General features: G+C 45.5%; 93 protein-coding genes. 19 read left to right on the top strand and 74 right to left on the bottom strand.

Going from position 1 to position 105,916, the window contains the following annotated elements:
• Positions 1 to 103 precede the first annotated feature (103 nt).
• Positions 104 to 910, top strand: a complete 807-nt coding sequence (locus tag BMW94_RS25010) for a FlxA-like family protein (RefSeq protein WP_091001507.1) — start codon at positions 104 to 106, stop codon at positions 908 to 910.
• 36 nt (positions 911 to 946) lie between these two features.
• On the opposite strand, the gene BMW94_RS25015 is transcribed toward BMW94_RS25010, so the two are convergent.
• The 26 genes from BMW94_RS25015 to spoIIIAA form a co-directional block, all read right to left on the bottom strand.
• Positions 947 to 1,447: a hypothetical protein gene (locus BMW94_RS25015; protein WP_091001508.1), complete on the bottom strand. Its 501-nt coding sequence runs from the start codon at positions 1,445 to 1,447 to the stop codon at positions 947 to 949.
• A 205-nt stretch (positions 1,448 to 1,652) separates the two neighbouring features.
• Positions 1,653 to 2,468, bottom strand: coding sequence for a sporulation transcription factor Spo0A (spo0A, locus tag BMW94_RS25020; protein WP_076291888.1), 816 nt, complete (start codon positions 2,466 to 2,468; stop codon positions 1,653 to 1,655).
• Positions 2,469 to 2,660: 192 nt separating this feature from the next.
• The gene (gene spoIVB, locus BMW94_RS25025) at positions 2,661 to 3,992 is read right to left on the bottom strand and encodes a SpoIVB peptidase (protein WP_091001509.1); all 1,332 of its coding nucleotides are present in this window, start codon (positions 3,990 to 3,992) and stop codon (positions 2,661 to 2,663) included.
• 120 nt (positions 3,993 to 4,112) lie between these two features.
• Positions 4,113 to 5,831, bottom strand: coding sequence for a DNA repair protein RecN (gene recN / locus BMW94_RS25030; protein WP_091001510.1), 1,719 nt, complete (start codon positions 5,829 to 5,831; stop codon positions 4,113 to 4,115).
• 57 nt (positions 5,832 to 5,888) lie between these two features.
• A complete protein-coding gene (gene argR / locus BMW94_RS25035; RefSeq protein ID WP_063565708.1) occupies positions 5,889 to 6,338 on the bottom strand; it encodes a transcriptional regulator AhrC/ArgR in 450 nt (149 codons plus the stop codon).
• Positions 6,339 to 6,460: 122 nt separating this feature from the next.
• Positions 6,461 to 6,949, bottom strand: coding sequence for a hypothetical protein (locus tag BMW94_RS25040; protein ID WP_254790360.1), 489 nt, complete (start codon positions 6,947 to 6,949; stop codon positions 6,461 to 6,463).
• An 81-nt stretch (positions 6,950 to 7,030) separates the two neighbouring features.
• Positions 7,031 to 7,876 carry a TlyA family RNA methyltransferase gene (locus BMW94_RS25045; RefSeq protein WP_091001512.1) on the bottom strand — a complete coding sequence of 282 codons (846 nt, stop codon included), beginning with the start codon at positions 7,874 to 7,876 and terminating at the stop codon, positions 7,031 to 7,033.
• 68 nt (positions 7,877 to 7,944) lie between these two features.
• Complete coding sequence (dxs, locus tag BMW94_RS25050) at positions 7,945 to 9,852, bottom strand: 1-deoxy-D-xylulose-5-phosphate synthase (protein ID WP_091001513.1); 1,908 nt, start codon at positions 9,850 to 9,852, stop codon at positions 7,945 to 7,947.
• 281 nt (positions 9,853 to 10,133) lie between these two features.
• A complete protein-coding gene (locus tag BMW94_RS25055) occupies positions 10,134 to 11,039 on the bottom strand; it encodes a polyprenyl synthetase family protein (protein ID WP_091001514.1) in 906 nt (301 codons plus the stop codon).
• On the bottom strand, positions 11,032 to 11,289 hold the full coding sequence (xseB, locus tag BMW94_RS25060; RefSeq protein WP_063565703.1) for an exodeoxyribonuclease VII small subunit: 258 nt from the start codon (positions 11,287 to 11,289) through the stop codon (positions 11,032 to 11,034). The genes BMW94_RS25055 and xseB overlap by 8 nt, the downstream gene beginning before the upstream one ends.
• On the bottom strand, positions 11,279 to 12,643 hold the full coding sequence (xseA, locus tag BMW94_RS25065; protein ID WP_091001515.1) for an exodeoxyribonuclease VII large subunit: 1,365 nt from the start codon (positions 12,641 to 12,643) through the stop codon (positions 11,279 to 11,281). The genes xseB and xseA overlap by 11 nt, the downstream gene beginning before the upstream one ends.
• A 10-nt stretch (positions 12,644 to 12,653) precedes the next feature.
• Complete coding sequence (gene folD, locus BMW94_RS25070; protein ID WP_091001516.1) at positions 12,654 to 13,511, bottom strand: bifunctional methylenetetrahydrofolate dehydrogenase/methenyltetrahydrofolate cyclohydrolase FolD; 858 nt, start codon at positions 13,509 to 13,511, stop codon at positions 12,654 to 12,656.
• A gap of 110 nt (positions 13,512 to 13,621) precedes the next feature.
• The gene (gene nusB / locus BMW94_RS25075; protein WP_063565701.1) at positions 13,622 to 14,074 is read right to left on the bottom strand and encodes a transcription antitermination factor NusB; all 453 of its coding nucleotides are present in this window, start codon (positions 14,072 to 14,074) and stop codon (positions 13,622 to 13,624) included.
• Between the two features lie 195 nt (positions 14,075 to 14,269).
• The gene (locus BMW94_RS25080; RefSeq protein WP_091001517.1) at positions 14,270 to 14,503 is read right to left on the bottom strand and encodes a DUF2273 domain-containing protein; all 234 of its coding nucleotides are present in this window, start codon (positions 14,501 to 14,503) and stop codon (positions 14,270 to 14,272) included.
• A gap of 14 nt (positions 14,504 to 14,517) precedes the next feature.
• Positions 14,518 to 15,057 (bottom strand): alkaline shock response membrane anchor protein AmaP, encoded by a 540-nt coding sequence (gene amaP, locus BMW94_RS25085; protein WP_076291879.1) that lies wholly within the window; start codon positions 15,055 to 15,057, stop codon positions 14,518 to 14,520.
• Between the two features lie 147 nt (positions 15,058 to 15,204).
• A complete protein-coding gene (locus BMW94_RS25090) occupies positions 15,205 to 15,615 on the bottom strand; it encodes an Asp23/Gls24 family envelope stress response protein (RefSeq protein WP_024630996.1) in 411 nt (136 codons plus the stop codon).
• 226 nt (positions 15,616 to 15,841) lie between these two features.
• On the bottom strand, positions 15,842 to 17,185 hold the full coding sequence (gene accC / locus BMW94_RS25095; RefSeq protein ID WP_091001518.1) for an acetyl-CoA carboxylase biotin carboxylase subunit: 1,344 nt from the start codon (positions 17,183 to 17,185) through the stop codon (positions 15,842 to 15,844).
• 56 nt (positions 17,186 to 17,241) lie between these two features.
• The gene (gene accB, locus BMW94_RS25100) at positions 17,242 to 17,706 is read right to left on the bottom strand and encodes an acetyl-CoA carboxylase biotin carboxyl carrier protein (protein WP_063565765.1); all 465 of its coding nucleotides are present in this window, start codon (positions 17,704 to 17,706) and stop codon (positions 17,242 to 17,244) included.
• 139 nt (positions 17,707 to 17,845) lie between these two features.
• A complete protein-coding gene (locus BMW94_RS25105; RefSeq protein WP_091001519.1) occupies positions 17,846 to 18,685 on the bottom strand; it encodes a SpoIIIAH-like family protein in 840 nt (279 codons plus the stop codon).
• Between the two features lie 66 nt (positions 18,686 to 18,751).
• A complete protein-coding gene (gene spoIIIAG / locus BMW94_RS25110; RefSeq protein WP_091001520.1) occupies positions 18,752 to 19,390 on the bottom strand; it encodes a stage III sporulation protein AG in 639 nt (212 codons plus the stop codon).
• 15 nt (positions 19,391 to 19,405) lie between these two features.
• Positions 19,406 to 20,284 carry a stage III sporulation protein AF gene (spoIIIAF, locus tag BMW94_RS25115; RefSeq protein WP_091001521.1) on the bottom strand — a complete coding sequence of 293 codons (879 nt, stop codon included), beginning with the start codon at positions 20,282 to 20,284 and terminating at the stop codon, positions 19,406 to 19,408.
• A 31-nt stretch (positions 20,285 to 20,315) separates the two neighbouring features.
• On the bottom strand, positions 20,316 to 21,506 hold the full coding sequence (gene spoIIIAE, locus BMW94_RS25120) for a stage III sporulation protein AE (protein ID WP_063565695.1): 1,191 nt from the start codon (positions 21,504 to 21,506) through the stop codon (positions 20,316 to 20,318).
• 21 nt (positions 21,507 to 21,527) lie between these two features.
• Positions 21,528 to 21,917 (bottom strand): stage III sporulation protein AD, encoded by a 390-nt coding sequence (spoIIIAD, locus tag BMW94_RS25125; protein ID WP_017687586.1) that lies wholly within the window; start codon positions 21,915 to 21,917, stop codon positions 21,528 to 21,530.
• Between the two features lie 32 nt (positions 21,918 to 21,949).
• Entirely contained in the window at positions 21,950 to 22,153 is a 204-nt protein-coding gene (spoIIIAC, locus tag BMW94_RS25130) for a stage III sporulation protein AC (RefSeq protein WP_017687585.1), read from the bottom strand.
• Between the two features lie 29 nt (positions 22,154 to 22,182).
• Positions 22,183 to 22,701 carry a stage III sporulation protein SpoIIIAB gene (gene spoIIIAB, locus BMW94_RS25135; protein ID WP_090900804.1) on the bottom strand — a complete coding sequence of 173 codons (519 nt, stop codon included), beginning with the start codon at positions 22,699 to 22,701 and terminating at the stop codon, positions 22,183 to 22,185.
• Positions 22,694 to 23,698: a stage III sporulation protein AA gene (gene spoIIIAA / locus BMW94_RS25140; RefSeq protein ID WP_091001522.1), complete on the bottom strand. Its 1,005-nt coding sequence runs from the start codon at positions 23,696 to 23,698 to the stop codon at positions 22,694 to 22,696. The genes spoIIIAB and spoIIIAA overlap by 8 nt, the downstream gene beginning before the upstream one ends.
• Positions 23,699 to 23,975: 277 nt before the next feature.
• On the opposite strand from spoIIIAA, the gene BMW94_RS25145 reads away from it, so the two are divergent.
• Positions 23,976 to 24,725 (top strand): 2-phosphosulfolactate phosphatase, encoded by a 750-nt coding sequence (locus BMW94_RS25145; protein WP_091001523.1) that lies wholly within the window; start codon positions 23,976 to 23,978, stop codon positions 24,723 to 24,725.
• Positions 24,726 to 24,805: 80 nt separating this feature from the next.
• Here BMW94_RS25145 and BMW94_RS25150 read toward each other — a convergent pair whose 3' ends face one another.
• The 5 genes from BMW94_RS25150 to BMW94_RS25170 all read right to left on the bottom strand — a co-directional run bounded on the left by BMW94_RS25150 (position 24,806) and on the right by BMW94_RS25170 (position 29,317).
• A complete protein-coding gene (locus BMW94_RS25150; protein ID WP_091001524.1) occupies positions 24,806 to 26,059 on the bottom strand; it encodes an aspartate kinase in 1,254 nt (417 codons plus the stop codon).
• Positions 26,060 to 26,250: 191 nt separating this feature from the next.
• Positions 26,251 to 26,808 carry an elongation factor P gene (efp, locus tag BMW94_RS25155; protein ID WP_024631007.1) on the bottom strand — a complete coding sequence of 186 codons (558 nt, stop codon included), beginning with the start codon at positions 26,806 to 26,808 and terminating at the stop codon, positions 26,251 to 26,253.
• A gap of 296 nt (positions 26,809 to 27,104) precedes the next feature.
• On the bottom strand, positions 27,105 to 28,178 hold the full coding sequence (locus BMW94_RS25160) for a M24 family metallopeptidase (RefSeq protein ID WP_091001525.1): 1,074 nt from the start codon (positions 28,176 to 28,178) through the stop codon (positions 27,105 to 27,107).
• A gap of 39 nt (positions 28,179 to 28,217) precedes the next feature.
• Positions 28,218 to 28,661, bottom strand: a complete 444-nt coding sequence (aroQ, locus tag BMW94_RS25165; protein ID WP_091001526.1) for a type II 3-dehydroquinate dehydratase — start codon at positions 28,659 to 28,661, stop codon at positions 28,218 to 28,220.
• A 77-nt stretch (positions 28,662 to 28,738) separates the two neighbouring features.
• Positions 28,739 to 29,317: a YqhR family membrane protein gene (locus BMW94_RS25170; RefSeq protein ID WP_091001527.1), complete on the bottom strand. Its 579-nt coding sequence runs from the start codon at positions 29,315 to 29,317 to the stop codon at positions 28,739 to 28,741.
• Between the two features lie 215 nt (positions 29,318 to 29,532).
• Here BMW94_RS25170 and BMW94_RS25175 point away from each other — a divergent pair, with 215 nt between their 5' ends.
• Positions 29,533 to 30,525, top strand: a complete 993-nt coding sequence (locus BMW94_RS25175; RefSeq protein ID WP_091001528.1) for a DUF1385 domain-containing protein — start codon at positions 29,533 to 29,535, stop codon at positions 30,523 to 30,525.
• A gap of 5 nt (positions 30,526 to 30,530) precedes the next feature.
• Complete coding sequence (locus BMW94_RS25180) at positions 30,531 to 30,863, top strand: hypothetical protein (RefSeq protein ID WP_091001529.1); 333 nt, start codon at positions 30,531 to 30,533, stop codon at positions 30,861 to 30,863.
• 68 nt (positions 30,864 to 30,931) lie between these two features.
• On the opposite strand, the gene BMW94_RS25185 is transcribed toward BMW94_RS25180, so the two are convergent.
• The 3 genes from BMW94_RS25185 to mntR form a co-directional block, all read right to left on the bottom strand.
• Positions 30,932 to 31,933, bottom strand: a complete 1,002-nt coding sequence (locus BMW94_RS25185) for a patatin-like phospholipase family protein (protein WP_091001530.1) — start codon at positions 31,931 to 31,933, stop codon at positions 30,932 to 30,934.
• An 84-nt stretch (positions 31,934 to 32,017) separates the two neighbouring features.
• Positions 32,018 to 33,616, bottom strand: coding sequence for a family 10 glycosylhydrolase (locus BMW94_RS25190; RefSeq protein ID WP_091001531.1), 1,599 nt, complete (start codon positions 33,614 to 33,616; stop codon positions 32,018 to 32,020).
• Positions 33,617 to 33,821: 205 nt separating this feature from the next.
• A complete protein-coding gene (gene mntR, locus BMW94_RS25195; protein ID WP_076291863.1) occupies positions 33,822 to 34,250 on the bottom strand; it encodes a transcriptional regulator MntR in 429 nt (142 codons plus the stop codon).
• Between the two features lie 232 nt (positions 34,251 to 34,482).
• On the opposite strand from mntR, the gene splB reads away from it, so the two are divergent.
• On the top strand, positions 34,483 to 35,553 hold the full coding sequence (gene splB, locus BMW94_RS25200; RefSeq protein WP_091001532.1) for a spore photoproduct lyase: 1,071 nt from the start codon (positions 34,483 to 34,485) through the stop codon (positions 35,551 to 35,553).
• Positions 35,554 to 35,702: 149 nt separating this feature from the next.
• Here the strand turns inward: splB and BMW94_RS25205 are convergent, their stop codons facing one another.
• The 17 genes from BMW94_RS25205 to adhE form a co-directional block, all read right to left on the bottom strand.
• Positions 35,703 to 36,416, bottom strand: a complete 714-nt coding sequence (locus BMW94_RS25205) for a cytochrome c biogenesis CcdA family protein (protein ID WP_024631017.1) — start codon at positions 36,414 to 36,416, stop codon at positions 35,703 to 35,705.
• 48 nt (positions 36,417 to 36,464) lie between these two features.
• Positions 36,465 to 37,268 (bottom strand): metal ABC transporter permease, encoded by an 804-nt coding sequence (locus BMW94_RS25210; RefSeq protein ID WP_024631018.1) that lies wholly within the window; start codon positions 37,266 to 37,268, stop codon positions 36,465 to 36,467.
• A 50-nt stretch (positions 37,269 to 37,318) separates the two neighbouring features.
• Positions 37,319 to 38,077, bottom strand: a complete 759-nt coding sequence (locus tag BMW94_RS25215) for a metal ABC transporter ATP-binding protein (RefSeq protein ID WP_063565680.1) — start codon at positions 38,075 to 38,077, stop codon at positions 37,319 to 37,321.
• Positions 38,078 to 38,132: 55 nt separating this feature from the next.
• Positions 38,133 to 39,122 (bottom strand): metal ABC transporter solute-binding protein, Zn/Mn family, encoded by a 990-nt coding sequence (locus BMW94_RS25220; protein ID WP_091001533.1) that lies wholly within the window; start codon positions 39,120 to 39,122, stop codon positions 38,133 to 38,135.
• A gap of 312 nt (positions 39,123 to 39,434) precedes the next feature.
• Positions 39,435 to 41,504, bottom strand: coding sequence for a methionine--tRNA ligase (gene metG / locus BMW94_RS25225; protein WP_302848014.1), 2,070 nt, complete (start codon positions 41,502 to 41,504; stop codon positions 39,435 to 39,437).
• A gap of 391 nt (positions 41,505 to 41,895) precedes the next feature.
• A complete protein-coding gene (gene yidD / locus BMW94_RS25230) occupies positions 41,896 to 42,147 on the bottom strand; it encodes a membrane protein insertion efficiency factor YidD (RefSeq protein ID WP_024631022.1) in 252 nt (83 codons plus the stop codon).
• 2 nt (positions 42,148 to 42,149) lie between these two features.
• Complete coding sequence (locus BMW94_RS25235; protein ID WP_063565677.1) at positions 42,150 to 42,614, bottom strand: Fur family transcriptional regulator; 465 nt, start codon at positions 42,612 to 42,614, stop codon at positions 42,150 to 42,152.
• 391 nt (positions 42,615 to 43,005) lie between these two features.
• On the bottom strand, positions 43,006 to 45,264 hold the full coding sequence (locus BMW94_RS25240; protein ID WP_091001534.1) for a stalk domain-containing protein: 2,259 nt from the start codon (positions 45,262 to 45,264) through the stop codon (positions 43,006 to 43,008).
• Between the two features lie 277 nt (positions 45,265 to 45,541).
• Positions 45,542 to 47,203 (bottom strand): beta-N-acetylhexosaminidase, encoded by a 1,662-nt coding sequence (gene nagZ / locus BMW94_RS25245; RefSeq protein ID WP_091001535.1) that lies wholly within the window; start codon positions 47,201 to 47,203, stop codon positions 45,542 to 45,544.
• A 13-nt stretch (positions 47,204 to 47,216) separates the two neighbouring features.
• A complete protein-coding gene (locus BMW94_RS25250) occupies positions 47,217 to 48,851 on the bottom strand; it encodes a response regulator (protein ID WP_091001536.1) in 1,635 nt (544 codons plus the stop codon).
• A complete protein-coding gene (locus tag BMW94_RS25255; protein WP_091001537.1) occupies positions 48,848 to 50,689 on the bottom strand; it encodes a cache domain-containing sensor histidine kinase in 1,842 nt (613 codons plus the stop codon). Before BMW94_RS25255 ends, BMW94_RS25250 begins: the two co-directional genes overlap by 4 nt.
• Before the next feature lie 31 nt (positions 50,690 to 50,720).
• Positions 50,721 to 51,551, bottom strand: a complete 831-nt coding sequence (locus BMW94_RS25260; RefSeq protein ID WP_091001538.1) for a carbohydrate ABC transporter permease — start codon at positions 51,549 to 51,551, stop codon at positions 50,721 to 50,723.
• Positions 51,551 to 52,435: a carbohydrate ABC transporter permease gene (locus tag BMW94_RS25265; protein WP_063565671.1), complete on the bottom strand. Its 885-nt coding sequence runs from the start codon at positions 52,433 to 52,435 to the stop codon at positions 51,551 to 51,553. The genes BMW94_RS25260 and BMW94_RS25265 overlap by 1 nt, the downstream gene beginning before the upstream one ends.
• 171 nt (positions 52,436 to 52,606) lie before the next feature.
• Positions 52,607 to 53,968, bottom strand: coding sequence for an extracellular solute-binding protein (locus BMW94_RS25270; protein ID WP_091001539.1), 1,362 nt, complete (start codon positions 53,966 to 53,968; stop codon positions 52,607 to 52,609).
• A gap of 221 nt (positions 53,969 to 54,189) precedes the next feature.
• A complete protein-coding gene (gene pflA / locus BMW94_RS25275; RefSeq protein WP_091001540.1) occupies positions 54,190 to 54,939 on the bottom strand; it encodes a pyruvate formate-lyase-activating protein in 750 nt (249 codons plus the stop codon).
• Positions 54,940 to 55,022: 83 nt separating this feature from the next.
• Entirely contained in the window at positions 55,023 to 57,281 is a 2,259-nt protein-coding gene (gene pflB / locus BMW94_RS25280; protein WP_091001541.1) for a formate C-acetyltransferase, read from the bottom strand.
• Positions 57,282 to 58,010: 729 nt separating this feature from the next.
• Positions 58,011 to 60,623, bottom strand: coding sequence for a bifunctional acetaldehyde-CoA/alcohol dehydrogenase (gene adhE, locus BMW94_RS25285; protein ID WP_091001542.1), 2,613 nt, complete (start codon positions 60,621 to 60,623; stop codon positions 58,011 to 58,013).
• A gap of 430 nt (positions 60,624 to 61,053) precedes the next feature.
• Between adhE and BMW94_RS25290 the strand changes: the two genes are divergently transcribed.
• The gene (locus BMW94_RS25290) at positions 61,054 to 61,770 is read left to right on the top strand and encodes a Crp/Fnr family transcriptional regulator (RefSeq protein ID WP_091001543.1); all 717 of its coding nucleotides are present in this window, start codon (positions 61,054 to 61,056) and stop codon (positions 61,768 to 61,770) included.
• Positions 61,771 to 61,852: 82 nt separating this feature from the next.
• Here the strand turns inward: BMW94_RS25290 and BMW94_RS25295 are convergent, their stop codons facing one another.
• The 8 genes from BMW94_RS25295 to BMW94_RS25330 form a co-directional block, all read right to left on the bottom strand.
• Entirely contained in the window at positions 61,853 to 62,566 is a 714-nt protein-coding gene (locus BMW94_RS25295; RefSeq protein ID WP_091001544.1) for a hypothetical protein, read from the bottom strand.
• 199 nt (positions 62,567 to 62,765) lie between these two features.
• On the bottom strand, positions 62,766 to 63,497 hold the full coding sequence (locus BMW94_RS25300; RefSeq protein ID WP_091001545.1) for a hypothetical protein: 732 nt from the start codon (positions 63,495 to 63,497) through the stop codon (positions 62,766 to 62,768).
• A 168-nt stretch (positions 63,498 to 63,665) separates the two neighbouring features.
• Positions 63,666 to 63,983 carry a winged helix-turn-helix transcriptional regulator gene (locus BMW94_RS25305; RefSeq protein ID WP_302848015.1) on the bottom strand — a complete coding sequence of 106 codons (318 nt, stop codon included), beginning with the start codon at positions 63,981 to 63,983 and terminating at the stop codon, positions 63,666 to 63,668.
• Between the two features lie 321 nt (positions 63,984 to 64,304).
• The gene (locus tag BMW94_RS25310; RefSeq protein WP_091001546.1) at positions 64,305 to 65,033 is read right to left on the bottom strand and encodes a ThuA domain-containing protein; all 729 of its coding nucleotides are present in this window, start codon (positions 65,031 to 65,033) and stop codon (positions 64,305 to 64,307) included.
• 24 nt (positions 65,034 to 65,057) lie between these two features.
• Positions 65,058 to 66,026 carry a sugar phosphate isomerase/epimerase family protein gene (locus tag BMW94_RS25315; protein ID WP_091001547.1) on the bottom strand — a complete coding sequence of 323 codons (969 nt, stop codon included), beginning with the start codon at positions 66,024 to 66,026 and terminating at the stop codon, positions 65,058 to 65,060.
• 180 nt (positions 66,027 to 66,206) lie between these two features.
• Entirely contained in the window at positions 66,207 to 67,289 is a 1,083-nt protein-coding gene (locus BMW94_RS25320; RefSeq protein ID WP_091001548.1) for a Gfo/Idh/MocA family protein, read from the bottom strand.
• Positions 67,282 to 67,764, bottom strand: a complete 483-nt coding sequence (locus BMW94_RS25325; RefSeq protein WP_091001549.1) for a sugar phosphate isomerase/epimerase family protein — start codon at positions 67,762 to 67,764, stop codon at positions 67,282 to 67,284. The genes BMW94_RS25320 and BMW94_RS25325 overlap by 8 nt, the downstream gene beginning before the upstream one ends.
• Positions 67,764 to 68,876 carry a Gfo/Idh/MocA family protein gene (locus BMW94_RS25330; RefSeq protein WP_091001550.1) on the bottom strand — a complete coding sequence of 371 codons (1,113 nt, stop codon included), beginning with the start codon at positions 68,874 to 68,876 and terminating at the stop codon, positions 67,764 to 67,766. The genes BMW94_RS25325 and BMW94_RS25330 overlap by 1 nt, the downstream gene beginning before the upstream one ends.
• 188 nt (positions 68,877 to 69,064) lie before the next feature.
• Between BMW94_RS25330 and BMW94_RS25335 the strand changes: the two genes are divergently transcribed.
• Entirely contained in the window at positions 69,065 to 69,883 is an 819-nt protein-coding gene (locus tag BMW94_RS25335) for an AraC family transcriptional regulator (protein ID WP_063565659.1), read from the top strand.
• Between the two features lie 40 nt (positions 69,884 to 69,923).
• Here the strand turns inward: BMW94_RS25335 and BMW94_RS25340 are convergent, their stop codons facing one another.
• Positions 69,924 to 70,238, bottom strand: coding sequence for a hypothetical protein (locus BMW94_RS25340; RefSeq protein WP_091001551.1), 315 nt, complete (start codon positions 70,236 to 70,238; stop codon positions 69,924 to 69,926).
• Positions 70,239 to 70,323: 85 nt separating this feature from the next.
• Complete coding sequence (locus BMW94_RS25345) at positions 70,324 to 71,262, bottom strand: Gfo/Idh/MocA family protein (RefSeq protein ID WP_091001552.1); 939 nt, start codon at positions 71,260 to 71,262, stop codon at positions 70,324 to 70,326.
• A gap of 200 nt (positions 71,263 to 71,462) precedes the next feature.
• Between BMW94_RS25345 and BMW94_RS25350 the strand changes: the two genes are divergently transcribed.
• The 4 genes from BMW94_RS25350 to BMW94_RS25365 all read left to right on the top strand — a co-directional run bounded on the left by BMW94_RS25350 (position 71,463) and on the right by BMW94_RS25365 (position 73,965).
• Positions 71,463 to 72,074: a TVP38/TMEM64 family protein gene (locus tag BMW94_RS25350; protein WP_091001553.1), complete on the top strand. Its 612-nt coding sequence runs from the start codon at positions 71,463 to 71,465 to the stop codon at positions 72,072 to 72,074.
• 128 nt (positions 72,075 to 72,202) lie between these two features.
• Positions 72,203 to 73,165, top strand: coding sequence for a peptide-methionine (S)-S-oxide reductase MsrA (msrA, locus tag BMW94_RS25355; RefSeq protein WP_091001554.1), 963 nt, complete (start codon positions 72,203 to 72,205; stop codon positions 73,163 to 73,165).
• Positions 73,166 to 73,363: 198 nt separating this feature from the next.
• Positions 73,364 to 73,567 (top strand): helix-turn-helix transcriptional regulator, encoded by a 204-nt coding sequence (locus tag BMW94_RS25360; protein WP_090900912.1) that lies wholly within the window; start codon positions 73,364 to 73,366, stop codon positions 73,565 to 73,567.
• Positions 73,567 to 73,965 carry a hypothetical protein gene (locus BMW94_RS25365; RefSeq protein WP_091001555.1) on the top strand — a complete coding sequence of 133 codons (399 nt, stop codon included), beginning with the start codon at positions 73,567 to 73,569 and terminating at the stop codon, positions 73,963 to 73,965. The genes BMW94_RS25360 and BMW94_RS25365 overlap by 1 nt, the downstream gene beginning before the upstream one ends.
• 37 nt (positions 73,966 to 74,002) lie before the next feature.
• On the opposite strand, the gene BMW94_RS25370 is transcribed toward BMW94_RS25365, so the two are convergent.
• Complete coding sequence (locus BMW94_RS25370; protein ID WP_091001556.1) at positions 74,003 to 74,803, bottom strand: lipid II flippase Amj family protein; 801 nt, start codon at positions 74,801 to 74,803, stop codon at positions 74,003 to 74,005.
• 226 nt (positions 74,804 to 75,029) lie between these two features.
• Here BMW94_RS25370 and BMW94_RS25375 point away from each other — a divergent pair, with 226 nt between their 5' ends.
• The gene (locus BMW94_RS25375; protein ID WP_091001557.1) at positions 75,030 to 75,503 is read left to right on the top strand and encodes a DUF2188 domain-containing protein; all 474 of its coding nucleotides are present in this window, start codon (positions 75,030 to 75,032) and stop codon (positions 75,501 to 75,503) included.
• A gap of 191 nt (positions 75,504 to 75,694) precedes the next feature.
• Here the strand turns inward: BMW94_RS25375 and BMW94_RS25380 are convergent, their stop codons facing one another.
• Entirely contained in the window at positions 75,695 to 76,417 is a 723-nt protein-coding gene (locus BMW94_RS25380) for a YitT family protein (protein WP_063565653.1), read from the bottom strand.
• 915 nt (positions 76,418 to 77,332) lie between these two features.
• On the opposite strand from BMW94_RS25380, the gene BMW94_RS25390 reads away from it, so the two are divergent.
• Both BMW94_RS25390 and BMW94_RS25395 read left to right on the top strand, forming a co-directional pair.
• Positions 77,333 to 78,370 (top strand): nucleotide-binding protein, encoded by a 1,038-nt coding sequence (locus tag BMW94_RS25390; protein WP_091001559.1) that lies wholly within the window; start codon positions 77,333 to 77,335, stop codon positions 78,368 to 78,370.
• Positions 78,367 to 78,600 (top strand): hypothetical protein, encoded by a 234-nt coding sequence (locus BMW94_RS25395; RefSeq protein ID WP_063565650.1) that lies wholly within the window; start codon positions 78,367 to 78,369, stop codon positions 78,598 to 78,600. The genes BMW94_RS25390 and BMW94_RS25395 overlap by 4 nt, the downstream gene beginning before the upstream one ends.
• A 460-nt stretch (positions 78,601 to 79,060) precedes the next feature.
• Here BMW94_RS25395 and BMW94_RS25400 read toward each other — a convergent pair whose 3' ends face one another.
• Positions 79,061 to 82,618 carry an S-layer homology domain-containing protein gene (locus tag BMW94_RS25400; RefSeq protein WP_175480849.1) on the bottom strand — a complete coding sequence of 1,186 codons (3,558 nt, stop codon included), beginning with the start codon at positions 82,616 to 82,618 and terminating at the stop codon, positions 79,061 to 79,063.
• Between the two features lie 456 nt (positions 82,619 to 83,074).
• Between BMW94_RS25400 and BMW94_RS25405 the strand changes: the two genes are divergently transcribed.
• Both BMW94_RS25405 and cysK read left to right on the top strand, forming a co-directional pair.
• Positions 83,075 to 83,461 carry a YhjD family protein gene (locus tag BMW94_RS25405; RefSeq protein ID WP_064636668.1) on the top strand — a complete coding sequence of 129 codons (387 nt, stop codon included), beginning with the start codon at positions 83,075 to 83,077 and terminating at the stop codon, positions 83,459 to 83,461.
• Between the two features lie 282 nt (positions 83,462 to 83,743).
• Positions 83,744 to 84,703: a cysteine synthase A gene (gene cysK / locus BMW94_RS25410; protein WP_217648202.1), complete on the top strand. Its 960-nt coding sequence runs from the start codon at positions 83,744 to 83,746 to the stop codon at positions 84,701 to 84,703.
• A gap of 560 nt (positions 84,704 to 85,263) precedes the next feature.
• Here the strand turns inward: cysK and BMW94_RS25415 are convergent.
• On the bottom strand, positions 85,264 to 87,228 hold the full coding sequence (locus tag BMW94_RS25415) for an ATP-dependent DNA helicase (RefSeq protein WP_254790362.1): 1,965 nt from the start codon (positions 87,226 to 87,228) through the stop codon (positions 85,264 to 85,266).
• 189 nt (positions 87,229 to 87,417) lie between these two features.
• Here BMW94_RS25415 and BMW94_RS25420 point away from each other — a divergent pair, with 189 nt between their 5' ends.
• Complete coding sequence (locus BMW94_RS25420; protein WP_091001562.1) at positions 87,418 to 89,010, top strand: catalase; 1,593 nt, start codon at positions 87,418 to 87,420, stop codon at positions 89,008 to 89,010.
• A gap of 468 nt (positions 89,011 to 89,478) precedes the next feature.
• A complete protein-coding gene (locus BMW94_RS25425; protein ID WP_091001563.1) occupies positions 89,479 to 90,834 on the top strand; it encodes a right-handed parallel beta-helix repeat-containing protein in 1,356 nt (451 codons plus the stop codon).
• A 136-nt stretch (positions 90,835 to 90,970) separates the two neighbouring features.
• Here the strand turns inward: BMW94_RS25425 and BMW94_RS25430 are convergent, their stop codons facing one another.
• Entirely contained in the window at positions 90,971 to 91,240 is a 270-nt protein-coding gene (locus BMW94_RS25430; protein WP_091001564.1) for a DUF6809 family protein, read from the bottom strand.
• A 113-nt stretch (positions 91,241 to 91,353) separates the two neighbouring features.
• On the opposite strand from BMW94_RS25430, the gene BMW94_RS25435 reads away from it, so the two are divergent.
• Positions 91,354 to 91,572, top strand: a complete 219-nt coding sequence (locus BMW94_RS25435) for a helix-turn-helix domain-containing protein (RefSeq protein WP_091001565.1) — start codon at positions 91,354 to 91,356, stop codon at positions 91,570 to 91,572.
• A 387-nt stretch (positions 91,573 to 91,959) separates the two neighbouring features.
• Here BMW94_RS25435 and BMW94_RS25440 read toward each other — a convergent pair whose 3' ends face one another.
• From BMW94_RS25440 to BMW94_RS25470, 8 genes are all read right to left on the bottom strand, one after another.
• Positions 91,960 to 93,819: a coiled-coil domain-containing protein gene (locus BMW94_RS25440; RefSeq protein WP_091001566.1), complete on the bottom strand. Its 1,860-nt coding sequence runs from the start codon at positions 93,817 to 93,819 to the stop codon at positions 91,960 to 91,962.
• The gene (locus BMW94_RS25445) at positions 93,819 to 94,148 is read right to left on the bottom strand and encodes a hypothetical protein (protein WP_091001567.1); all 330 of its coding nucleotides are present in this window, start codon (positions 94,146 to 94,148) and stop codon (positions 93,819 to 93,821) included. Before BMW94_RS25445 ends, BMW94_RS25440 begins: the two co-directional genes overlap by 1 nt.
• Before the next feature lies 1 nt (position 94,149).
• Complete coding sequence (locus BMW94_RS25450; protein WP_091001568.1) at positions 94,150 to 94,665, bottom strand: hypothetical protein; 516 nt, start codon at positions 94,663 to 94,665, stop codon at positions 94,150 to 94,152.
• The gene (locus BMW94_RS30290; protein WP_175480850.1) at positions 94,637 to 94,813 is read right to left on the bottom strand and encodes a hypothetical protein; all 177 of its coding nucleotides are present in this window, start codon (positions 94,811 to 94,813) and stop codon (positions 94,637 to 94,639) included. The genes BMW94_RS25450 and BMW94_RS30290 overlap by 29 nt, the downstream gene beginning before the upstream one ends.
• A gap of 210 nt (positions 94,814 to 95,023) precedes the next feature.
• A complete protein-coding gene (locus BMW94_RS25455; protein ID WP_091001569.1) occupies positions 95,024 to 95,968 on the bottom strand; it encodes a hypothetical protein in 945 nt (314 codons plus the stop codon).
• A 1,064-nt stretch (positions 95,969 to 97,032) separates the two neighbouring features.
• A complete protein-coding gene (locus BMW94_RS25460; RefSeq protein WP_091001570.1) occupies positions 97,033 to 97,374 on the bottom strand; it encodes a hypothetical protein in 342 nt (113 codons plus the stop codon).
• Between the two features lie 17 nt (positions 97,375 to 97,391).
• Positions 97,392 to 102,203 carry an RHS repeat-associated core domain-containing protein gene (locus tag BMW94_RS25465; protein WP_091001571.1) on the bottom strand — a complete coding sequence of 1,604 codons (4,812 nt, stop codon included), beginning with the start codon at positions 102,201 to 102,203 and terminating at the stop codon, positions 97,392 to 97,394.
• 31 nt (positions 102,204 to 102,234) lie between these two features.
• Complete coding sequence (locus BMW94_RS25470; RefSeq protein ID WP_091001572.1) at positions 102,235 to 105,534, bottom strand: RHS repeat domain-containing protein; 3,300 nt, start codon at positions 105,532 to 105,534, stop codon at positions 102,235 to 102,237.
• Positions 105,535 to 105,916 lie beyond the last annotated feature (382 nt).

Consider the following 105,916-nt stretch of genomic DNA (forward strand, 5'->3'; position numbering starts at 1 on the left):
CAAAGAGCAAACTGGAAATTCACAAGGCGTTCGCCAGTTCCCTCGGGAACTGGTAATTCAGTCAAAACTGCCTTCAAAAAATACTATACGAGGAGAAACGACGATGAATTCAATTTCACCTGCCTCCAAAAGCAGCTTCACCCCCGGGAGCCAAGTCTCCAGCAGAGATAAGGAAATTCAGGGACTTATGCAGCAGAAGGTCAGGCTTAATGAAGAAGTACAAGCTGTAAAATCCAATGATGAACTGGACACCAAGACCAAGGCAGCACGAATTAAATCATTAACGAGTTCCATTACGCAAATTGATACCCAAATCGCTCAGATCAAAGCAGAAGAAATGGAGGAAAAGAACAAATCAAAACAGCCTGAGAAGACCAAAGAACAACAGCCTCAGCGCAATGACGAAGCTCAACCCCCATCCATGGACCATCTAATTAAGCACAGTCAGACTTACGATCAGTTAGGTAAACTGGTCGGTTTGCGAGATCGCATGAACAGCTCCATACAGACCATTGAAGGTGAAACCAAGTTTGACCGACTGGTTCTGGAGATTAATGCTGGAAATGATGCTGGCAAATCGATGATGCTTGAAAATGCTGAACGTACCGTATTCCAGAAAAAAAGAGAAGTTGTTCAGGACATCAGCTCCCAAATGAGCAAAGTAGGTCAGAAAATTGGAGAACTGATAAAAGAGATACATCAGCCTGAACCAAAAGAATCGGTTTCGTCTCCTACACCTTCATCCTCTGCGGAAAAGGAAAATCAGGAAGTTGTTAAAGGAAATAAGGCTGAAAATAAATCGAAAATTACCAATGATACGCAGAATGATAAAGACCCAGGAAAAATTCAAGAGACGCAATCAAATGCATCCCCTGCCCATTCCTTTACATCGCTCGACATTCGGGTTTGAACAGGTGACAGAGGTGATATGTAGTTTCAGACCATATTAAAAAATGAATGTTGATTCACCATATATTTTTTTATAGTAGGCATATGTCTGAGCATAATCTAAAAAAGCTCCCGACAGCTTTCGAAGCACATAACGATCATTCTGCAACAAATAATGAGCACTGGCTGCGTTCTTGAACAAAAATACGAGCTCATTGTCGGAAACAAATTGGTCCACATTTATTCCACTGCTAAGAATGAAGCGCTGCAGATCTTCATAAAGTCCAATAGTATACTTATGAGCATCATTTGTAGAAAAGAAGAAATCTAAGCTGTCACTATGATAAGAACCGTTCTTAGTAAAAGTGACATTCGCTGACCAGCCATCAAAATCAAAAGTTAGTACTTCTTCACTCTTACTTAACCATTGCTCATCTGAATGTTTTCTTAAATTATCAATATGAACTATTTCTTGACCAAAATAACTCATCAAATTACCTGCTTCAAGATACTTAGAAAAGATTAGTTGTGAAATTTCAGATTTATTCAGTAAATCCATCTCCTTTGCACTTCTTTTAAAGCATTAAAATTTATTTCATTATAACAGGAGTAGAGGTTGTAAATGCCTCCTACATGTATAAAAAAACCGTTACAAAAAGGCTATTTTAAGCCGGATTGTAACGGTTCTTTAGGTTGAATTATTTATGTTAAATCATAAAGTTCAATCTGCTCATAATCAAGAATTGTTTTCATTCCTGATCCTTTCAGGACACCTTATGCTCAATTCTAAGCTTGTCAGCAACCATCGCGATGAACTCGGAATTCGTCGGTTTCGACTTACTGATGTTGATCGTATAGCCAAACAGGTGGCTGATGCTGTCGATGTTGCCACGTGTCCAAGCCACTTCAATGGCATGACGGATGGCACGTTCGACGCGAGACGGCGTTGTTTTGAACTTTTCGGCAATCGCTGGGTACAGGGTTTTGGTGATAGCACCCAAAATTTCGATATTGTTATACACCATCGTGATGGCTTCGCGCAAATACTGATATCCTTTAATATGCGCAGGAACGCCGATTTCATGTATGATGGACGTAATGCTTGCATCCAAATTTTTGTGTTTACCCATCGGTACCACGTTGGACTTGTTCATAAACATCGAGGAACCGCCACCACCACCTGTGGAGATTGTGGTTTGTGTGCCAACCAGTTGACGTACACGATTCGCGAGCACTTCCATGTCAAACGGTTTCAGGATGTAATAAGAAGCCCCGAGTTGCACGGCACGCTGCGTGATATTCTCTTGTCCGAAAGCCGTAAGCATAATGACTTTGGGCTGTGGAGACAGATTCAGGTTGCGCAGACGCTCCAGTACACCAAGTCCATCCAGGTGAGGCATAATAATATCCAGAATCAGTACATCTGGTACATCGCGAGTCTGCTCCAGCAACTGAAGCACTTCTTCTCCATTGTAAGCAATTCCAGTTACTTCCATATCTTCCTGTTCGGATATATATTCGGCAAGCAAATTCGTAAATTCACGATTATCATCGGCCAGCAATACCTCAATTTTCTGCAAAACGGTATCCTCCTTTAATTTAAACATCGTTTCGTACATTTCCTTACAGGTTAAATTTTCGACACAGGGGAGGAAATTCCTTCTGTCGAAAATTATTTTTCTTTATTTTTTTTTCGCGTTGCTATATAATAAATAATTTATTTCATTATCCGATATTATATGTTTCTATTCGACAAAAAAACCTTAAGGAGGTTAACCCGCCTTAAGGTTTTTTGCATGTTCCTTCTTCATCATGACTCCTGCATCTTGTAACATCCACTCAATGAAGCAGCCATAACCTGATTTCGGATCATTCACGAAGACATGGGTCACGGCACCAATCAGTTTTCCATTTTGCACAATAGGGCTGCCACTCATGCCTTGTACAATGCCTCCGGTCTTATCCAGCAGCTTCGGATCTGTGATTCGAAGCACCAGACCTTTGGTTGCTGGTTCGGATTGGTCTGCGACGTGAACAATATCAATCGAGAAACGTTCCACCTGCTGGCCCTCAACGACTGTGAGGATTTCTGCAGGACCTTCTTTGACTTCATGGGAGAATGCAACGGGAATGCCTTTGGAATACAAGCTATGTTCAGGATTACCGGACATTTTACCAAAGATACCAAAAGCCGTATTGCGTTCAATATTGCCCAAAATTTTGCTTTCTTTCAGGAAATGAGCTCTTTTTTCACCTGGGTCACCGGATTCACTCTTAGAGATCGACGTTACATTAGACTGAACAATCTGACCACTGCCAACGACGATGGAGGTCTGCGTGTTCATATCCGTAATGACATGGCCCAGTGCGCCATATACGCCTTGGTCCGGAGCATAGAAGGTTAAAGTCCCTACACCTGCTGCGGAGTCACGAATGTACAATCCAAGCCTCCAGGCTTTATCTTCCGCATCATAAGCCGGTGTCAGACGCGTCTTAACCGTTTCTTTGCCGCGTTTTAATAAAACATCAATTCCTTTTTTGCTCTTACCTGCAAGCTCAACAGCTTCCGCTACACCCGATACACCATCAAGACGTTTACCGTCCATGTGGGTAATCAGATCTCCAAGCTTGATGCCTGCTGATTCTCCAGGGGATACACGTTCATCCTGTCCAGAACGGACAAGATGGTGCCCTACAACCAGAATACCTGCAGATTTTACTTTGACGCCAATGGTTTGTCCCCCGGGTACTACACGCAAATCCGGAATCACGTTTACGTTAACCGTTTTTACCGGAATTTTGCCCCACAACTTCAACGTTAATTTGGCATGTCCCGTTTGTTGGGGATGAAGATGCAAAGGTTGTTGCTTCGTGACGTGGACCGCAGTTTCCTTTCCATCAAAACCGACGATGTCAGGACGATCCACAACAGCGCTTGAAGCAGCCGGTACAGCGAGATGAACGTCAGCCTGCCTGCCTTCAAAAACCTGAAGTTCATCAGGCAATGAAGCATAACTTTGCACAGGCTGAATGGCCTGGCTGATCACACATAGAAAGAAGGCAAATAAAAGACCTAGCAATTTCTTCCTGAGGGGGGAATTCAATGGCTGTCACACTCCCTTTGCTTCTTTCGCTTGACGAAAGGTGGTCGCCAATTGCGTACCTATAAGATAACCTCGCCCCCAGGCTTTTATTACTGTCAATCATTACGCCAGCCGCTCGTTTCACCCTTTTTTGGCTTCCGCCAAATTCAGCATTTCCTGTGCATGATGCAGCGTTTTTTCTGTAATTTCCACACCGCCCAGCATACGTGCCAATTCCTTCACTCTGCCTTCGTCTGACAGCGACTCCACTTGTGTCATCGTGCGCCCGTCATAAACATGTTTTTCGATGAGATACTGATGATCTGCCATACAAGCCACTTGTGGCAAGTGAGTAATTGAGAAAACTTGGCAAGTGGAAGACAGACGGTATAATTTCTCCGCAATGGATTGTGCTGCTCTTCCGCTCACACCTGTATCCACCTCGTCAAAGATCAACACCGGAATCCGGTCATGACGTGCGAATATACTCTTCATCGCCAGCATCATTCGGGACAACTCACCACCGGAAGCAATCTTGCCGAGCGGACGTAAAGGCTCACCTGGATTCGGAGAAATCAGGAACTCCGCATTATCTGCACCCTGACGCGTAAGACGAATGCGACGCCCATTCCATTCAATCCCTTTTGCATCTTCATAAGGAGTAATCTGAACTCGTAACGTAGTTCTCTCCATCTGCAGATCCTTCAGCTCACTTTCCACCTGCGCTGCAAGTTCCTCTGCACATTGTTTACGAACACGGCTAAGTTCCTCGGCGGACTCCATGACTAATTTGAGCAATTTGTCACGTTCATTACGCAGCTTCTCCAGACGTTCATCTTTGTTCTCCAGCTGGTCGGTTTCATGGCTAATTTGTTCATAATAATTCAAAATAAGTTCCACACTGTCACCGTATTTCCGTCTGAGGCCAGAAATCAGATTCAGTCGCTGTTCCACTTCTTCCAATCTACCCGGGTTAAATTCGATCTTTTCCCGATAATCACGCAACTGAAACGTGGCATCTTCCAGCTGATAAAATGCAGACTGAAGCTGTTCAACAATAGGCTGCAATCCTTTGCTGTCATATCCCGATATATCTTCAATTCTTGATAGCGCGATACTTACAGCTTCTAACCCACGTTGACCACTAAGCAGTTCATATGCACCAGCAACACTGTCCATCATTTTCTCGCTATGGGATAGTTTGACCCGTTCTTCTCCGAGTAATTCATCCTCACCCAGCGTTAGAGAAGCAGCTGCAATCTCTTCAAGTTGAAAACGATACATGTCCAGCAATTGATATGCACGTTGACTGGATTCCTGAAGTGCTCGCAGTTCTTTTTCCGCCGTAATAAATTTACTGTAGCGTTCCTGATATACCGTTTTGACTGGACCGATGATTGCTGCCCCGTATGTATCCAGAAGCCCCAGATGACTTTCTGCGCGCAACAAACTTTGATGTTCATGCTGTCCATGAATATTAATTAATTTTTCTCCGACTTCACGGAGCATCGTTAAATTGACCAATTGGCCGTTAATACGAGATGTACTTTTGCCTTGAGTATTCAGTTCCCGGCGAATCACGAGATGCTCCTCAGGCTCACAATGGATACCAAGCTTCTCTAGCGTTTCCCATACCGGATGGCTTGGCTCCATTTCAAACAGAGCCTCCATCTCGGCCTTCTCGCATCCATAACGGATCAGATCGGCAGAGCTTCGTCCACCTGCAATCAGACCCAAAGCATCAATAATGATCGATTTACCCGCTCCTGTCTCACCAGACAAGACATGGAATCCCGGGTGGAAAACCACATCAACTTCTTCTACAACAGCCAGATTACGAATCGATAATGTAACTAACATCTGCAAAAACACCTCCGGATGACTCACTCAGAAATTATGTTTTTGAACCATTATGTTCTAGGAAATATAACCCATAATCCGCTCAATTACGGTCACGCTGTTACTTTCCGTCCGGCAGATGATGAGTATGGTATCATCTCCACAGATGGTGCCCATCACTTCCGTCCACTCAATATTATCGAGCAAGGCAGCAATGGAGTTAGCTGTGCCAGGCAAACACTTCATCACAACCAGATTGTTTGTATGATCAATGTGTAAGAAGTTGTCCACGAGGGCACGTTTCAGTTTCTGAATCGGATTATATCGTTGGTCTGTAGGCAGTGAATACTTATATCGTCCATCATCCATGGGGATTTTGATTAAAAGAAGCTCCTTAATATCCCGGGATACCGTGGCTTGAGTCACCTGAAATCCGGATTTACGTAAAGCTTCAACCAGATCATCCTGGGTTTCAATTTCGTTTTGACTAATGATTTCACGTATCTTAATGTGTCGTTGACCTTTCATACATGCCTCCAGTTAAAAGTTCAATGTATTGCAATGAAACAGCTAATTCAAATCCATAACGTTTGCCATCCTGCAATTCGTTCATTCTGTATATAAACAACTTTCAGGTTTCATAATTACCCTTAGTCCAGATCATCTCCATCGTAAACATCTTCCTGATAGTCCATGAGCCTGATTACCTTGATATCCGATTCCTCCATGTCTACATACAGCAACCCTTCACAGCCGGGATATAACAATAAATAATACAGGAAGCGGTCTCGCAGGGATGGCCCAGTAAGTTCAAGAGGTTGTCTGCGACGGGACGTCTTCACCAAATATCTCTCATCATCACGCTCTGCTACATAATCAATGAACAGCCTACTGTAATAAACGGATTCATTCGCTTCAAAGGCTAAAGGAATTTTCATTTTACCTCCGATGACTTCATATCCTTCCGCTTCAAGCAGATCCACTGCGGGTGTATCCTGAATTTCTGCATTCAGTTGCATACCCGACAAGCTTACCGGAATCGGACGATTAACCCAATTCCGAAAGCCAAAGAACAGCCATATAATCAAGCAGACAGCAAGTACACCAATAACCATTGTGTCATATTGCCCATCCATCATCGCTCACCTCGAAGACATATTCGAGATTCGACAACTGATTTCCTGTTAGGATGTCACCTTTCCAGCGAAAAGAAACCCATCCTATGATGAGTTTCCTGTAAAAGTATGAGCAGCTTCCATTGCAACTTGATCTGCAAGTGCATCAAGTGAAGCCTGAACGTTCTCTTGTTGTGTTGCCTCTGGTTCTTCCAGACGCCAGTGAGCGAGAAATTCGATATTGCCTTCTCCGCCTGTAATCGGCGAAAATGTTAAACCTTTTAGCTTTAATCCAAGTTCATTAGCGAAACGAAGCATCGTCTGCAAAACGTCCTTGTGAACCTTCGTATCACGAACGACGCCAGACTTGCCAACTTTCTCACGACCTGCTTCGAACTGGGGTTTTATTAACGCTACAATATCTGCCGGTTGCTTCAGAAGTGCCAGCAACGGCGGCAAAATAATTCTCAGCGAAATAAAAGATACATCGATACTGGCAAAATTCGGCACAGGTCCATGTAGATCTTCTGGAGTCACATAACGAAAATTGGTTCTTTCCATTACAGTAACCCTTTCATCATTACGAAGGGACCAATCCAGCTGGTTGTAACCTACATCGATGGCATATACATGAGATGCACCATGCTGTAGGGCGCAATCGGTAAAACCGCCAGTGGATGAACCGATATCGAGCATTACAAGTCCATTCATATCGAGATCGAAGTGACGGATCGCTTTTTCAAGCTTTAATCCACCTCTGCCGACATAGGGATGTACGGAACCCTTTACTTTAAGTTCGGCTTCCCGTGGAATCTTCATGCCTGCTTTTTCAATCCGCTCATTGTTGGCATATACCAGTCCAGCCATGATTGCAGCTTTTGCCTTCTCGCGACTTTCGTAATATCCCTGCTCAACCAGCAGAACATCAATTCGTTCTTTCGGGAGTGACATGTCTTTCTCCTATCATGAAGTAATCCTAATTAATCAATCATGTGTTCCAGTTTCTCTAATCGTTCCAGTTATGAAGGGAACCGAGTTCTGGACATACCATATGAAGATTGGGCTGCCATGCTGCGCAGCTCCATGCTCACATTCTCAACCGTGAGTCCCACTTCAGCTCTTTGATCCTCAATACTGCCATGTTCAATGAATCGATCTGGAATGCCTATTAGTTGCACATGAACATCATGCAGCCCTTGTTCTGCGTAAAACTCCAGAACTGCACTGCCCATACTGCCTGCTTGTGATGCTTCTTCAAGCACAATTAATTTCGTGCCTCGAACTGCGAGATCACGAAGCATCTGTTCATCAAGCGGCTTAAGGAAGCGGGCGTTAATTACGCCAACCGTCATGCCTTCTCTTTTAACCGTCTCGGCAGCTTCTTCAGCAAGCTGTACCATCGATCCCGAAGCGATAATTGCATAGCCTTCCGATGGAGGAAGCTGTTCCCACGTACCGATTGGAATCGGAATGAGTTCATCGTCAAGAGGCACGCCTACAACATTGTTTCGTGGATAACGATAAGCAATCGGGCCTTCATTATATTCAAGCGCCGTCTTCATCATATGGCGCAGTTCATTCTCATCCTTAGGCATCATCAGAACGATATTCGGAATATGACGCATAAACGCCACATCATACACACCTTGATGTGTTTCACCATCCGGACCGACAAATCCGGCACGGTCAATGGCGAACATGACATTGGCATTATGACGACAAATATCATGTACAATCTGATCATACGCACGTTGCATAAACGTCGAATAGACGGCAAATACCGGCTTTAACCCTTCCATAGCCAATGCTGCACACATGGTTGCTGCATGCTGTTCGGCAATACCCACGTCAATCATGCGATCAGGGAATTCTTTACTGAAAGGAATGAGACCTGAACCTGTTGGCATGGCTGGTGTTACCGCAACAATTCGTTTATCCTGCTTGGCAAGATCAATCAACGTTTTACCGAACACTTCCGTATACATCGGTTTGCCTACAGCCTTAAGCACTTGACCTGATTCAATTTTGTACGGAGAAATTCCGTGCCATTTGTGTGAATCGGCCTCAGCTGGCTGATAGCCTTTACCTTTGGTTGTCAGTACATGAACCATTACAGGACCATCGACGTTATCCGCCTGTTTGAACGTTTCAATCAATTTCGGAATGTCGTGTCCATCAATGGGTCCCAAATAGGTGAAGCCCAGCTCTTCGAACAGAACTCCTGGAACCATCATGTATTTGACGCTATCTTTAATCCAGCTCGCCGATTTGGCCAGACGATCCCCTATGGCAGGAATTTTTTTGAGCATTCCTTCCACGTCATCCTTGGCTTTCAAATAATGGCGATCGGAACGAATTTTGCTCAAATATTTGTGCATAGCCCCGACGTTCGGAGCAATGGACATTTCATTATCGTTGAGGATAACCATCAGCTTTTTCTGTTCATGACCAATGTGATTGAGAGCTTCAAAGGCCATACCACCTGTAAGCGCTCCATCCCCGATCATCGCGATTACCTGATTGTCTTCACCCTTAAGATCACGGGCAAGCGCCATGCCCATCGCAGCAGATAACGATGTACTGCTGTGGCCCGCTTCCCATACATCATGTTCACTCTCGTTACGTTTAACAAATCCGCACAAGCCATTATGCTGACGCAGTGTATCGAAGCGATCCATTCGCCCCGTTAGAACCTTGTGCACATAAGCCTGATGCCCTACATCGAAAATCATTTTGTCCACTGGACTGTTATAGCAATAATGCAGGGCTACCGTGAGCTCAACCACTCCTAAGTTGGGTGCGAGATGGCCCCCTGTAACGGACAGCTTCTCAATCAGAAACTGCCGGATCTCTGCCGACAAAAGAACGAGATCATCCTGAGACATCGACTTTAGATCACTGGGTTGTTTAATTTGTGGAAGCAGCACGAGAATCTCCCCGCTTTCCTAGATTGTTTGATTTGGTGTAATCCATATATACACAGTTTATTAAATGACATTAAAACATTATAACATAAAAGAACAAGAATCATAATTTACGGCACTATACTCCTGATAACGAGCATTTTCGCCAGCAAGGTTCGTATGATCTTCCTCAATATGTATTCCCAAACCCACTTGGAACAGACTCTCTTCATGAAGCCCAGAAAAAGCACATTAAATTGATTACACGATTCTGGGTGATTTGAAACAGTGACACTCAAACGAAATTAATGATCTCGACTCATCAGATAATCAGCAATTTCCATCAGTCTGGAAGGGTCAGGTAACTCGGCTCTGCCGAGTGCATCTTTAGCAGATTGCGTAAGGGACTTCACCTCTTGAAGAGAGGCATCCATACCAATAAAATAAGGGTATGTGACCTTTTGCTGATTCACATCACTTTGCGTCTTCTTGCCCATTTTCTGCTCGTCACCCGTCAGGTCCAGAATATCGTCCTGAATCTGGAATGCCAACCCCAAGTCTCTGCCAAATACGCGCAGCGCCTCCAACTGTCCTTCTGTCGCACCACCAATACGAGCACCAGCAATGAGGGAAAACACAATTAAATCTCCGGTCTTGTGCAGATGAATATATTGCAATTGGGCAAGATCTGTCATGCCCTGCTCGCCTTCCATATCAGCCACTTGTCCTCCAACCATGCCTCTTGCTCCAGCCAGTTCGGACAAATCCTCCACAATGGACAACAACGCTTCTGCTGACACACCACTGCGACGACCTGATTGAACAATACTATAAAAAGCATGCGTTAGCAGTGCATCACCAGCCAATATAGCTGTCGCTTCACCAAACACTTTGTGATTCGTTAATTTTCCCCTGCGATATTCGTCATTATCCATAGCAGGCAGGTCATCGTGGATCAACGAATACGTATGAACCATCTCCACGGCGCAGGCTACCGGCAATGCAGCTGTACGCTGTGCACCGAAGGCTTCCGCCGCAGCAACGACCAGAAGTGGACGAAGGCGTTTGCCCCCGGCCATAAGTGAATACTGCATCGCGTCAACCAGTGACTGAGGAACATCCCAGTGAACAGGAAGAGTCTGCTTCAACTCTCCCGTCACTTCAGCTGTGACTTCCTCAAGATACGTTTCAAACGAAGGACGATTACTCATTGACTTCACCGCTTTCGTCGACGGCAGCGCCGAACGGTTTTTTGCGAAGTTCCCCATCCTCTTCTACGATCATCTCGATCTTACGTTCCACTTGTTCCAGCTTCAAACCACAAAGTTGGGAAAGCTTCATTCCGCGCTGAAACAAATCGATGGCCTGTTCCAGTGGGACATCACCATGCTCAAGCTGACCTACGATGTCTTCCAATGCCGCCATTGCCTCTTCAAAATTCAATTCCGGTTCATTCGCCATGGGTATTGTCGTCCTCCTTCATTCCCCAAACCTGACAGTCCAGCTGTCCGTCTGTTAATTTAATCTTTATTGAATCTCCAGGCTGTACATCCTTCATCGATTTGATCAATCGTTGCTCCTGCTCGTCGTATACAAGGCTGTATCCGCGTGACATGACTTTGAGCGGGCTTAGCGCATCCAAATGACGTACAGATGATTTCCACTGCTGCTGCTTCGCTCTCGTAATGGATCGGATTGCAACCTCCAGCTGACGCCGGGCTGATGCATTCTCCCGTCTTGCAGCATTCACCTGTTCACGTGGATTGAACCGCTGCAGCGCTGCACGCAAACGCTCCTGTTTCTCGGTCGTCCATTTCATACGTGTATCTACAGTTCGCAGAAGACGCTGTTGCAGCATATCCAGCCGCTCCGTATGCTGCATTAAGGTACGTCTAGGATGCACAAGCACAGGTGATCGTTGCAATCTGGCCAGTCGCTCCCGATTATGAACAGCACGCTGACGTAAACTGTGCTGCAGCTGACGCTGGCGCTGAGCGATCTGATCAAGCAGCTCAGCTCGATTGGGTACTGCCAGTTCGGCAGCAGCCGTAGGCGTTGCCGCACGCAGGTCAGCAGCAAAATCGGCAATCGTAAAATCCGTTTCATGCCCAACCGCTGAAATCACAGGAATGGCAGAACCCACAATTGCTCTTGCCACGATCTCCTCATTAAAAGCCCATAACTCCTCCAGTGATCCGCCGCCTCGTCCAACAATCAGCACATCGGCTTCGCCCATTCGATTCAAGTTGTTGATGGCCTTCACAATGGAAGGAGCGGCACCTTTACCTTGAACGAGTACAGGATATAGAATCACTTGGGCAGAAGGATATCTGCGTTGCAATGTAATCATAATATCCCTTACGGCTGCACCTGTAGGTGAAGTGACCACACCGATCGTCTGTGGAAAACGGGGAATCTGCCTTTTTCGTGATGCAGAGAACAGCCCCTCGTCTTCCAGCTTTTTTTTCAGCTGCTCATAGGCCAAATACAGACTTCCAATACCGTCCGGTTGCATGTGTGTGGCATAGAACTGATATTGTCCATCCCGCTCATATACCGAAACATTACCACGAGCAATAACCCTTGCACCCTCCTTCGGTACAAAGGGCAAGCGTTGATTATGGGAAGCAAACATAATGGACTTAATTCGGCTGTCCTTGTCCTTCAATGTAAAATACATATGACCGCTGGAGTGATGTGTAAAATTGGAGATCTCTCCGCGCAGCCATACATCCGACAGTACCTGATCCGATTCCAGTTTCATCCGGATGTATCGGTTCAGGTCTTTGATGGAGTAAATTTTTTGATCTGCCACAGACAGTTACCTAGGCCAATCCGTGAGCGCGTTTGGCGGCGATCAATGTATTTTGCATCAACATGGTAATCGTCATTGGACCAACGCCACCAGGAACCGGAGTAATTGGTCCAGATACCGTCTTCACACTCTCGAAATCTACATCTCCTGCCAGTTTGCCGTTATCCAGACGGTTCATCCCCACATCGATTACAACGGCACCCGGTTTGACGAAATCGGCATCCACAAAGTTTGCACGACCGATAGCAACCACAAGAATGTCTGCCTGACGAGTGATATCTTTCATGTTCGCTGTACGGGAATGACACATGGTTACCGTTGCGTTCTCACGTTGAAGCAGCAAGGATACCGGTTTGCCGACAATATTGCTGCGACCGATAACTACGGCATGTTTGCCTGACATTTCGAGACCCGTGCGCTTGATTAGCTCAATTACGCCCGCAGGGGTACATGGCAACAAACTATCGTCTCCAATGACGAGGTTCCCCACATTAACCGGATGGAATCCGTCCACATCCTTGTCCACGGCGATTGCATCAATAACCGCTTTCTCTTCGATATGCTTCGGCAAAGGGAGCTGAACCAAAATGCCGTTAATGGATTCCTGTTTGTTCAGCTTGTCCACCAGCGCGAGCAGATCCGCTTGGGAGGTGCTTGCATCCAGACGATGAACTTCGGAATAGAAACCGAGGTCGTGACATGCTTTTTCTTTGTTACGCACATATACCTGGGATGCCGGATCTTCCCCGACGAGCACAACAGCCAGACCAGGTACTACCCCCTGTTCGCTAAGCTGTTTTACTTCTGTCGTCATGCTTGCGCGGATCTCTTGGGATACTTCTTTACCGTTAATAATAGATGCTGTCACTGTACTCTCTCTCCCTTATGTGAACATATATTTAGAGGTTGTTCCAAAAGTCCCATCTTCTCGGTACTGAAAACCGGTCTTTTTGAACACGCACTATAGTTAATTGTAACTTAAGAAAGTTTTGCTTTAATCGTGCTGACTTCCTGAATCATGCGCCCAAGTACGCCGTTAACGAACTTACCGGATTCATCTGTACCAAAATACTTGGACAGTTCAATCGCTTCATTGACGGACACTTTTGCCGGAATATCATCACGGAAAACCATTTCATACGTGGAAAGCCGTAAAATCTGGCGGTCTACACGCGACAGACGGCTAATCTGCCAGCCTTTCAGATAATCGACGAGTAATCCGTCAATGGCTTCTTTATTGTTCCATGCGCCCTGTACCATTTCGGTCACGTAGGTACGCATTACATCTGCATCATGAATAACCACTTCAGTTTCATTATCTTCTGCGGCTTCATTAATCAGCATATTCACGGCTTCAGCTGCGCCCACTTCATTCATTTCCATCTGATACAGACTTTGTACTGCAATTTCCCTTGCCAAACGTCTTTTCATGTCCTGCCTCCTGCAGCGCTCCCTGTGGAGCGTCATCATGCTTATTTTAAATTATAAAATCTTTGATGGAATCAGAGATCTTATTATATTGTTATCCCTTTTCACAAAAAAACCTGCAATCGTTTCCTCCAAAAAACGGGCAACCTAAACTACAGCTCTATTTTCGGAAGAAACATATTGCAGGGTTCAGGTGGCTCACTTAAAGGGACGCCAGCGATCGCCGAGCCATTGCCCCCATTCCCTCCAGGGAATGAACGAGCCCAGCTTCGAGTCGCTTCGTCTGCCTAACGTATAACCGATGAACACCAAGAGTGCAAAGAACAACATATCCCAAAAACCGATCCATACATAAAGAAATCCAAAAAAGATGCCGCCGACAATTCCGGTAATTCGGCCTCTGTAACTATCCCAAATCTCTCTCCACAGCATCAGTGAAACTCACCTCATTCCACTCGACTCTTGTAGTTAGGCGACTGGGTAACGTTGGCAATATACACGGTGACAAAAGAAACCGGGATACCCGTAATCTCCTGTACATGATCATGTATTGCCTTCTGCAGATCGGCTGTCAGCGTCGGGATTGGCGTCTCGCCATCCACTACTGCACGGATCATAATCTCCAGTCCGGATTCAACCACACGAATACGAGCTTTGACATCACGTACTCCCCGGAAACGGGAAGTTGCTTTGAGACAGAGATTTTCAATCGTTTCCATCGAAATCTGCACATCACCGTACTCGGTACGTTGATCTACAGACGGCAATGAAGCACGATCACGCCGAACCGAGATGTAGAAAAATCGCAAACTCAGGATAAACAAAATCGCTGCGGCAACAACCGCCGCAATAATGACGTTCTGTTCCTGCTGGTAATTCAATTCGTAAGGCAACACACCACTGATAAGAAGTATGACTGCTGCCGATATTGCTCCAACGCTTATGCTGTATATAAACAACAGAAGCCGATCCAGTATTTTAGCCACGAACTGCACAGCCTCCCTTGCTCACTAACATTGCTTAACCTGCCCTTTGGCAAAAGGATAATCCTCAGGTGCAAGCCTCTGCTTCGATGAAGACCTGTCCAAGACGGGATAACCCCCGGCAGTGATGCCGGGGGAATCTGTCTTCTTTTATTTTACGCGCTGACTGTTCAGGTCGATTTCTTCCACTTTCTCGGTGCTCTTGAACTGAACATCATGAATGTGCACATTAACTTCATTCACATTCAATCCTGTCATGTTCTCGATGGAGCGCTTCACGTTCTGTTGAATTTCGGTAGCCACCTGTGGCAGACGGTAACCATATTCAATAATAACGGAAACATCCACAGCAGCTTCACGCTGACCTACTTCAACCTTAACACCTTTGGAAAGGTTTTTGCGACCAAGCAATTCAGCAAATCCACCAGCGAATCCGCCGCTCATGCCTGCAACACCTTTGACTTCAACTGTAGCCAGTCCAGCGATCACTTCAATAACTTCAGGTGCGATCTGGATTTCACCGATATCCGTTCGTTCAAATTCTGTCGGCAGTGTACTCATAACTGTTCAACACACCTTTCGCGAAATAAGTTTGCGGCCATCCGTCAGGGCGCTGGTGCTCAGGCCAATATGACCTTCAGAACCCTTCCGGTCCGGCTTTACCGGAACTCCTGCAACCTTCATCCGCGTATGTGCGGCGGCTTATCCTCTGCAGGAGACATGCGCTCTTATTATTACATACTATATCATTTGGGCTACATTATGACAAACAAGCCCAATATACCTTTTAAATCTCATTTTCCTCAAGAAATTTGATATCAAAGTCACCCCGAACGAACGTTGGATGCTCCAGCAATTTCTGATGAAAAGGAATCGTTGTGGAGATGCCTTCAATCGCAAATTCAGCCAATGCACGCTTCATCTTGGCGATGGCCTCTTCCCGGTTTGCTCCCCACACGATCAATTTAGCGATCATGGAGTCGTAAAAAGGAGAGATCGTGTAGCCCGGATATGCTGCACTGTCTACACGTACACCCGGTCCTCCTGGTGCAAGGTAGAAACCAATTTTGCCTGGTGACGGCATAAAGTTACGGTCCGGATCTTCTGCGTTGATACGGCATTCAATGGACCAGCCATTGATCACAACATCTTCCTGACGGAAAGAAAGCGGATTGCCTTCAGCTACCGAAATCATTTCGCGGATCAGATCCACCCCTGTTACCATTTCCGTTACAGGGTGTTCCACCTGAATACGTGTATTCATTTCCATGAAATAGAATTCACCGTTAGGGCTGAGCAAGAACTCAAGTGTACCTGCTCCCGAGTAATTCACGGCAAGCGCTGCCCGTACTGCGGCTTCTCCCATCAATGTACGCACATCTTCAGAGATGATTGGACAAGGTGCTTCTTCCACCAGCTTTTGACGTCGACGCTGAACGGAACAATCACGCTCGCCCAGATGCACTGCATTTCCATGTTTGTCTGCAATGATCTGAATTTCCACGTGCTTCATGCCTGTCAGGAATTTTTCCAGATATACTCCGGCATTGCCAAAAGCTTTCTGTGCTTCCTGCTGGGCAGCTGTAATTTGCTTGATCAGCGTTTCCTCATCTTCAGCAATACGAATTCCCTTACCTCCACCACCAGCGGTAGCTTTGATAATGACAGGATATCCAATATCTCTAGCAATCATAATAGCTTCATTCATATTTTCAACCAAACCGTCGGATCCCGGAATGACAGGTACACCTGCATCCTGCATCGTTTGTTTGGCAACAGCCTTGTCACCCATTTTGGTAATGGCTTCCGGAGATGGGCCGATGAACGTAATATTGCAGGATTCACAGATTTCTGCAAAATCAGCGTTCTCTGCCAGGAATCCGTAGCCTGGGTGGATCGCATCACATTCCGTCAGTGTGGCTACACTCATCAGGTTTGTGAAGTTGAGATAACTGTCTTTCGAAAGTGTAGGCCCGATACAATACGCTTCATCTGCAAGACGAACATGCAGGGAGTCTTTATCCGCTTCCGAATAAACCGCTACCGTCGAAATGCCGATTTCACGACAGGCACGAATAATACGTACCGCAATTTCGCCACGGTTCGCAATCAGTATTTTTTGAAATTTCATTTCGTTATTGTCCTCCTTCGAAGCTCATGCAGTTGCCGTTAATGCGCCTGTAACCGTTATTCCGGTTTCACCAGGAACAGGGGTTGTCCATACTCAACCAGCTGTCCGTTCTCAACCAGCACTTCAACGATCTCTCCCTTGATGTCAGCATCAAGCTCGTTCATCAGCTTCATCGCCTCAATGATACATACCGTTGTTTTCTCAACAACTTTATCACCAGCGCTTACAAAAGGACCCGCTTCCGGCGAGGAAGCTCTGTAAAAAGTACCCACCATCGGAGATACGATTTTATGTAAATGACTTGTAGTATCGACTTGCGGAGCAGCTTCAGCTACCACTGCAGCCGGTTGCACCTGTGGTGCAGCAATCATTTGCGGTTGAATAGCAGCTGCCTGAACATACTCGGTTTTACCCGGTTTGCGAATCGACAACCGTGATCCTTCGTTTTCAATTTCCAACTCTTGAACGGAACTTTCATCTACCAGTTTGATCAGCTCTTTGATCTCACTCAATTTAAACATTTCCATTATTCACTCCTTCGGCATCATGCCAGTCTCACTAGGACGGTCATATGGCTTTATGTATTATATCATAATCATTAAAAATGGAAAGAGCCCGAGAACTAATCCAGCTCTCGGGGCTACTTTTCCATGTTTTAGATTACTGTTCTGTCACGTATTGCACGCTGATTTTATTTTGGGATACAGCCAGTTCTTTCATAACCATATCCACAATGGAAACCGCCTGTTTTACATCCAGTTTGTCACTGAGAACAACGACTTTATACTTGTCGGCATCCTCTTGAACGATGGCATTGGCAAACTGCTGCGACAGGGTTTCTTCAATCCCATTGATTTTGGCTTCTTTTTCTTCCAGCGTACGAAGCTGTTCTGTTGCTTTGGCATTTTCTTCTGGCGTTTTGCTCAGATCGCCTGCAACGGTCATGAGTTCTTCATACTTACGATTGTTGCTCTCCTCACGCTGCCACTGGTAGTTCTGGAACTGGCTGCTCGCCGACGCCGCCGTATTCTGCTCCTCCATCTCCTTGAGGACGTCCTCATCCGTTTTCGTCGTACTGCCTTCTGTTCGGGCATTTGTCTCAGGAGTGGTTGATGCGCCTTTATCTGTCCCTTTCTCGCTGCCTTTACCTGTTTCACCTTGTTTCTCTCCCGATTCCGCAGCCGGTGATTTCTCGGTGTCTCCGGCTTCTTTACCGTCTACAACCGCAGGATTATCCACAGATTCAGTTGCCGCTTGCTCTCCTTCAGTTCCTGTAACTTCGCCGCCATTGACCACTTCATTCACAACCAGACCTTCTGTTGGATCAAGGATTCCAGCCGCTTCCTTCGCTTCTCCCTGCTTCATACCATCCACCTGCGTGCTGTCAGCTACAGGCGTATTAACCGGACCGGAATCTTCAGTGAACAGATAATAGGCGGACAAAATGACCATCAGACTCAGCATGGATACGAGCCATACCGTTTGACGTTTGTTATTCATTAGAACTTCCTCCTCGAATTGGCTTCATTCTTATGACAATCAAAACTTGTGATTCATGGTTCCGGACTAATCCTGCTTGCGCGGAACAACCGAAATTCGGTAGGCCGCAACATTCAGTCCTTTTTCCACAGCATCTGTAATCAGGTCCTTCACAACCTTGTTCTCTGCACCTCTGGCAACGACAAGCACGCCCCGAATCTGTGGTTTGAGCTTTTTCGTGACAATCGGTGTCTGATTCCCTGATATTTCATACGTAATAATCTCACCATCCCGGGTATATTGCGTCATATGTCGCTTGCCCCCGTTTGCATCCGTTTCTTCGGTGAGCTGCTGCGAATCCTTCACATTACGCTGTACAACAAGCTCCTCTGTAGAATCCACGGTAACCATCACATCAACGGTTCCCACACCTACGATATTTTCCAGCACACCCTTGATCTTGTCCTCAAATGCGATCTCTATCGCCTGAAATGGATTCTGATCCGTCGGATCCGTCTGTATGGATGCCATCGATGTAGCTGGATCAGGAGGCTCGCGACCGATATTTTCGGAATCAATCTTTTTGACATTGACGAAGGAGTTAAACAACATGATTCCCACTCCGATCAAACCCAGGATAATAAGCCAGCGAAAGGTTTGACTTCGACGTTGCCCACCTTCTCCGCCGCCGAGCCAGCTTTCCATCTTTTTGAGCCATTGCCTCATCGGATACCCTCCTTCTTACAGCGCCGAAGCGCTTTTCTTTTCTTTCACCTGTACTTTGTTTGCATCAATATCCCACTTCTCTGTCAATAGCGTAATTATTTGTACTGCTCGTTCAGATCGGGAGGACGTCTGTCCTTGCTGAGTGTTTGTCTCTGCCTGCTCACCCGACACAGGTGTGGAGTCAGCTTCCTGTCCATTTTGCGGCTCGCCAGAGTTAACGTTACCCACGCGACTTTCACGATTGCTGCCGCTGTTCACCTCGATCTGTACGTCTGGGACCTCAATCTGACCAATCTGGATTGGCTCCTGAACTGGAGGTGATTCAGTGGTTTGGGATTCCGGGTCAGAGTCAAATGTTGGTTTTGTAGTTGCCCCTGCTTCCTGTTGACCTGTGTTGGTACTAACTTTGCCCGCCACTGTCTCACTTGCCATCTCCACCAAAACATACTGGATCATCGGAAGTTCCACCGAAGAGGTCAAATCCGTCTCCGGCTTGGCTGTATCCATGGCGAGCTTTACCTCAACAGACTGCACTCGCTCCCCGGTTGTTTCTTCAATTTGCCCTTTCATTACGTTAGCCAGTTCTTTGGCTGTCCATTGCAGCGACTGTTCCTGTTCATTGGATTGCAGCCGCCTGCCCTGAGCCAAAATCTGTTCAAGTGTTGCATTTCCTTCAGAGGGCGAATCCATGGCGGTCATCGCTCGTTTGAGCTCGCCAACCGGATCACTTTTCAAGAGCTTCGTTATGGGCGATAACAGGGTCAGCAGGATAAGAAGGCTCAGCACAAGCTTGACATAACGTTCCATGGATCGATTGGGCAACAGCATATCCACGAAAGTCGCCAGCAGAACGATCATGATCAATTCCCGGAGCCAGCTGCTCAGCCACCCCATCCTTCCAGCCCCTTTCCTCTTGAGCTTCCTCTCATCTCATCATAACGGTCAGATTGCCTGCGGTTAGCAGGATCGTGATGGCCAGAAAAAACATGAGTCCGACGGCTGCCAGTGCCGCAAATACGTAAATCATGCTTTTGCCTATGGCCTGCAGACATCCCACAATTGGCGTATCCCCTAGCGGTTGCATGATCGCGCCAGTTATGTTGTAAATCAGGGCTAGCGTCAGAATTTTAAGTGCAGGAAACGCGCATAAAAACAAGATGATGATGACACCCGTTAGTCCGATTGCATTTTTCACCAGCAGTGACGCTGTGATCACCGTGTCGGTTGCATCCGCAAACGTTCTGCCGACAATGGGAACAAAGTTGCCTGCGATGTACTTCGCCGCTTTTAGACTGACACCATCTGCCACGGAGCCCGATGCCCCCTGCACCGAAATTACGCCCAGAAACATCGTAAGCAGTATACCGAGCAGAGCTACACTAATATTCCGTAAGAGATCTGCCAGCTGTGTAAGCTTGTACTTGTCGGACAAGGAACTGACGAGATGTAATACGGCTGAGAAAAAGAGTAGCGGGAACACCAGCATGTGGATCAATGTACCGACCAGATGAATCATGAAAATGATCAGCGGATGAGTCACAGAAACGGTAATGACATTTCCCATTGAAGCCAGCAGTGTAAACAACAGGGGCACCATGGCCATCATAAAGTTGATCATGCTGGCAATGGCATCCTTGGCGTATCCAATCGCCACACTGAAGCTGTTTATGGCGATGATAATAATGACCATGTAACAGATGGAGTAAGCGATTTTGCTAATATTGTTTTTCTCAAAAGCGGTCTGCAACGTCTCCAAAATCATGCTCAGCACACTCAGCATCACAATCGTGACTAGAAGCTTGCCGTTATATAAAATTTCATGCAGCATGAAGGTTCCAATCGCTATAAACACCGATTTCAGGCTGAACCCTTCATTGCCGGGCATTAACATATCCATAAAGGAAGGCGTTTTTCCTTCCGGGAAAAAACCACCGTATTGTTGCATGAGTTGGTCCCAATATTTTTCCACCTGATCCTTGGGAAGCTGGTCAGCCTGCTGCTGCATCCACTCTCCCGAGGGAGAACCGGCGAATACCTGTCCCATGATTCCAAACAGAAAACACAGCGTCAGCACGAAGGTAAGGCGCCACTGCGGCTTGTGATGCATCATTTTCATATGAAGTCCGCACGCCTCCCTCTACACCGGCATCAGCTTCATGACGGTTTCGATAATAATGCTGATGATCGGTATCGCGAGTACAAGGATCAGCACCTTGCCAGCAAGTTCAATTTTGGAAGCAATGCTCTCCTGGCCTGCATCCCTGACAATCTGTGCTCCGAATTCAGCAATGTACGCTATGCCTATAATTTTCAGAACCGTTTTCAGATAAATGCTCTCCATGCCTGAATTCTCGGCAAGCCGTTTCAACACTTCGATCACCGCACCAATCTTGCCAATCAGCAGCATGAAGATTACGATGCCGGTAGCAGCAGCAATCAGAAAAGCGAACATGGGCTTCTGTTCTTTGATAACTAGAATGAGCACCGTTGCGATGAGCGCCAGACCTACAACTTGGATAATTTCCACAGGTCACCACCATCCCGGCTTCATGACCGTTTTCATTGAAAAAGAAATATCGATTTGATCTCTTGCAGCAGGCTGTCCAGCATACGGACCACCATGAACAATACAACGACAAATCCGATCACGGTCACCCAGTGAGCCATATCTTCCTTTCCCATTTGTTTCAGCACCGTATGAATCATTGCAATGATGATTCCGATGCCCGCAATTTGAAAGATTGCGTTCACTTCTAAATTCATGACCTTGGCACCTCACTATCCCGGCTATTTCAGAAGATCAGAATGACGATTAACGCTCCGACAAGCATCCCGAGACTGCGGCACATTCGTTCATATTTCATTTGATCGGCTTGGGCACGGGATTCCTCATGCATTAGTTGCTGAATGGCTAACGAGATGTGCTTGGTCTGATCCTGACGATCGCTGGTGCCAAGGCTGAAGCTCAATTGCAGCATGACTTCCCGCTCGTCCGCCTTCATGGCTGATCTCCCCCACGCCTCTTCTATACCAGACTGAAGACTCTCACGAGCAGTGTGTCCATGAGGTGGTTCCATCTGCTTGGCTGCGTGGAGGAACAGCGTCCGAACAGGCTCTTTTGTCTGGGCTCCCATTTTTCCCATCGCATCAGGCAACGGAGTCAGCCCGTAGTTAATCTCTGTCATCAATCGCTGGAGAGCGGCGATTAATTCTCGCAATTGTCGTGGCCTCAAGGCATACTGCCTTGCCTTGTAGAATCCGGCGAGGGTACTGGCCAGCAGAATGATGACGGCACCGAGCATGTTAACCAAATGCCTCACCTCCCACTTCCGTCTGCTGGAGACCACGCATTTTGCCATCGGCTAATCGAAAGGTCATGCCCCGGCTCGTCCGTTGCAGCTGTACATAACGCTGGAACATCTGCTCGACGATCAGGGTTCTCAGTGCAGGTCTGGAAGAAAGCTCGGCCAGATCACGACCATGCGCAGTAGCGATGACAGATACGCCTGCATGGAGTGCTTCCATGACTGCCTCCGCATCTTCCGGTCGGCCTATCTCGTCCACGATCAAGACATCGGGAGACATGGAGCGAAGCATCATCATCATGCCCTCAGCCTTTGGACAACCGTCCATGACATCGGTGCGAGGTCCCACATCAAATCCAGGTACGCCCTTGTAACTTCCAGCGATTTCGGACCGCTCATCAACGATGCCAACCTTTAGTCGTGGACGTATACCCTGAACAAGCTCATTGACACCCGTAAGTTTGGTTCCACTACTAATCTGTCTTGCCAGATCCCGCAGTAACGTAGTCTTGCCTTGCTGCGGAGGTGAAAGAATTAAGGTGTGCATGACCTGTCCATTTTTCATGTCCAGCAGATAAGGCAGAACCCGATCAGCGACCCCGTGAATCTCTCGGGCCACCCTGACATTGAATCCATTGATATCGCGCAAGTATTCGACGCGGCCTCCACTTAACACTGTCCGGCCAGCCAATCCGATTCTGTGCCCGCCAGGAATGGTGATGAACCCTTTACGCAGCTCCTCTTCCAATGTATAAAGCGAATGATTGCTGATCAGATCCAGCAGCCTGTGTGTTACCTCTTTTAAGGGAATATAGGCTTCATCAGGCTTCGAAGTCGGACTGCCCTGGGGTGTGAGGAAGTGATAGGTGTCTCCTGCATTGATTTCCAGTGGTCTTCCTTCACGGATACGTACTTCCTCCACTTTATCGAATAAAGCGGGCGGCATTCTTCCCAGAATGGTTCGAATCGGTTCCGGAAAGAGATCCTTCCAGTTCACCATCATGAATAGGCCCCTCCAACCTTGAATTCGGTTTTATTGCGTTCCTGGTGCTTGTTCATATCTCAAGTTTATGTGTGTACATTGAATTTATGACGCTGAAATCTATCATTTTCTTCAAAATAGGGAAGAGAGTTAAAAATCATAGATCAGCTTAACTGTTCTTGTTCTAGGCACCCGTCTAGATCCAAGTGCATATAGTGCTTGCAGACAGGTGATATTCATTCCGGGATAAAAAAGGACAGAACCACCTATCCCCAAATACAGAAAGGAGTTGTGGGGAGTGCGAGTCGATGTGGTAGGCAATGTGAATGAAGTTCGAAGAATGGATATTGCAGGACGATGTGTGGTTGTCATCGATGTGTTGCGAACGACCAGTACCATTGTTACGGCACTGGCATACGATGCAGCGGACGTCATTGCGGTAGAAACTGTTCCTCAAGCAAAACAATTGAACGTGCAGGATGCCATTCGTGGCGGGGAGCGTTTTGATAAAAAAATTACAGGATTCGAGGTGGGCAATTCCCCCTATGAATATATGACTCCGAATATTGCGGGTAAAACCATCATTCTGACTACGACAGATGGTACACGTGCCCTGATCAAGGCTTCCAAGGCTAGACATGTGTTCGCAGGCTCATTTCTCAATGTGAAGGCTGTGGCGGCTGTTCTGTGCGAGCTGCGCCGGGATATCTTATTGTTATGCGCCGGGGATCAGGATGAGTTCGCGCTGGAAGATGGTTTATGTGCAGGCAGCATTATCGAGGAGTTATACCGACAATCCACTTTCCCCATTATGCTGAACGATCTGGGCCTGGCGCTCCATCAGGCTGCCACTCATGCCGAGGAGAAATTACCCGATCTGGTTAGAGTATCCGCTGGTGGACGAAGGCTGGAAAGGCTAGGGAGGATACATGACGTAACGTATTGCACCCAATTGAACTTGCTGGACTGTGTTCCAGAGATGGGTGAAGGGAACCGGATGCAACCATTTAGAGGAACACGTAAGGAACGGGTGTTTAAATTGCTGTGAACAACCTAAAAAGGTGTACTGCGATCCCGGATGGGATACACAGTACACCTTTGGTGTGTCTTTACAATTATATCGGTTATTTATCTGCGAACTTGCGGTCCGCCAATGACAGCCTGCTCAGCCGTATCCAGATCATACGCTGTATGCAGCGCCTTGATTACGTCATGAAGCTTCTCTCCGTCAATAACACAGGATACCTTGATCTCGGAAGTGCTGACCATCTTGATGCTCACGCCTTCGCCCGAGATGACTTTGAACATCTTCGCAGCTACGCCCGGATGGCTAACCATACCTGCGCCAACGATGGAGACTTTCACAAGATCTTCTTCAGAAGTAACTTCACGGTAAGGCAGGCGGCTATGAAGGGCTTCAATGACACGCAGTGCGTTCTCCCGGTCGGACAGGGCAACAGAGAACGAGAAGTCTGCTTTACCGTCCATCACACCGCTCTGAACGATAATATCGACATCCAGCTGTTCTGATGCAAGGGCACCAAATACTTCAGCGAGAACCCCAGGTACGTCTGGTACACCCAGAATACTGATTCGAGCCACGTTTTTGTCATAGGCAATTCCACTAACTACCACGCCTTGTTCCATTGTTGCTTCCTCCTTCACAACCGTTCCTTCATTATGGTTAAAGCTGGATCTTACAATCAAAGGCACACCGGAATGCTTCGCGTATTCAACTGCACGCGGATGCAACACCGCTGCTCCCAGGTTGGCCAGTTCCAGCATCTCGTCGTACGAAATTTCCTTAAGCTTGCGTGCAACCTTCACGATCCGCGGATCGGTGGAATAGATCCCATCTACATCCGTGTAAATCTCGCAAGCGTCTGCCTTAATGGCTGCTGCCAAGGCTACTGCTGTTGTATCCGATCCGCCGCGGCCTAGCGTCGTAATCTCGCCATCTTCCGTCATACCCTGGAAGCCTGCAACGATAACGATGTTGCCTTCCGCCAGAGCCTGATTCACCCGTTCCGGCTGAATATCGTTAATCCGCGCTTTGCCGTGTACCGGCTCTGTTCGGAATCCCGCTTGCCAGCCTGTAAATGAAATGGCTTTGCGTCCAAGCGCCTGAATCGCCATGGATAGCAATGAAATCGAGATCTGTTCTCCCGTAGTCAAAAGCATATCCATCTCACGTGCAGGCAGTTCACTGTTCAGCTGTTTCGCCTGATCAATCAGATCATCCGTGGTATCCCCCATGGCCGAAACCACGACTACACACTGATGTCCTTCATCCGCTTTTTCTACAACACGTCCGGCTACACGCTTCATGCGCTCTGTATCTCCGACCGAGCTGCCCCCAAATTTCATGACGTACAATGACAACGCAAATCCACTCCCTACCTTGTGCAGTATGCATAATTGATGTCCACCGTCATTATTCTCTCCGAAAAATGACTTTAACCCAGTATATTACGAAAGCGTCTGATAGGCTAATCTTTTTTCGAAAAAACCCTTTGCCAAAGAAATGGCAAAGGGTTGAATTAACGCTTTATTTAGCTTACACCATATGAACGTTACGCGCGGGAAGAGTATTTACCTTCACGAGTATCGATCAGCAGAACATCGCCTTCGTTGATGAACAATGGCACTTGTACGTTCAAGCCTGTTTCCACTTTTGCGTTTTTAGTAGCGCCTTGTGCCGTGTTACCTTTTACGCTTGGCTCTGTCTCGATCACTTTCAACTCTACGCTTGTAGGCAGGTCGATTCCGAGGATTTCACCTTGGTAGCTAACAATTTTTACGTTCATGTTTTCTTTGAGGAAGTTCAATTCCCATTCCAACTGATCACTTGTCAGTGTGAACTGATCATATGTTTCGTTGTCCATGAATGTGTGCTCTGTACCACTAGCATACAGGTAGGATACGCCACGGTTTTCGATGATGGCACGGCCAATGGTTTCACCTGCACGGAATGTTTTCTCTACGGTGTTACCGTTGCGCAGGTTTTTCAGTTTGGAACGAACGAAGGCAGCACCTTTACCTGGTTTAACATGTTGGAAATCAAGTACGGTATAGATGTCGTTGTCTACTTGTACGGTCAAGCCTGTTTTAAAATCGTTTACTGAAATCACAAAAAATCCCTCCTGATATGGTTGAAAAGTAGGTGATATAAGACGATGGGTTAATTTAAGTTGAACAAGTCAAACCGTCATATTACACAGACCACTACGATGGCAGAACAACCTTTCGATCGCTGTTATCCCCAGATTTCTTTTAATCCCTATCCTAATAGGGAGAAATCCGGGGATAAAGGCGAGCGCTTCGCTTCTTCAGGTTTTTTCTGCCCTCTCCGTTATTGTGTAATTCCATGTTTACTTCATTCAAAAGCATAAATTAAAAATCGTCTTATATCATCGTTGGCTGTAATTTAGCCGATTACGGTGAACTTCTTGTCCGAATTCGTCAAAATGTGAATACCTGTCTCGGTAATCACCACGTCATCCTCGATACGCACGCCGCCAAGGCCGTCAATGTAGATACCCGGTTCAACGGTTACCACCATGCCCGGTTTCAATACATCGTCGCTAAGCTTGGACAAACGAGGAGCCTCATGGACTTCCATACCCAGACCGTGGCCTGTGCTGTGTCCGAATTGCTCTCCGTATCCGTGCCCTGCAATGATATCACGTGCCAATGCATCTGCTTCCCGTCCGGTCATGCCCGGTTTCAGGTTCGCCAGCGTATGTAACTGGGCTTCCAGTACGATATCGTAAATTTTACGCAGTTCAGGTACAGGTGTGCCTGTTGCGATGGTACGTGTCAGATCTGAACAGTATCCATCCAAAAGCGCACCAAAGTCAAATGTAATTAACTCATTTTGTCCGATGACTTTGCCGCTTGCTACACCGTGAGGCATAGCAGAACGTTCACCCGATGCCACAATGGTGTCGAACGAAGAGGAGGTTGCTCCATGTTTGCGCATGAAAAACTCCATCTCCAAATCCACTTCACGTTCAGTCATACCCGGTTTTGCGAATTGCAAAACGTGACTGAATGTTGCATCTGCCAGATCCGCAGCTTTTTGCATTACAGCGATCTCATCTTCGTCCTTGAACATGCGAAGTTGCTCCACTATGCCGGATACAGCCTTCAATTCAATCGACTGAAGCGCTTCAGCATATGCAGTATGCGTACCATAGGTGACATGATCCTGCTCAAAGCCAACCTGTTTGATGTTTGCCGATGCAAGCAATTCGCGTACGGATTCCAACGGTTTTGGTCCATGTTCCACAACGGTAAATCCTTTGGCTTGTTGCGGAGCTTGTGTCATGTAACGGAAATCGGTAAGCAGATAAGCTTCTTGTTCCGTAATCAGCACATATCCTGCTGAGCCTGTAAAACCCGTCATATAACGACGGTTAATCGGATTTGTAATCAGCATAGCCGTGAGTTCATGTTTCTGCATGGCATCACGTAACTTATTTACTCGTTTGTTTTCCATCGGTTACCCTTCTTTCTCTCACATTCCCGGGTCCCCGGCTCAGGTTTGTTTGTCCAGATGACGCACGAGAGCCAGCAGCCCCAGTTCATAGCTTACTTCGCCAAATCCGGCAATTTGCCCGATTGTTTCTGCAGCAATAACTGAATGATGTCTGAACGCTTCGCGTGCATGAATGTTGGATAGATGTACTTCTACTGTAGGAACTTTTACGGCATTGATGGCATCACGCACAGCATAGCTGTAATGGGTCAGTGCTCCGGCATTCAGCATGATTCCGTCTGCATCGCCCATCGCTGCATGAATGCGATCAATGATGTCCCCTTCGTGATTGGATTGATAAAAAGCGATGGAGACACCAAGCTCCTCCGCCTGTCTGCGAATTTTGTCTTCAATATCCTTCAGACTAAGCGTTCCATAGATACCCGGTTCACGTATACCGAGCATGTTCAGGTTCGGGCCATTGATTACAACAATCCGTTTCATAGCTGCTCCACCCTTTCTGCAAATAACCATCTGCTATTTTAACACAGCCATTGCCGGATTGAGAAGCTTTTTTGCGGCTATGCTCCCGCTTTCTCTGGCTCACGTTTCCGTTCATCCGTAAACTCCATGGCTACGGTGTAGCCAATAAACAGTCCCCACAGCAAAAAGAAACAAAACTCGGTAATGATTGAATCCCAGGTTAAGCGGTTTAGGGGCTTCACCATATCCAGTTTGGGCCCTACAAGGACAAAGATAATGAGCCACCATAAAATCCCGTAACCCATGCCCGGAAGCGGTCCTTTCCATTTTTTCAAAGTGAACGTGTAAATAAGGGAGGAAAGGACCGAAAAAACAATAAAAAACAGCCAGCCGGTCAAATGCCCTGCTGCAGTATAGATAAAGTTGTGCTTGAAAAACGGTTCAGCCAAAAATCCCAATGGCACAATCGTAAAATGAAGCAGATAGAACAGCCAATGCAAACCTCCCCAGATAAAACCTGCGAAAAAACCTAGCTCTACTGCAAAAGGGAACGGCTTGGTGAAATAATGTGCCTGGCCTTGTCGCTGGGTGGGACGTCTCCCCCGTTCCTTTTGCTCTCCTTTATCAGCACGCTGATTTTCCTTATGGGATGTGCGTTCACCCGTGTACTCTGTCATTGATATTCTCCTTCACGTCCAGTTTGCAAAACTGCGAAAAAATCTCCATTTTCGTCTTAACTCTACCGGGTAGTATGTACAAATCAGGACAAAGTTAACAACATCACCCCTGGATCTACTCGTAAACTAGAAATTGCTCTCAAAATTCGATACAATAGGGTTATAAAACTGCCTTCGACCATGAGGGCCTAGAACAGAATAGGAAGGTGAATAATTTGCCTCAACAATCCAAGCCTGTCAGCTACGGGGGGCAAGCTGTCATTGAGGGCGTAATGTTCGGCGGTAAACATGTCAACGTTACAGCTGTGCGAAGAAAAGACGGCGAAATTACGTATCTGGAAGTTCCCAAGCAAGACAAGTCCTGGGTCATGAAATTGCGGCGGATTCCACTACTGCGCGGGATTGTCAGCATTATAGATTCGAGCGTCAAAGGAAGCAAACATCTCAACTATTCTGCTGACGCATATGCTGATGATGAACTGGAACCTGAAGAAAAAGCAAAGCAAAAAGAAAAAGAAGGTTCAGGTTGGAGCCTTAGCATGATTATCGGCGTCACCGCAGTAGCTATCCTTTCGTTCCTCTTTGGTAAAATTGTGCTTACCTTGCTGCCGGTTGTTATTGAGAATTTTCTGTTCAAAAATGCATTCGACAATCAGTTTTTGCATAATTTACTGGAAGGCGGAATTAAGCTGATTCTGTTGCTTGCCTATCTGTGGCTGATCTCCCAGACACCGATGATTAAACGTCTGTTCCAATACCATGGTGCAGAGCATAAAGTCATTAGTGCTCATGAAGCCGGAGAAGAGCTTACACCTGAGAATGTGCAGAAGTATAGCCGCCTGCATTACCGTTGCGGAAGCAGTTTTATTATGCTGACTGTCATTATCGGCATATTTTTGTACTCGCTCTTCACCTACGACAACCTCTGGGAACGTATGGGACAGCGGTTACTGTTGTTGCCAGTCGTACTCGGTATTTCATTCGAATTGTTGAAGATGACCAACTCGGTACGTGACATCCCTGTACTTCGTTATCTCGGATACCCGGGGCTGTGGCTGCAATTGCTGACCACCAAAGAGCCAACGAATGAACAGGTAGAAGTATCCATTGCTTCGTTTAACCGTATGCGTGAATTGGATGCAAAACTCGCAAACGCTTCGGCCACGTCGGAAGTTCCTGTTGCAACACTTGATCCTGTGAAAGGGTGAATGATATGAAGAAGCAGGCAATCCTATTTTGGACGTTCATCGCACTCGCTGCTATTGGAATCTTGACTAGGCTGGGAAGTGGAGGTCTATCCCAAATTATCATCCCCCTCGTCGTGTTCGGAGTTGTGTTCCTGCTCTATAAATATCCGCCCCGCCGTTGGGCACGCAACACATCATCACCGAAGATTAAACCATCGGCTAAAACCATGGCTAAAGTTAATGCACAGTCTGGTGCCCGAAAAAGTAGCGGTTCTTCCAAAAAACGCAAGGATTATCCTTTCCAAGTGATTCAGGGTCAAAAGGGTAAAAGTGATGAAGACGTACCCAAGTATCACTAAAGCGCTTATATCAGGAAAACACACAGAAAAGCAATTCTCCAAACATGCGGAGAATTGCTTTTTTATTTTTATACAGGAGTCAGCGGTGGTGTTTCCGCCTGTTTTTTTCTTAGCTCTCGTTTCTGTTTGTCCAGTTGTTCACCATATATCTTGGTATTCCATCCACTGAAAAATTCAGTACCGGCGGTGACCCCAGATTGATATAAAGCTGTACTATCCTGTACGGAAAGGTGAAATTCTGTAGGTTTAATTCCAAGGGTAGGAATTTTCACAGTACGGAATCGATTAACCTGTTCGATGTATCGCTCGTCATGAGCAGTAAGCATCGTTTCCACCAATGCCTGAAGCATACTTAGAGGCCCTCTGATTCTAGCTGGCTCTCCTTCGGTTTTGCCAACCATTTTAAAACCGACTACAGGGATGAGATCTCCTCCACGTTCTGTACGCTCTCCATCGAACAGCCAGAGCGGAAAATTGCTCAGTAATGCGCCATCGACGATGTAAACAAACTGGTCCGCAAAACGTAAACCTTTGGACAGGATCGGGGATCTGCGAATGGCAACCGGGTCGAAGAAATAGGGGATACTGCAGCTCATGCGTACGGCCTTGGCTACCTCCAGTTTCGAAGGATCGATTCCGAATCGTTTGATATCATCTGGAAGCACCAAAATGGTGCCATTGGAAATGTCGGATGCAATGATTAGCAACTTACCTGGAGGCAGATCAGCAAACGTCCGAACTCCCTTTTTTTTCAGCATATCCCGAATCCAGCATTCCAGCGCTTCCCCAGAATATAGACCTTTCTTCAAAAACAGCCTTGCTGCGGGTCCGATCCACTTGGTATCAAATAGGGGGGAACGTCGCAGTAACGAAGCAAACGGCGTATTCTCGATAATGCCTTTCATCTCTTCCGCCGAATAGCCAGCCGCCAGCAAAGCAGCTACGATGGAACCCGAGGACGTGCCCGCTACGCGATTGAATTCAACACCGTGATCTTCTGCACCCTTTACGGCGCCGGCAAGCGAAATTCCCTTTACGCCGCCACCTTCAAATACTCCATTAATCAACACAATAAAACCCCCGTTCTCCAGGCAGTCCATGCTACTACTGCCACTGTATGAGAACAGGGGTTGGTCATATTACGTTAAAATGTTTTACAGTCCATAATAGGCTTTTAATTTGGCGATCAAGCCGAGCGGATTTTTCGTCAGGTACTGTGAACTGAAGAAAATATCCCCTTTCACCGTATCATATTTCTCATTATATATAAGCTGATCAATGATTTCTTGTGATGTCTGCCACCCGATTTCCGGTGTGCCCAGCTTATAAGGCGAGTGACCAATGTACAATTTCACATCGGTATTAGCCACTTCATTGGCCCACCAGTCAACCACCTTGTCATATCGTGCTGCACTTAGTGTCATGCTCCAGTACACTTGGGGTGCAACATAGTCGATCCAGTCCTGCTTGATCCATGTCCGCACATCCGCATTCATGCTGTCATAAGCGGTTACTCCGGCTTTTGTATCCGAACCTGTCATATCAACCGATTTGTTACGCCATACACCAAATGGGCTAATGCCGTATTGAACGCCGGCTTTCACCTTATGGATGCTCTCTCCGAGCTGCTTGACGAATTGATTGATATTTTCCCGGCGCCATTCTGCACGGTCACTCGTATTCAATGTGTTGTATGCTTTGAAAGTCGCATCATCATTAAACGTTACATTGGAAGGATAGAAATAATCGTCCAAATGTACGCCATCAACATCATACTGATTAACCACTTCCATGATGGAATCAATAATGTGCTGTCTCGCTTCCGGAATGCCTGGATTAATATACAGTTTGCCTGATGCATTAACAATCCAGTCCGGATGAAGCTTGGATACATGATTGGCTGCAAGCCCAGTTGTCGTTGCCGAATTGGTGGCCCGGAACGGGTTGAACCAGGCATGGAACTCAAGGCCACGTTTGTGGGCTTCCTCGATCATAAATGCAAGTGGATCATACCCAGGATCTTTCCCCTGTGTACCTGTCAGCACGCTATTCCACGGTACAAGACCTGATGGATAGATCGCATCCCCATTGGCTCGCACTTGAACAAATACGGCATTGATACCCATATCCTTCAACGTATCAAGCTGCTGAATGAACTCCAACTTTTGTTTTTCTACATTTCCTTTGGCACTAGATGAAGGCCAGTCTCCATTTACAGTCGAAATCCAGGCTCCTCGCATCTCATCCGTATTTGGGGTAGTTCCTGTCCCTCCAGGCTCTGCTGGTGTCACTGGGGTAGGATTAGGAGCATTTCCTGTGGCCAGATTAATCGTCTGCTCAGATTGGTTCCAGGTGACCTGAATTCCCAAGTTCTCACTGACGAATCGAATTGGTACCATGACACGGCCTTGCTTCAGTTCTACCGATGCATCAAGATCAACCACGGTACTATCCACCGTTGCCTGCTGGCGTCCACTCGTCATCGTAATGACTGAATCGGACTTCTTGATTGTAACTGTGCGGGTAGCCTGTGACCAAAGCACAGATGCACCCAGTCCTTCGCTAATAACACGCAGGGGGACCATCGTTACATTTACTTTGGGCAAAATGTAAGGTGAGACATCCGACTCCAAACGCTGGCCATCCAAATAAATCACAATTTCCTTTTGACTAGCTGCCTGCGCTGTCAGTCCTGAGGTTTGTAAACCCAGAACAAAAATGAGCAGCAGGATCAATCCTTTACGAAGCTTCATCAGTGCAATCCTCCAAAATAATTATAAATTCGCGGCAAATTCTGCTAGTTTAATAGACGCTTCTAATGATTGTTAAGTTGCGAATAATCGCCAAATTTTGGTCAAAAAAAAAGCAAAAGGACGCTCCCTACCGTTTTAGCGGCAGGTGCATCCTCTGATTTTGAATACATATTGTAATTTTTCAGTTGATTCTGGCTTTGCAAACTTAGGATTCTGTATTGCTCATGACATCCTGAATACTTTTAAGATCACGCAGTCGAGTCTCATCCTGGCGAAAATATTCAACCAAAGATTCGATGCAAGTAATGGAATCCCAGCTCAGATGGTGTTCAATTCCTTCAACATCCTGGTAAATATTTTCTTCCTGAACACCAATCGTCGTCAAAAACTGTTCAAGCAGATGATGGCGCTCCATCAACCGTTTGCCCATCTTTTTGCCTTTTGGCGTAAGTACCAGCCCGCGGTACTTCTCATAGATCAGGTACTCGTCTTTGTCCAGCTTTTGGATCATCTTCGTCACCGATGAAGGATGTACTTCCAAACCTTCAGCTATATCAGACACACGAGCATAGCCCTTTTCATCAATTAATTTGTATATACGCTCCAAATAATCTTCCATACTGGGCGTTGGCATCTGCTTCCCTCTCTTCTCTCTGACCGGCAATATTCTTGCCTGGTCACTATCTTATAATGATACATGTTATCAATACGCATTGGCAAGTCCTGCACAATTCATTCACTATTTACAGACCATAAAACACTTCTCAGGCCCGATTTCTGTCACCAATTACGCAAGTATTGGCAAGGGTGACTTATCCCTAAACGAGGCAAACTAAGCAAGGTTCCGTATTGAAAGGAGTGATTTCGTGAGTACAAGTGTAGCGCATCCACCCGTTCGCAAAGCAAAAGGCACTAAACCCTTTATTCCCGATTTGGTGTATTTTGAACCCGGTGCGCTGGAATATGAGAAAGGTAAACGAATTATGGAGTGGGTTACCTCTAGGGATATCCCGTATCAGATGACGACATCCCATAATCGAATTACCAATCTCCCTGGTGAAACGGAACAGGAAAAGTACCGAATGGCAAAGCGTACCCTTGTCGTCGGTGTGCGTAAAACACTCAAGTTTGACCAATCGAAGCCTTCGGCCGAATATGCCATTCCCATCTCCACAGGCTGTATGGGCCACTGTCATTATTGTTATCTTCAAACGACACTTGGGGCCAAGCCGTATGTCCGTGTCTATGTAAACACGGAAGAGATCATTGAGGCTGCCAAGGGATACATTGAGGAACGTGCACCTGAACTTACCCGTTTTGAAGCAGCCTGTACATCTGATCCCGTAGGTCTAGAGCATATTACGGGAAATCTTGGTGACCTGATTCGTTTTATGGCGGATGAGGAACACGGGCGACTTCGCTTTGTGACCAAATACCATCATGTTGATCCTTTATTAGACATCAAGCATAACGGACACACTCGTATCCGTTTCAGTGTGAATTCCGATTATGTGATCAAAAATTTTGAGCCAGCCACCTCACGGTTTGAAGAGCGTATTGAAGCCGCAGGCAAAATAGCGCATGCCGGTTATCCGCTCGGTTTCATTATTGCCCCAATTATTTGGTACGACGGCTGGGAAGAAGGATATAGCGAGCTTTTAGAAAAACTTGCCGATACACTTCCCGAAGAAGCAACCAAGGATCTAACCTTTGAGATGATCCAGCACCGTTTTACCAAAACGGCAAAAGCCACCATTGAGAAGCGATACCCTAAAACCAAGCTTGAGATGGATATCGAAAAGCGGAAAATGAAATGGGGCCGCTGGGGCCAGTACAAATATGTGTATAAAGATGATCAGCAGGATGCCCTGCGCGAATTTATTACTGAGCGCATTTTTGAGCATTTCCCACTGGCCAACATTGATTACTTCACCTAAGTGTATAGTCAGCAATGAAACCTTTGAGAATGAGCCCATTGATTAAAAAAGCAGGTTACATGAGCCCAGAATTGTTCTGGTTGCCATGTAGCCTGCTTTGTTCTTATTTAAAATAATCGTTGGGCAAAGGAAAAATCCTCGTAGATGCGCTAGATAATCATCCAGTCTGGTGTAATTTGCTGTAGCCAGATCGTAATTTTCGTCATCTGATCCGTGAACAACAGCACTCCGAGGAACAACATTAATGCGCCCCCGGCTTTCATCATGATATTGGAATAACGCAAGATCCAGCGTGTAGAACCGATGAAAAAGGCCAGAATGAAGAACGGTAACGCAAATCCGGCCGTATAACCCGTAATCAATGCCAACCAGGTTGTTGGTTCGCTCGCAGCCATTGCGATGATGGCAGTCAAAATCGGTCCAATACAAGGAGACCAGCCTGCCGAGAAACCAATGCCAAAAATAAATGAACCCAAGTAACCAGCTGGTTTCCATTTCATATCCATCTTGCGCTCTTTCATCAGAAACTGAGGTTTGAACAAACCAAGCAGGAATAAACCCATTAACATAATCAAGATCGCGGATAATTGACGAATGAGATCACGGTTATCATTGAAAAATTGGCCAAACAATCCGGCCCCCAGCCCAAGCGAATAAAACACAGCCGAGAAGCCCAAAATAAACGCCAGCGTATGAGTCAATGTCTTGAAGCGAACTTCACGCTGATTACGCTCATCCTTCAACCGTTGTACCGTCATCCCCGTAATATAGGAAAGATACGATGGATACAGCGGAAGACAGCATGGCGATATAAACGAAGCTAATCCTGCTACAAAAGCCAGCCACACATTAACATCAGGCATGAAGCGGATGTCTCCCTTCCCTGGGGGCTCACTTGCTCACGTTCAGACTCAGGCTCGGAACCCTTTTTTTCCAATCATCGTAAGAATCAGCATCATGATAAGCAAAAGTACAATCGTTGCTCCTGGTGCAAGGTTCCAGATCCCGGCCACAACCAGTCCAATGACCACAGCAATTTCGCCAATGACCACAGACAATATAATCGCCGATTTGAAACTTCGGGCCATCAGCAAGCTTACGGCTACCGGAATGGTCAGCAGTGCTGATACCAGCAGTGCCCCCACGATTTTGATCGCCGTACTAATGACAAGGGCTGTCATCACGGTAATCAGCATGTTAAGCAGTTTCACAGGCAATCCGGTAACCGCTGCGGCATCCTCTTCAAAGCTGAGCAGGAAAAACTCCTTATGTAACAGCGCCACAACGATAACCACGATCAGCGTAACCACACCAACCAGCTTCAAATCTGTGGAGTCCAGTGTATAAATACTCCCGAACAGGTAACTCATTACATCTGTATTATATCCTTTGCCCAGCGTGAAGAACAACGAAGCCAGCGCTACTCCACCAGACATGATGATTGCGATCGATAACTCGGCGTAACTCTTATACGCCTTACGCAGTTTCTCGATTGCAAATGATGCGAGCACGGCAAAAATAAGTCCCACCGCAATCGGATACACTTCAATCAGAAATCCGAGTGCAACCCCGGCAATAGTCACATGAGACAGGGTATCCCCGATCATGGATAAACGGCGCAGCACCAGAAACAATCCGATCAACGGTGCGGTGATGCCGATTAGCAGTCCGCCCGCCAGCGCCCGCTGAAAAAAATCACTCATTAAAATTTCCAAAACACACACGACTCCTTCGGCCTTGCTCTAATCTGGTTGCGCACTCGCGTCTAACGTACCTGGGTGGTGGTATGCTGCAAATTAGTCTCGGCACAATCTTCCACCTCATGGGAATGACGTACATGGAAATGTATCTTTCCGTTCGTCACCGCTGCTTTGGAACCGAGATAACTCTCCATCCGGTCCATATCATGTGATACCATCAGGAATGTCATCCGGTGGTGTTCATGCATATGGGTAATGAGTTCAAAAAAGCTGGCCTGGGATTCGGCATCGATACCCACCGTCGGTTCATCCAGAATCAGCAGATCAGGGTGATTAATAAGCGCCCGTGCCAAAAACACACGCTGTTGCTGTCCGCCGGACAGTTGTCCGATCCGTTTGTTCGCCAAATCCTCAATCCGCATCACTTGCATAGCATCTGTGCACTGCTGCTGACATTTACGAGACATTCTGCGGAACATATTCTTGTTGTTGTACAAGCCGGACATCACAACTTCCCGCACCGTCGCAGGGAACAATGGGTTAAACGCATTTTTTTGCGGAACATAACCAATCCGTTCCCAATCCTTAAATCGGCGGATCGACTGTCCGAATAGCTTGATATCTCCCTCGGCTGGAGGCAAAAGTCCCACCAACATCCGCAACAATGTCGTTTTGCCCGCCCCGTTTGAACCGATAATCCCGACAAAATCCCTTTCCTGGACCATAAAATCAAGATTTTCGATCACTCGCTGGTCGCCGTAGGAAAATGATAATTTATCGATCTCTATAATTGGATCATGACATAATGGCATGATTTGCTGCATGGCAAAGCCGCCCTTCATTATATATAAGGATTACACACGAATCCTTCAGTCTATCTTATTTTAATGCGATCAGCAGATTTTGCAAATTTTTCTCCATCAGGGTGAAATAATCATCCCCGTTGGTAGCCTGTTCTTTGGTTAAGCCTTCTACCGGATTCAGGACCATGGTCTCTACACCCGCTTCGTTGGCGAGGGTTTTCGCCAGTTTATCTGATACCAGCTCTTCGAAGAAAATGTATTTAATCCCCTCATCCTTCACCAACTTGGCCAACTTCACCATATCTTGACCTGTGGGTTCGGAATCTGGAGAAAGTCCCATAATGGCATGCTGGGTCAATCCATAATCACGTGCAAGATACCCAAAGGCTTGGTGTGATACGACAATTTCCTTATTGGGTACGTTGGACAATTCATCCGTAAAGTGCTGATCCAACGTTTCCAGCTTGGTCCGCAGCTCTTCATAGCGTTGTTCATATCCTTCTTTATGTGCAGGGTCTACTTCAACCAGGCTGTTTTTAATATTCTCAGCCATTACCATTGCCGATTTTGGACTTACCCACGTATGAGGGTCCACATGATGGTTCGCAATGTCCTCTGCGTTAGCTTCATCTGCATGTTCGTCGCTATGTTCATCCACCTGTTCTTCACCATGACCGTGTCCATCATCACCTTCAGCAGTCAATAGAGTAACCCCTTCACTTACTGCAACTGACTTCACCTTGGTATCGCTATTCAGTGACTTTAGGAAGTTGGGGACCCATCCTTCCAGTCCTGCACCATTGTATAGAAACAACTGGGCTTTGGATGTATTCACAATATCTTGACTCTTCGGCGTCCAGTCATGTGGTTCAACACCTGTTGGCAGCAAATTAATGACATTTGCATCTTCTCCGCCAATTGTCGCCGTAAACGCATAGACAGGATAGAAGCTGGTGATCACATTCACTTTGCCTTCCACCAGCTTGGCATTCTCCGAATTATTCTGACCGCATGCCGATAATATGAGCAAACTAAGAACAAGCAGACTGCTGAGCAACCATTTCATATGCCTTCTTCTACCTGTCGCTAGAGTCCGGTTTACCTGGTCTGGATTTCTTCCATTATAAAGTTTCACTAGTATTCACTCCGCATCTCTTAATCGTAAACATTACTGAAAGAATTATAGGTAACCTGCACGAACTTGTCAAGCCGCTCTGTCCTATTCATTCTTTCCTTGAGCACGGAGTTCATAACAGTATATGCTTGTTTTCTTTGCCTCAGATCCGATTTCATTCCAAAATAAAAAGTGACCCGATTCTCATCGAGCCACCTCATATTACAGCTATATCAATATTTCCCTGGTTACAGGGTCAAAGTCCTATTTCACTTGTGCGCCATTAGGCATATTATCCGGTACCGTTGCCAGTGTAAGCTGGTCGCCATGGGATGCTGCCAGGATCATGCCCTGGGACAGTTCACCGCGCAATTTCACAGGCTTGAGGTTCGTCACACAGATGACTTTGCGTCCAACCATATCTTCAGGTGAATAAAACTTCGCGATTCCCGATACAACTTGACGTTGCTCATAACCCAGATCAAGCTGCAACTTCAGCAATTTATCGGCTTTCTTGACCGGTTCACAGGCAATGACTTGAGCTACCCGCAGTTCCACTTTGGCGAAATCATCAATACCGATCTCTTCTTTGCCTTCTGGTGCAGAGACAGGTTGAGTGTCTTCAGAAGAGCCTCCAGCATCAGCTTGAGCTGCCTCAGGCTGTGCTTCTGGTTTTTTGCCTCCAGTCATCGCTTCTGCAATATAAGCAATCTCCTGTTCAGAGTCCAGACGTGGGAAGATTGGGTCACCCTTCTGCAAAGCGTTGCCAGCCGGAATAATGCCCCATTGCTTCGCTGAATCCCAAGCCGTCAGTTCACCTTCCTGAATGCCGAGCTGTTCCCAGATTTTGCGCGGAGCACGTGTTAGGAACGGCTGCAAGAGGATGGAAGCAATCCGCAAGCTTTCAATCAGATGCGACATTACCGATGCCAGTTCGTTGCGTTTCGCATCATCACGAGCCAGAGCCCAAGGCTGAGTCTCGTCAATGTATTTGTTGCTGCGGCTAACAAACTGACTGATCGCTGTCAACGCTACGGAAAATTGCAGATTTTCCATCGCCTGCTCCACTTTCTCTACAGCAGCAAGACCCGCTTCTTCAAGAGATACATCAAATTCGGTCACACCAGAAGTAAACTCAGGGGCTTTGCCTTCGAAATATTTGTCCACCATGGCTACCGTACGGTTCAACAGGTTTCCAAGGTCATTGGCCAGGTCGGAGTTCACACGTTCTACAAAGCTTTCTGGAGTAAATGTACCATCTGAACCAAATGGAACTTCACGGAGCAGGTAATAACGCAGTGCATCCAGACCATAACGGTCAATCAAGGTTACCGGGTCAACGACATTACCCTTTGATTTGGACATTTTGCCGTCTTTCATCAACAGCCAACCGTGAGCGAATACTTTCTTCGGTAAAGGCAGGTCCAACGCCATCAGCATAATCGGCCAGTAAATCGTATGGAATCGAACAATTTCTTTCCCTACCAGATGCACGTCCGCAGGCCAGAATTTGTTGTAAAGCGATTCGTCGGATGATCCATAGCCCAGAGCTGTAATATAGTTGGACAACGCATCAATCCATACGTATACAACGTGTTTCGGATCGCCTTTAACTTTGACACCCCATTCGAAAGTGGTCCGGGATACGGCCAAATCTTCCAGACCTGGCTTGATGAAGTTGTTGATCATTTCATTTTTGCGGGATTCCGGCTGAATAAAACCCGGATTCTCTTCGTAATATTTCAGCAAACGATCAGCATACTTGCTCATCCGGAAGAAGTAGGATTCTTCTTTTACCAACTCCACAGGATGTCCACTATCCGGACTTTTGGCCGAGATAATTTCGCCTTTTTCATTCTTCTCCACATCAACCAGTTGGGTTTCCGTGTAATACGTCTCATCCGGGATACTGTACCAGCCTTCGTACTCACCCTTGTAGATATCCCCCTGTTTCAGCAAACGGTCAAATATATCCTGTACCACTGTTTTGTGGCGCTCCTCCGTCGTACGAATGAAGTCGTCATTGGAAATGTCCAGTTTGTTCCACAGTTCCTTGATGCCAACAACGATGTCGTCTATAAAAGCCTGCGGTGACTGCCCTTTCTCTTGTGCCTTGCGCTCAATCTTCTGCCCATGTTCATCGGTTCCTGTCAGATAGTGAGCATCATAACCACGCAGACGTTTGTAACGAACCATAGCATCACCCGCCACAGTTGTATACGCGTGCCCGATATGCAGTTTGTCACTCGGATAATAAATCGGTGTTGTCAGATAAAATGTTTTTTGATCAGCCATAAATGACTTCTCCTCCTTCATATAGTCGTGCTTTTTCATTGCATTTGTCTAAAAAAGAACACAAAAAACTCCCGTCCCTATATGGGACGAGAGTTGCTCTCACGTGTTACCACCCAAATTCCCCGTGCTTTTCACAAACCACAGGCTCTGCCGGTCCTTCGACCGCCCATTAACGCTGGATCACGCCTCAGCCTTACGACAGCCGTTCTAATCAACGTCTGCACGCTCGAAAGAGGTTCCTCCGGGACCATATTCCATCCTCCTCCCAGACCGGTTCTCAGCTCATCCGGCTCTCTGCACTGGGGGTGTGTCTGTACTTATCCCTTCACTGGAAATCATTATACCAAAAATATACTGAAATACTGCCTCCTTTGTCAAGTGGACAGCAGTCTTAAATCAACTCAACCCGGCAAAAACGATTATTGGATCGTTAATCGGATACCATGACAGACTTTTCAGCCTTCGGTGGCACCAGATCCACTCCGCCTGGATGAAACGGATGGCATTTCGCAATACGTTTTGCCGCAAGCAGCGATCCTTTGAACGCACCGTGCACCTCAATCGCCTCCATCGCGTAAGCCGAGCAAGTAGGATAGAAACGACATGTTGGCGGCTTCAATGGAGAGATATAGCTGCGATACACCCGAATGGGAGCCTGAACCAGTCTGCGAGATAACTTCATCGTCAGTGCTTCCCATGAGTGTGCTGATGTCCGGATGACACTTTGGCTGGCACATGTTCGGCACAGTCCTTACAGTACCCGAAAACTTCAAATTTATGATCGACAACCTGGAATTGCTCAGGCGCATCTGCAAGCTGCATTGGGCAAAAAACGATTGGATATGTTTTCTGGCATTTCAGACAAATCATATGATGGTGATGGTGATCCTCGCTGCAATGTGCTCTGAACTTCACCCCATCTTCAAAGATGACCTGCTCCAGCACACCCAATTCTTGCATGACACGTAAATTCCGATACACCGTGTCAAAACTCAGTCCGCTGTAAGTCTTACCCATATATTCATAGACGTCCTTGGGTGTCAAATACCCAGGGGATTCAGCAAATAACCGAGCCAGTGTCTTCCGCTGATCTGTAATGCGGAGCCCCTGCGAGGACATGGTAGTAATAATCTGTTCTGTCGACAGCATGATCTAAAGCACCTCCTGTCATCCAGCATTCTGCATAAATCCAAAGAGCGAATTCATTTCAGCAATACTTAGTTCGAAATGGTTTTATTCGTCTAGGTATTGTACCCGTTAGCCTGTGGAATCAAATTATGCAAATGCTGATACTTATCCTTGATTTATATACTTCTAATAATGCCTTAAATGAAGTTCATAGTCAACGAAAGCGCTTGGATACCCGCTAATTACAAACTGAACTAAAAAAGAACTGCCCCGGTCAATTGCATGACTTGGGGACAGCTCCATCTTCTGACGGTTCAGATGTTTAATCCTTCGGGCGACTTTTGGGGTGACAGGATATATTGCATATTAGCTTTCACTCCAAACCGTCCGTTTCTGGTGACAGGAGAAGTAATTACTTCTCTGCCGGAAGCGGTGTGAACAGCAGGTTAACAGGAAGATTGCTTCCTGGTGCAGCCGAGAACACAATCGTTACAGCTTCGCCGTACGAACCTGTGCGATAGAGTACACTTTGTTCATTTGGTGCACTTAAGGATTTGCTGCCATTCGAAATCTGCACAACCTTACCATTAACGAGTGCCACACCCGAGTATCTACCACCACGAGGGTTGAATGAGATCAGCGTGCGCGGAGCCACATTGTTCAGGGTAATTTTGTAAAGTACGCCGAAGTTGCCCGCGTTAGAAGCTTCCGTATAGGCCATAGGGTCTGTGCCGACCAGATTCGGGTCACTTGCATTATCCCCAAGCGGCAAACGAGCGGGCTTCGAACCTACTTCTTGGTCATATGTAATGACACGGGTTGCATTCGGATACGTACCACGGTTGTGTACACCATCACGATCCAGAACAGGCAGTGTGGACCATACAGCCATCGGATCTTTATTTTCTTCGATCATGATAATGTTGTAATCCAGCCTGTAGTCGCTGAAAACATCAGAATACAGAGAAATTACTTGCCCTTGCTTCATAGGAAGAGCATTGAGTTCAGTAAGAATCAATTTGCTCTCTCCTGGCTGCAACACAACATTCAATTTTCCAGTGCCATCTTGCATGGACTGGAACCAACGCTCAATCGATAACCTTCCGGCTACGGTTGCGAATGGCGAAGGACCCGCAAAGCCCATATTTTGCTGCTCTAATGTTGCTGCGTACATATTATTATTCGTAGCAACAACGTACATTTTCACGTTTTTGCCTGTGTTATTTACATGGTGAACCATGAAACGGGTCTGACCGATTGAAGACTCTTTGTACACAATCCCTTCCGAATTAACGGTTTCCGGGCTGTTACTACGAATCAGCACACTTTGCTCATCGTAATAAGTGTACGGAACTTTCTCCATAGCAGGAACTTCACTGCCGTTGAAGCTGAACTTGTCACCTACCGGTGTAAACAACTGATTAAAATCAGAGATAGTATACAGTGTTTCATTAGTGATATTGACATTCTTGGTATAGCTGTTACTAGCACCATGTTTGTCCGTAACGGTGATCGTTACTGTTTTTGGTCCCGGAACAAAGAATGCCAGAGCATTGTTTTCCCATTCAGTTTTCACAATAGCATTTTCGTCATCGGTGCTTTGATCAATGTACGTGATCTTTTCACCCATTTTGTATTCTTCCTTGTCTGTCGTAAACATCGCTACAGGGGGAAGATTCGGTTTCTGAACTTGAATCGTAACAGAGTACGGATCACTCCATTGTCCGCTCGAATCCTGGACAGCATACGTTACCGTATATGTACCTGGTTGGTCAAACGAATCCTGACGGCCAGTCCAGCGCTCGTCGACGATGTCCAATCCCTTGGGAGAGCTGGATTTAGTGTTGTATGTCACCGTGTCTCCTACAAAAATCTCTTTTGGTACCGTGAAGCTGGCTGCCGGTTTGGTATTCAGGTTCAGTACAACAGTCTTCGCAGACTGATTAACTTTATAAGTAATGTTAAGTGCCTGAGTAATCGACGTCAGTGGCACCATGAACGTATTTTTTTGTTGATAGGCAGGGCCCTTCATCGTTCTGGATTCACCGTTCACTGTATAAACGCTACTATTCGTTTTGAAGCGAAGCTCATCTTCGCCACTAATAATAATGGTTTCTTTGGTTGTATTGTCATATTTCACTTCATAACCAACCCGATCAACCAGTGCGCGGATCGCTACATAAGATACTCCATTTTTAACAGCCATCGGCTGTCCGGCAAGATATGTTTTGCCGTCTTGTACCATTTTGTTGCTGTTCATATAAAGTGTCAGATCTCCGCCTTTACTTCCGGCTACAGATTGACCGCTTGTAGATGGTTGCTTAACCTCAACTGGAGCTGTTGGGACTGTTGTTTCCTCTCCCGCATCCTCTTCATCAACAGGGTCTGTAACAGAATCAACCGGAGTAACGTCTGTACCTGTAGGTTCATTGGTCACCGGGTTTGTTCCTTCGACTGCATTATTATCAGACTGTTTTGAATCTGACCCGGACTTTACATCCGATTCCGCGATCGTTTGTTCTTTCTTCACAACCTCCACGGATTTAACATTGGCTGTATTTGTTTTTGTTGTATCACTTTGATCGGCTGCTAGTGCATTCGCTGGAATCGCTGCAAACGCTTGGAATACAGCTAAAGCGGTAAGTATGGATAATTTCTTCTTCAAATTCATTCTTTGTCTTTGGCTCCTTCTGCTCCCATTTTATAAATATCCCCCTCAAAAAGTCATACTATTAGACGCTTACTACCGGGAAAAGTTGCTAAAAATATTTGATAAGAATTGTAAACATTTAATAGCGCGAAAATACTATGAAAATAGTTATCTATTATAATTTCGATTTGCAGTGTAATCGGTATTAAAATCCGACGCATTTCCCAATAAAAAAATCCCTCCAGGTCATGGTTGAATAAGCACCATGCCACAGAGAGATTTAGAGATTTTGAATATGCTAACGCAAACTGACAGGCAAGCGTCCTGTTGGCTGCAATTCACCTGTTAAGACGAGAGACAATGCGCGAACCACTGCAGGAGTGTTCTCGTACGTACATATATAACTTCCCGGCGTCGGAATCTCCAATAGATCATATGGGTTACGCAGAGCAACTACAATCAGGGAATACTTCTCACTAAGTTTTTGAACCAAATGATGTTGCCCTTTCGGAAGATGGCCTGCAGAAGTGTAAGTACATACGATGATTTGATCTGCCTCCGACACATTCTCCAATATCCGGTCCGCTTCATCATAAGTCGGCTGTGTCGTTATTTTGTGCTCCCGAATTCCGCCTCTCAGCTGCGATAACGCTACACCAAGTGAATCCGTATGAGACCATGGTTCATCCACTTCTGTCCGTTGCACAACCTCGGGCCAGATGACATACACATTCTTTTCAGGGTGTAAGGGAAGCAAACCATCATTCTGAACTACAGTAATGCTATTGGAGGCAATCTCATCCAACCTGGATTCGATGGAGGCCAGCGACCTTGATAATTCATCCTTCTCTTTTGTTGAGAAAATGATCTTCTCCTCATAGGATCCATCAGGTACAGTATCATCTTCTTCCATGGAAACAAACGTATGCTTCCACTGACCACAACGCGCTGCCTTCCATGAAATAATACGCTCCAATGCCTGGTTAATGGTAGCTTCTTCAATTCGCCCAGTGCGAACGGCATCCACAACGGCTTCCACAGCAGAGATTTGATCTTGCAGTGTGTGACTGACCAGAATTAGATCAGCACCTGCCTCCACGGCACGAATGGCTGCTTCGGCCACACCATATGGCTTGGATATCGCATGCATTTCCAGACAGTCTGTAATAATAATGCCGTCAAAGCCCATTTCTTCGCGTAACAGCCCCGTCAACACTTTACGGGACAATGTAGCTGGAATCGGCTCCGGTTCAATCGCCGGGAAGATGACGTGAGCAGTCATGATGGCATCCACTCCGGCCTCAATAGCGCGATGGAACGGCAGAAGTTCCACCTGATCCAGCCTGTTACGTTCATGAGGTACAGTGACCATCCCGAGATGTGAATCCACCGCTGTGTCTCCATGTCCGGGAAAATGTTTGGCAGTCGCAGCAACGCCTCGGGATTGATATCCTTTGATGGCTGCTGCACCATGAGCAGCTACACTCTCCGCATTCTCGCCATAGGAGCGCACGCCGATGACCGGGTTCAGGATGTTGTTATTCACATCCAACACCGGAGCGAGGTTCATATCAATACCGATGCTTTTTAACTCATGACCTAGAATCTGTGCGCATTCAAGGGTATACTCCGGATTACCCGTTGCTCCAAGCGCCATGTTTCCAGGAACCTGGGTTACTCCCTCTTTGTCAATCCGGGCCACCATCCCGCCCTCCTGATCCACGGAGATCATCAGAGGTAAATCCCCGGCTTCAGCGGCAATCGCTTGCAAGTCGGCAGACAGTCGATTGATCTGGTCTACACTTTCCACATTTCGTCTGAAATAAATGACGCCTCCAACATGATACTCACGGATCAGTCGTTGGATCTGTTCATCCGCATGCTGTCCATGGAATCCACACATAAACATCTGTCCTACCCGCTGTTCCAACGAAAGCTGATCGATCGAATTCATACGCATGCTTTCCTCCCCATTATGAACCTGCTCTTTGGTTTGACCTGAATTCTGATGGTTTCATGTGAAAATGTTTATGGAACACTTTGGAGAAATATCGCCGCTCCTTATACCCCGTTGCTTCTCCAATGGCTGTAATACTCCATTCCGTTGTACTTAATAATAAGGCTGCGCTCTCCATCCGCTTATGGGTCATATATTCAACAAAGGTTACGCCCATCTGGTTTTTGAAAAGCTGACAAAAGTAACCCGGACTGATGCCCAGCCAATCAGCTACCTCATCAATCCCCAGATCACATTCCAGTCTGGCGTTCATATACTCACACGCAGAACTGATCAACTCAGACACAGAAGGGCGAGGTACACTTTTCTTATCATGACAAACATAAGCAAGTGCCTCCGCCAATTCGATTAATTCCTTGATGGAGGTTGCTGAATGCAATGCACTCCAGAAGTGCATTTCGTCTTGTTCAGCCATGACATGTACTTCGCGCAATTCACGAAGCATATGTACAAGCAGAAAACGCAGGCTGTTTTCGGCTACGCTATCCAGTGCACTCTTATGCTCGCTCATCCGATGTTTGAGCATCACGAGCAGGTCAATCAATCCCTGTTTATTTCCCTGTTTGATCCAGCGGGTGATCAAGTCCAAATCCTCTTTTGTAATCCACATTGTTGTCTTTCTGGAAGGTTCTTTGGATGACATGATGGAGTGCTCAGCAAATTCTTGTTCCAGCGTATCGCTACGCTGATTAGAATCATTCAGGATCAGCAATCGCTGACAGTGCCGATATCGCTCAGCCATCTGATCGTCCAGTTTCACAGGCATATCATCCTGAATGACCCTTGTCTTCATGCCTGAACCCGACTCAAATGTCGCATCTAATTCCAACTGAACCTCTTGAGCCAATGCATCTGCCCGTATTTTCCATTCATCTGATGCTTCCAGCAACATGCACCATTCTCCCTTTCGGGCCGAAATCAGCAGAGTTCCTTCACAGATCCGGTCTGTAATTTCCCTAAGCCTGGAACGGATCATTCCATGCCAGCTTTGGTGCCGGGTCCCAGACCATCCGATCGAATGTTTGAAATACCCCGACACATCGATAAGCAGCAGGATATATCGTAACGAAGATGCCTGTGGTTCAGGGGAAGAAGGAAGGGAAGAAAATAACGAATCCTCTTCTTTTCGCATCAGGTCAATGATATGTTTGTGCTTCACCCATACTTCCATCTCGGATTTGCGGTGGCGTTCAGCCTCCACTTCCAACCGTTTCTTCTGAATCTGACTAGCAAGCTCACGCAATTTCTGTTCCAGATCCAGGTAATCGATTGGCTTGCATATGTATTCATGGACATTGTAACGAATGGCGGTACGGGCATACTCGAACTGCTGATAACCTGTCAGCAAAATAATCTCGCAAGTTTCCCCTTGTTCCCGCAATATTCGAATCAGTTCCAGACCATCCATGGAGGGCATACGAATATCACACAACATGATGTCAGGGTGAAATTCTGCAACTTTTTCCAGTGCTTCTGACCCGCTTCTGGCCGTACCCACAATTTCAATGCCCATGTCTTCCCATGGCAAAATAAAACTCAAATTCTCCAAAATCGGCAGCTCATCGTCAACCAGCAACGCGGTTAGATTCATTCATCTTCCCCCTGCTCATATTGTGGAATAATACATTGAATGATGGTGCCATGCCCCGGAGATGAACATATAAACACCCCGTATCCGGCCCCATATTGAATCCTTATCCGATCTGCAACACTTCTTAAACCCAGCCCTCGACGCTCTGCCATTGAAGACAGTGGCTTCGTTCCCTCAGCCATGATGTATTCAGGTGGGTCTTCTGCCATGTATTCGAATCGAGCCAACATTTCCTGGGGAATACCGATGCCATTATCCTCAACTCGCAGCACCAGGTTATTTCGTTCCACAAATGCACTGATCCGAAGTACACCCTGATATTCAATTCCCTCAAACCCATGCTGAATACTATTTTCCACAAGAGGTTGAAGGGTAAGCTTGAGTATAGATGAGGTGTACAGATGAGATGGAATGTCAATCTCGTACCGGAACAAATCACTAAACCTGTAATGCTGGATCTCAAGATAACTCTGCAAGTGCCTTAACTCCTCACTGAGCGAAATCTCCTCCTGATCCTGAATACTGATCCGCAGCATATTGCCGAGGCGTGTCACCATTTCACTTACTTTACGCCCTTCTCCCCTCATGGCTAGTCCGTTAATGGATTCCAGCGTATTAAATAGAAAATGAGGTTTGATCTGGGCTTGAAGCACGCGCAGTTCTGCCTTGGCCTTCTGTTCCTGCTCTGCACGTACACGTCGGAACAGACCTCCGATCCGATCCAGCAATTCATTGAACCCTTGGGCAAGCAGCTGCATCTCATCAAAGCCACTTCCTTCGACCCGGGCATTAAAGTCCCCGTCATCTACACGCCTCATGAATCGCACGAGTACCGCAATATTGCCGGTTATCCGGTTCATGAAGAACACATTGAAAACCATCGCAGCAAGCAGACACAGCAGAATAATAATAATCGACCAGCCTGCGAATACATTCGTCTCTGAGGATAACGCTTCCCATGAAGCGACACTGACCAGACTCCAATTGTAGTTTTTCAGATGATATTGTGAAATGATGCTTTCACTGCCATCGAATACTGCTCTGGTGCTGCTGAACCCCGGTCCGTATATTCCAGATCTCACACCCAGATTCTCCATCTTCTCTCCGCTGTAGCGTCCGGAAGGATCGTATACGATCAGACCCTCTTCATTGATCAGCAGGAATGAAGTATCCTGTGCAGGATCACTTATTTGCAAATGGCGGAAGATGCGGTCCATCTCCCCTTTTTTAATCTGAACGACCAGAACTCCAATATTCTGAAAATAACTGAGTTCCTTGACTAACCGAATCTGAGTAAAGACAGGCTCTACGCCCGTTAGCTCAGGATATTCCAGAGGGGCCAGCCATTTGGGCACGCCGTTGAGCTCCTGGATTTCTTTGAATATTGGATGAACTTTAAATTGTTGAAAAGGAAGTGCTTGAAAATTTTCCTTCGTAAATATAGAGACAATCTGGTTATCCTGGGACGAACGCGGACGCAAATCATACAAGAAGGCATAACTGATGAACGGATAGTTGTATAAAAGGGAACGGAAATTACGCTGACTGGCATTCAGCGACAATTGATTACCGATTCCAAGATCCTGTTTGCTCGGATCTTTGGCGTTCAAAGCCATCTGGAATACCGATGTGGCAATGCCATTGTCCGTGACATTGTTGATCTGCTGAAAAACATTCTCGATATTATAGCTGATCGCCTGGAGTGCATATTCAGACTGCTGATTGTATTTTTTCTCAATCGTATGTGATGTGACCAAGAACATGCCGATTCCAAGCGTGCACATCGGTACAATGATGAGCAACAGAAATGCCATGGCCAGCTTCATCCGCAAGTTCATTTCCCGTTCTCCCTATATAACGCATCGTTAATTAACCTTTAACACTACCTGCCGTTACGCCTTCAATGATTTTCTCCTGCAATATGGCGTAGATTACAACAACCGGTACAACACTGTATACAATGCCTGCTGACATCTGGGCATAGTTCATTTGATACTGATCACGAAACTGGACCATGCCGACAGGCAGTGTACGCAGTTTATCAGTGGATAAGAAATAGTTGGCGAGTAAAAATTCGTTCCAGTTGCCGAGGAAATTCACGATAAAGACCGTAACAATGGCTGGAACTGTAAGGGGTATCACTATTCTAGCAAAGATACCCGGAGCCCTCAACCCATCCATAACCGCGGCTTCCTCAATTTCGCCAGGGAGCGACCGCATAAAGGCAGCCAGTATAATAATCGTAAACGGAATTGCATTCGCAACATAAGGAATGATCAGCGCCAAATGCGTATCCAAAATGCCGAGCTTGCGGACAAGCAAGTAAATCGGCAGCATGAGCGCATTGTTTGGAATCAGCATACCCGCCAGAATGAGACTGTACAGTAACATGCTCCATTTGCGGTGTCTCATCCGCGTTATAGCAAAAGCAAACATGGCACCAAGTATAATGGTTCCGACTGAAGACAAGACCGAAATGTACATACTGTTCCAGAAATACGTTCCAATCTTGGCATTTACCCAAGCCTCTACGTAGTTATTAAACACCCAAGTGGAAGGCAGACCGAACGGATTCAATGCAATTTCGTTGTTATCCTGCTTGAATGAAGAAAAGATTACGAATAAAAAGGGAAACAGAATCGCAAGTAGATACAACATCAACAAAACATGAGGTATACTGCCTTTTATGTTCTTTGCCATCAATATTCCACCCTTTCGTTGCGTCTCGCCACCAGCAACTGATATACCGCGGTGAGCACAAGCGTCAGAGCAAAGATCAGAACCGCAATCGTATTGCCATAACCGTATTTAAAATTGGTAATCGCGTATTTGATCATATACGTGGCAAGCACTTCGGTAGAGCCTGCGGGTCCACCTTTGGTCATAACCAGAACAATATCTGCTGCCTTCATCGCCCCGGCAATGGACAACATAATGACGACGGAAATGATAGGTCTGATAAGTGGCAATGTAATTTTGAATGCTCTTTGTACGGCTGTTGCTCCATCTATGGCTGCCGCTTCATCCAGATCCTTGGGAATAGCCAGAATGGCCGCCAAAACCATGACAATATAGAATCCCGTCCACTGCCAAGCATTGGTTACGAGAATGGATATCATTGCGAACCGATTATCGGATAGCCAATAGACCGGCGAAATACCTACGGTTTCAAGTAACTGATTCAACAGGCCGATGTTAGGCTCGTAGATGAATCCCCACAGAATACCGATGACGGCCGTTGACATAATGGAAGGCAAAAAGACGGCTGTTTTGTACAATCCCTTCAATTTCTTTACGTTTGCAATGAGCAGGGAAAACAGCACAATGAGAGGCACCTGGATCAAAACAGAAAATGCGATAAAGAAACCGTTATTGCGAGTTGAAATCCAAAAACGTTCATCTGTCAGTGCCTTCGCATAATTGGACAGTCCCACAAAACGCGGCTCTGCGGATACCCCGTTCCAGCTGGTCAGACTGTAATAGAGTGAACTTCCGATAGGATACAAGAAAAACATGATAAACAAGATCAGTGCCGGCAACACAAACAACGTATAGATCAGCGGGCTGCGGAGTGAAGTGTTCATGATCTACCTCCTTCAGTGACTTCAACTTCTTATGCTCATGTATAGAGCAGATTCCTCAGCAGTGTAATTCTTTAGATTAGACCAAGGGTTTTACCCCGGCAGAGTTCCAACCGGGGTAAACCAGCATGGTGTTAGCAGGTACGTTTCTTTGCTTGAAAGATCGTTTATTGTTTATTCTACTGAAGCGTTTGCCTCTTCCTGAACCTTTTGCAATTCTTCGGCCATCTTCTCTGGCGTCGTTTGTCCACCAATCAGCTTCTGAATTTGCAGATTGCTGATCTCTGTCGTTACATCAGCCTGAACGAGCGCATCGAATGCGGGGAATGAAGTCTGCGATGCATTCAGAACAGCTACGATTTCTTTCATCAAATCGTCGGTGATGCTGTCTGTCAGCACTTTTTCATCCAGTTTCATCGCTGGTAACACACCGTCTTCTACGAGTCCACGTACTTGCATATCTTCGTTGTAGAAGTTTTTGATAAAGGCTTTAACCGCCGCAAGCTTCTGAGGATCATCCGCAACCGCTGCGGAGAAGCCGTATCCGTTATTGACGTCACGCATCAGGGCTGTCTGATCTCCTGCACCGTTCTCTACCGGAGGCATATTGAAGAAACCAACCTTGCCAATGAGGGACTCACCGCTCTGTCCTTCCTTGAATACAGACGATTTCCACGTTCCGTCATACATCAGAATCGCTTCACCACTCGTAAATTGAGTTGTATATTCTGCATATTCAAAGCCAAGCTCGCCTTTTTTGAAGTACCCTTTATCCACCCATTCCTTATGCTTCGCGAATCCCGCGACAACGCCTGGATCAGTCCACTTGGCTTCGCCTGTAGCAAACTTCGCCGTAATATCAGGTCCGGCGTAACGGGACCACAGGTGGTTCGTTAACATGAGTGGAACCCAGCCTGCTTTGGAAGCAGAAGCAAGTGGAACCTTGCCGTCAGCCTTGATCTCAGCGAGCATATTATCCAGCTCAGCCATTGTTGAAGGCGCTTTCCAACCTTTTTGTGCAAAATACTCTTTATTGTAGAAGAAGCCTTCACCTGATCCACCAATAGGCAGTCCGTACACTTTGCCTTCATAGGTGAATGGTTCAAGTGATGAAAATTGGTCCTGGATGCCCAGCTCTTGCAAGATCGGTGTGAGATCCAACAACATGCCTTCTTTGGCATATACTTTGGAGTCCGGACTACCGAACAATTCGAAGATATCCGGCGGATTGCCTGCTGCCATCTCACCACGAAGTTTCTCCTTGCGGTTTACATCAGATTCAACTCCGTCCAGTGTAAAGGTCAGGTTGGGTACTTCGCTCTCCACTTTGGCTACAACGTCCTGCAGAATGGCCAGCCTTTTTTGTTTGTCGGCACCCACCTGAGTGTGACGGAGAAGCATTTCAACCGGTTCCTTGCTTGTCTCAGGCGTATTGCCTGCTCCCTGTTGTGGTTCGTTGGTTGAGCTCGAACAACCCGCCAATGTCCATGATGTAATTAGCAATAATGAAAGCAGTAATGTCATTCCTTTTTTCATTCGTATGACCCCCCTCAAGATATTGAGCATTTGGCTTTACACTCTGATTATAAAAAGTTGTAGCTAACATCGTAAGGATGACAATTCATCAATGGAGGGATAAAATCCTTCACTGGAGAAATAATCTTGCATTTACAATGGATAACAGCAAAAAAACAGCCCCTGCGAAACATGTTCGCAAAGACTGCTTGGTTGGAAGAAATGTATATAACTGTAGTTACTTAATTAGAGCAAGTCATGCCCGCTGTTTCCGTACGACCTTGTTCAATCAAACGATACGCCCGCTCTACTTCCTCATCACTTGGAGAAGGAACTCCATCGAGCGGATAGACTTTCCCCAGCGCCTGCCATTTGTAAATACCCATCTGATGATAAGGCAGAATTTCGAACTTCTCGACTCCATTTAGCGTTCCAATAAACCGCCCCAGATTGAGCAAGTCTTCTTCCTCATTGTGAATCCCTGGCACATACACGTGGCGAATCCACATTTTTCGTCCATTGTCCGATAACCATTGTGCGGTGCGCAATGTTCTCTCGTTGGATTTGCCTGTCAGCTTGATATGTTTCTCATCATTGATGTGCTTCAGATCCAGCAAAACGAGATCCGTGTTATCCAACAAATCATGAATCCGATCCGGTTCATTGAAACCATTGCTGTCCAGCGTAGTGTGCAATCCCCAGCGGCGTTTCGCTTCTTTGAAAACTTCGGCTACAAAATGAGCCTGTAATGTTGGCTCCCCGCCGGATACCGTAAGTCCTCCGCCGGAACTGCGATAATAGGACAAGTACGGCTCGATTTCAGCCAGTACCTCCTCCACGCTCATTTCCCTGCCACCATCCAGTGCCCATGTATCCGGATTGTGACAATACTGGCATTTGAGCAGACATCCCTGCATAAAAAGCACGAAGCGGATGCCTGGGCCGTCAACCGTCCCGAAAGTTTCGAGTGAATGAATATGTCCATTAACCATGCTGCCTCTTCCTTTCTGTATCGCATCCGCTGTGCGTTTAATATGGAGGTTCTACTCCTTTGAACCGTTGAGTTAAACCCGTGTTACATCGAACCGTGGAAGGTCCGGTTAATGACATCGAGTTGTTGCTCACGTGTCAATTTGATGAAGTTCACCGCGTAACCGGATACCCGTACAGTCAGCTGCGGATAGTTTTCCGGGTGATCCATCGCGTCAATCAACTGCTGGCGATCAAATACGTTCACGTTCAAATGGTGTGCCCCTTGACCAAAATAACCGTCCATCATGGCAACCAGATTGGATTTACGTGTGTCTGACTCTTTTCCGAGTGCTTTAGGCACGATGGAGAATGTGTTAGAGATCCCATCAAGGCTGTGTTCGTACGGCAATTTGGCTACTGAGCCAAGGGATGCCAGTGCACCTTTTTTGTCCCGACCATGCATTGGATTCGCTCCTGGTGCAAACGGTTCGCCTGCTTTACGGCCATCCGGTGTTGTACCTGTTTTCTTGCCGTACACTACGTTCGATGTGATCGTCAGTACAGACTGTGTTGGGATCGCATTACGATACGCTTTGTGTTTGCGAATCATGCCCATGAAGCTTTCCACCAGTTCAACTGCGATGCTATCGACACTGTCTTCATTGTTACCGTAACAAGGGAAGTCGCCTTCAATTTCAAAATCAATTGCGATGCCTTGTTCGTTGCGGATCGGTTTGACTTTTGCATACTTGATGGCACTCAGAGAGTCTGCTGCAACCGAGAGGCCAGCAATACCGCAAGCCATTGTACGCACGATGTCACGGTCATGCAGCGCCATCTCAATACGCTCATAGCTGTATTTGTCATGCATGTAGTGAATGACGTTGAGTGAGTTCATATACAGTTTGGCAAGCCATTCCATCATCGGTTTGAAACGTTTCATAACTTCATTGTACTCCAGCACTTCGCTTGTGATCGCCGGATATTCAGGTCCAACTTGTGCTCCCGATTTCTCGTCACGACCGCCGTTGATTGCATACAGCAATGCTTTTGCCAGGTTCGCACGAGCACCGAAGAACTGCATTTGTTTCCCGATCTTCATTGCAGATACGCAACAAGCAATACCATAATCGTCTCCGTAGATCGGACGCATCAGATCATCATTTTCATACTGGATGGAGCTTGTTTCGATGGATACTTTCGTACAGTATTGTTTGAACCCTTCCGGAAGCTTGGTGGACCAAAGTACAGTCAGGTTCGGCTCAGGTGCAGGACCAAGGTTGTTCAGGGTGTGCAGGAAACGGAAGCTGTTTTTCGTCACACGGGTTTCTCCATTTACGGACATGCCACCGATGGATTCAGTTACCCATGTTGGGTCTCCACTGAACAATTCATTATAATCCGGCGTACGCAGGAATTTGACGATCCGCAGTTTCATAACAAAATGGTCAACCAGTTCTTGAGCCTGTTCTTCAGTTAGCAAGCCTTCTTGCAAATCACGTTCAATGTAAATATCCAGGAATGAAGAAACACGTCCGAGCGACATCGCCGCACCATTTTGCTCTTTGATCGCAGCCAGGTAACCGAAGTAGAGCCATTGGAACGCTTCTTTTGCGGTTGTGGCTGGCAAAGAAATATCGAAACCATGCATTTCACCCAGTTGTTTCAACTCTTGCAATGCACGAATCTGTTCGGACAGTTCTTCACGCAGGCGAATGACATCTTCATCAATCACATCGACTTCAAGTGCATTCAGCTCACCTTTTTTATTTCGAATCAGGAAGTCCACGCCGTACAGAGCTACCCGGCGATAGTCACCGATGATCCGGCCACGGCCGTAAGCATCAGGCAGACCGGTAATAATCCCTGCTTTACGTGCTGCACGCATTTCAGATGTATAAGCATCAAATACGCCCTGGTTATGTGTTTTACGGATGTTCGTAAATATATCAATGACGCCTTGAGGCATTTCAAAACCATAAGCTTCACAAGCATCAATCATCATGCGAATTCCACCGAATGGCTGAATGGAACGTTTGAATGGAGCATCCGTTTGAACACCAACAATCTGTTCTTTGGATTTATCCAGATAACCTGGTTGGTGAGAAACAATCGTTGCTGGCGTGTTTACGTCAACATCAAGTACCCCGCCGTTATCGCGCTCTTTTTTGGTCAGATCGGATACGATATCCCATAACTCTTTCGTATTCTGAGTTGCACCTGCAAGAAATGCTTCGTCGCCATAGTAAGGTGATAAGTTGCGTGCCAGAAAATCATTCACATCTACGGATTTCGTCCATGTTCCTTTGGTAAAGTTTCTCCAGCCTGTTTGTTGTTTGACATCTTTTTCGATCACCGACATAGTAATCCCTCCACAAATTTGGATTTCCGGACACATGACAGAATGCTTCACTCGTCTCATCTGTGCCCAGAGCCGCGATTAATGTGATAAATTTCACATGTAATCCGGAACATGTTCTCTCTACTTGGGAACCGGAACCGCGGATGAATGTTTTTCTTACATTTTCAGTATACGTCTTCGTTCTTTCATCATCTGTGATTTTTATCACAAAGTTTGTGACCATCCTCACTTCACCTGTGCTGTGTCATGGTGAACCCTGAACTATTCACACTTATCCACTGCGCGGGCAGAACAACTTCCGATCGCTGTTCAAATCCGATTTCCCGAATTGAACAATATAATTTGAACGAAAGGATATGTACACTAGCCACTCCGAGGATAGAACAACCTTCCGATCGCTGTTACCCCCAGATTTTGTTGATTCCCTTTATAAAAGGTAAAATCCGGGGATAAAGGCGAGCGCTATCGCTTCTTCAGGTTTTTTCTCTCCTCTCCGTTATCGTGTACATGTATGGTTCAAACTATATAGCATAGAAGGTTGAAATCGTGCTTGAAGCAAACGCTTCGCTTCTTCCGTTTTTTCTGCCCTCTCCGTTATGGTGTGACTACTTGGTTCAAAAAGTAACATCACGAATTCCGTGTAACCTTTTACAGGAAAGACGGCAATCGGGGCTCCCCTTTCGGGGAACCCTGACTATATCTGCCTGAATCCTGCTGTTGCTTTAGTTGTTATTCAAACTTGCCATAGAAAGCATTGCGGTATACATCTGCCAGTTCAGTGACGAGTGGCAGTTTTGGATTGGCTGTTGTACATTGGTCCTCGAATGCGCGGTCTGCCAGATAATCGACATGTGCCTCAAAGTCTTTGGCATCGAATCCGATTTCCTGGAACGACTCTTCAATACCCAATGTTTTGTTGAGTTTGCGAATCGCATTGATGAGGCTGGTAACGCCTTCTTCTGTCGTACGTGCAGGCAATCCGAGAATGCGGGCAATTTCGGCATAACGCTCATCTGCAACAAAGTGCGAATATTTCGGGAACGATGCAAACTTCGTCGGTTTTTTTGCATTGTAGCGAATGACGTGTGGCATCAGGATGGCATTGGTACGTCCATGTGCGGTGTGGTACTGACCACCCCATTTGTGTGCCAAGCTGTGGTTAATGCCCAGGAATGCGTTGGCAAAAGCCATACCGGCAATCGTTGAAGCGTTATGCATTTTCTCACGAGCCAATTTGTCACCTTGCAGCGCCGATTGCTCGAGGTATTGGAATACCAGTTGAATCGCTTTGATCGCGAGTCCATCCGTGTAATCATTCGCCATGACGGATACATATGCTTCAATGGCGTGAGTCAACACGTCCATACCTGTATCCGCAACAGCGGTTTTAGGCAGAGAGTATACGAATTCCGGGTCTACAATGGCTACATCTGGTGTTAACTCGTAGTCTGCAAGTGGATATTTCGTATTGCCTTGATTTTTATCTGTAATAACTGCGAACGATGTTACTTCCGAACCTGTGCCCGAAGTTGTCGGGATCGCTACGAATTTCGCTTTCACGCCGAGACGTGGATATTTGTAGATCCGTTTGCGGATATCCATGAATTTTTGCTTCAAGTCATTGAAATCCGTGTCAGGATATTCATAGAACAGCCACATCGCTTTGGCAGCATCCATCGGTGATCCCCCGCCGAGAGCGATAATGCAGTCTGGCTGGAAGCGGCGCATCATTTCCGTACCGCGGTCTACCGTTGTTGTGGATGGATCGGGTTCGACATCCGAGAACACTTCAATGGCTACCGGCATTTGACGTTGACGCAGATAGTGTTCTACTTTTTCCACATAACCAAGTTTGACCATCATAGCATCCGTAATAATGGCTACACGTGTGATGTCCGGCATTTTGGCAAGATACTGTGTTGCCCCTTTTTCGAAGTAGACTTTGTTCGGCACTTTGAACCACTGCATATTCACGGTACGGCGAGCCACCCTTTTCACGTTGATTAAGTTCACAGCGGTTACGTTGGAAGAAGTCGAGTTCCGTCCATACGATCCGCAGCCAAGTGTCAGTGACGGCATGTTGGTGTTGTAGATGTCACCGATGGCGCCGTGTGTGGATGGTGAATTTACGATAATCCGCCCGGTTTGCAGGCGATCTGCAAATTTGCCAATGACTTCTTCGTTCGTCGAATGAATAACAGAGGAGTGACCCATGCCGCCAAAAGCAACCACTTCTGCTGCACGCTCAATCCCTTCAGCTGCCGTTTTCACTTTGTAACAAGCCAGTACCGGGCTTAATTTCTCAGCCGACAATGGGAATTTGGTACCTACCCCTTCAATCTCGGCCACGAGAATTTTGGTGCCTACTGGAACTTCAATACCACACAATTTCGCAATGCTCACCGCAGATTGACCAACAATCGCCGGGTTCACCGCACATTTTTCAGCATTAATCGCACCTGCGGTCAATTTTGCGGCCTCATCCTTGTTGACGAAGTAACAGCCGTTCGCGATCATTTTCTTTTTCACTTGATCAAAGATCGGTTCTTCGATGATGACTGCTTGCTCGGAAGCACAGATCATACCGTTATCGAACGATTTAGACAAAATCAGATCCGTGACTGCTTGGTTGATATCTGCACTTTTCTCAATAAAGCAAGGTACGTTCCCTGGCCCTACACCCAGTGCCGGTTTACCACAGCTGTATGCCGCCCGCACCATGCCTGATCCGCCTGTTGCCAGAATGAGCGCCACATCATTATGATTCATCAGCGCGTTTGTGCGATCCATGGAAGGATCATCAATCCACTGGATACAATCCGCTGGAGCACCATGCTTCACCGCAGCATCAAGCAGGATTTTGGCAGCTTCCCGGCTACAGTTCTGTGCAGATGGGTGGAAACCGAAGATGATCGGGTTACGCGTTTTGATGGAAATCAGTGCTTTGAACATCGTAGTGGATGTTGGATTGGTTACCGGGGTAATCCCCATGATGATACCGACAGGCTCCGCAATTTTCTGGAAATTTTCGTATTCGTTATCTTCAATAACCCCTACTGTTTTGTCATATTTAATGCTATGATACACATATTCTGTTGCAAATATGTTTTTGGTGATTTTATCCTCATACACACCCCGACCTGTTTCTTCCACGGCCATCTTGGCGAGCATCATATGTTTGTCCAGACCTGCCAGCGCCATCGCTTGCACGATGCGGTCAATCTGTTTCTGATCCATGGACATGAATGCTGCATGTGCTTTATTCGCTTTGTCAATTAACGTTTGAATATACTGACCTGCTGTCTCTTCTTTTACTGGGGCGACTTCGTTCTTTACAGCCATCTCCCTCATCCTCCTAAAGGTTCGTATTGGTTTGTCTCTCTTCTTTACATTCACATCGTATCATGGGGAAAGAGTTAATTATGTGATTTTTTTCACAAAGTATAACAAATTTAATTTAAGTTTTTTAGTGTCCCTTACTTAGCCAATTACACTTCCTATTTAAACTATAGGGCTGTCAGATTCATCCTCCCCTTTCGAAAGTGAATTTAATCACAATGTTTGAAATTTCGCCATTTTTGCCCCCTTTCCATGCCCCTCAAACGGCAAGATAAGGTATATACTGAACTTAAAAATTGAACCACCGCAATTTGTACCGTCCTTCCCGGCCGAGAGATGACCCTGATCAGGACGGCAACGGTTTGCGGCGAACCACGGGGGCCAGTCCAAGCTGCAGAAGGCCGTCCGATGGACACAAAGGGGAGATAGACTTATGAGAGAACAACTGAGTGTACTGGAAAAACGCGGAAATACCAACTGTTTCTCGGAAGTGAATTTCAACCATCTGCTCGTAACGATGAAGGACAGAACCTATCCGGAAGGAACCCATCTGTATTGGGAGGGAGATGTCTCTGACAAACTTTATTATATGAAACGAGGCCGGGCCCAGATCACCAAATCCACGGATGAAGGCAAGGAATTGATTATGTACATGTATCAAGCCGGTGATATGATTGGGCAGGCTGATCCGTTCTTCGGATCGAAACACAGCTTTTCGGCGGAAGTGCTGGAGGATAGTGAGATCGGCGTACTGGAGCATAAAGACCTGGAAATGCTGATCTGCCAACACTGTGACTTTGCGATCGACTTTATGAAATGGATGGGTATCCATCACCGTTTGACCCAAACCAAATTCCGTGATCTGATGTTATATGGCAAACCTGGCGCACTCTGCTCCACGCTGATTCGATTGTCCAATTCCTACGGCGAGCCCCATGGAGAGCATGTCATGATTCATAAAAAAATAACACACACGGATCTGTCCAATATGATTGGAGCGACCCGTGAAAGTGTCAACCGCATGTTAAGCGATCTGCGTAAAAAAGACGCCATTGAATACGATAACGGCATGATTGTCATCAAGGATTTGCACATGCTACAGGGCATCTGCCACTGCGAATTGTGTCCTAACGAGATTTGCCGAATCTGACGCTTTTCCCGTCTTGTAAAACATTTGATACGCAAATGAAAAAAGCCCATCTTCTATAACGAAGATTGGGCTTTTGTTATGCTTAAGATACAGTAGTCAACTCGAGCTTTACTGCATCACGTGGATTCAGTTTCATGTCCAAACCGTTTTCCATCAGTTCCTTGTCATTCACCATGATCATCCAGCGTTGGTTCATCCGGGGAATTACATTTTCAACGGAAACAACGAATTTGTTATTCTCCGACATTCTTACAATCCCGCTGGACTTCAATACATCACGCACAGTACATTCCTGAACATACACCCCGGCATATTGACGATTGAGATTTGGCATAATATTTCCACCGCTCACCTTGAGTAATGTTGTTTGGTACGCAACATCGTCTCCCCTACTGTCAGCGGCTTTTACATATATGATCACTTCATCTTTGACATGAAGCTCCATGTCCCAATTTTCCGGGTCAATATCCTTGCCATTCAGTTTGACCGCCCAGCTAAGTGAGGAGTCCAGCGAAACTTCCCCCACGGATTGGATCCGCTTGCCATCTGCTGTAAAATCGACAAGTCCACTGTTCAATAGTGCTTTCTTGAGCGTCAGACCTTCACTAAAATCTCTCTTAATGGACTTCGTTGCGTCAGGCAAAAAAGTACTGCCATCCACTGCCACAGTAATTGTATTCTGCGATTCGGTCTCTTTGACGATTGGCTGTTCGGAAGGCTGTGTCTCGCTACACCCGGCTAATATAACCAGAATAAGCAGACATATACCTATGTAACCGGGGATTCTCTTCTTCATGTAGGTAACACCACCCTGCGTAAAATCATTCACCCTGTTGTCCATAACCTCTATTATGGCACAAAATTCATGCAAAAAAAGTGTCAATGCCGTTACTTTTCATCCAGCAGCGTCCATAACTGGTTTATACAACACAAAGAGCCTGCAAGCAGGCCCTTTGGCTCTAAATATCATTAAGGTCGTCTATAGAGTAGCATGGTTACTGGACACAAGCCTGCATGTAGGTACGGCCTCCGTCTCCATCCTTCAGATACGGATTGAGCCCAAAGAATTGTTCCTCCGACACATAAACACCTGTCAGCAAACGCCCTTCAAGTAATCCACCATCCACCTGTACACAGAACGAAGGTGCATCCACGTATTCCTGGTAGAGCGGAATCTGACCCGATGAATGGTGTACCTTGGATACCTTGCCCTGCTCATGCAGCGGCCGTTCAGAGAAATAGGTAGGTACAATATAACGCGCAATCACATCTAGCTCCTGTACAGTGTAGAAGGTGTCATCACCCAGCCAAGGCGCAAACATGCGAATCTTCTCATATTGCGACCATACAATCGCCTGAATCAGCATCTCTGCTTGAACAAAACGACCCTCGCCCAGATCCAGATACACACGTTCTTCTTGGAAAGTGGGCTCGGCCTGAACCCCAATGGAATCGGGTTGTCTCAGCTCACATCCGATACATTTCCAGCCTTTTGCTGTCTTAATCCATTTTTGCAGTACCGCCGGAGCCATGACCTGACCATTGCTATTGGTGGAATGAGTCTTCTCTCCTGCAACATCATCCTTAACCGACGGGGAATATGAAGTTCGTTTAAACAGCTCCGCAGCTTTTTTGTAAATTAAATGTACCTGGATGGATGCGCTCTCAAGTTCTGCAATATCTTGCTTGCCGTAGCGTACTTCACGGGATAAGCTTTCTTCTCTCATGACAAGTGGCCTCCTCGCTCCGGCCGCCTGCGGCCATTTTATTTTACAATTATACTACAACTCGCGACAACATGTGCAGAACCCTGAAGACAAAAACTCCTGATTTCCACTGGAAACCAAGAGCCTTTATCCCAACAGTTCCTTTAGTTTGAGCCGGGGAAGCTGTTACTACTCAACCCAATGCTCTGCCCAATCTTGAATTTGATTCATAACGGGCTGTAGCGCCTTGCCTTTCTCTGTCAGTTCATATTCAATACGAACTGGCGTCTCCGGATAGACATGACGGATCAGAATTCCTTCGCTTTCCAGATCTTTCATCCGTTCTGACAGCATCTTATCACTCATCGATGGAATCAGGTTGGAGATATCCTTGAATCGCTTCGAACCACTCATCAACGTTTGAATAATCAGACCGTTCCAGCGCTTACCCAAGAAAGAAAACGCCGTCTCAAAGCGCGGACACATCCGCAGATCTTGGCCTTCCACATTAATCACCTCTTTAGAGATCACTCAACTTACGTTTAGTTAGTATATTTCATAATAACATATTTAAGTCTCAAAGAAAACGTCTGCCGCTAAAAAGTTAAAATTTTAGAGGCATAACTCAACTTCGATGATACAACTCAGTATACATCACATGGGACAACGGAACCATGGGAAAATATCGTCTAACTCCCATGTAGCTATCTTACCCAAAAAGTTCCTTTTATTAACCCAAAAAACCCTGCTGCCTCAGTCATACTTGACTTGGAGAAGGGTTCTTTGGTATATCGTTTATTTTATGCGTTCACATAGCCAATTTGCAGATTAAACCAGCACGTTACCAAGTGATCTTACAGGCTCGCTGAAGCCAAATTCCGGCTTAACGTTGCGCGTAGGATATGCCCACTTCACGCCATTGCTGATCACTTTTAAGATTTCCGGATTGTAGAAAGTCGGGTATGTTTCGTGCCCAGGACGGAAATAAAAGATTTTGCCTGAACCGCGGAGGAACGTGCATCCGCTTCGGAATACCTCTCCACCTTGGAAGTTGCTTACAAACACCAGCTCATCCGGCACTGGAATATCGAAGAATTCCCCATACATTTCTTCTTTTTCCAGAATGATCTTGCTATTGATGCCCTCAGCAATTGGATGGGACGGATTCACACACCAGATAATCTCCTGCTCATTGGCTTCACGCCATTTCAGATCACAACTTGTGCCCATCAGCGCTTTGAAGGGTTTGGAGAAGTGACCGGAGTGCAGCACAATCAACCCCATGCCATCCAGGACCCGCTGTGCAACCTTCTGTGAAATCTCGTCACTCACGCGATCATGCGCCATATGTCCCCACCATATAAGCACATCTGTCGAATTCAGCACCTCATCACTTAATCCATGCTCAGGCTGATCCAGTGTTGCAGTGCGAATGGCAAAGCCTTCGCCTCCCAGCCCGTTTGCCAACGCCATGTGCAAACCGTCAGGGTAGACTTCTTTTACTTCATCATGAATTTTCTCATGGACAAATTCATTCCAAATGGTGACGTTAATCATATTCGATTTCCCCCTAGTGTAACTCTAAACCCACCACATATCTCCCAGTGGTTCTTCAATCAATACTTGTTGGAGATTTTGCACAGCTTTAGAGAATCCTTCTTCTACCGACATCAGACCATCTTCGTGTTCAATACTTACGACATAATCATATCCAACCAGACGCAGAGCGCTAATAATATCAGCCCAAGTCTTATTATCGTGACCATAACCGACCGAGCGGAATTGCCATGCACGATCAAGCATGTTTGTATAATCCTGCATATCTGTTACACCATGTTTATTTACGTTAATTGGATCAATAGTTGTATCCTTCGCATGGAAGTGATGAATCGCGCCTTCACGTCCCAGAATGTGGATCGCTTGCACCGGATCAATACCTTGCCACCACATGTGGCTTGGGTCCAGGTTAGCGCCAATCACTTCGCCTGCTGCTTCACGCAGTCTCAGCAAGGTAGCTGGTGTGTGCACTGAGAATCCACCGTGCAGTTCCAGTCCCACTTTCACATTGTGATCTGCAGCGAACTTGCCCCACTCAGTCCAGTAAGGGATAACTTTGTTGTCCCATTGCCATTTGAGAACTTCCTGGAAGTCATTCGGCCATGGTGCAACAGGCCAGTTCGGATATTTGGCATCCTCATGGTCTCCCGGACAACCGGAGAATGTATTTACAACAGGCACTTCCAGTTTCTCAGCCAGTTCTACCGTCTTAACAAAATCATCGTGGAATCCTTTCGCAATATCCTTTTGTGGATGAAGCGGGTTACCGTGACAGCTCAATGCGCTGATGGTCAGACCGCGAGATTCTACTGCATTTTTGAAATTTTTCAATGCTGTCGGGTTGGTCAGAAGCTCATCCGGTTTACAATGAGCATTCCCTGGATGTCCACCCGTTCCGATTTCTACTGCTTTCAAGCCTTTGGATGCAACATAGTCGAGTGCATCCTCCAATTTACGTCCTCCGAATAGTACCAAAAATACGCCGAGTTTCAAGTGCGATTCCTCCCTAGATTAAATATCATATTAATTGCTGGTTTTATGAACCATGAACTGCATCAATTTACCGTTCAGATCACATGATTGTATCATTATTGTGGAAAATCAAGAGCTATTCTATCCTGAAATTAAACGTAAGAATACTGGTTATTTCATTGGAAATGACATCCGGTCAGTTTAGTCGAAATAAACCGCTTTGCCTGTCTGAGCAGACTCGTAGATCGCTTCAAGAATCTGAGTAACCACGATGGCTTGTTCAGGTTTTACAACTGGATCTTTGTCTTCTATGATCGCTTCAAGCCACATTCTAGCTTCACGATCCGCTTCATTTTCTGCACTGCCGGAATAAAAAGCAACTCCGCCTGCTTCCAGATCTACCTTGGTTTCAAACAGACGGCTGCGTTTCTCGCCATTGATACGCAGACCATCCTGCATATCCGCGCCACCTTCTGTTCCGCAAAGCAATGATTTCGCTTCGCCGAACTCAGCTACGTTCAGCGCCCAGCTGGATTCGATAATAATTGTAGCCCCATTCTCCATCGTCACAAAGCCGAATGCAGAATCCTCTACCTTGAATTGTTCCGGGTCCCACGGACCAAAAGCATTGGCCGCATTCTCACGTTGACCCAGCTTGTGGAAAGTTGAGCCCATAACACTTTTCGGCTTGTAATTATCCATCAGCCAAAGAGTCAGATCTAACGCATGTGTACCGATATCAATTAACGGTCCTCCGCCCTGCTTTTCCTCATCAAGGAACACACCCCAGGTAGGTACAGCACGGCGGCGAAGTGCAATCGCCTTACCGAAGTAAATATCACCCAGCTCGCCTTCTTCACACATCTGTTTCAGATATTGGCTGTCATTGCGGAAGCGGTTTTGATAGGCAATAGACAATTTTTTACCTGTACGTTGTGCGGCCTCCAACATAGCCTGCGCTTGTGCAGACGTTTTCGCCATTGGCTTTTCACACATTACATGTTTGCCCGCCTCAAGGGAAGCGACCGTGATCACGGAATGGGAGTCGTTTGGTGTACACACATGTACCACATCAATGCTCTCATCCTTCAGCATCTCGTGATAATCCGTATATACTTTGGCTCCCTCAGCACCGAATTCAGCTGCTGCCTCCTCCGCACGTTCTTTCACAATGTCGCAGAAAGCGACCATACGGCCCTGAGATTGTTTGGACAGGCTGGGCATATGTTTACCTTTGGCGATTCCGCCACAACCTACGATGGCGATATTAAGTACTTTAGACATGAACAAGTCCTCCATTAGCGGCATATTTTCTAATCCAGTTCATACTGCTCTCGATGCTTTGCAGTGGATGATTCTGACATACATCCTGTTCCACAACAAGCCACTCGGCTCCCGCCTGATCTGACGCTTTAGCTACAGCCCCCAGATCTACCTCGCCTTGGCCAAATTCCACTGTCAGGACTTGACCTTCTGAACGGCACATGTCTTTCCAGTGAACCAGCGGCAGACGTCCCGCATACTTCGCGATGACTTCCGTTGGCGGGGATCCTGCGGCGTGAGCCCAACACGAATCCAGCTCCATTTGCAGGTGGAAAGCGTTTACGTTATCATCCATCGCGTATAACGCCTGCTGACCCTCAACCTGCTCTGTAAATTCAAAATCATGATTGTGATACATTAACACCATATCCTGCGCTGCACATTTCTCACCAATCTCATTGAGGGAAGCAAATACGTTATCCCATTGTCGTTGTATTAGTGTGACTGTACAGCCTCTGACTGATTTTCATCTGTATTGTTTTCTGCTGCTGCTTGATAGGTGCTCTCCAGTTGGATGTGTTTGCCCTCAAGCGAGGAACGCTGGAACGCATGCATAGCTTCAAGCACATGGTAGGCGAGCTTGCCACTGGCCTTGTGTTCGCGTCCGGCTCGAATGGATTCAACCATTTCGGTAACGCCGATTCCGCGCTCATTCTGTCTGCTTTCAAAAGCAGGCGTCACAGTCTCCCAAGTGTCCTGGCCGAATCTGCGCAGCTTCACTTCCCCGTTAAAAAAGTTGGGGTCCGGTATGCTCATCGTGCCTTCGGTACCGTAGATTTCAATCCGAGGCAAATCCGAAGCACCCCGGATATCGAAGCTGGTGATCATGGTTGCAATGGCACCTTTCTCAAAATCAATCGTTCCTGCCAAATGTGTTGGCGTCTGTACCTCAAGAGGTGTACCTTCCTTTGGCCCGGAACCAATAACGCGATCTGTAATCTGTACACCTGCTGAGGAACTAATTCTGCGAATCGGTCCAAGGAGGGTGATCAGCGCTGTCAGATAGTAAGGCCCCATATCGAACATCGGTCCGCCACCAGCGACATAAAAGAACTCCGGATTCGGATGCCAAGCTTCCGGCCCTCCACCCATGAAAAATGAAGTTGCCGCAATTGGCTTACCAATCCGTCCTTCTTCAATAGCCTTGCGGGCAGTCTGAATCCCTGATCCAAGGAACGTATCCGGTGCTGAACCAACATACAATCCTTTTTCCTCAGCCAGTTCAATTACCTTGCGACCATCCTCAAGAGAGATTGCCAACGGTTTCTCGGCATACACATGTTTACCTGCTTCTAGCACAGCCAGATCCGTCATGGCATGACTACCAGGAACCGTGAGGTTTAGCACAAGCTCAATCTCGTTATCTTGCAGCAACTCATCTACATTGTAAACGTTTGCGATATTAAATTCATCAGCTCGTTCTTGTGCCCGTTCACGGATCAAATCCGCAACAGCCACCACTTCAATGAGAGGATTATCTTTTAAGTTTTCCAGATAAATGGCGCTAATGTTACCGCAACCAATAATGCCCGCTTTCATTTTCTCCACAGTGATGTTCATCTCCTTATGAGTGGTGAGAACCTGTAACTTGCATATTTGTAATTGAAGGTTTTGCGCTTGAGTGTTGCACTTGAATTTAATACTATGGTATTCCGTTTCGGCTTCAATTAAAATGAATAATATGATCGAAACATGAACTATCTGGTCATAATTTTCAAATTGCAAGGAGTATGCCAATGCCGACTGATTATTCCTGCCAGGTTCTTACAGCAGGCTTCTCATTTCATCGCAAACCTTATATAGGCTTGCATCCTGAGGGAGTAAAGAATTACTTGTTGAGGCTTCAGACGGACGGACGTTGCCGAGCTCGTGTAGACGGCACCATGTCGCTTGTTGATGCGGGCGATCTGCTTCTGTTTAGTCCAGATGAGCCGTATGAACTGAGAATAGACAAAGAGCAAAATCCGATGGGTGAACGACTTGTGGAGAGTGGTGATTACCATATTTTCTTCAATGGAGACTGGGTGGATGAGTGGTGGAAACATCACAAGCGGCCGAACCGGATCAAGGTGCAGCTGACTGAAAGCCTGCTCACCCTGTTTCGACAGCTCGTGCTGGAGCAGCGCCGTATTTCCAATCCGTACCCTGAAATCGCCAGTTATTATATGCGAATTCTTTGTCTTGAAGTGGATCGTATGCTCTCGGAGCATCCGACGATTACCAATACCAACTATGTGGCATATGAGATTAAAAGTTACATCGAGGAGAACGCTTCTTCTCTATTCAAGCTTGAAGATATAGCTACCCATATTGGAATCAGTGTTTCACGGGGGGTTCATCTCTTCAAAGAAGCATTTGGTAAAAGTATTATGCAATATACGCTGGATGTAAGGCTGAACATGGCCAGGGAACGGATCATTTTCAGTCCAATGACACTCGAACATGTAGCCGAGTCTTCCGGCTTTAACAATTATACGTATTTCCACCGGGTATTCCGCTCCCGGTTCGGCATGTCGCCCAAAGAATTTCGCGTCATTCACCGGGAACAGATGTAATCGCTTCATTAATACGTATACGTATTATTCGTAACTGGACTTATTTGCGCGCAGCAATCGCTTCGGATACAACCATAGCCAGATCTTCGTTGCCAAACATGGATAGTACGCCTAATACGGTATCGTCCGGAATGTCACCGGCTTCCTCCTTGGATACAACTAGCTTCAGCACCTGCTGCAAACGCTCATTGCTCAGTTGTTCCGGGTAGGCTTGCCGGTACATCTCTTCCGGGTCCAGTCCCTGATTGACACACCATTGGGCAAATACCAGAATCATCATTTCCTCTTCCTGTCTATACGTCTCAATTACAGCTTCCTCAATCTGTTTGTTGCGTTCTTTTTCATATTCATCCATGGTATTATTCTTCCTCCAATATCGTTTAATGAATCATTAGTGCGGAAGGCTCCATTCTCATACTCCCGCACGATCCTCTTCCAGATTAACCGCGGATAAGCTGTTCAGCCAGGTCATGACTGTCCATGACGTGACTTGCACTGATGGCACAGTCATCCGGGGTTTCAAGATTTGCCAAAAATTGATCAATCGCTCCGGTGAAACCTCTTCGGGTCAAAATACTTTCCCAGCTGCCAAAGGTTTCCTTGCGTTCCTGTGCACCGCGTTCCTCATATTTCGCTATTTCCATGTTCAGTACTTCTACCGATCTTCCCCCGCCATACAGCTCAAGCTTCTCCAGATCCGCTCCTGCTTGGCGTACCATATCGAATCTGCCATATGCTGTTCTGCCCAGCTTGGCTGATCCTGCGGCGTGCAGCAGTCGGTCCAAATCATTTTTTCGTATCCATTGATGGAGCAGCTGCACATTGTGATCCGAATACCATAACATCAGGTCAAGCATATGAATCAGATCGTCATAGATCGTTTCCGCAGCAGGACGATCCTGAATGCCTGTCCGATGTTTAGTTACTGTCAGCGATTCAAAGCCTTGTCCAGCCTGCATCCATTCCTTCGCGTTTTGATACAACGGTGCAAATCTCCGGTTAAAACCTACCGCCAAAAGAAGACCCTGTGCTTCCGCAAATGCGGTCATTTCTTCCGACTCCCGTAACGTATAAGACAGAGGTTTGTCCACGTATACTGCCAGCCCCCGCTCCAAACATTGCATGACAATGTCAAAATGAGCTTCTGTCGCTGTATGTACAAACACCGCATCCAGATCCCAGGACAACAATTCTTTCATATCCGTTGTTCCATTGTTCAATCTATAGGTATGCTGTATTTCCTTCACCGGCTCGGGAGAACGGTTCATAATCCCCGTAATTTCCACGTTTGAGTGGGCAGTCAACAGCGGCAAATATACTTTGCGTGCAATATCCCCGAGTCCGATGATCGCAGCACGGGTTCGCTTGGTTGTTTCCATTATGATCATTCCACCTTCAGATGAGTTCTATATTTCTACGTCCTATAGTGTAACCCTTCAGACACCAACATGCCAGTGATTGCAGCTAGAATCGGCACGAATTGTCCATCCTTTGGTTGAACGTGGTAAACTTTAGAGAGACAGCAATACGGATTGGGATACGGTAAGACCTTCCTGGTCTGAAAGGAGCGTTTGGGATTTTGCGAAAATGGTTATGGCTCCTCTTATATGTTTTACTTGCCGGAGTCACGTTTATTTACAGATATGAACTGCTGGCCTGGACCGATCTGCATCAGTCCATTCCACTTTTACTCGCCATGGCGACGTTTTTTGCTCTTGTACCCGTAATTCCGTACAAAATCGTCATTATTGCCTTTGGCTATAGTTACGGTACTGCAACAGCAGCCTGGATATGCTGGCTTGGGACCACATTTGCTGCACTGCTTGTATATACCGGAGCAAGAACGATATTCCGAAATCAGGCCAGATCCTATCTCGGACGCATTCGGGGTTTGAATCGATTTACAACCTGGATGGAGGCTCATCCCTTTATGGGTATCGTGTCTATGCGACTGCTGCCCATCGTGCCCCAAATGGCGGTTAATATCTATGCTGGCATTACCTACACCCCATTCTGGGTATTCATGGTTGCGACGGCTATTGGCAAACTGCCTGCGATTTTTGTTTTTGCCTATGCGGGTGCACAAGCCGAAACATCAATCTGGGTGAGCCTGCTAATCCTTGCCGGTTATCTGGTGTTCATGACGATAATATTATTCTTGTTTCGCTTACGCTCTCGTAAAAAAGTCTAAGTGGGAGAAGTCAGAAACTGTTCAGATTCATCCTCTTTACGATCCTGCTTGGTTGGCTTGCCAATTCGGGATATAATAGAAGAGTAAGCCAAAATATCATTCTTCATCAGAAATGGAGTGACTATAGCATGGAACAACATACTAGTGAAAAAGCAACTTTTGCAGGCGGGTGCTTCTGGTGTATGGTATCCCCCTTCGAGGAACTACCCGGCATTCATAAGATTGTATCGGGTTATACAGGAGGACATACGGAGAACCCCACATATGAGGAGGTCTGCTCGGAAACAACTGGTCACGTAGAGGCCGTTCAAATTACATTCGACCCGGCCATCTTCCCATATGAGAAGCTCGTTGAATTGTTCTGGCAACAGATCGACCCAACGGATACGGGCGGACAATTCCATGACCGTGGATCATCCTATCAGACGGCCATCTTCTATCACAGTGAAGAACAACGCCAGATCGCAGAAGCTTCCAAAGCAGCTTTGGCACAAAGCGGACGTTTTGACAAACCCATCTTCACACCGATTTTGCCAGCGAAAACGTTCTATGAAGCAGAAGAGCATCACCAAGGTTACCATCACAAAAATCCTGCGCACTACAAACGTTACCGTAAAGGTTCTGGACGCGAAGACTTTATCGAACGCAACTGGTCCGGTAAAGTGGATAAAGACGGCCTGAAAGAGCGTTTGACGCCTCTTCAATACGAAGTTACTCAAAACAATGCAACCGAACCAGCATTTCATAACGAGTTCTGGGATCACCACGGTGACGGAATTTACGTGGACATTGTATCCGGTGAGCCACTGTTCAGTTCCACCGACAAATACGATTCCGGCTGCGGCTGGCCAAGCTTCACCCGTCCACTGCGGGATTATAATGTAAAGGAAAAAACGGATCTCAGCCACTTCATGATTCGTACCGAAGTGAGAAGTCGTGAAGGAGATTCCCATCTGGGTCACCTGTTTAATGACGGCCCTGCCGAAGCTGGTGGTATGCGTTATTGCATCAACTCCGCAGCCCTTCGTTTTGTACCCAAGGAAGACCTTGAAAAAGAAGGATATGCCGAATACGGAGTACTGTTTAAATAAGATAAGATAATATTCACATAGAATTACCTTAAAGAGCAGCGGAAATTTTCCGTTGCTCTTTTGGTTGTATATTTTGCCCATTCTCCGCTGGGATGTAAAGAGTTCTTGACATACGAATGATCAGTCATATAAAATTCAGGTGTAAAGAGTTCTTGACACGATTGAGTTCATTCGTGCCATGTAAAGTGAGGTTTGTGGATGCAAAATCGGATAAAAGTACTGCGTGAACTGAAAGACATTTCACAAGGCAAACTTGCCGAACAGTGTGATGTCAGCAGACAGACGATTAATGCTATTGAAAACAATAAGTACGACCCCAGTTTACCACTGGCTTTTGCTATCTCAGAAGCACTGGAGGTCACGATTGAACAGTTATTTATGTATGAGAGGAGAAAATCCTGATGAGGTCAAGAAACTGGACAATAGGAATTACAGGTTTATCGGCACTTCTTGTGCTTGGAATGGTGATATATCGGACAGCTTTTGGGAAATCCGTTGGACTCGGCGAAATGGTAACACTTGGGTCAATCATGATGCTTTTCATGTCAACCGTGACATGGGGAACAAAGGCAAATCAAGATCATGTTCGTGAAGACGAGGAATTGGGTAGAAAAATTACGGAACAGAGCTCGAAGCTGGGGTATTTTCTACTGACATTCTTTATTCTCATCGCTGTTGCTATAGACCATTGGATGCATGAAGAACCCAGTCTTCTGCTTCTCTCCTTACTAGGGCTCTCCATGGTTATCCTACCCTTTCTTGAATGGATTCAGATGCGAAAGTACAGATTATCGGAGTAATTCCGAGATCCTTTTTGACTTTTGCATTCCTACTCTATCACATCATACTCACAATCCAGCCGATCCAGTAAGCAAATGGAATCAATAACAACTGCGCCAACAATGTGCCAAATAAACGGGATACAAGCATGCAGCCATAGATCTGATTCATTCGATCCAGCCGAATTTCACCACGCAGTGATTTGTCGCTAAGCAACGAAATACGAGGATCAATCAGGATCGTTAACAAAATGGTCGCTACTCCATTAATGAGTCCGGTGGATTGCGAAGCAGCTACAGCCTGCCCCGGATACAGATACGCAGCGTACAGACTGGACAGAACTCCAGTTGTATAGATCGCTGTCACCGCTATGTTCAACGTCATTAGTCGTCTGGGCATTCCGTGGTGTACCAATAACTTTGCCATTTTCCATGATGGCGGGGTAATGTAATACATCGCATTTTTGATCTTGCTGCGTTTCAATAGGCTTCTGACCATGGAAGGAATCGATCCTGCCGCCTCAAAATGAACGACCATTCGGGAAGCGAGCTTGACCATGGTTGGAAAACTTAGAATAGCCAAGGCTGTTCCTACCGTAGCCGCGCCCATTAGCCAGTGCAGTTGGGCTGCAAAATGTGGGTTCCCTCCATTCGTCGCCGTATCCACCAGATTGCCTACCATCGGCCCTTGGGCCATATTGGAGGTACGCGACACCAGCAGCAAAATTCCGGACAGGGACAAGGCCAGCGCTATTCTTCGAGTATGCAATCCCCCAAGACGCAGCGCATAGGACAGACTGTCCGCCGCATGAATAAGCATGGTAAATAACATAGGAATGGCTAGGCTTAAACTAAACATATGTAAATCTCCTTATCTTTTTTCCTAATGGGCTTCTATGGTAATTTCAAGTATGGAAGCATTATACTCCTCATCCACATAAAAGTATAGAAAAGCGCAGAGAAGTTGAACAGTAGAATTGCACCCAAACTACAACATACGCTACAAGGTTCTCCACAGCAATCGTTTATTCATCCGGGTACAGGGTAATATACAAATAACTTATATTGTACAGGAGGGAATCAATATGCCGTGGAACAAACAGGATTATCCCGTTTCCATGAAAAATCTGGAGCCTCGCGTCAGACATAAGGCCATTGAAATTGCCAATGCGTTGCTGGATGACGGTTACGAGGAAGGACGCTCCATTGCAATCGCGACTGCCAAAGCAGAAGAATGGGATGAAAATCATCCCACATCGAAGCAATCGAAGCAGGCTGCAAAACATACTTCTTCAGACAGCAAATCAGAGCATGGAAAGTCTTCATCTCCACGCCGCCATTCCGAGCCTGTCTCTTCTTCCAAAAGCCATGATAATATTCATGTCGTTCCTACCGACTCGGGCTGGGCCATCAAGGAAGAAGGTCAATCCAAATCTCTGGCTACGTTCCGAACCAAAGCCAAAGCTGTGGATGCTGCCAAAGAAAAGAGTGAAAAACAGAACATTCGGGCTATTATCCATAATGAAGATGGGCAAATCGCTTCTTCCATCAAGCCTTGAATGAATCTGTACTACAATAGGATATATCGTGAATGTACTACGTCTATTTGTTTTACTAAAGGTAAGCAAAAAAGCCCTTTCGCCGCTAATGGAATGATTCCCATCAAGCATGCAAAAGGGCTTTGTGTTTGGTATGAGGCAAGCCCACCTTACTCGAACAACATTCATTTCGAATAGGGTGGCCGTTACGTTTAATGCGAAACCCCTCTAGCCACAGGAGCTCGTTGTGAAGCACCGCTGACTACTTTGGCTGCAGTCGACACGGGCAGCTTCACAGCTGAGGTCGTAACCGTCCGGCGAGCCGGGAAACTGACCATGTACGTAATCACTTTACTTGCAATCCATACGGCCAGAATGGTATATAAAGTTTCTTTTACCGGTAGAAAGAAAAGCGACAATCCGAGTACAAACGCATCGCTGACAAAGAAAACCGTTCCCAGCTTCCAGCCCTTCCAACGGCTAATGAGCACCGCCAGAATGTCGTCTCCACCTGTTGCTCCTCCGAATCGAAGCACCATACCAGCACCCACGCCGGTGATAACACCGGACAGGACTGCCGGAATCCACAGATTACCGTGAAACGGAATAACCAGGGTGGAGTACCGCTCAAACCCGTCATAGAACAATGAGAATGCGGCCACACCCAGCAGCGCCTGAATCATGAACTTCCAGCCCTTGAGGAACCAGGCCAGAATCATGACTGGAATATCCAGCAGCAGCATGCCGATCGCAGGTGATAAGCCTGTCGCGTATTTTCCAAGCAGGGCCAGACCGACAAATCCGCCCTCCGATAAATGATTCTGAAAATTAATGTGATAGTAGGCAAATGCCAAAATAAATGTTCCGAGCAGCATAATGGCGAACTTTACCGCCTCTGTCTTAACTTGTTGTAAGGTTAACGATGTTCTCTTCATTCAGGTTCCCTCGCAGTTTGTAAAGGTTGGTTTGCACCGACCGTACCCTGCAAAAGGCAAGCCTGGAAGAAATCATCGTATTTGTCCTTCGAATAGTATTCATTCCAATCCCCTCTTTCGCAGAGTCAGCCGTTTTTTTTCTTTACGGTGGTGTACTCTACAAGGGGCGCTAAGTATAAGAGAGATCGTAACGTTTCCAGATCGTCCTTGGGGAGATTATCCTTCGGGAACTCATGGTATCCTGATCCTTTCTGTCTTTTGGTGGTTAGCTGTGCCAATTAAACTGATGAATATTACACCATGCATAAGACCATATAAACTTTACACTTAACCACTTCGATTGCAGTACCCTCTTTCGATCGCTGTTATCCCGGGATTTTTTGATTCCCTTTTCCTAAGGAAAAATCCTGTGATAAAGGCGAACACTTCGTTTCTTCAGACGGGTTCTGCACTCTACGTTCTCGTGTAAAAATTTAGTTCGCCTTCTATAGACACATGTAACGTTCAATTCAGTTTAAAAATCTAAGCTAACTTGCTTGTTCTTCTATTATATAACACCGATGTGATTGGGTCGAAACAGCAGATCCTTCAAATATGCGCAAAAAGCACACTCTGGCCTGCTTGAGCCGCCAAACAGCCACACCAGGACAAGCTTCTCTACCTAATGGTGCTACCTGCTCCTTCATTCTATGACTGAAGCTTCCAAATATAACTGTCCAGTCACCCAACTGTGACAATTTGGGTCCATTTTTTATTTTTCCGCGGATTTTAAAGGAATCATTTCCCTCTTGCACATACACTATAGCAAATGTAATCGGCTTATCTTGGTTCCAGTTAAACGTTTCCAGACTTACTCTGCTGTTTATGGTATAATATAACAATTGAATCCCCATTACCGTTTAAGCGAGGCGGATTATGAAAACGTTAAAGCCAAGAGTCTTTATTGGCTGCTCGCTGGAAGCGAAGCCGATTGCAGCCGCAGTACACGAAAACTTGCGTTTCTCGGCCGAAGTTACCCCTTGGTACTCCGGCGTTTTTAATCCAAGCAGCTATACCATGGACGATTTGGAAGCAGAAGTGCGTACAACAGACTTTGCCATTTTTATTTTTCATCCGGATGATATATCGAAAATTCGCGGGAAGTACTATGCATCTGTCCGTGATAATACAATGCTGGAAATGGGTTTGTTTATGGGTCGTCTGGGGCGAAAGCGTATTTTTTTCATTCTCCCTGAAGATATTACGGACATCAAAGACGCCAGCAAGATCGAAGGTTTACGTATGCCCACAGATCTGCTGGGATTAAATCCACTGGTTTATGAAATTCGTTCAGACGGGAAATGGGCGCCAGCCGTCTCGGTGGCCTGTTCCAAAATCGCAGACAGCATCGAGGAGCAGGGACGTTGGAGCGATCCCGAAGTAGAGAAAATCATTGAGAAGCATAAACTGTCTGAGGGGGAAGCACGGTTGCAGCTGCTTAAGCTGCTGCGATTCTTCAGGGAATTACTGCGTACCCGTAAACCAGATGCGGTAATGCTGAACCGAATGAGCGATGCACTTCGCAGCGCCTTTGTTTCCCATCCTCCATTCGCGGTACGGGGGACTGCTATATACCGTACAGATGACAGTGGTCATATTGAGCAATTATGTGGTAACGTTGGGGAACCGGGAAGAAAATATAACTTGTCCGCCAATGACGACAAGCAGCCCGATGATCCGAAGCGCATTCTGGTCATTGATTCTTACCTGGAGAACAAAATCAAGATCAACCTCTACGACGATTATCTTGAGAAAGAGTATCTGCTATGCTATCCTGTAGCCAAGAGATATGTAATTACAGTTCACATTATTGGACATATTGAAGCGGATGAGGCGATATTTCAGCAGATTGACTTAGAGAATCGTCAACTGTTTAACGCCATCAACGATTTGTTAGGAGGCGAACCGGAATGAAACCGGAAACGAAAAAAATAAGCAAGCGCTGGGGCAGCGACAAAAAGGTACGCCTCAGTTCTGCGCCCGAATCATCACGACCGGTTCCGGAACCCAAGGAAGAAGATCGTTTCCACAAACCGGCCGTACCGCTGACTACGATTGGCCCTTCCCTGAAGGGTAAGGAAAGACCTTACAAAGTGATTCTGGAAAAAGAGGCTTTATATGAGAAGCCTCAGTATCTGGCTTAACCGCTTTATGCACCTATACAACTCTGCCGTCTGGTTCGGCAGATCATCTGGCCCCGCCGCCCAAGGCAGGGGCTTTTTTGTTGCAACACTTTGGCAACCCTTCATAACCTTCGCTACTACCAACGGACTAAAAGCTCTTCATCCATTCCGCTGATGCATTAAGTCATTTTCTTTATGGCCTTAGGTTTCCTGCAAAACCCAAAAATTATACCTTATTTTGGAGAAGGCTTGTCCCTATATGATGCTTTTCAAAGTTTGAGAAATAAGGAGATGTAGGCAGTTAGTAACACTTCTCTCTCCATTCGTATTTCCAATTATAATATAAGAACATACGTTCTGTATATAGTGAATTTTCTATAGTCCAATACCATATGCAAAACAAACAGGCAACGCATATCTCGCGCTGCCTGCCTCACTAAATATTATAAAATAATCCGGAAAATATTTCGGTTTATAAACGCTAGATCAGACCGGACTGCTGAAGCAACCTACGTATAATAACAGCTGTTTCGGCACGGGTCATCGATTGATTCGGAGCAATGTTATCTTTTCCACGTCCGGACACAAGTCCAGCGTAGATGCTTGATGTTACTGCTTCCTTCGCCCAACTTGCTACCTGCTCGGCGTCTGCGTAATCTGTCCATTGCTGAACGTTCCCGGCAGAAGCAGCTGTTTCCATTCCAGTCACTGTCATAGCCCGTGCAATGAGCACCATCGCTTCCTGACGAGTAATCTGTGTCTGTGGACGGAATGTTCCATCTTCATATCCATTGATTAAACCGTAGTTGGACGCCGTGGTCACAACATCCGCGTACCATTCGCTTCCGTTCACGTCTTTGAAGGAATTAACCTGTTCCAAAGGCTTTAATCCCAATCCTCGTACCAGGATAGCAGCGAACTCTGCACGTGTAACTCCACGGTTTGGTCCAAAGGTTGTGTCCGTTATACCCTCGATAACCATCCGAGAACCCATATCATTCACTTCTGTCTTGGCCCAGTGTTGGGCTACATCAGTGAAGGTATGCGGGTGCCAAATAACGGCATACACACTGTTGGTCAAGCTGTTAATCTGTGCATGGTATTTCCCATTGACCTGTGTAATTTTCGTTGGTATATGACGTACAGTACCATCTTCATCTACTACAACACCCGTGGTGATCTGATTTGGATCAACGTTACCTGGTAATGCAATCGTACGTGATACATAGCTATTAAACTTATCCACGCTCACGGATTTGCCATCGAAGGTGGCTGTTACTTTGAAATCAACTGGTGATCCCAGAAGAGCATATCCATTATGCTGAGCTGCTGATTGTGCTGTCTGTATGACTGCTTCAGTCGGCTGTGAAATTTCAATTTGCAGTTTGATGTTCTCCAAAGAATTACTGGAATTCACACCCAGTTTCTGTGCGAGCTGCTCAATATTAACCTGCTGTGCAGGTAACGTATAGGAGGCAACATCGGTTTGAAGTACCAGCACTGCCTGTTTGTCAGCCATGAGTTTGACCGTCTGGCCCGTCAGCTCACCTACAATCTGATCTCCTTGGCTGTTGCCTGTCACGGGAATCGTGACGATGGCGTTGTTCCCCTCTGCTTGAAGTTTTTGTGCAATGAGACGTGCGTCCACTGCAAGGGTTACGACTTTCCGTCCGTTCACTTCAGTAGTGGTCAAGCTTCCAGCGTTCTCGGCTTTACCGTTCACGAACACCTGAGCACCTGTAGATGGCGGAGTTACGACGGGATTAATCACTGGTGTACCTGCACTAATTCCACCAGAACTGGAACCCCCAGAGTTGCCAGATCCTCCACCTGAGCTATCACTATTGCGCTTGATGTTCAGCGAATATGTTTTCTTGCTTACTCCATCCAATGCAGTCACTTCGATCGTAATTGTGTTCATACCACTGACGAATTGCACGACAGTACTGTTACCGCTAACTCCATTAATTTTCACAACGGCTCCAGTTTGATCCGGTTTAACGCTAATGTCGGTCGTGCTAACAGAACTACTGACCGTTGCTTCATAGACCTCGATGTCTGGATTGAATTCCGGTGATAAAGTAATTTGAGGCAAATTGATTCCACTTAGTTTGGCGTTAGTGATGTCAATACGATTAAAGTTAAGTGTGTAGTTATTACTGCTGCCATCCTCTGCTTGAACATCGATCATTACAGGATTTGAACCGTATACCAGATCCGTAACGGTATATGTGTATATACCATCTGTCACCGTCTCACCTGCTGCGCCTGTTACCGTTACGCTTTGTCCTTCATTTGCTTTGCTTAAGGAGAAGCTCACACTCGTCACGTCAGATTCGAGATCTACGCGATAATCAAGCTCATCCGCTGAGAAGCCCGGCGTCAGCTGCCCTGAACTTACCGTCAGAGTGGAGAGTGTTGCTGTTGATGACTTCCACTTTGCATAAAGCGTGATATTTCGCGTCAGACTCGTATTAAAATCAAAAGCCTGCTGCAGCTGAGCATCCTTATACCAGCCAAAGAACGAGTAGCCCTCTTTTTCCGGGGCGTCAGGAATGATTGCCGAGCTATTATAGCTCACCTTTTGACTTTCAACCTCTGTTCCCCCGTTAGATTCAAAACTGATATTTACATACAGGGGTTGCCACTGTGCATACAGCGTAACGTCATTATCATTCATTGAAAATGTATCCGCTGCGCTGTAGCTGGTGCCACTCCCGTCAGCGGCTGTATTCCACCCTGTAAACAGATAATCTTCCTTCACAAGTGCTCCCGTGTTATCCAGCACTGTCACTATTGCATCTTTTTCATATTTCAGATTGTCTACTGGAAGACTTCCCGTTGTCGCACCATTGGCATTGTAAATCACCGAATGTTCCGTAGAAAGCGTCATGACAGTCATTTTATTCCCTTTACTGCCGTCTGCATAAGCAACATAAGGCATTCCGTTCGGACCAAAAGCAAGTGAAGTTTCGTTGATTTGACCTGCGGAAAAGGGCTTTCCTCCAACCATAGTCCACTGACTTCCGTCAAGCTTCATCATTACACCTTGCGGGTCCATGCTAAAATTAACTGAGTTTTTAAAAGCTGTGTAGGGTACACCTTGCGGATCAAAAGCCAAAGACATGCTATTTAGCGTTCCTGTAGAGAAGCCCGGGTTGCCAATCACTTCCCACTGAATACCATTGAATCTCATTACAGTTGCTTTATTAGCATTATTTCCGTCCTGAAAAGCAAGATACGGTGAACCATCTGGACCAAATGCAAGTGAAGGGTATGATGCTTGTCCCGGTGTCAATGCTGCCACTCCTACATTTGTCCACTGATTTCCTGCAAACTTCATTACACTCACTTTATTATTCGTTGAATCTTTAAAAGCGAGATATGGTATTCCGGTAGCATCAAAAATCAGTTTGGACATATCGAGTGCAGTACCTGTCGTAAAACCGGCAGAACCAACAGTCTCCCACTGATTTTCATTCAATCTCTTAACAGTTACTTTATTATTTACAGACTGATCCCTGTAACCAATATAGAGAATATTATCAGGGCTAAATGCAAGCGTGACGTACAACGCAGCTCCAGCCGTAAAACCAGCACTGCCCACAACTTCCCATTGATTTCCGTTGAATTTCATAACAGTAGCTTTACTGTCATTATCCATATCCTGATAAGCTACATATGGAGTATTCTGAGAATCAAATGCGAGCGATGAAGTCCACACTTCACCAGTAGAAAATCCCGCCGATCCAACAGATTGCCATCCGCCAGAGATATATTTCATAACTGTTGCTTTATTTTCATTATCTGCATCCCTAAAAATGGTATAAGGTGTATCTGTCCTATCAAAAACTAACGAAATTTTTTCTACCGGCCCTGTCGTGAATCCAGCTCCACCTACATCTGTCCAAACCCCACTCGCAGCATAGGCCCGATCCATGCCCAACGTTTGGAATCCGGGAACACCTCCGAAAATTAATAGACACACCAACAGTACGGCTACCGTTTTTTTAAACTTCAGCATCTTCCTATTCATCATCCTCATCCTCTCCCTTGCTTTATAACATCCGTCTTTGTTACTCCACAATCAGTACTCTATCTACATGCACATCCTACAAAATCTACTGAAAAAAATAGCTCCTTTGCTGGTTGGCGAAATAGCTACTTATACTCTTCTCATATGTATCTCTGACTTCTGCTCTCCCCCTCCGTTATAACTACATAATGTACAGATATTATAACGATTGATTCTGAACCGATTCTGAACATTATGCTAAAGTGGTGCGTTCTCTACTGCATAATGGTCTTCCGAATATGAACTTGGACCTGTATTATATAAGGGTTTCAAGCGTTCAAGCCTATGCTAAACAAAGGGATTGTAAAAAATTTCAGGTTGAAACCTGTATGAGTCGAGCTTATGCTGACTATAATACAGAACAAGAACATTTGTTCTTAATTCGATCGATTTTATATTCAAGGTTAAGGAAGTGAAAGTATGTCATCATCGCCTTCCGCCCCATCCCCTGCGGATGAAGACCACCGATTGATTAAAAGCATGGTTGTACGCACCCTGCTGCTGGATGTGCTTGAACGGGATATTCGCACTTTGGATACGTTGCAGCTCAAAATGCCAGAGGTCTACATTCTATCTCTAACCCGCATTCAGAATGATGTACTTAAGGAAATGCTGACGCTTCGCAAACAAATGAGAACTCGTGGCGTCAAGGTTCTGGAGGAGAAACGGCAAGTCGATGGAATCGAGACCCAGTATCTGTGCAGAGGCTATTTGCAGCGGTTCTATATGCTGTGGACGTTCGCGCGGAATGAAGTCAAAAAAGAGCTTAGTCGGCATCTGGATATGGACTTGACCCAGCCGTTATAGCTAATTCATCTGCTTGATGTATCCATCATCGTTTGAATTCACATTTCTTAGTCCACTTAGTTCAATTACTCCTTAGACTCTTCACCCTTCTGCTTAATCGAAACAGGTTGACCCCGGGAGGCTGCGTTCATTAAGATGGAATAGACATGTCTGTGCATTCCCGTTCAGACTTGTAATGAAAATGGATTCCTATAGGCAAACAAGCCTGCCTGCCATTAACGGCGGACAGACTTGTTCATTGGAATTACTTTCAACGTCTTATCAATCAAGGAGTTGTACTTCATGGACTTGAATTCGCATTTAATTAATAATCAAACACCCGCACATACAGGTATTGCCGCAGATGTTACCGAACTGATCGGCCAAACACCTGCCGTTAGACTGAACCGACTTACAGACAGCGATTCCGCTGACGTATACGTCAAGCTGGAATACTTCAATCCGAGCGGCAGCGTCAAAGACCGTGCCGCCTATAACCTGATCGTTCAGGCTGAACGGGCAGGACTGCTGCTTCCCGGCGCAACCATTATCGAACCGACCAGCGGCAATACAGGCATCGGTCTTGCGATGAACGCCGCTGCCAAAGGATATAAGGCCATTCTGATCATGCCGGACAACATGTCCAAGGAACGTATCAACATTCTGAAAGCCTACGGCGCAGATGTGGTGCTCACCCCTGCTGCGGAGCGGATGCCAGGTGCGATTCGTAAGGCCAAAGAGCTCCAGGCCGACATTCCGGGAAGTTTCATTCCCCAGCAATTTGAGAATCAGGCCAACCCGGACATCCACCGGATCACCACCGCTCCCGAAATTATGCAGCAGATGGAAGGCAAGCTGGACGCCTTCATCGCCACGGCGGGAACTGGCGGAACCATTACCGGGACGGGCGAAGAGCTGCGCAAGCAGCTGCCGGACATTCGCATTTATGCGGTGGAGCCCAAAGGTTCACCGGTGTTGTCCGGTGGCGAGCCCGGACCCCACAAGCTCGTCGGTACAAGTCCGGGGTTCATTCCGGACATCCTGAATACCGACGTATGGGATGCCATCATCCAGGTGTCCGATGAGGACGCACTGGATACGATGCGGCAGCTTGCTGCCCGGGAAGGGCTGCTGCTCGGCCCTTCCTCTGGCGCTTCGGTGTGGGCCTCCCTGCGCATCGCGCGGGAACTGGGGCCGGGTCACCGGGTGCTCTGCATTGCGCCTGATACCGGGGAACGGTATTTGAGCATGGGTATTTTTTAACACAGCTAAAATCGGTACACACCAAAAGGGACTCTCCCCTAAGTCATGAGCATGACAGAGAACACCCCTTGTTAGCGCTCATCGGTTCTAATGAACATCTCACACGTTATTCGCTCTCATTTGTGCAGGTTTGACGTGTAACGAATTACAGCGGCGTTATTTCTCCAAATTCGGTCGATTTACAGGCTCAAAAGCCTTTTTTGGGCGAGATAACGTTAATGAAGTTCGTTAAAGTTTGCATTACTTGAGTATTACCCTAATAAGATGCAGCAGGTTCGTTAGAATTTTGGAGCCATCTTAAGCGAGGGGAAATCACTCTCAAGACAGCCCCTTGATCCATAGCGTAACGTAAGTGAAGGGACGAAATCCATTAGGAGAAACACAACATTCGCCCGTAGCTCGAATCCTACCCTTGAAAAAGGCACGAGAAGAAAATTTGAGGATAACGAGAAAATAAGCTCTTGCTCACATACGGATGGTGAGTCCGCAGAGAACAAGAACTTATTTTCGGTAAGAAGCCTTATCATCAAAATAAAGCATGAACATTTAACGTAAGCTGATTAGTGTGTCAGGGTTGTCCATTCTACACCTTCGGGAAGCAGAGCCGCAATGCGGTCTTTGGCTTCCTTTTTCGTATACAGCGATTCATCGAGAATGACCGCAGAACCGGAATCCGTGCTCGTCCGAATCAGACGTCCAAGACCTTGCTTCACGCGCAGCAACATGTATGGAAGATCAATCTCTTCATAAGGTGCCGCTGACGCTGTGCGTTTTGCATTAAATACAGGGTCCTGTGGTGGATATGGAAGCGACCAGATCATGACATTGGATAATGACGGACCTGGAACGTCCAGTCCTTCCCACAGATTAACGGAGCACAGCACACTCTCCTCATCCTGTTGGAACGCCGCGATCAGATCACTGATCTCCCGATCTCCCTCATACATAAAGCGTAACCCTTGAGCCTCAGGCATATGAACGATGTCCTGCTTGAATGCACGCAGCTCTTCCATCGTACGGAACAGAATCAGGGCACGGCCCCCACTTTCCTGAAGCAGCGCCACGGCGTCACGCAACCGATTTTCATTTTCCGGGTGACCAGGTACGGCTTCATCGGTAATCTTCATCTGCATTTTGTCCGCGTAATCATATGGGGAAGCCACGGAGAACGATACAAAATCATCAATCCCCAGGCTGTCTGCCACATAACGGAATGAACTGTCCACAGATAACGTTGCGGATGAGAAGACAATTGGAATGCCTGTATTGAACACACGCTCGTTCAGAATTTCCTTCACGGTACGCGGCATGATCGATAAGGTTGTCTCGTCTTCGCTCTCTTCAGCCCAGCAGATGTACCCATCTTCCTTACGGAACAACGCAAGGGCAGACTGAATCATGTCCAGATGTTCTTCCACGACACGCATCTGGTAACCGTCCAGCGAGAACAATCCGCTCTCGAATACCAATTCTTCGCCAATCGCATCCAATACGCTAGTCAGTCGTTCAATCTCCCGCAGCAGCGGCGGTTCTACCCGCACTTCTTTCCGTTCCGATCCCGGAATGGCTACCGTATACGTATCCAGCAGCGCGAACAATCGTTCACTGCTCTCAATCGCTTCATCCACACGCTCCGCGAGGGATTCACGAATCTCACCTTCAAGCAGACGAGTCACGAGTTCCTCGAAGATGCGGTGTTTCAGCTTGTAGCTCAGTGCGTTCAAGGCTGCTTCTTCCAGCAAATGTCCTTCATCAAATACAACCGAGCTGTGATCTGGCAGCAATGGCAATTGTCCCTCGCGTTTACGTGCCTCATAGGTCCACACATGCTCCATGTAGTAATCATGGGAACAGATGATGATATCCTTGGAACGACGATAATGGTCACGCGACAGCGTTAGGCCGCAGCGTTGACGTTTGGGACAAACGAAGCAGTCTTGAAAAGGGTCCCAGTTAATTTTATTCCACTGGCGATCATTCAGATGAGGATACTGTTTGCGATCACCATACGGATGGAATGCCTGAAGCGTACCCGGCGTATTCACAAAATCCGGAAGGCTCTCATGCACCTCTTCGATCACCTGCGCGTCCTCATCCGCAAATCTCATCGCACTTAATTTGTTCAGACAGACGTATTGATCCGGTGACTTGCCCAGACGTGCGTCCACTTCCAAGTCCAGATGTGCAGCCAGCTTCGCAATATCTCCGCCGGGCTTCACGAGCTGTTCAATCAAGGACTCATCGGCACAGGCAATCACCGCCGGTTTACCCGTATAACGTGCATAACAGACCGCGTAGAGCAGATAGACTAACGTCTTGCCTGTTCCGACACCGGCCTCCGCCATAATGGTCTTTTTATCTCCATAGGCCCGTTCGAGCTGGTACGCCATAAAAATCTGTTCATCCCGTACCTCGAAGCCGGACTCTGGCAAAATATCGTAAAAAACATCGGCAACCCATTCCCCTAAACGGGATACAAAGGGCTCTGCCGGATCATATGCAAAAGGATAACGTTGTGTAGACAATCCTAGGTCAGCCTCCATTCTTAGACGCGGTCCTCTTTCATTTTTCCGTTCAAAAAAGGCCGCTGGGCAAAAGTTAATTATCCCACGCCATGAGGCGGGTGACAAGCTTTTTTTAATGAAAACGATGTATAGTACCGACTTGCAGGGAAAATATATATTCGAATCCATCAAAAGGAAAGGCGGTGCTCCATGAATCATCAGTCTTCACAACCTGAGCATTCCTCAGACAAGGCACCCGAGACATTAACGGATCGGCAAGGCCATCCCATCACGGACAATCAGAATGTTCGAACCGTCGGCAGCCGGGGACCGACTACGCTGGAGAATTATCATTTTCTCGAAAAGATCACCCATTTTGACCGCGAACGCATTCCGGAACGGGTGGTCCATGCCCGCGGCGCTGGCGCTCATGGCGTATTCCAGGCTTATGGAACGGCCGGGGATGAACCGGTATCGAAGTATACACGCGCACGTCTGTTTCAGGAAAAAGGCAAAGAAACGCCCGTATTTGTTCGGTTCTCCACGGTTATTCATGGTGGACATTCACCGGAGACGCTGCGGGACCCGCGCGGATTTGCTGTGAAATTCTATACCGAGGACGGCAACTGGGATCTGGTGGGCAACAATCTGAAAATCTTTTTCATTCGTGACCCACTCAAGTTCCCGGACATGGTACATGCCTTCAAGCCGGACCCGTTGACCAATGCACAGGATATGGAACGGTTTTTCGATTTCGTTTCCCTTAGTCCCGAAGCCACCCATATGATTACGTTTCTCTTCTCCCCTTGGGGAATTCCGGCCAACTATCGACAGATGCAGGGGTCGGGCGTCAATACATACAAATGGGTGAATCAGGAAGGCACAGGCGTGCTCATTAAATATCACTGGGAACCGCTCAATCAAGGGATACGCAACCTTCTCCAGAAGGACGCCAGCGATATTCAGGGGCAGAACTTTAACCATGCCACGCTCGACCTCTATCACGCCATTGAACAAGGAGATTATCCGGAATGGGAATTGTGCGTTCAGGTTATGGAGGACGGCGAGCATCCCGAACTGGATTTTGATCCGCTGGACCCGACCAAACTGTGGCCGCCAGAGCAGTTTCCATTTTTGCCTGTTGGGAAAATGACGCTAAACCGCAATCCCGAAGACTACTTCAATGAAGTGGAACAAGCAGCGTTTGGCACAGGTGTGCTGGTGGACGGACTGGATTTCTCGGATGACAAACTGCTGCAAGGGCGCACCTTCTCCTACTCGGATACCCAGCGTCACCGGGTGGGTGCGAACTATCTGCAATTGCCTGTGAATGCACCAAAGAACCGGGTTGCAACGAATCAAAGCGGCGGTCAGATGCAGTATCAAGTCGATCGTGCACCGGGGCAGAATCCACATGTCAACTATGAACCTTCCTCGTTGGGTGGCTTAAAGGAAGCAACTCCACGCGGCAAGGAACATGAACCTCTTATTGAGGGTCGTCTTGTTCGTGAAAAAATTGAGCGTACCAATGACTTCGGACAAGCCGGGGATACCTACCGTTCGTTTGAAAATTGGGAGCGAGACGAGCTGATCAGCAATCTGGTCGATGCTTTAGCCACATGCAAACCGGATATCCGCGAGCGCATGATCTCCCATTTCACACAAGCGGATGCTGATTATGGACGCCGGGTAGCGGAAGGATTATCCGCCGTCTCAACGGATGACAGTGCCACGGTTCAGCCCAAGCATGAGCCCACAGTGGAACAGGCCGCCAAGCGCAGTCATGAAGCAGATCCATATTAAGCACTGGCTGGTTTAGTTAAGGCGTATTTTAAGGTAAAGGACATGTTATATAGAAACGTATAGGTTCGTTAATTAACCCTCGGTAGCAAAGACTGCTTGCGCAGCTGCTATCGGGGGTATTTGGCGTTTCAACCTGAGCAGCCTGTGAGCTGATCACGTGAGGGCCTTCTATTTTAAATATTTATAAAGTTGATTTCGGCGGATCGGAGGTATGGATCATGATATTTGCTAGGAAAAGGGGCTTTTTCTACGTTAATTTCAGATGATCCCCTGTTAAATGAGGGACATGAACTGAGCGCAGGATTATGCGCTACTAACATAAATTTCCATTTTCGACCAGTTATACGAGGCTTGTCAGCAGGTTGAGTACATCTGATCAAATGATTATTGATGATAAAGTTTACAACATTTACCATGAACCTGTGTCCTCTAGGACTTCATTTCCCAATTACTAAGGAGGTTTGCTTAATGAAATTATTCCCTATTACTTCAGTTCATGCATCTTCCCAACGTTCGCTGAAATCAAAATTGACTCACATCTGCCTAAGTGCCGCGTTCCCTCTATTATTGCTCGGCGGTGGATCGGCTGGTGCGGCGGAATTGATCGATAGCGGACTGCAAAATCCCTCTGATTCTGTGGCTGCCTCCAGTATCGCACTCGCTGCAGGTGATCTATATGTCGCTCCTGGCGGCTCGGCTAGCAATCCCGGAACCCTCGCAAGTCCTACGTCACTGGCTAACGCGCTGACACAAATCGCACCGGGCAAAACGATATATCTGCGCGGTGGCACATACAGCTTCTCGGAAACGGTTACGATTGAAAGAGGCAATAGTGGTACATCGGGACAACGCAAAAATCTGATGGCGTACGGATCGGAAAAGCCTGTCTTTGATTTCTCCGCCCAAGCCTTCGCTTCCACCAATCGCGGGCTGCAAATGTTCGGAGACTACTGGCTCGTCAAAGGGCTTGAAGTGAAAGGTGCGGGCGACAACGGTATCTTTATCGGGGGCAGTTACAACCGTCTGGAACAGATCGAAGCTCATCATAACCGGGATACTGGCATCCAACTCGGACGTTATGCTTCGACTGCGGCAAACAGCGAATGGCCTGCCTATAATGAAATTATTCGCTCCTATTCCCATGATAACTATGATCCGGATGACGGAGAAGATGCGGACGGCTTTGCCGCCAAATTGACGGTTGGCCCGGGCAACCTGTTCGACGGTTGTATCGCTGCCTATAATGTGGACGATGGCTGGGATCTGTACAGCAAAACAGATACGGGCGCCATTGGCGTCGTAACGATCCGCAACAGCATCTCCCATCACAATGGGCAGACTTCGGATGGTACATCCACCTCCAATAGTGACGGTAACGGCTTCAAGCTGGGCGGCGAGAAAATCGCGGTGAATCACATCGTGGAGAACAGCATTGCTTTTCAAAATAAAAAGCACGGCTTCACCTATAACAGCAATCCCGGTTCAATCCAGATGAAAAACAATACTTCCTGGCAAAATGGTCAAAGTAACTTTGCCTTTGATGTAGGCACACATATCTTCACCAACAACCTGTCCTTCGAAGGCGGCGCCAGCGACAAAACCAGCGGAACCGACGTCAGCAGCACCAACGTCTGGTGGAAAAACAAGAAGAGCGTGAACGACAAAGGCCTGCTCGCCAGCGCAGCCGACTTTGTCTCCCTCGTGCCTTCGGTAACGCGTAGCGCGGACGGAACACCTGTCCTGGGTAATTTCCTGAAGCTTGCGGGTGGCAGTGATTTGGTTGGTTCGGGTACGCCAGCGGGTACGAATATTGGTGCGCGGTAGGTTGTAGTTATGAGATAAAGGAATAATTTAAATGCAAAGTCCCCTCCCCCATACCAGCCGATTGCTGGTGATGGAGAAGGGGATTTTTGAATTGCTTTGTATTGTCTACTGGCTTATAAGGTAGATAGATAAATACTTAGGTTTTGGCTAAAATCTCAATGATCAGTCTGCCGCCTGTGCGAAAACCTTGCTCGAATGCCGCTTCCACATACATGGACGTGGATTGTCCGATCAAGTCTATCAGTTGTTCCAAAGCATCGTATTCGTTCTCACTAAGCTGTGTTTTGTAGTCTTGCATCAGGTCTGATATCTGACGATTGATCTCTTGATACTCGGCATGCTCAGGATGAATTGACTCATCCAACCGCAGGTTTCCGTGAAACAAATCTTCGATCAGGTTTGACATGTTATCCCCACCTAGTCTTTTTACCAACTATTCTCACTATACTTTAGCGGATTTTCCGCTAAAAATCAATAGCGGATAGCACGCTAAAGTATGATGTTGGTGAGGTGATGAACATGTATGCTCGTATACGCAATTTACGTGAAGACAAAGATTTATCCCAAACACAAATGGCCTCTTATCTTGGCTGTAGCCAACGTGTATATAGCAACTATGAACGTGGTGAGTTGGATATTCCAACGGCTATATTGATAAAGCTGGCAGACTATCATCAAACCAGCACTGATTATCTTTTAAATCGGACCAGTGTAAAGAAGCCCTATTCTTTAGGTTAATTCACTTTGAGTTTCCCAAAAAATTTATATCCGAATAATCAAAATCAGATAACCAATTTTAAAAAAGATACTTTATTATTAGAACCAAATGAAGTTCTCAGAGAGTGTTTTATTGAAGTGACAAGAGTACAAGTACAGCATGGAAGAATTCCGTTGATCTTTTTTAAATTGAATTCATAAGAGGCTGTGACTCATATCCCTCAAGCTTATCTGAGATAAAAGAATTATATCGTAACTAACATAAATTTTTAGAGACTTTGTTTCTCTGTTAAAATACGAAGTAGTAGTATAATAACACTATACTACTGACCACGTTTTTCACTTTTATTTACTTGCTAATCAATCTTAGCATCCAATTATGCTATTTCTTTCTTAGAATAAACTATATTATTGTAACAATTTTCGATCAGGCATTAAAGTCATAATTACATGATCTTCATTATAAAGCTCTTTTTCCAATATACTTCCAGTTAATATAACTTGACCATTGTGACTTTTCTCAATGATTTCAAGAAATCTTTTATACTTATCTGTATCCAAATCCTTATCTTTAGGTGAATCCAACAGAATAAACCCTAAGTGGTTAATATCTATATGATCCATTAAATGGAATAATGATGTTATATAAGTAAGTCGAGTGGCCACTTTCAAACTTGCAGAAGAAATATTTCTTATGTTGATATTATCGAGAAATGGTGTATACTCTGAGTCTAATGTTGCTTTCATGTCATGTCCAAAAATGTATTTTAACTCTTCAGAAAAAAACTCTCTCCAGTTTTCTAATTTGTCTTCCTCTGAGTAAAAAACACTCTTCTCTAATTGATCTAACTCATCTCTTAATGTATTTATTTCAAGTTCAAGCTTGTTTTTTTGATTCTTAAGTTCATCAATTGCTTTTAGATAACTAAGATGGACTTCAAGCATTTGTTCATTTTTAGTCAAGCTTTCTACACGTTCTTTTATAGAGCTAATAATAGTTTCAGCTGGAGAATTATTTTGCTGTTGCTCTTTTAAAAATTTTTCTTTGAGCTTTTCTATTTTTTTATCATTGATTTTTTTTATATTCTCTGTTTCTTTTATTTGTGTTGAGAGTTCTTCTTTTACTTTATTAGCCTCAAACAATGATTCTTCTAACATTCTCTTATACTGTGATATTCTTTCAAGATCGTCACTATCAACTTCATTGGAACAATAACTACATTGACCATTGTTGGGAGGAAGAATGTTTGTTTTTTGCAAGCAAACTGGACAAATTTCAACTGGAATAAGTGTTATTATTTGTCGAGCTATAATCATTTTTTTTAATTTTTCAATTTCCACACTTATAGTTTTAATAACATTTGTTATATCGTCTCTTTGCAAAATTAATTGATTAATATTCTGTCTGATTTCTGTATTTTCCTTTATCAATTCTATACCGAACTTGTCATTAATTTTAGAATTCATTGTCTCAAGTCTAGAAATATATTTGTAATTTTCTACTGATAATTGTATTTTTTCTTCTTTAATTTTCTGTATTTTTTCAATAATTTTATTTTTATTTTTCAACTTTACTATTTCAGAATATTCATCATTATTTAATCCACTTGAAATACTAACTTCACTCATAACTTTAATTTTAGATAATAACAAACTTCTTTCCTTGAATAACTTTTGTAACTTCAACCTTGCTTTCTGGACATCTGTATTTTCTTTGCCGAGTAATGCCTCAACAATAGCTTTTTTTATTAAAGATTGATTGTTAATATATTGCCTTGCCCCGCCACCTAAATCCGCCAATATTTTATATGCCGGTGTATCTTGGTCGGCAGTCACCGCACGTAGCATAAAATAATATCTCATATTCGCTTTGTTGTTGTTTCCATAAGGTATTTCTTGAGTCCCATATCCTTCCTCAACCAAAATCATTTCAGAAAATTCTTCTAAATTTTTTATTTCCACTTCCTCTTCTACTAATTCATTTTGCATATTAAGAGGAATTACAAGTATGCTTCCTGAAGAAGGAAGTTTTCTTATAAATCTATATCTATTTCCACTCTTCAATTCAACATCAATTTCAACATGATCTGTAAAGCCACTTTTGTCTATTTCTTCAATAAAAGAATCTATATTTGTCCCTAAAGAATAAAGAATAAGTTTTATGAAGGTCGTTTTTCCAGTAGCATTTTCTCCAAGAATATAGTTGATTCTCCCTAAACTTATTGAGAAACCTTTTTCGCCTTTTACTGTAATTTTTTTTATAATCATTATACATCCTCCAAAAATCTACTCAACGCCTCTATCCCATTTTCTGTAACATGGAGAACTGAATCTAAGCTATTGTTTGGGCTTTCAATTATATTCAATAAATTTCTACTTACTAAGATCACAATTGCAGAGTCGAGCGTATCTAGTGCTTCTTGTGATCTCCTCTTCAATAATGTATTTACAATTTGTACTCTATTATATTTAATTCCTTGTACTCGTCTTGTAGACAGCGCTTTTAATAATTGCATAGAACATAAATATGGATCTAAATCAGCGTCTTCATCAAAGAACCAATCTGAAGTACGGTCAACTAGCATATATGTGCTCACTTTATTCCACCTTCCATCTTATTGCACAGTTAGAGGTAGCAATATAAAGTAGCCCTTCTAAAAAGGCCTCATCAATTTCTATGATATCTTCATACCTTGAAATTAATGATGGAAATTGAGAAAATATATCTTCACTTTTATATTTCAGCAAATCTCCATCTTCCATTGGCAGTGTAACTTTTGATACACATGTTAATAAATTCTCATATATATCAGCTAATAATCTTTTTCCTTCTTCTGATTTTTTTAGCTGAAATATAATTTTAAGTGAATTTAATTTTGAAGTAACAGCACGTGCTTTTGTTAGACCATTTGTCTTGCCATCATGGAGTTTTCTAAACAATGTACTGTTATCTTCATCAGAAACAATAAAAAAATCTTCTTCTAGTCGGATTGCTCGCCTAGCTTTTGAGCTAGTAATGGTCTGTATAGTAATTTTATCTCGACCTACAATATCTCCAGACACTGTATTGTGAGACTGTTCGATACTATTTCCCAACTTTTTTATCCCTTCCAACCAAATCACCTTTTACAGTATTTTTATTTTGATTCACTTTATAATTTTTACTACTGTTAATCCTAATTTTTTGAACTACTAATGTTAGAGTAGCTCCTGCTGTAAAAGCAGCAATATGAGTTAATATTTCACGAACCCACGTCTCCAAATGTAACACACCGTCCCTTTTAATAATTTCAATAACACCCTAAATTTTACTACATTCACCCATGATAGGACAGAACTAAAATTTAAATTACATATTTTATCAAATTATTTATAATATCATTTAATTGCCAATCTTTTCCCAAGCCTTTTACGTCAAGATACTAAAAAAATATAAAACATATACTTGTGATTAAATCACTAGAAAAGAATACTATCTCTTCTCAAAATGTATTTGTTTCCTTAAAACAGCTACGCCTTTTATATTTTTATCTCCTTTTTCTGTGGTATATCTTTCTATTCTCCCAAAGAATGTAATCTCAATCTCTTCAGACTTGTTTTTAGCCTCATTCAATTGAGATATAAATCTCTCAAACATTGGTTTGAACAGTTTAATTTGCGCAAAAGTGTCCGACTTTTCATTTTTCGATAGAGGCGTCTTTTTCAATTTTAATTGAACCCATGGATATCCGTTCTCATCTGGATATTCTTTTCCTATATTAGTAAAGGTACCTCTTAAACAAACTAATTCTTTAGGTGTTTTTGATTGAAATTTTTCAAAAACCCGATCCCAATTCTCAAAATATATATCCGTCCAAGGAGCGCTTACACCAAAAAATTTAAATTCCAGAAAATTCTGAGTTCCATGTTTCTCAAAATACTGGGCAATTTTCGCAAAAGCTCTCGCTGAATTTATGTAGTCAGATAGCTTCTCTGTAGTATTTGTATAATTACCGGGTGATTTTTTTGGTTCTTTATTCTTCTCCCCTTTTTCTTTTATTGGAATTAAGTCCTGAGATAATAAATCCATTAAAGATTTTTTCAAATCTACAGGAATATTAACTCTGATCACTAACTCTTTGTCTATAACTACTCCAGCAACTTTACTTGTAGGTAAATTCTGAGTTTTATTGTTTGTTTTGTTATAAGGACATTCACCACCCTCATAGTCTAAATGATTCTTCTTACCTCTATTCAGCCTCAATATTGGCGCCATGTATTTTTCATTTTTTATGTAAGTTCCAACGAAACTGACATCAACATTACAGAATTCACATTTAAGAGAGTTATTCAGTTTTTCATCTAACTGTATGTCATCTACCGATACTCTACCAGCAGTAGGATGCATAGCCCAACTCATTTTCAGTTTTGAACTCATAATTATCCTCCTTATCCATCTTATGATTTATATCGGAACATAATATACTATTTTGTAGTTATATGGATGAAAATTGTGGAATACACTGGAAAAAAGAAACCCCGAAACATAACAATTCGAGGTTGTACTTACTATTACGATTCATATCTTGTTTTATTAGCTTAAAATTTGGACATCACCAAAAAGGGAGCAATTCAAATGCTGTTTGTCTGTTCACTTAATTTCTTGCGAAGACCCTTCTACAATATCAATCATATAGACCTTATGCATGCCTAATTTTTCGGTAGTGGTAAGCTTGTATAATTCAGGTTTTTCTGTAGGTTTTAATATAGCCCACTGCCAATTAGATCCCGGTCCAGTGGTTAAGGCTATTATCTCTTCAGTGTCCAGATCTAATGGAATGGCTTTCTTTTCAGCTTTATCAGAACCTCTCTTACAATTAAATTCACCTGATTATTTCTCTCTGACATGTCGATTAATTCGATATTGTACTCATACTTCTAATCAGATGTGTAACAAACCGGATCACTTTCTACTTGATCTCGTTCCACCGTATTTTGTAATGCAGTTACAAAAGCCGGAGTACAGAAAAATAGTATAAAGATGAACACCCTCCCACAATCATGGTACTTACACTCAACTGATAATTCCATTTTTTTATGAGAATTACAATCGAGATCACATTAACAATTAGAGAAGGTATTCCATAGAAAAGCATGATCGGCATGCCAATTAAATCCAGGGATCTTTGAAAATTAGACGTCGCTCCAACTAAAAACCAAATGAATACTGCTACATTGATGAAAATAATAGTGATCCACATATATTTCATCCAAGTCGAATTCTTTCACCTCTAAATCCTATCCATACATCAACACCGAGTCCTACAGCATTTTGTCTTCTGAATAGGATATTTCTTGAAGTCATGTATAACTGACATCTGGATAATGCCACACTAAACATCGATAATCGGGACATGAACTTGTGCTCTCTAAACAAAGAAAGCCGCTACAATTGCGACTTTCTTTGGGTAGTTATTTTTTCTGGAATTTTCATTAAGACATTTAATTGATTTTTAATATTGATTTGACTTTATTCAACCCACATGACATTTTTTGATTAATTAAAAATAGTAAAGAAACAATTTCTATATGAGCTCTGCTTTCTTCTGGATTCAATGCAAACATTTCAGTGGTTTCGTTTAAAATAATTACCTCGAAATCACTTTCTTTAATGATAAAATGATCAGTTAATTCCATTTTTTCTCCTACAGAAGAGTGATTCAGAAAGTAGACAATCTCGTCAAGCATGTATTCTCTAACCTCAATATCCATAAACGATAATAACATGTTTGCCGCTTTCCTTTTATTTTTAACAAAAAATTTTTCAATATCAAACGTGTTCATGCACTCCCCTCCTAAAATTATTTAGGATAAACACTCCATAAATTTCCTAACTCATCAACAACTATTTTAATCATTTTTTCATTCCTAGTACCTACAGTTTTACCGGTATCAATTATTATTTCATAGGATTTTTGACCTTTGGATCCTAATCCATTATTTGTAACACTCTTTATTTTACCGTTTTTGATTGAATTGGTAATTAACTTTTTGGCCTCTTCTTGAGTAGCGACATTAAATCTTGCCCAAGTTCCAGTACCACCAGAAAGATGTTTATTTTTTACCCAGATGTTTGAAATACCTTTTTTAAGAGCTTTTTTTCCAAGTGTAGACACGCTACTGCTTAAAATAGCATATCCACCACCTAATCCTCCCCCTGCTATTGTTATCCAAGCCACTTGTACGTCATAGCGATCTTGTCCATTTTCATATGCATTTAACAATTGTGTTTTAGCCACACTAGCATTGGTTTGTGAGTTGATAAATGCACCACTGGTTTGGGTTAATTGTGCATATAAATTGGAAAATTTAACACCTTTATCACCGTAGACCTTAGTAAAAACTTTGTTCAGGCTGGGTTTAAAGGAGTTATCCCCTTTCATTGCGGCACTCAACATCTTTTCAACTTCGTAATATGTCGAGGTTTTACGATGTCCACTTGGATCAACATATTTCAGTGGATTGTTATGAACATACGAATACAAATTCAAACTGAGCGGATCATTCAATTCTCCCTCGTACGTATCCTCACCGATGAAACGTGCCATGCCTGGATCATACCAACGTGCCCGCAAATATTGCAGACCTACCGTATCATCCCAATATTCTCCGGCATAGCGAAGCATATTCGGTACGGTTTCCTCAGTTGTTAACGGTCCGCCCCAGATATCATAGGTATAGCTGTTCAACATTTTTCCTGCATCGTCCACAAGGCCAACGACATCGCCATGACCGTTCAATTGGTAGTATTCCAGTTTACCTGTTTGCTTGTCCTGGCGAGCCCATAATTGCCCATACAGATCATAGATATAGGCATATGTTAGCTCTGCTTTTCCAGACGTCACAGTGGCCTCAGCCATGAGTTTGGCTTCTTCATCGTAATAATAACGAATCGTTTGGTCGCCTTCCGTACGTTCATACAACAGTCCATCTCCATTATAGCTGTAGGTTACCGTTTTGCCTTCACCTGTTGCTTTAATCAGACGATTCTGGCTGTCATACGTATACTGTGCATCCTTTAGACCGTATACCTTACCACTTCCGGTACTGTACCGGTTACCATTCGGGTCATAAGTATACGTTTCTTTTTGCGTGCCCGTTTCGGTCTGAATCCGGCTCAATTCATCGTATGTGTATTGATCGGTTTCCCCGTTCTGTGTACGGGACGTGATGTTTTTATTCCCATCATATTCATAGGCGAACTGTTGCACCGCAGATGTCCCTTGAGAGATCGTGATTCCCGACAGGTCATAGCCATTGAACTGGTAGCTTGTGCTGAGGCCCTTGCCAAACGACAATTTCTCCAGCAAGCTATTGGACGCATAACTGAATGTCATACGATCCACAGGCGTCGTTCCCGATGCTGCGAGTACAGAAGCCCCTCCTGAACCCGAGGTAATATCCATGGAGGTTACCCGATTCATGGCATCTACTTCGCCGTGAATGCGCAAGGATTGTCCTTTGGCATCCGTTAAGGTATACCCTAGACGTTGCTGGGTATTGTTTTCGTAATCAAGTCGTGTCCCATCCGGGAACGTCAGTCCGCTCAGCATCCCATCTGCTGCTTGATAACTGTACGTGGTCTTTCCATGATCATCTGTCATCGATGTTCTGCGGCCAATCTCGTCGTACGTATAGGATACATTCGTATCCGGTGCTTTCATACCTGTGAGCATGTTGTCACTGTTATACGTATACTCTGTTACTTTCCCAAGTCGATCCTGTTTTTTAATCAGATTACTTTTCTTATCGTAATATAAAGTTGTCGCATACCCGGCTGGACTCGGATGCGTCTGTTTAATGAGTCTTCCCAATTCATCATACTGTTTTGTGACTGTTTGCGTATTCGGTGATACGATCTGTGTCACTTGGCCCTGATAGCTATAGAAGTAGCGGCTTGTCTCTTGCTTCGGTGTTGTCACTGTTGTGATCTGTCCAAGCGCATCATACGTATAGGTCGTTCGTTGACCGTTACCATCGATAGATGCAATTACGTTACCATCGATATCATACTCGGTTTGTTGTAACGGAACATATGCACCATTCCGATATTCTTCCACCGCCGTCACTCGACCAAGTAAATCCTTCTTCTCCCGTGTTTGATTGTCAGCAGCATCCTTATAGGTCACCGTTTGGGCCACAGCATCAATGTTGGTTGTTCCGGTGGTCCCGTCTGGATACTTTGTCTCTATCGCTTGTCCAAACGCGTCGACTACAACTCTCGTAACATTGCCTTCAGCATCCTCAACAGCCGTAACATTACCTTCGCGGTCATAGGCGTATTTGTACGTAGCCTCAGCCGTCTGCTCTTCTACCAAAAGACCTAACGGATTATACCGCTCGGTCGTGACAATGCCATCTGGCGATGTATTTGTAATGATGTTCTTAACATCATCATACGCCGTAGTTGATTTCGTACCATCAGCATGGACGATTTGTAGAAGTCGCCCTCTCTTATCATACTGATACGATTCCTGTTCCCCGGATGCATCGGTTGTCTTTTCCAGTTCACCAGCATTCGTATATTGATACGATTCCACGAGGGCTTCTGCTTTACCAGCAGCATCATTCACAGATATGGACTTGGATTTCACCAAATGGCCTGCATTAGCCTGATAACTCAACGTCGCTACGCTGTCTTTAGCTAAATAGCCTCCTTTATCCGTGGTGCTGATGACTCTTCCTTTATCGTCAAGCTTCAATTCCAATTCAGAGAGCAATTGCCCGCCGTATCCATTTTTAGTTGTGCTCCGCAGAACAGAGCCTTGGCTGTCATAGGTTGTTTCTGCGTATCTCTCCAATGTACTATTAATCTTGGTGGTCGAACGAATAGGTTTGATCCAGTGATATGGAGCCTTACCCGTTTCATACGCATAGGTAGTTTCCTGTCCTGTACTTTGTTTTTCGGACGTCACCATTCCATTGGCATCGTAGGTCATGGTTGTGGTTAGCTTCTCGCCTGCACGTCCACCCTCACTAACCCACTCCGTCATTTGAGTCGGAAGGTTTCGCTTCGTCTGGTTATCGTACTGGAACTCCGTGGAATAAGTCACGTCATCTCCAGTTAACGTGTGCTTATCTGCGCGAACCAAATCTGGATGAGCTGCAGCGCTAAACGTTTTGGAGAACGTCCAAGTATCTACAGTGTTCTCTGCTTTCACTTTCGTGGTCCATGTTGCAGATTGACCGTAAGAGTCCAGATCTTCTCCCGAGTACTCAAAGTTAACCTTGCCCAGAACTCCTTCGCCTTCCGTTGTACTAAACTGGCTCTTGCGCTCTCTTACTTTGAATACGAAATGAGAGGAAGCTTCGCCAATCTGCTTCAGCGCCGGAATATATGCATAATCCGTTATAGCTGATGAAGGGCTTGTAATGCGCGATAGCAACGCTGTATGCATCACACCTTGAGCATTTTGATTGCTTTGCAACTCAGGTAAAAAGTTGAATTTGGATTCCGGATAATAATACGTATACGTCGTTGTCCGATCGAGAGCATCTGTGTATTCTCGCAAAATGCGAATGCCTTCGTCCTCGCGTTGCGTGTATGTTGCTTTCCGATCCGTTCCGGCAAGCTGTACAGTAACCTTCAGGTTGTTATAAGCAAATGTCAGCGCCTGACCTTCGCTGTTTTCAATTCGTGCAATAGCTTGGTTTCCGTTCAATGTCGTATAGTGAATATTCACGGTATTCCGGTAGCCATCTGTAATTTGCAACAGTTCTCCGGCTTCATTAAATAGATAATCGTAGCCGTTTCGGATGGATAGACGGTAACTGCTAGATACGCCATTAACAGTCACGGTCGCATCTCGCTTAATGGTTAAGTCATTCCATACGTAACCTTCCAGTTCCAGGTTCGCGTTTAAGCGGTAATAGCCCACGCCTGGAATCAGAATATACTGATGATCGCCACGTTTTTCCATGAAAGGAATGTCCCAACGCCACCCTTGCCCCAATCCAGCAGAGAGTTCTTCCTTGCGTGGCGTAACCTTATTGGAATACGTTTGTGTCGTTTCGTCATATTCAACGCCAAGTTGCCCAGTGGCTCTAGCGCTGTCATAGACTCGTGTCAGATCAAACGGAATGAGTCCAGGTAGCGAAAGGTCAGTACTCTGAATCATCATTTCCCCTGTAGCAGTAGAGATGGATTCCGCTCCGTAAGACGTCATATAAAGCGATGCGTCATCTCGGATATCTACATGGTTAAGTCCAGTTTCATCCACGGTCGTTCCAGTACCTGGAGCATCCTCTCCAAGAGCATTAATCGAGAACGTGTTTTGCTGTGATGAAGCGGAAGGGCGTAGCCCCTCCATTTGAATCGGTTCGCTGATTTCTTGTGCTTCTAGCCATTTTTCAGCAGCCTCGCCGCCTGTGCGATCTGTCTGTAAAGCTTTATACAACTGGTACAACGAGTAACCCTGATCTAGTTTCTTCTCGATCCAATCTTCTTTGATACCAAATTGCTCTTTTAAACTATGGATTGTAATGTAGGTAGCGGAAGGGAGGGAATCCCTACCTTCTGCCGCCGCTGCTGCTTGTCCTCCATATCCAAAAGAACCGAACCCACTAAGAATCAATGTGACGCATAACCAAATAATCGTTATTTTCTTAAACACTCCATCACCTCAACCTAGATTTAGAGAATCATTAATTAAATGGAAAAATCTTTTTCGTTCGTTTCGTCAAATTACCGTTGCGGTCATACTCAAATACAATTTGATCTCCTGTAAATAGAACGACTTTCAGCAATTGATTGCCATAGCCGTACTCATAGCTATTGTCATTGCGAATGTTCATCCACGCTGCCTTTATGGCTCCCTGAATCGGTTTTCCATCCTTTTCACTTATCTTGAGATAATAATTCTGTCCACCTTGAAGCTCCCATTCAAGAACAGTATATTGCTCACCATATACCTGTTCTTGCTCTATTGAAGTAGCTACCGGAATACTCAGTTCCTTATCTGAATACAATTCGATCCGAGGTTCAATGGAAAAATCACCTGATTCCTTTATCGCAATCCGATACTTGTCAGAACTATAAGGACTAAAACGGTAGTACACATTCCCTTGCTGAACTGTGGGAAGCGCCGTCTCTGTGTTTTCATACAAAGTCAGAAACTCCACTTCCGCTTCCTTGACCGTAAAGTGCCGATAAGCACCTACAAATTTCAGCGTTTGGGCTGACACGTTATGCACCTGAATGTCAGACTTTCCAGGTACAAATTGTCCTCCTGTAGCGTTCTTTCCTTCCTTAACAACAGCTTGATTCTGATTTCGAATAACGTAATCATAAGTTCCTCCTTCAGAAGGAGAACCAACGAGTAAAGCCTCATAAGGTGAGGTATTCGAGAACAAGAGCGTGTTATTTGGAGTCAAATTCCGCTTGATAAGTGCAGGCTCCTTACTTGAACTGGCTGTCACAGGAGAATTATATTGAATCGTTACAGGTTCCGTAGATACTACGGTAACGACAAGTGTTGCACCGGCAGGAATATCCCATGTTGCATGACTTTTACCTTCCACGAAATACAATGCTTTATTGGATTTGTCGTAGACCGTATAATCCACAACGGAATTTATTCCTGCAATTCGTTCAATTTGAGCAGGTTCCGAACCCGGATTCGTAAATACTGCGCTCTCACCTTGTTTAATGGTGATTTCCAATTCTGGTGAAGGGACTTGATCATCTTGTCCACGGAAAACGCGGTAAATCCCACCATACGTTATGGGTTGATCTGAGATGTTGGTAACAACAACTTTTTTACCACCCAAGACATACGCCTCGATCGCTGTTGCTGTTCTACTGCTTGACACTGTTCCATCTACGTTGTAAATCGTGTAATCATACACCCGCCCCGCGCTGCTGGAAGCATCATTTCGCACCCTTTTCGAATCTGAGCTTATGTTGGTAAAAGCATAGCTCTCGCCCTTGTTCAACGTCACGCGCAGATAAGCCGGTTCCTGGCTATCCACTACGGAGAAATCATCCGTGTATTCAAATAACACAGGTGTACTTCCCCCTACCGTAACGATGGCTTCACCGCCAGCTGGAATGGTGGCGAGACTTACATTGCTATTGAATTTGTCACTATGTGCTCTGCCATCTGCCTTATACACAGCAATATCAAACAGCCCACCTATTTTTTTGGCATTACTCCGAATCGGGTTACTGAGTGAACCCCCATTGTGGAATTTGACCGATTGGCCCGGTGATACGGTAATCTTACTTAGTGCTTCATTAGGTCGATCCTCTACATCAAAAATGGTGTAAATCGCACCTATGGTTACAGGTTGAGCAGATACGCCTGTAATTACTGCTTTATTTCCATAGTAAACAACTGGTTCAACCGCTGTTGCTTTTCTTGTACTCCGTTCTGTGCCATCCGGATAATATGTCACGTAATCAAATATTCGCCCTTGGCTGGTGGACGCATCACTGTCGAGATATTCCCGATTGGTACTGTTATTCCAAAATGTCACGCTTTCTCCCTGTTTGAGTGTTACGCGATGGTATGCGGGTTCCATGCTTTCTTCAACCGAGAAATCATCCGTATAACTAAACTCAATTGGGACTTGCCCAACTACGGTCACGACTGCGTAACCTTGTGAGCGAATGATTGGATTCGTATTTTTGTTGAAGCCATCCGAATGAACAACGTCTTCTGATGTATACAGGACATAATCAAAGAGAGCTCCGTTGGTACTGCTCGCATTGTTTTTGATTGGATTCGCTAAGGAACCATTGTTCCGAAAAATCATGGATTCACCAGGATATACAGTGATTCGAGTAATTGCATCGCCACCGGCTTTTTGGACATCAAATGTCCGATAGGGTACACCATATGTTACAGGCGTTGCTGTAACCAAAGTTACAACGGCGGTTCTTCCTGCTGCTACAGTAGGTTTAGTGGTCGTATTCGTCCCTGTAGAACTTTCCGTTCCATCCGGAAGATAAACAACGTAATCATGCTTATCTTTGGTCGTTCCATCCGTTTGGAGTGCATCGGATTTGGAACTGATATTGGTGAATTGGTAACTTTCACCTTGGCTCAGCGTCACTCGAGTATACGCAGGTTCATCGCTCCATCCACCGGTATAAACTTCGTAAGGGAGTCCAATGGTGACAGGCTGTGATCCAGCCCCTGTAAAGATAATCTCGTTTCCTCCCCCTAAGTAGGGTTTTCCGGTTGATTCAAAATTCGAACTAGAGAGACTTCCATCTTCGTTGTAGTTGGCATAGTCATACTTCCGATCTTGAGCTGTGGACGTATCCGCACTAACCGCTCTCGTTTGAGTTCCTTCATTGACGAACCAATAGCTCTCACCTTTGGACAATGTCGCTCTATGTAAGGCAGGATTCTCAGATACACTATAGGTAAACTCAACAGGGATGGTTACTGTAAATGCATTGACCCCACTTGAGGTTACGACAGCGGTGTACCCAGCTCCTACGGATAAGCTACTCGTCGAATTCATGTTATCCGTTGAGATGCTTCCATCTGCTTTATAAACAGCATAATCATATGAACTGCTTCTCGATGTTGCCGCATCTGTGCTCAAGGATCGAGAGCGAGTTCCAGTATTCGTGAAGCTGTAAGAATCACCAGGATACATCGTTATGACTTCTTCACCCGCTAGTGCCATGGTTTGGGTAGAAAACATATCCTCCTCATACGTGTCCTCCGTTACTGTCGGCGCATCTTCTACATCTTCAACGTCCTCGTCTACACCTTCCGGTTCTTCATGGACGTCTGGATCAATACCATCCAGATATTCGTCGTCTGTTAAAGCTGATTCCTCCATAGAAAAATCAACATTCCCCGCGCTACTTTCAGTTGTTATTATGGTATCCGATTGATCCGAAAGCGCATATCCGCTGGTCGGATACATGGTTCCAATCAACAACAAAGCCATCAGAAAAACAATAAAACCTTTTCTTAAACTCATGGAATTTATATTCCTCCTTTATGTTTTTTCTCCATTCCCTTCCTAAACAGATGTATAAATGGAGTCTAATAAATCATTATCGTCATTTCCCTTATTTTAGGATATAGTTAATTAGTCCCTACTTTAAGGGACTTTTTTCCTTTTCCATTTCAGATAACAATTAATATATTCTGTAATTATCTTGATCCGAAACAGAATTAAAGATTAAATGCAGTTCAAATGCTATTTCAATTGAATTAATCGTTTTTCCTAATTGGGCTACAACTTAGATTTATTACCTTAAAAATAAAAACCAGCTAATGTTTGTCAAGCATTTCTTGTTGGATGAGTTCTTTTTTCGTGTTATACTTTTTCCGACCAACACGAATAACCTCCACTGCTA

Origin of the sequence: Paenibacillus sp. OK003 (assembly GCF_900109515.1) — a bacterium.
GTDB classification, from domain to species: domain Bacteria; phylum Bacillota; class Bacilli; order Paenibacillales; family Paenibacillaceae; genus Paenibacillus; species Paenibacillus marchantiae.

What these genes read in the sequence shown, in the direction of transcription:
- BMW94_RS25365 (WP_091001555.1), top strand. Translation starts at nt 73,567, where the DNA reads ATGAGGTCAAGAAACTGGACAATAGGAATTACAGGTTTATCGGCACTT.
- accC (WP_091001518.1), bottom strand. Translation starts at nt 17,185, where the DNA reads ATGAAATTTCAAAAAATACTGATTGCGAACCGTGGCGAAATTGCGGTA.
- nusB (WP_063565701.1), bottom strand. Translation starts at nt 14,074, where the DNA reads ATGAAAAGACGTTTGGCAAGGGAAATTGCAGTACAAAGTCTGTATCAG.
- BMW94_RS25300 (WP_091001545.1), bottom strand. Translation starts at nt 63,497, where the DNA reads ATGAGAGAAGAAAGCTTATCCCGTGAAGTACGCTACGGCAAGCAAGAT.
- BMW94_RS25160 (WP_091001525.1), bottom strand. Translation starts at nt 28,178, where the DNA reads ATGGAAAACAAACGAGTAAATAAGTTACGTGATGCCATGCAGAAACAT.
- BMW94_RS25345 (WP_091001552.1), bottom strand. Translation starts at nt 71,262, where the DNA reads ATGGAAACAACCAAGCGAACCCGTGCTGCGATCATCGGACTCGGGGAT.
- BMW94_RS25205 (WP_024631017.1), bottom strand. Translation starts at nt 36,416, where the DNA reads ATGCCTGATGTTAATGTGTGGCTGGCTTTTGTAGCAGGATTAGCTTCG.
- BMW94_RS25370 (WP_091001556.1), bottom strand. Translation starts at nt 74,803, where the DNA reads ATGTTTAGTTTAAGCCTAGCCATTCCTATGTTATTTACCATGCTTATT.
- BMW94_RS25310 (WP_091001546.1), bottom strand. Translation starts at nt 65,033, where the DNA reads ATGATTAACGTCACCATTTGGAATGAATTTGTCCATGAGAAAATTCAT.
- BMW94_RS25405 (WP_064636668.1), top strand. Translation starts at nt 83,075, where the DNA reads ATGTCATCATCGCCTTCCGCCCCATCCCCTGCGGATGAAGACCACCGA.
- BMW94_RS25420 (WP_091001562.1), top strand. Translation starts at nt 87,418, where the DNA reads ATGAATCATCAGTCTTCACAACCTGAGCATTCCTCAGACAAGGCACCC.
- BMW94_RS25220 (WP_091001533.1), bottom strand. Translation starts at nt 39,122, where the DNA reads ATGAAATGGTTGCTCAGCAGTCTGCTTGTTCTTAGTTTGCTCATATTA.
- BMW94_RS25090 (WP_024630996.1), bottom strand. Translation starts at nt 15,615, where the DNA reads ATGAGTACACTGCCGACAGAATTTGAACGAACGGATATCGGTGAAATC.
- BMW94_RS25335 (WP_063565659.1), top strand. Translation starts at nt 69,065, where the DNA reads ATGCCGACTGATTATTCCTGCCAGGTTCTTACAGCAGGCTTCTCATTT.
- BMW94_RS25455 (WP_091001569.1), bottom strand. Translation starts at nt 95,968, where the DNA reads ATGAGTTCAAAACTGAAAATGAGTTGGGCTATGCATCCTACTGCTGGT.
- BMW94_RS25010 (WP_091001507.1), top strand. Translation starts at nt 104, where the DNA reads ATGAATTCAATTTCACCTGCCTCCAAAAGCAGCTTCACCCCCGGGAGC.
- xseB (WP_063565703.1), bottom strand. Translation starts at nt 11,289, where the DNA reads ATGGCGAATGAACCGGAATTGAATTTTGAAGAGGCAATGGCGGCATTG.
- BMW94_RS25105 (WP_091001519.1), bottom strand. Translation starts at nt 18,685, where the DNA reads ATGAATAACAAACGTCAAACGGTATGGCTCGTATCCATGCTGAGTCTG.
- nagZ (WP_091001535.1), bottom strand. Translation starts at nt 47,203, where the DNA reads ATGCGTATGAATTCGATCGATCAGCTTTCGTTGGAACAGCGGGTAGGA.
- BMW94_RS25400 (WP_175480849.1), bottom strand. Translation starts at nt 82,618, where the DNA reads ATGATGAATAGGAAGATGCTGAAGTTTAAAAAAACGGTAGCCGTACTG.
- BMW94_RS25260 (WP_091001538.1), bottom strand. Translation starts at nt 51,551, where the DNA reads ATGGCAAAGAACATAAAAGGCAGTATACCTCATGTTTTGTTGATGTTG.
- BMW94_RS25375 (WP_091001557.1), top strand. Translation starts at nt 75,030, where the DNA reads ATGCCGTGGAACAAACAGGATTATCCCGTTTCCATGAAAAATCTGGAG.
- BMW94_RS25045 (WP_091001512.1), bottom strand. Translation starts at nt 7,876, where the DNA reads ATGTCACTCCCGAAAGAACGAATTGATGTTCTGCTGGTTGAGCAGGGA.
- BMW94_RS25390 (WP_091001559.1), top strand. Translation starts at nt 77,333, where the DNA reads ATGAAAACGTTAAAGCCAAGAGTCTTTATTGGCTGCTCGCTGGAAGCG.
- recN (WP_091001510.1), bottom strand. Translation starts at nt 5,831, where the DNA reads ATGTTAGTTACATTATCGATTCGTAATCTGGCTGTTGTAGAAGAAGTT.
- BMW94_RS25040 (WP_254790360.1), bottom strand. Translation starts at nt 6,949, where the DNA reads ATGATGGATGGGCAATATGACACAATGGTTATTGGTGTACTTGCTGTC.
- BMW94_RS25320 (WP_091001548.1), bottom strand. Translation starts at nt 67,289, where the DNA reads ATGTCTAAAGTACTTAATATCGCCATCGTAGGTTGTGGCGGAATCGCC.
- metG (WP_302848014.1), bottom strand. Translation starts at nt 41,504, where the DNA reads ATGAAAAAGCACGACTATATGAAGGAGGAGAAGTCATTTATGGCTGAT.
- yidD (WP_024631022.1), bottom strand. Translation starts at nt 42,147, where the DNA reads ATGAAGTTATCTCGCAGACTGGTTCAGGCTCCCATTCGGGTGTATCGC.
- BMW94_RS25340 (WP_091001551.1), bottom strand. Translation starts at nt 70,238, where the DNA reads ATGGATGAATATGAAAAAGAACGCAACAAACAGATTGAGGAAGCTGTA.
- BMW94_RS25440 (WP_091001566.1), bottom strand. Translation starts at nt 93,819, where the DNA reads ATGATTATAAAAAAAATTACAGTAAAAGGCGAAAAAGGTTTCTCAATA.
- cysK (WP_217648202.1), top strand. Translation starts at nt 83,744, where the DNA reads ATGGACTTGAATTCGCATTTAATTAATAATCAAACACCCGCACATACA.
- BMW94_RS25015 (WP_091001508.1), bottom strand. Translation starts at nt 1,447, where the DNA reads ATGGATTTACTGAATAAATCTGAAATTTCACAACTAATCTTTTCTAAG.
- spoIIIAE (WP_063565695.1), bottom strand. Translation starts at nt 21,506, where the DNA reads ATGAAAATGATGCATCACAAGCCGCAGTGGCGCCTTACCTTCGTGCTG.
- pflB (WP_091001541.1), bottom strand. Translation starts at nt 57,281, where the DNA reads ATGTCGGTGATCGAAAAAGATGTCAAACAACAAACAGGCTGGAGAAAC.
- adhE (WP_091001542.1), bottom strand. Translation starts at nt 60,623, where the DNA reads ATGGCTGTAAAGAACGAAGTCGCCCCAGTAAAAGAAGAGACAGCAGGT.
- msrA (WP_091001554.1), top strand. Translation starts at nt 72,203, where the DNA reads ATGGAACAACATACTAGTGAAAAAGCAACTTTTGCAGGCGGGTGCTTC.
- BMW94_RS25170 (WP_091001527.1), bottom strand. Translation starts at nt 29,317, where the DNA reads ATGACAGAGTACACGGGTGAACGCACATCCCATAAGGAAAATCAGCGT.
- BMW94_RS25380 (WP_063565653.1), bottom strand. Translation starts at nt 76,417, where the DNA reads ATGAAGAGAACATCGTTAACCTTACAACAAGTTAAGACAGAGGCGGTA.
- spoIIIAC (WP_017687585.1), bottom strand. Translation starts at nt 22,153, where the DNA reads ATGAATTTAGAAGTGAACGCAATCTTTCAAATTGCGGGCATCGGAATC.
- BMW94_RS25295 (WP_091001544.1), bottom strand. Translation starts at nt 62,566, where the DNA reads ATGAAGAAGAGAATCCCCGGTTACATAGGTATATGTCTGCTTATTCTG.
- BMW94_RS25395 (WP_063565650.1), top strand. Translation starts at nt 78,367, where the DNA reads ATGAAACCGGAAACGAAAAAAATAAGCAAGCGCTGGGGCAGCGACAAA.
- aroQ (WP_091001526.1), bottom strand. Translation starts at nt 28,661, where the DNA reads ATGAAACGGATTGTTGTAATCAATGGCCCGAACCTGAACATGCTCGGT.
- argR (WP_063565708.1), bottom strand. Translation starts at nt 6,338, where the DNA reads ATGAAAGGTCAACGACACATTAAGATACGTGAAATCATTAGTCAAAAC.
- BMW94_RS25435 (WP_091001565.1), top strand. Translation starts at nt 91,354, where the DNA reads ATGTATGCTCGTATACGCAATTTACGTGAAGACAAAGATTTATCCCAA.
- BMW94_RS25080 (WP_091001517.1), bottom strand. Translation starts at nt 14,503, where the DNA reads ATGCTGTGGAGAGAGATTTGGGATAGTTACAGAGGCCGAATTACCGGA.
- BMW94_RS25250 (WP_091001536.1), bottom strand. Translation starts at nt 48,851, where the DNA reads ATGAATCTAACCGCGTTGCTGGTTGACGATGAGCTGCCGATTTTGGAG.
- pflA (WP_091001540.1), bottom strand. Translation starts at nt 54,939, where the DNA reads ATGGTTAATGGACATATTCATTCACTCGAAACTTTCGGGACGGTTGAC.
- BMW94_RS25430 (WP_091001564.1), bottom strand. Translation starts at nt 91,240, where the DNA reads ATGTCAAACCTGATCGAAGATTTGTTTCACGGAAACCTGCGGTTGGAT.
- BMW94_RS25235 (WP_063565677.1), bottom strand. Translation starts at nt 42,614, where the DNA reads ATGCTGTCGACAGAACAGATTATTACTACCATGTCCTCGCAGGGGCTC.
- BMW94_RS25470 (WP_091001572.1), bottom strand. Translation starts at nt 105,534, where the DNA reads ATGAGTTTAAGAAAAGGTTTTATTGTTTTTCTGATGGCTTTGTTGTTG.
- BMW94_RS25240 (WP_091001534.1), bottom strand. Translation starts at nt 45,264, where the DNA reads ATGAATTTGAAGAAGAAATTATCCATACTTACCGCTTTAGCTGTATTC.
- spoIIIAA (WP_091001522.1), bottom strand. Translation starts at nt 23,698, where the DNA reads ATGATGGTGAACTGGAAGGATCTCTTTCCGGAACCGATTCGAACCATT.
- BMW94_RS25360 (WP_090900912.1), top strand. Translation starts at nt 73,364, where the DNA reads ATGCAAAATCGGATAAAAGTACTGCGTGAACTGAAAGACATTTCACAA.
- BMW94_RS25215 (WP_063565680.1), bottom strand. Translation starts at nt 38,077, where the DNA reads ATGCAGCAAATCATGCCATTATGTCATGATCCAATTATAGAGATCGAT.
- spoIIIAG (WP_091001520.1), bottom strand. Translation starts at nt 19,390, where the DNA reads ATGAGGCAATGGCTCAAAAAGATGGAAAGCTGGCTCGGCGGCGGAGAA.
- BMW94_RS25255 (WP_091001537.1), bottom strand. Translation starts at nt 50,689, where the DNA reads ATGAACTTGCGGATGAAGCTGGCCATGGCATTTCTGTTGCTCATCATT.
- BMW94_RS25270 (WP_091001539.1), bottom strand. Translation starts at nt 53,968, where the DNA reads ATGAAAAAAGGAATGACATTACTGCTTTCATTATTGCTAATTACATCA.
- BMW94_RS25190 (WP_091001531.1), bottom strand. Translation starts at nt 33,616, where the DNA reads ATGAAGCTTCGTAAAGGATTGATCCTGCTGCTCATTTTTGTTCTGGGT.
- BMW94_RS25180 (WP_091001529.1), top strand. Translation starts at nt 30,531, where the DNA reads ATGAAGAAGCAGGCAATCCTATTTTGGACGTTCATCGCACTCGCTGCT.
- BMW94_RS25425 (WP_091001563.1), top strand. Translation starts at nt 89,479, where the DNA reads ATGAAATTATTCCCTATTACTTCAGTTCATGCATCTTCCCAACGTTCG.
- accB (WP_063565765.1), bottom strand. Translation starts at nt 17,706, where the DNA reads ATGTTTAAATTGAGTGAGATCAAAGAGCTGATCAAACTGGTAGATGAA.
- BMW94_RS25460 (WP_091001570.1), bottom strand. Translation starts at nt 97,374, where the DNA reads ATGAACACGTTTGATATTGAAAAATTTTTTGTTAAAAATAAAAGGAAA.
- BMW94_RS25290 (WP_091001543.1), top strand. Translation starts at nt 61,054, where the DNA reads ATGAGAGAACAACTGAGTGTACTGGAAAAACGCGGAAATACCAACTGT.
- mntR (WP_076291863.1), bottom strand. Translation starts at nt 34,250, where the DNA reads ATGCCAACGCCCAGTATGGAAGATTATTTGGAGCGTATATACAAATTA.
- BMW94_RS25055 (WP_091001514.1), bottom strand. Translation starts at nt 11,039, where the DNA reads ATGAGTAATCGTCCTTCGTTTGAAACGTATCTTGAGGAAGTCACAGCT.
- BMW94_RS25265 (WP_063565671.1), bottom strand. Translation starts at nt 52,435, where the DNA reads ATGAACACTTCACTCCGCAGCCCGCTGATCTATACGTTGTTTGTGTTG.
- spoIIIAF (WP_091001521.1), bottom strand. Translation starts at nt 20,284, where the DNA reads ATGGGGTGGCTGAGCAGCTGGCTCCGGGAATTGATCATGATCGTTCTG.